The sequence below is a fragment of the Micromonospora sp. NPDC051196 genome (assembly GCF_040682415.1).
In the GTDB taxonomy this organism is placed as follows: Bacteria; Actinomycetota; Actinomycetes; order Mycobacteriales; family Micromonosporaceae; genus Micromonospora.
Map to the genome: position 1 here is coordinate 57672 of NZ_JBFBAY010000007.1, position 115343 is coordinate 173014.

At 70.2% G+C, this 115343-nt stretch carries 99 protein-coding genes, 1 tRNA gene and 1 pseudogene (2 of these 101 cut by a window edge); 64 read left to right on the forward strand and 37 right to left on the reverse strand.

Annotated elements, in window-relative coordinates:
• Together priA and hisF are read left to right on the forward strand one after the other, a co-directional pair.
• Positions 1-331, forward strand: partial view of a bifunctional 1-(5-phosphoribosyl)-5-((5-phosphoribosylamino)methylideneamino)imidazole-4-carboxamide isomerase/phosphoribosylanthranilate isomerase PriA gene (priA, locus tag AB0M35_RS15730; RefSeq protein WP_363745808.1) — the 3' end only. 395 nt of this gene lie to the left of the window's left edge; the window shows 331 of its 726 coding nt (coding positions 396-726); its start codon lies off the left edge, out of view; the stop codon is at positions 329-331.
• A 109-nt stretch (positions 332-440) separates the two neighbouring features.
• Positions 441-1208, forward strand: a complete 768-nt coding sequence (gene hisF, locus AB0M35_RS15735) for an imidazole glycerol phosphate synthase subunit HisF (RefSeq protein ID WP_363745810.1) — start codon at positions 441-443, stop codon at positions 1206-1208.
• 24 nt (positions 1209-1232) lie between these two features.
• On the opposite strand, the gene AB0M35_RS15740 is transcribed toward hisF, so the two are convergent.
• On the reverse strand, positions 1233-1694 hold the full coding sequence (locus tag AB0M35_RS15740; RefSeq protein ID WP_363745812.1) for a hypothetical protein: 462 nt from the start codon (positions 1692-1694) through the stop codon (positions 1233-1235).
• Positions 1695-1838: 144 nt separating this feature from the next.
• Positions 1839-2492, reverse strand: coding sequence for a hypothetical protein (locus AB0M35_RS15745; protein WP_363745814.1), 654 nt, complete (start codon positions 2490-2492; stop codon positions 1839-1841).
• Between the two features lie 58 nt (positions 2493-2550).
• Here AB0M35_RS15745 and AB0M35_RS15750 point away from each other — a divergent pair, with 58 nt between their 5' ends.
• Together AB0M35_RS15750 and AB0M35_RS15755 are read left to right on the forward strand one after the other, a co-directional pair.
• Entirely contained in the window at positions 2551-4008 is a 1458-nt protein-coding gene (locus tag AB0M35_RS15750) for a PLP-dependent aminotransferase family protein (protein WP_363745816.1), read from the forward strand.
• A 56-nt stretch (positions 4009-4064) separates the two neighbouring features.
• Positions 4065-5363 (forward strand): low temperature requirement protein A, encoded by a 1299-nt coding sequence (locus AB0M35_RS15755; protein WP_363745818.1) that lies wholly within the window; start codon positions 4065-4067, stop codon positions 5361-5363.
• A 77-nt stretch (positions 5364-5440) separates the two neighbouring features.
• Here the strand turns inward: AB0M35_RS15755 and AB0M35_RS15760 are convergent, their stop codons facing one another.
• The 3 genes from AB0M35_RS15760 to AB0M35_RS15770 all read right to left on the reverse strand — a co-directional run bounded on the left by AB0M35_RS15760 (position 5441) and on the right by AB0M35_RS15770 (position 9085).
• Positions 5441-7264, reverse strand: coding sequence for a long-chain fatty acid--CoA ligase (locus tag AB0M35_RS15760; RefSeq protein WP_363745820.1), 1824 nt, complete (start codon positions 7262-7264; stop codon positions 5441-5443).
• Between the two features lie 137 nt (positions 7265-7401).
• Positions 7402-8334 carry a terpene synthase gene (locus AB0M35_RS15765; protein WP_363745822.1) on the reverse strand — a complete coding sequence of 311 codons (933 nt, stop codon included), beginning with the start codon at positions 8332-8334 and terminating at the stop codon, positions 7402-7404.
• A 121-nt stretch (positions 8335-8455) separates the two neighbouring features.
• Positions 8456-9085: a TIGR03085 family metal-binding protein gene (locus AB0M35_RS15770; protein ID WP_363745823.1), complete on the reverse strand. Its 630-nt coding sequence runs from the start codon at positions 9083-9085 to the stop codon at positions 8456-8458.
• Between the two features lie 160 nt (positions 9086-9245).
• Between AB0M35_RS15770 and AB0M35_RS15775 the strand changes: the two genes are divergently transcribed.
• Together AB0M35_RS15775 and AB0M35_RS15780 are read left to right on the forward strand one after the other, a co-directional pair.
• Positions 9246-11111: an ABC transporter ATP-binding protein gene (locus tag AB0M35_RS15775; protein ID WP_363745825.1), complete on the forward strand. Its 1866-nt coding sequence runs from the start codon at positions 9246-9248 to the stop codon at positions 11109-11111.
• A gap of 183 nt (positions 11112-11294) precedes the next feature.
• Positions 11295-13064: an ABC transporter ATP-binding protein gene (locus AB0M35_RS15780; protein WP_363746193.1), complete on the forward strand. Its 1770-nt coding sequence runs from the start codon at positions 11295-11297 to the stop codon at positions 13062-13064.
• On the opposite strand, the gene AB0M35_RS15785 is transcribed toward AB0M35_RS15780, so the two are convergent.
• The 3 genes from AB0M35_RS15785 to AB0M35_RS15795 all read right to left on the reverse strand — a co-directional run bounded on the left by AB0M35_RS15785 (position 13065) and on the right by AB0M35_RS15795 (position 15219).
• On the reverse strand, positions 13065-13670 hold the full coding sequence (locus tag AB0M35_RS15785; RefSeq protein ID WP_363745827.1) for a TetR family transcriptional regulator: 606 nt from the start codon (positions 13668-13670) through the stop codon (positions 13065-13067).
• A gap of 62 nt (positions 13671-13732) precedes the next feature.
• Positions 13733-14488 (reverse strand): ABC transporter permease, encoded by a 756-nt coding sequence (locus AB0M35_RS15790; protein ID WP_363745829.1) that lies wholly within the window; start codon positions 14486-14488, stop codon positions 13733-13735.
• Positions 14485-15219: an ABC transporter ATP-binding protein gene (locus AB0M35_RS15795; protein WP_363745831.1), complete on the reverse strand. Its 735-nt coding sequence runs from the start codon at positions 15217-15219 to the stop codon at positions 14485-14487. Before AB0M35_RS15795 ends, AB0M35_RS15790 begins: the two co-directional genes overlap by 4 nt.
• 564 nt (positions 15220-15783) lie before the next feature.
• Between AB0M35_RS15795 and AB0M35_RS15800 the strand changes: the two are divergent.
• From AB0M35_RS15800 to AB0M35_RS15815, 4 genes and pseudogenes are all read left to right on the forward strand, one after another.
• Positions 15784-16107: pseudogene (locus AB0M35_RS15800) on the forward strand (phosphoribosyl-AMP cyclohydrolase); the annotation flags it as partial.
• Between the two features lie 231 nt (positions 16108-16338).
• Entirely contained in the window at positions 16339-16767 is a 429-nt protein-coding gene (hisI, locus tag AB0M35_RS15805; protein ID WP_363746195.1) for a phosphoribosyl-AMP cyclohydrolase, read from the forward strand.
• Complete coding sequence (locus AB0M35_RS15810) at positions 16764-18317, forward strand: anthranilate synthase component I (RefSeq protein WP_363745833.1); 1554 nt, start codon at positions 16764-16766, stop codon at positions 18315-18317. Before hisI ends, AB0M35_RS15810 begins: the two co-directional genes overlap by 4 nt.
• A 51-nt stretch (positions 18318-18368) precedes the next feature.
• Complete coding sequence (locus AB0M35_RS15815) at positions 18369-18923, forward strand: Trp biosynthesis-associated membrane protein (protein ID WP_363746197.1); 555 nt, start codon at positions 18369-18371, stop codon at positions 18921-18923.
• A 448-nt stretch (positions 18924-19371) separates the two neighbouring features.
• On the opposite strand, the gene AB0M35_RS15820 is transcribed toward AB0M35_RS15815, so the two are convergent.
• Positions 19372-19623 carry a hypothetical protein gene (locus AB0M35_RS15820; RefSeq protein ID WP_363745835.1) on the reverse strand — a complete coding sequence of 84 codons (252 nt, stop codon included), beginning with the start codon at positions 19621-19623 and terminating at the stop codon, positions 19372-19374.
• A 442-nt stretch (positions 19624-20065) separates the two neighbouring features.
• Between AB0M35_RS15820 and trpC the strand changes: the two genes are divergently transcribed.
• The 5 genes from trpC to AB0M35_RS15845 all read left to right on the forward strand — a co-directional run bounded on the left by trpC (position 20066) and on the right by AB0M35_RS15845 (position 25581).
• Entirely contained in the window at positions 20066-20869 is an 804-nt protein-coding gene (gene trpC / locus AB0M35_RS15825; RefSeq protein ID WP_363746198.1) for an indole-3-glycerol phosphate synthase TrpC, read from the forward strand.
• 58 nt (positions 20870-20927) lie between these two features.
• Complete coding sequence (gene trpB, locus AB0M35_RS15830; protein ID WP_363745837.1) at positions 20928-22169, forward strand: tryptophan synthase subunit beta; 1242 nt, start codon at positions 20928-20930, stop codon at positions 22167-22169.
• Positions 22166-22978 (forward strand): tryptophan synthase subunit alpha, encoded by an 813-nt coding sequence (gene trpA / locus AB0M35_RS15835; protein WP_363745839.1) that lies wholly within the window; start codon positions 22166-22168, stop codon positions 22976-22978. Before trpB ends, trpA begins: the two co-directional genes overlap by 4 nt.
• Positions 22979-23158: 180 nt before the next feature.
• The gene (gene lgt, locus AB0M35_RS15840; RefSeq protein WP_363745841.1) at positions 23159-24379 is read left to right on the forward strand and encodes a prolipoprotein diacylglyceryl transferase; all 1221 of its coding nucleotides are present in this window, start codon (positions 23159-23161) and stop codon (positions 24377-24379) included.
• Between the two features lie 14 nt (positions 24380-24393).
• The gene (locus AB0M35_RS15845) at positions 24394-25581 is read left to right on the forward strand and encodes an NAD(P)/FAD-dependent oxidoreductase (RefSeq protein ID WP_363745843.1); all 1188 of its coding nucleotides are present in this window, start codon (positions 24394-24396) and stop codon (positions 25579-25581) included.
• A gap of 311 nt (positions 25582-25892) precedes the next feature.
• Here AB0M35_RS15845 and AB0M35_RS15850 read toward each other — a convergent pair whose 3' ends face one another.
• Positions 25893-26741, reverse strand: coding sequence for a GNAT family N-acetyltransferase (locus AB0M35_RS15850; protein ID WP_363745845.1), 849 nt, complete (start codon positions 26739-26741; stop codon positions 25893-25895).
• Positions 26742-26940: 199 nt separating this feature from the next.
• Between AB0M35_RS15850 and gltB the strand changes: the two genes are divergently transcribed.
• The 7 genes from gltB to AB0M35_RS15885 all read left to right on the forward strand — a co-directional run bounded on the left by gltB (position 26941) and on the right by AB0M35_RS15885 (position 38846).
• Complete coding sequence (gltB, locus tag AB0M35_RS15855; RefSeq protein ID WP_363746200.1) at positions 26941-31665, forward strand: glutamate synthase large subunit; 4725 nt, start codon at positions 26941-26943, stop codon at positions 31663-31665.
• The gene (locus AB0M35_RS15860) at positions 31658-33163 is read left to right on the forward strand and encodes a glutamate synthase subunit beta (protein ID WP_363745847.1); all 1506 of its coding nucleotides are present in this window, start codon (positions 31658-31660) and stop codon (positions 33161-33163) included. The genes gltB and AB0M35_RS15860 overlap by 8 nt, the downstream gene beginning before the upstream one ends.
• A gap of 215 nt (positions 33164-33378) precedes the next feature.
• Positions 33379-34182 carry an SGNH/GDSL hydrolase family protein gene (locus tag AB0M35_RS15865; RefSeq protein ID WP_363745849.1) on the forward strand — a complete coding sequence of 268 codons (804 nt, stop codon included), beginning with the start codon at positions 33379-33381 and terminating at the stop codon, positions 34180-34182.
• Between the two features lie 236 nt (positions 34183-34418).
• Positions 34419-36965 (forward strand): FtsK/SpoIIIE domain-containing protein, encoded by a 2547-nt coding sequence (locus AB0M35_RS15870; protein ID WP_363745851.1) that lies wholly within the window; start codon positions 34419-34421, stop codon positions 36963-36965.
• A 2-nt stretch (positions 36966-36967) separates the two neighbouring features.
• Positions 36968-37951, forward strand: a complete 984-nt coding sequence (locus AB0M35_RS15875; protein ID WP_363745852.1) for a hypothetical protein — start codon at positions 36968-36970, stop codon at positions 37949-37951.
• Positions 37952-38122: 171 nt separating this feature from the next.
• Positions 38123-38386, forward strand: coding sequence for a DUF6244 family protein (locus tag AB0M35_RS15880; RefSeq protein WP_102660593.1), 264 nt, complete (start codon positions 38123-38125; stop codon positions 38384-38386).
• A gap of 34 nt (positions 38387-38420) precedes the next feature.
• The gene (locus AB0M35_RS15885; RefSeq protein WP_363745854.1) at positions 38421-38846 is read left to right on the forward strand and encodes a hypothetical protein; all 426 of its coding nucleotides are present in this window, start codon (positions 38421-38423) and stop codon (positions 38844-38846) included.
• A gap of 86 nt (positions 38847-38932) precedes the next feature.
• Here AB0M35_RS15885 and AB0M35_RS15890 read toward each other — a convergent pair whose 3' ends face one another.
• On the reverse strand, positions 38933-40189 hold the full coding sequence (locus tag AB0M35_RS15890) for a S8 family peptidase (RefSeq protein ID WP_363745856.1): 1257 nt from the start codon (positions 40187-40189) through the stop codon (positions 38933-38935).
• Positions 40190-40416: 227 nt separating this feature from the next.
• The gene (locus AB0M35_RS15895) at positions 40417-40917 is read right to left on the reverse strand and encodes a hypothetical protein (RefSeq protein ID WP_363745858.1); all 501 of its coding nucleotides are present in this window, start codon (positions 40915-40917) and stop codon (positions 40417-40419) included.
• Positions 40918-41079: 162 nt separating this feature from the next.
• Here AB0M35_RS15895 and AB0M35_RS15900 point away from each other — a divergent pair, with 162 nt between their 5' ends.
• The 4 genes from AB0M35_RS15900 (at position 41080) to AB0M35_RS15915 (ending at position 51452) form a co-directional block, all read left to right on the forward strand.
• Positions 41080-44736, forward strand: a complete 3657-nt coding sequence (locus tag AB0M35_RS15900; RefSeq protein WP_363745860.1) for an NACHT domain-containing protein — start codon at positions 41080-41082, stop codon at positions 44734-44736.
• Between the two features lie 190 nt (positions 44737-44926).
• A complete protein-coding gene (locus AB0M35_RS15905; RefSeq protein WP_363745861.1) occupies positions 44927-48394 on the forward strand; it encodes a DEAD/DEAH box helicase family protein in 3468 nt (1155 codons plus the stop codon).
• Positions 48391-49935 carry a restriction endonuclease subunit S gene (locus tag AB0M35_RS15910; protein WP_363745863.1) on the forward strand — a complete coding sequence of 515 codons (1545 nt, stop codon included), beginning with the start codon at positions 48391-48393 and terminating at the stop codon, positions 49933-49935. Before AB0M35_RS15905 ends, AB0M35_RS15910 begins: the two co-directional genes overlap by 4 nt.
• A complete protein-coding gene (locus tag AB0M35_RS15915; RefSeq protein WP_363745865.1) occupies positions 49932-51452 on the forward strand; it encodes a class I SAM-dependent DNA methyltransferase in 1521 nt (506 codons plus the stop codon). Before AB0M35_RS15910 ends, AB0M35_RS15915 begins: the two co-directional genes overlap by 4 nt.
• Positions 51453-51506: 54 nt before the next feature.
• On the opposite strand, the gene AB0M35_RS15920 is transcribed toward AB0M35_RS15915, so the two are convergent.
• Positions 51507-51764 (reverse strand): flavin reductase, encoded by a 258-nt coding sequence (locus AB0M35_RS15920; RefSeq protein WP_363745867.1) that lies wholly within the window; start codon positions 51762-51764, stop codon positions 51507-51509.
• Positions 51761-52144 carry a hypothetical protein gene (locus AB0M35_RS15925; RefSeq protein ID WP_363745869.1) on the reverse strand — a complete coding sequence of 128 codons (384 nt, stop codon included), beginning with the start codon at positions 52142-52144 and terminating at the stop codon, positions 51761-51763. Before AB0M35_RS15925 ends, AB0M35_RS15920 begins: the two co-directional genes overlap by 4 nt.
• 81 nt (positions 52145-52225) lie before the next feature.
• On the opposite strand from AB0M35_RS15925, the gene AB0M35_RS15930 reads away from it, so the two are divergent.
• A complete protein-coding gene (locus AB0M35_RS15930; RefSeq protein WP_363745870.1) occupies positions 52226-52972 on the forward strand; it encodes a DUF5753 domain-containing protein in 747 nt (248 codons plus the stop codon).
• Positions 52960-53154 carry a DUF397 domain-containing protein gene (locus AB0M35_RS15935; protein ID WP_363745872.1) on the forward strand — a complete coding sequence of 65 codons (195 nt, stop codon included), beginning with the start codon at positions 52960-52962 and terminating at the stop codon, positions 53152-53154. Before AB0M35_RS15930 ends, AB0M35_RS15935 begins: the two co-directional genes overlap by 13 nt.
• Positions 53155-53253: 99 nt before the next feature.
• Here AB0M35_RS15935 and AB0M35_RS15940 read toward each other — a convergent pair whose 3' ends face one another.
• The 4 genes from AB0M35_RS15940 to AB0M35_RS15955 all read right to left on the reverse strand — a co-directional run bounded on the left by AB0M35_RS15940 (position 53254) and on the right by AB0M35_RS15955 (position 55201).
• Entirely contained in the window at positions 53254-53841 is a 588-nt protein-coding gene (locus AB0M35_RS15940) for a Fic family protein (protein WP_363745874.1), read from the reverse strand.
• On the reverse strand, positions 53828-54424 hold the full coding sequence (locus AB0M35_RS15945) for a type II toxin-antitoxin system antitoxin SocA domain-containing protein (RefSeq protein WP_363745876.1): 597 nt from the start codon (positions 54422-54424) through the stop codon (positions 53828-53830). Before AB0M35_RS15945 ends, AB0M35_RS15940 begins: the two co-directional genes overlap by 14 nt.
• A 157-nt stretch (positions 54425-54581) precedes the next feature.
• Positions 54582-54842: a flavin reductase gene (locus tag AB0M35_RS15950; RefSeq protein WP_363745878.1), complete on the reverse strand. Its 261-nt coding sequence runs from the start codon at positions 54840-54842 to the stop codon at positions 54582-54584.
• Positions 54839-55201 carry a hypothetical protein gene (locus AB0M35_RS15955; protein WP_363745880.1) on the reverse strand — a complete coding sequence of 121 codons (363 nt, stop codon included), beginning with the start codon at positions 55199-55201 and terminating at the stop codon, positions 54839-54841. The genes AB0M35_RS15950 and AB0M35_RS15955 overlap by 4 nt, the downstream gene beginning before the upstream one ends.
• Positions 55202-55512: 311 nt before the next feature.
• Between AB0M35_RS15955 and AB0M35_RS15960 the strand changes: the two genes are divergently transcribed.
• Both AB0M35_RS15960 and AB0M35_RS15965 read left to right on the forward strand, forming a co-directional pair.
• Entirely contained in the window at positions 55513-56313 is an 801-nt protein-coding gene (locus AB0M35_RS15960) for a helix-turn-helix transcriptional regulator (RefSeq protein WP_363745882.1), read from the forward strand.
• Positions 56301-56495 (forward strand): DUF397 domain-containing protein, encoded by a 195-nt coding sequence (locus AB0M35_RS15965; protein WP_363745884.1) that lies wholly within the window; start codon positions 56301-56303, stop codon positions 56493-56495. Before AB0M35_RS15960 ends, AB0M35_RS15965 begins: the two co-directional genes overlap by 13 nt.
• Positions 56496-56616: 121 nt before the next feature.
• On the opposite strand, the gene AB0M35_RS15970 is transcribed toward AB0M35_RS15965, so the two are convergent.
• Both AB0M35_RS15970 and AB0M35_RS15975 read right to left on the reverse strand, forming a co-directional pair.
• Positions 56617-57726, reverse strand: coding sequence for a M14 family zinc carboxypeptidase (locus AB0M35_RS15970; RefSeq protein WP_363745886.1), 1110 nt, complete (start codon positions 57724-57726; stop codon positions 56617-56619).
• A gap of 493 nt (positions 57727-58219) precedes the next feature.
• Positions 58220-58924 (reverse strand): DUF2470 domain-containing protein, encoded by a 705-nt coding sequence (locus AB0M35_RS15975; protein ID WP_363745888.1) that lies wholly within the window; start codon positions 58922-58924, stop codon positions 58220-58222.
• A 212-nt stretch (positions 58925-59136) separates the two neighbouring features.
• Between AB0M35_RS15975 and AB0M35_RS15980 the strand changes: the two genes are divergently transcribed.
• On the forward strand, positions 59137-59946 hold the full coding sequence (locus tag AB0M35_RS15980) for a TerC family protein (RefSeq protein WP_363745890.1): 810 nt from the start codon (positions 59137-59139) through the stop codon (positions 59944-59946).
• Positions 59947-60171: 225 nt separating this feature from the next.
• Positions 60172-61128, forward strand: coding sequence for an alpha/beta fold hydrolase (locus tag AB0M35_RS15985; RefSeq protein ID WP_363745892.1), 957 nt, complete (start codon positions 60172-60174; stop codon positions 61126-61128).
• A 279-nt stretch (positions 61129-61407) separates the two neighbouring features.
• On the opposite strand, the gene AB0M35_RS15990 is transcribed toward AB0M35_RS15985, so the two are convergent.
• The gene (locus AB0M35_RS15990) at positions 61408-62280 is read right to left on the reverse strand and encodes an aldo/keto reductase (RefSeq protein WP_363745894.1); all 873 of its coding nucleotides are present in this window, start codon (positions 62278-62280) and stop codon (positions 61408-61410) included.
• 274 nt (positions 62281-62554) lie between these two features.
• On the opposite strand from AB0M35_RS15990, the gene AB0M35_RS15995 reads away from it, so the two are divergent.
• The 6 genes from AB0M35_RS15995 to AB0M35_RS16020 all read left to right on the forward strand — a co-directional run bounded on the left by AB0M35_RS15995 (position 62555) and on the right by AB0M35_RS16020 (position 69838).
• Positions 62555-62923 carry a YciI family protein gene (locus tag AB0M35_RS15995; RefSeq protein WP_363745896.1) on the forward strand — a complete coding sequence of 123 codons (369 nt, stop codon included), beginning with the start codon at positions 62555-62557 and terminating at the stop codon, positions 62921-62923.
• Positions 62924-63165: 242 nt separating this feature from the next.
• Entirely contained in the window at positions 63166-64614 is a 1449-nt protein-coding gene (gene pyk / locus AB0M35_RS16000) for a pyruvate kinase (protein ID WP_363745898.1), read from the forward strand.
• The gene (locus AB0M35_RS16005; protein WP_363745900.1) at positions 64611-65495 is read left to right on the forward strand and encodes an acyl-CoA thioesterase II; all 885 of its coding nucleotides are present in this window, start codon (positions 64611-64613) and stop codon (positions 65493-65495) included. Before pyk ends, AB0M35_RS16005 begins: the two co-directional genes overlap by 4 nt.
• Positions 65496-65636: 141 nt before the next feature.
• Positions 65637-66098 carry an Rrf2 family transcriptional regulator gene (locus AB0M35_RS16010; protein WP_363745902.1) on the forward strand — a complete coding sequence of 154 codons (462 nt, stop codon included), beginning with the start codon at positions 65637-65639 and terminating at the stop codon, positions 66096-66098.
• A 268-nt stretch (positions 66099-66366) separates the two neighbouring features.
• A complete protein-coding gene (locus tag AB0M35_RS16015; RefSeq protein ID WP_363745904.1) occupies positions 66367-67320 on the forward strand; it encodes a sulfite exporter TauE/SafE family protein in 954 nt (317 codons plus the stop codon).
• Between the two features lie 271 nt (positions 67321-67591).
• Positions 67592-69838: a cellulose binding domain-containing protein gene (locus AB0M35_RS16020; RefSeq protein WP_363745906.1), complete on the forward strand. Its 2247-nt coding sequence runs from the start codon at positions 67592-67594 to the stop codon at positions 69836-69838.
• Between the two features lie 261 nt (positions 69839-70099).
• Here AB0M35_RS16020 and AB0M35_RS16025 read toward each other — a convergent pair whose 3' ends face one another.
• Positions 70100-71104 (reverse strand): LLM class flavin-dependent oxidoreductase, encoded by a 1005-nt coding sequence (locus tag AB0M35_RS16025; RefSeq protein WP_363745908.1) that lies wholly within the window; start codon positions 71102-71104, stop codon positions 70100-70102.
• 55 nt (positions 71105-71159) lie between these two features.
• Positions 71160-71639: an Lrp/AsnC family transcriptional regulator gene (locus AB0M35_RS16030; protein WP_363745910.1), complete on the reverse strand. Its 480-nt coding sequence runs from the start codon at positions 71637-71639 to the stop codon at positions 71160-71162.
• Positions 71640-71741: 102 nt separating this feature from the next.
• Here AB0M35_RS16030 and AB0M35_RS16035 point away from each other — a divergent pair, with 102 nt between their 5' ends.
• Complete coding sequence (locus AB0M35_RS16035; RefSeq protein ID WP_363745912.1) at positions 71742-72899, forward strand: PLP-dependent transferase; 1158 nt, start codon at positions 71742-71744, stop codon at positions 72897-72899.
• A 37-nt stretch (positions 72900-72936) separates the two neighbouring features.
• Here the strand turns inward: AB0M35_RS16035 and AB0M35_RS16040 are convergent, their stop codons facing one another.
• Together AB0M35_RS16040 and AB0M35_RS16045 are read right to left on the reverse strand one after the other, a co-directional pair.
• Positions 72937-73671: a transcriptional regulator gene (locus AB0M35_RS16040; RefSeq protein ID WP_363745914.1), complete on the reverse strand. Its 735-nt coding sequence runs from the start codon at positions 73669-73671 to the stop codon at positions 72937-72939.
• Positions 73672-73717: 46 nt separating this feature from the next.
• A tRNA-Leu gene (locus AB0M35_RS16045) sits at positions 73718-73800 on the reverse strand.
• Positions 73801-73882: 82 nt separating this feature from the next.
• Here AB0M35_RS16045 and AB0M35_RS16050 point away from each other — a divergent pair.
• The 12 genes from AB0M35_RS16050 to polA all read left to right on the forward strand — a co-directional run bounded on the left by AB0M35_RS16050 (position 73883) and on the right by polA (position 87379).
• Positions 73883-74503, forward strand: a complete 621-nt coding sequence (locus AB0M35_RS16050; RefSeq protein WP_341716837.1) for a response regulator — start codon at positions 73883-73885, stop codon at positions 74501-74503.
• Positions 74504-74557: 54 nt separating this feature from the next.
• Entirely contained in the window at positions 74558-75709 is a 1152-nt protein-coding gene (locus tag AB0M35_RS16055) for a hypothetical protein (RefSeq protein ID WP_363746202.1), read from the forward strand.
• 273 nt (positions 75710-75982) lie between these two features.
• Positions 75983-77146, forward strand: a complete 1164-nt coding sequence (locus tag AB0M35_RS16060; protein ID WP_363745916.1) for a branched-chain amino acid ABC transporter substrate-binding protein — start codon at positions 75983-75985, stop codon at positions 77144-77146.
• A 102-nt stretch (positions 77147-77248) separates the two neighbouring features.
• A complete protein-coding gene (locus AB0M35_RS16065; protein ID WP_363745918.1) occupies positions 77249-78199 on the forward strand; it encodes a branched-chain amino acid ABC transporter permease in 951 nt (316 codons plus the stop codon).
• Positions 78196-79305 carry a branched-chain amino acid ABC transporter permease gene (locus tag AB0M35_RS16070; RefSeq protein WP_363745920.1) on the forward strand — a complete coding sequence of 370 codons (1110 nt, stop codon included), beginning with the start codon at positions 78196-78198 and terminating at the stop codon, positions 79303-79305. Before AB0M35_RS16065 ends, AB0M35_RS16070 begins: the two co-directional genes overlap by 4 nt.
• Before the next feature lie 46 nt (positions 79306-79351).
• Positions 79352-80149: an ABC transporter ATP-binding protein gene (locus AB0M35_RS16075; protein WP_363746204.1), complete on the forward strand. Its 798-nt coding sequence runs from the start codon at positions 79352-79354 to the stop codon at positions 80147-80149.
• Positions 80139-80849: an ABC transporter ATP-binding protein gene (locus AB0M35_RS16080; protein ID WP_363746206.1), complete on the forward strand. Its 711-nt coding sequence runs from the start codon at positions 80139-80141 to the stop codon at positions 80847-80849. The genes AB0M35_RS16075 and AB0M35_RS16080 overlap by 11 nt, the downstream gene beginning before the upstream one ends.
• Positions 80850-80882: 33 nt before the next feature.
• Positions 80883-81794 (forward strand): ABC transporter substrate-binding protein, encoded by a 912-nt coding sequence (locus AB0M35_RS16085; RefSeq protein ID WP_363745922.1) that lies wholly within the window; start codon positions 80883-80885, stop codon positions 81792-81794.
• Position 81795: 1 nt separating this feature from the next.
• Entirely contained in the window at positions 81796-82776 is a 981-nt protein-coding gene (locus AB0M35_RS16090; protein ID WP_363745924.1) for an amino acid ABC transporter permease, read from the forward strand.
• Positions 82773-83582, forward strand: coding sequence for an amino acid ABC transporter ATP-binding protein (locus AB0M35_RS16095; protein WP_363745926.1), 810 nt, complete (start codon positions 82773-82775; stop codon positions 83580-83582). Before AB0M35_RS16090 ends, AB0M35_RS16095 begins: the two co-directional genes overlap by 4 nt.
• Before the next feature lie 104 nt (positions 83583-83686).
• Positions 83687-84631, forward strand: a complete 945-nt coding sequence (locus AB0M35_RS16100) for an acyltransferase domain-containing protein (RefSeq protein WP_363745928.1) — start codon at positions 83687-83689, stop codon at positions 84629-84631.
• Positions 84632-84679: 48 nt separating this feature from the next.
• Complete coding sequence (gene polA, locus AB0M35_RS16105) at positions 84680-87379, forward strand: DNA polymerase I (RefSeq protein WP_363745930.1); 2700 nt, start codon at positions 84680-84682, stop codon at positions 87377-87379.
• A gap of 504 nt (positions 87380-87883) precedes the next feature.
• On the opposite strand, the gene AB0M35_RS16110 is transcribed toward polA, so the two are convergent.
• From AB0M35_RS16110 to AB0M35_RS16125, 4 genes are all read right to left on the reverse strand, one after another.
• The gene (locus AB0M35_RS16110; RefSeq protein ID WP_363745932.1) at positions 87884-88249 is read right to left on the reverse strand and encodes a MerR family transcriptional regulator; all 366 of its coding nucleotides are present in this window, start codon (positions 88247-88249) and stop codon (positions 87884-87886) included.
• A gap of 18 nt (positions 88250-88267) precedes the next feature.
• Positions 88268-89020: an SDR family oxidoreductase gene (locus AB0M35_RS16115; protein ID WP_363745934.1), complete on the reverse strand. Its 753-nt coding sequence runs from the start codon at positions 89018-89020 to the stop codon at positions 88268-88270.
• 108 nt (positions 89021-89128) lie between these two features.
• A complete protein-coding gene (locus AB0M35_RS16120) occupies positions 89129-89560 on the reverse strand; it encodes a DUF3140 domain-containing protein (RefSeq protein WP_363745936.1) in 432 nt (143 codons plus the stop codon).
• Positions 89547-89765: a DUF2945 domain-containing protein gene (locus AB0M35_RS16125; protein WP_363745938.1), complete on the reverse strand. Its 219-nt coding sequence runs from the start codon at positions 89763-89765 to the stop codon at positions 89547-89549. Before AB0M35_RS16125 ends, AB0M35_RS16120 begins: the two co-directional genes overlap by 14 nt.
• A gap of 201 nt (positions 89766-89966) precedes the next feature.
• Between AB0M35_RS16125 and AB0M35_RS16130 the strand changes: the two genes are divergently transcribed.
• The 3 genes from AB0M35_RS16130 (at position 89967) to coaE (ending at position 93932) form a co-directional block, all read left to right on the forward strand.
• The gene (locus tag AB0M35_RS16130) at positions 89967-90791 is read left to right on the forward strand and encodes a class I SAM-dependent methyltransferase (protein WP_363745940.1); all 825 of its coding nucleotides are present in this window, start codon (positions 89967-89969) and stop codon (positions 90789-90791) included.
• Positions 90792-91139: 348 nt separating this feature from the next.
• Entirely contained in the window at positions 91140-92627 is a 1488-nt protein-coding gene (gene rpsA / locus AB0M35_RS16135; protein WP_363745942.1) for a 30S ribosomal protein S1, read from the forward strand.
• A gap of 123 nt (positions 92628-92750) precedes the next feature.
• Positions 92751-93932 (forward strand): dephospho-CoA kinase, encoded by a 1182-nt coding sequence (gene coaE, locus AB0M35_RS16140; RefSeq protein WP_363745944.1) that lies wholly within the window; start codon positions 92751-92753, stop codon positions 93930-93932.
• 15 nt (positions 93933-93947) lie between these two features.
• On the opposite strand, the gene AB0M35_RS16145 is transcribed toward coaE, so the two are convergent.
• A complete protein-coding gene (locus AB0M35_RS16145) occupies positions 93948-95675 on the reverse strand; it encodes a hypothetical protein (protein ID WP_363745946.1) in 1728 nt (575 codons plus the stop codon).
• A 299-nt stretch (positions 95676-95974) separates the two neighbouring features.
• On the opposite strand from AB0M35_RS16145, the gene uvrB reads away from it, so the two are divergent.
• On the forward strand, positions 95975-98083 hold the full coding sequence (gene uvrB, locus AB0M35_RS16150) for an excinuclease ABC subunit UvrB (protein ID WP_363745948.1): 2109 nt from the start codon (positions 95975-95977) through the stop codon (positions 98081-98083).
• Positions 98084-98192: 109 nt separating this feature from the next.
• Complete coding sequence (locus AB0M35_RS16155) at positions 98193-99047, forward strand: helix-turn-helix transcriptional regulator (RefSeq protein ID WP_363745950.1); 855 nt, start codon at positions 98193-98195, stop codon at positions 99045-99047.
• A gap of 142 nt (positions 99048-99189) precedes the next feature.
• On the opposite strand, the gene AB0M35_RS16160 is transcribed toward AB0M35_RS16155, so the two are convergent.
• Complete coding sequence (locus AB0M35_RS16160; protein ID WP_363745952.1) at positions 99190-99483, reverse strand: antibiotic biosynthesis monooxygenase family protein; 294 nt, start codon at positions 99481-99483, stop codon at positions 99190-99192.
• Positions 99484-99661: 178 nt separating this feature from the next.
• On the opposite strand from AB0M35_RS16160, the gene AB0M35_RS16165 reads away from it, so the two are divergent.
• Positions 99662-100660 (forward strand): TerC family protein, encoded by a 999-nt coding sequence (locus AB0M35_RS16165; RefSeq protein ID WP_363745954.1) that lies wholly within the window; start codon positions 99662-99664, stop codon positions 100658-100660.
• Between the two features lie 58 nt (positions 100661-100718).
• On the opposite strand, the gene AB0M35_RS16170 is transcribed toward AB0M35_RS16165, so the two are convergent.
• A complete protein-coding gene (locus tag AB0M35_RS16170) occupies positions 100719-101621 on the reverse strand; it encodes a serine hydrolase (RefSeq protein WP_363745956.1) in 903 nt (300 codons plus the stop codon).
• A gap of 81 nt (positions 101622-101702) precedes the next feature.
• Complete coding sequence (typA, locus tag AB0M35_RS16175; RefSeq protein ID WP_363745958.1) at positions 101703-103571, reverse strand: translational GTPase TypA; 1869 nt, start codon at positions 103569-103571, stop codon at positions 101703-101705.
• 129 nt (positions 103572-103700) lie between these two features.
• Between typA and AB0M35_RS16180 the strand changes: the two genes are divergently transcribed.
• A complete protein-coding gene (locus AB0M35_RS16180) occupies positions 103701-105092 on the forward strand; it encodes a DedA family protein (protein WP_363745960.1) in 1392 nt (463 codons plus the stop codon).
• 43 nt (positions 105093-105135) lie between these two features.
• On the forward strand, positions 105136-106038 hold the full coding sequence (locus AB0M35_RS16185; protein WP_363745962.1) for a lytic transglycosylase domain-containing protein: 903 nt from the start codon (positions 105136-105138) through the stop codon (positions 106036-106038).
• On the opposite strand, the gene AB0M35_RS16190 is transcribed toward AB0M35_RS16185, so the two are convergent.
• Positions 106032-108119 carry an MMPL family transporter gene (locus AB0M35_RS16190; RefSeq protein WP_363745964.1) on the reverse strand — a complete coding sequence of 696 codons (2088 nt, stop codon included), beginning with the start codon at positions 108117-108119 and terminating at the stop codon, positions 106032-106034. The genes AB0M35_RS16185 and AB0M35_RS16190 overlap by 7 nt on opposite strands.
• Positions 108120-108326: 207 nt before the next feature.
• On the opposite strand from AB0M35_RS16190, the gene AB0M35_RS16195 reads away from it, so the two are divergent.
• From AB0M35_RS16195 to AB0M35_RS16205, 3 genes are all read left to right on the forward strand, one after another.
• Positions 108327-108845, forward strand: a complete 519-nt coding sequence (locus AB0M35_RS16195) for a MarR family transcriptional regulator (protein WP_363746208.1) — start codon at positions 108327-108329, stop codon at positions 108843-108845.
• A 6-nt stretch (positions 108846-108851) separates the two neighbouring features.
• Positions 108852-110624, forward strand: coding sequence for a CocE/NonD family hydrolase (locus AB0M35_RS16200; protein WP_363745966.1), 1773 nt, complete (start codon positions 108852-108854; stop codon positions 110622-110624).
• A gap of 162 nt (positions 110625-110786) precedes the next feature.
• A complete protein-coding gene (locus AB0M35_RS16205; protein ID WP_363745968.1) occupies positions 110787-111683 on the forward strand; it encodes a hypothetical protein in 897 nt (298 codons plus the stop codon).
• Positions 111684-111783: 100 nt separating this feature from the next.
• Here the strand turns inward: AB0M35_RS16205 and AB0M35_RS16210 are convergent, their stop codons facing one another.
• Positions 111784-111987, reverse strand: coding sequence for a cold-shock protein (locus AB0M35_RS16210; protein WP_131303415.1), 204 nt, complete (start codon positions 111985-111987; stop codon positions 111784-111786).
• A 238-nt stretch (positions 111988-112225) separates the two neighbouring features.
• Between AB0M35_RS16210 and AB0M35_RS16215 the strand changes: the two genes are divergently transcribed.
• Positions 112226-112834 carry a VTT domain-containing protein gene (locus AB0M35_RS16215; protein WP_363745970.1) on the forward strand — a complete coding sequence of 203 codons (609 nt, stop codon included), beginning with the start codon at positions 112226-112228 and terminating at the stop codon, positions 112832-112834.
• A gap of 19 nt (positions 112835-112853) precedes the next feature.
• Here the strand turns inward: AB0M35_RS16215 and AB0M35_RS16220 are convergent, their stop codons facing one another.
• Positions 112854-113507, reverse strand: a complete 654-nt coding sequence (locus AB0M35_RS16220) for an MBL fold metallo-hydrolase (RefSeq protein ID WP_363745971.1) — start codon at positions 113505-113507, stop codon at positions 112854-112856.
• Between the two features lie 6 nt (positions 113508-113513).
• On the reverse strand, positions 113514-114230 hold the full coding sequence (locus tag AB0M35_RS16225) for a maleylpyruvate isomerase family mycothiol-dependent enzyme (protein WP_363745973.1): 717 nt from the start codon (positions 114228-114230) through the stop codon (positions 113514-113516).
• Between the two features lie 168 nt (positions 114231-114398).
• Here AB0M35_RS16225 and rsgA point away from each other — a divergent pair, with 168 nt between their 5' ends.
• Positions 114399-115343: the 5' portion of a ribosome small subunit-dependent GTPase A gene (rsgA, locus tag AB0M35_RS16230; protein ID WP_363745975.1), read on the forward strand. It continues 87 nt past the right edge of the window; 945 of the gene's 1032 nt are visible here — the first part of the coding sequence; its start codon is at positions 114399-114401; its stop codon lies beyond the right edge, outside the window.

Consider the following 115343-nt stretch of genomic DNA (forward strand, 5'->3'; position numbering starts at 1 on the left):
GCGCACCCTGGCGGCCCGGGGCTGGACCCGCGACGGCGGCGACCTGTACGAGGTGCTGGAGCGGCTCGACAAGGCCGGTGCGGCCCGGTACGTGGTCACCGACATCACCAAGGACGGCACCATGCGGGGGCCGAACCTGGACCTGCTGCGGGAGGTGTGTGCCCGTACCGACGCCCCGGTGATCGCCTCCGGGGGCGTTTCGACGCTGGACGACCTGCGTGCGCTGGCCACGCTCGAACCGATCGGGGTGGAGGGCGTGATCGCCGGCAAGGCGCTCTACGCCGGCGCCTTCACCGTCGCCCAGGCCCTCCAAACCCTCGCCGAGCGGTAAGGAAGGGCACCTTGTCAACGCCTGCGGTAGAGCAAGGGCCCCCGGTTAACGCCACGGGCGGCGCCGGACGGGTGCCGGCCCGTCCGGCACCCGGCGATAGGCTCATGTCATGACGGTGGCGGTGCGGGTGATCCCCTGTCTCGACGTGGACGCGGGTCGCGTGGTCAAGGGTGTGAACTTCCTCGATCTGCGCGACGCCGGTGATCCGGTCGAGCTGGCGGCGGCCTACGACCGGGCCGGCGCGGACGAGTTGACCTTCCTCGACGTGACCGCCTCGTCCAGCGACCGGGGCACCATGCTGGACGTGGTGCGGCGTACCGCGGAGTCGGTCTTCATCCCGTTGACCGTCGGTGGTGGCGTGCGGGCGGTGGCGGACGTGGACACTCTGCTGCGCGCCGGTGCCGACAAGGTCGGGGTGAACACGGCCGCGATCGCCCGGCCCGAGTTGATCGCCGAGATCGCCGACCGGTTCGGCCGCCAGGTGTTGGTGCTCTCGCTCGACGTGCGGCGGGCCCCGGCCGGCGCCACCCCGAGCGGCTTCGAGGTCACCACTCACGGCGGCCGGCGCGGCACCGGGCTGGACGCCGTGCAGTGGGCGCGGCGCGGCGCGGAGTTGGGCGCCGGTGAGATTCTGCTCAACTCCATGGACGCCGACGGCACCAAGGCCGGCTTCGACCTAGAACTGATCGGCGCGGTGCGCCGGGTGGTCGACGTGCCCGTGGTGGCCAGCGGAGGCGCCGGTGAGGTGGCGCACTTCCCGCCGGCGATCGGTGCGGGCGCCGACGCGGTGCTGGCTGCCAGCGTCTTCCATTTCGGGGAGCTGACCGTCGGCCAGGTCAAGGACGCGCTGCGTACCGCCGGTCACCCGGTCCGCTGACGCCGCACCCCGAAGCCATCCGGTTCAGTTGTGACCGGAGTGCCCCTCCGGAGAGCGTCGGGGCATCGGGATGGTCCGCACCAGATATTCCTGTACGGCGGCCGCGTGCTCGGCTTCGTCCAGGTGCCATTCGGCGGTGCCCGGCGCGTGTCGGCGGCTCAGCACACTCTGCACGGTGTCGACCGTGGTGGCCAGCCCGGCAGTGGGCCGGGACCGCCAGAGCCGCTCGCCGTCCGGGGTGATCCGGAACCAGCCGTCTGCGACGTCGACCAGGCCGGCGCCGAGCAGCCGTCGGATCGCCTCCTCGACGTCGTGCCGTTCCGGGATGCTCTGGTCGAGATGGTCGGCTGTGGAGAGCACATCCGCCAGGCGTACGCCCTCGGGGCGGCGGGTGGTCGGAGACCGCCGGTGCCGCCCCGCGCCGCTGGCGATCACCAACGAGACGAAGATCCATGCATCGGTCCGACGCCAGGCGTTCTCCCCCATGCGAGGATTCTGCCGTCCGACCGGTGCCAAGAAAACACCACCCACCCAAACGCTACGGTACGTGTTGTGCGGGTTTGCAGGGATGGATGCTGACCTCGGTAATCGCCGCGGTTGGCGGGCGATGGTTGTTGCGTTGAGTGACTGTCAGGTGGCCGGGGCCGGCGCGATTCGTGGCGGTACCTCGCGTTCCGGCTCCGGCACGTCGAAGCGCGGCAGGAAGAGTTGCGTCAGCGGCCCGATGGCCAGCGCGTAGGCGACCGTGCCGATGCCGAGTTTGCCGCCGAGCAGCGCGCCCACGGCCAGCACCCCGATCTCCAGGACGGTACGGACCAGGCGCAACGACCGGCCGGGCCGGCGGGCGGCGAAGCCGGTCATCAGCCCGTCGCGTGGACCGGGTCCGAGGCGGGCGCCGAGGTAGAGGGCGGTGGCCACCCCGTTACCCACGATCCCGGCGATCAGCAGGGTGATCTGGGCGGCGAGCGGCTCCACCGGCGGTAGCAGGGCCAGGGTCAGGTCGACCGCCAGGCCGACCACGACGACGTTGGCCACGGTGCCGACACCGGGACGTTGCCGCAGCGGAATCCAGGTCAGTAGGACCAGCGCCCCCACGGCGATGACCACCGTACCCATGCTCAGGCCGGTGAGTCGGGACACGCCCTGATGGAACACGTCCCAGGGGTTCAGGCCGAGTTCCGAGCGGACCATCAGCGCCATGCTGAATCCGTAGAGAAGCAGCCCGACGAACAGTTGCAACAGGCGTCGCACCGGGCGATGCCTTAGGTTGCCAATTAGTGTCACGCATGCCACCCTAGGGGCCAATTGGCCTCCATAAAGAGCCAATATCCAGGGAGTGGCCGTGACAAGTCAGGTGCGCGGAGCCCAATTGGCCCGCCTGCTCGGGCAATGGCACGCGCTCCCGGGCCGTCGCCGCAGCCCGGACTACGCGGCGTTGGCCGGTGCGGTACGCGGCCTGCTCGCCGACGGCCGGCTACCGCTGGGCGTACGCCTGCCGGCCGAGCGGGACCTGGCCGAGGCGTTGCGGATCAGCCGTACCACCGTCACCGCCGCCTACCGCGAGCTGCGCGACAGCGGTCATCTGGCCAGCCGGCGGGGCGCGGGCAGTTGGACGATGCTGCCCGGGACGCACCGGGTGGCCAGCAACGGACTGTGGATCCCGCTGGACGACCGGGACATGCTCGACCTCGGGGTGGCGGCGCTGGCCGCACCGCCCGAGTTGCTGCCGGCCGCCCGCGCGGCGGCCGAGGACCTGCCGCGCTACCTCGGCGGCGCCGGATACCACCCGATCGGCATCATCGAGCTGCGGGAGGCGGTGGCCCAGGCGTACGCCGACCGTGGCCTGCCCACCTCGCCCGATCAGATCATGGTCACCAACGGCACTCAGCACGCGCTGGACCTGGTGCTGCGGCTGGCGCTGGCGCCGGGTGGCAGCGTGCTCGTCGAGTCACCGAGCTACCCCAACGCCCTGGCCGCGCTCGCCGCCCGGCGGGCCCGGATCACCACCCACGGCCTGGCCGCTGACCTCAACGGCTGGGACGCCGATCTGCTGCTCGGCTCGCTGCGGCAGGTGCGCCCCCGCGTCGCGTACCTGATCCCCGACTTTCAGAACCCGACCGGTCATCTGATGCCGGCCGAGTTGCGGGAACGGCTGGTGGCCACCGCACACGCGGTCGGCACCGACCTCGTGATCGACGAGTCCTTCGTCGACCTGTCGCTGGACGACGCCGTGCTGCCGCCGCCGACCGCCAGCTTCGACCGGCACTCCCGGGTGGTCAGCATCGGTGGCATGAGCAAGCCCTTCTGGGGTGGGCTGCGGATCGGCTGGATCCGTGCCTCCGCCCCGCAGGTGCAGCGGCTGGCCGCCGCCCGGGTCGGCGTCGACATGGCGAGCCCGGTGTTGGACCAACTGGTCGCCGTGCACCTGATGGCCGCCGCGCCGGCCATCGTGGCCGCCCGGCGGACGCAGTTGACCGCGCAGCGTGACGCGCTGCTCGGCGCGCTGGCCGCGCGGCTGCCGGAGTGGCGGGTCACCGTGCCGCGTGGTGGCGTCACGCTCTGGGCCGAGTTGGACGGGCCGATCTCCAGCGCCCTGGCGCGGGCGGCCGAGGAGGTTGGCGTACGGCTGGCGCCCGGTCCCCGGTTCGGCCTGGACGGCACCCTTGAGCGCTTCCTGCGGCTGCCGTTCACCCTGCCGTCGGCCGACCTGGTCGAGGCGGTCGGGCGGATCGCTGCCGTCCGCTACGACCTGGACCGGGCCGGGGCGCCCCGATGGCGGGAGCCCAGCGTCATCGCCTGAGCCGGCACCGGTCGATCTGACCACGCCGCCGCCGTGCGGGCGGGCAGACTGCCGAAGTGGGCGATGTCGGTGGGGTGCGCAGGTCGCGAGGTGTGTGGCTGAGCGCGCCCGGTTCCCGCGTCACCCGCCTGGAGCTCTTCTACGACCTGGTCTTCGTCTTCGCCTTCATCCGGGTCACCACGCTCACCGCGGAGACTCCCACCGCCCGTGGGCTGGTGCAGTGCCTGATCGTGCTGGCGTTGCTCTGGTGGGCGTGGACCGGTTTCGCCGTGGTCGGCAACGTGGTCCGCACCGACCAGGGCGCGGTGCCGTTCCTCACGTTCGCCACGACGGCCGCGGCCTTCGTGTTCACCCTCGCCATGGCGCAGGCGTTCCAGGACCGGCCCGGCGACCTGTCCGGACCGCTGGTCTTCGCCGTCTGCTACTTCGCGGTGCGGGCCAGTCAGGTGGCGATCCTCGGCTGGCTCGCCCGCGGCGATCCGGAGTTGCGCCGCCATTTCCTGCTGGTGGCCGGGCGTGGACTGGTCGTCGGGGTGCTGGTGCTGGCCGCCGCGCTGCTGCCGCAGTCGTTGGCCACCGGGACGGGCGAGATCAATGTGCGGCTGACGCTGTGGATCGTCGCGCTGGCGGTGGAATACGGCGCCGGGTTTGCGTTGCGCGGCAGCGGCTGGACGGTGCTGTCGGCCGGTCACTGGGCGGAACGGCACGCGCTGATCGTGCTGGTGGCGCTCGGTGAGACGATCATCGCCCTCGGGTTGGGCGGCGGTGTCGACAACGAGTCGCCGTTGACCTGGCGGGTGATCGTCGCGGCGCTGCTCGCCGTGGCCGTGGTCAGCGCGTGGTGGTGGGCGTACTTCGACACCATGGCGTTCGCCATGGAGCAGGTGCTGCACCGCACCCGGGACCGGTTGGCCCGTGCCGTGCTGGCCCGGGACGCGTACACCTATCTGCATCTGCTGCTGGTAGCCGGTCCGATTCTGTTCGCGCTGGGGCTCAAGGGACTGATCGGCGGGCGGGGCACCCCGGGCGGTGGGTTGCCCGTCTTCGATCTGGCGGTGCTCTACGGCGGAGCGGCGACCTACCTGCTCGGGTTGGTGGCGCTCGGCTGGCGGGTGTTGCGCCTGGTGCGGTGGCCGAGCCTGGCCGCCGTGGCCGGTTTGGCGCTGCTGGCGCCGGTCGCCGCGAGGATGCCCGCGGTGACGGCGCTGGCGCTGCTCACCGGGATCATGCTGGTGGCGACCGTGGTGCAGACGTGGGTGGACGCGCCGCTGCGCCGCGACGTGCGCGAGACGGCGTGGGCCGAGCAGGTCGCCGCTGAGGCCGAGCAGACCGACTGGCGTGGGCGTCACCTGTGAGCACCGGACGTCCCTACCTGCGCGCCGAGCCGGCCCCGCAGGCGGGGCCGGCTCGTGAGGTGCGCGCGGGCGGGCCGTCAGAGTTCGGCGACCGTGCCGGTGTACATCTTGTCGATCTCGGTCGAGAAGTTGCTCTCGACCCCACGCCGCTTGATCTTCATCGACGGGGTGATCTCGCCGTCCTCGATGGTCAGGTCACGCGGCAGGATGGTGACCCGCTTGATGGTCTCCCAGCGGTTGAGCTTGCTGTTGAGTTGGGCGACGTACTCGTCGACCATGGCCTTCGCCTCCGGCGAGGCGACGATCTCGGCGTACGGCCGACCCTCCAACGGCGTGCCTGCGGCCCAGCCGACGATGGCGTCCGGGTCGAGCGTGACCAGCATCGTGCAGTAGTTGCGGGCCTGACCGATGACCACCGCCTGCGAGGTGTACGGGCAGGTCGCCTTGAACATGCCCTCGATGTACGACGGGGCGACGTACTTGCCGCCGGAGGTCTTGACCAGGTCCTTCTTCCGGTCGGTGATGCGCAGGTAGCCATCGGCGTCGAGGTTGCCGATGTCGCCGGTACGGAAGAAGCCGTCCTCGGTGAAGGCGGCGGCGGTCTCCTCGGGCAGGTTGTGGTAGCCGCGCATCACCGGGCGGCCCTTGATCAGGATTTCGCCGTCGGTGTCGATGCGGCACTCCAGGTCACCCATCGCCTTGCCCACCGTGCCGATGCGCAGCCCGTCGGGCGGGTTGACGAAGTTGCCGGCGCTGGACTCGGTCAGCCCGTATCCCTCGGAGATCGGCAGGTTGGCGGCGGCGAAGAAGGTGGCGATCTCCGGGCTGAGCGGGGCGGCACCCGAGACCAGCACCCGGATCTGGCCGCCGAGCCGGGCCTGGAGCTTGCTGAAGACCAGCTTCTCGGCCACCGCGTACTTGACCTTCAGCCCGCCGGGCAGTGGCTTGCCGGCCTGTTCGAGGGCGACCTTCTCCTTGCCGACGCCGACCGCCCAGGCGAAGATCTTCGCCTTGGCGCCGCCGGCGTCCTGCGCGGTGGTCACCGACTTGTTGTAGACCTTCTCGAAGACCCGGGGCGCACCGCACATCAGCGTCGGCCGGACCACCGAGAGCAGCTCGACCAGCTTGTCGACCCGGCCGTCGACGTACGTCGGCAGGCCGACGTGGGTGGCCCCGCAGAGCAACGTCTTACCGAACGAGTGCGACAGCGGAAGCCAGAGGTACTGCAGGTCGTCGTCGCGTAGCAGCCCGACCGCTTCCTGCGCGACACCCTCCCAGCACCAGCCACCGTGCAGCAGCTCGACGCCCTTGGGCCGGCCGGTGGTGCCGGAGGTGTAGATCAGGGTGGCCAGGTGGTCGGGGCCGATCTTGGCGACCAGGCGGTCGATCAGCTCCGGATCGTCGGCGAGCCGCTCGGCGCCCTGCTGTTCGAGTTGGGCGAGAGTGAGCTGGGGGATGGTCGCCGACGGGTCGGGGTCCCCGTCGATGAGGATCACGTGGGTCAGCGCGGGCAGTTGCGCATCGGCGATCTTCGCCGCCTGGCCGGGGTCCTCGGCGAACAACACCTTCGACCCGGAGTCGGAGATGATGTAGGCGGCGTCCTCGGGTTCGGTGGTCGGGTAGACCGTGGTCGTGGCGCCGCCGGCGCACATGATGCCGAAATCGGCGATGACCCAGTCGAGCCGGGTGTTCGCCAGGATCGCCACCGGATCCTCCTGGCCGACGCCCAGGCCGTGCAGGCCTGCGGCGACCGCCTTGGCGCGGTCGGCGACCTGTGCCCAGGTCAGCCAGACCGGGGAATCGTCCGGGCCGGGGCGACCGAAAGCGTGGCGATCCGGGGTGGCGGCCACGCGCTTGAGGAACATGTCAGGAATGGAACGGTACGGTACATCGAGAGCCATCGCTGTAGCCGCCTTCAGGGGTGGAGGCGTGACCGTCGTCACGTCGGTGTTCGTTACCGAAGGGTATTGCCTGTGCCAGGGCGTCGGCTAGCCCTGTCGATCAGCCACCGGCCCGAGCCCGGTCCGAAACGCTCGTCTCAGGCGTACCGTTCCGCTGCCAGGGACCAGTCGTAGGTCGCCCGGATCCAGTTCCGCCGCGTCGCCAACGCCGGCCGTACCGCTTCGCCGTGCTGAGCCAGCAGGTCACTTTCCGTGGTCAGGTAGGTGCCGAGTTCGTGGTTGAAGCGGGCCGCGGCAGCCCGCATCCCCGCCGTCTCGTCCCCGGTCTCCGCGCTCAGCACGGTGACCAGGTTGTGCGCGTCCGGCCCGGTCCGGTGCTCCTTGCGGTAGGAGAAGACGTCGTTGCACCAACAGATCAGGTTGGCGGCGAGCAGGTCCAGGGCGGCCCACTGCGGATCGGCCCGGCGCTCGGCCGGCGGAAAGCCGTCCAGGGCCAGGTCGGTCAGGGTGAGGCTGGGGAACACGCCGCCGGTGTGTCGGCGCATCTGCACGTACTCGTGCACCGGGGGGACCCGGTCGTGCTCCCGGTTGGCCGCCTCCCACAGCAGTGCGAGCAGGTACTCCCGCATGGCGGCGGTGAACCGCAGCAGCACGGCCGGTCGGCGGTAGACGCGTACCCGTCGGCACAGGTCGGCCAGCGCCGGTCCCAGCGGGCCGCAGGCCGGTGCGGCACCCGGCTCGCCGTGTCGGTCCAGCACGTCCAGCAGGGCCGCAACGGTCGGCGCGAGACGGGTCGGATCGCTGCCCAGGCCGTCCTCGTCGCAGGCGTCGTCCATCACGAACAGCCACGAGATCAGATCGGAGAGCAGGCGCAGGCGGTCGCGCGGCGCTTGTGGGCAGGCCCGGCTGGCGAGCCCGGCCGCATCCGCCCGGCGCAGTCGCTGGCCGTTATTGATCAGCCCTAGGCGTTGCGCCCAGTCCTCACTCTCCCGTGCCACCGCTTCGGTGTCGTCGTGCTGGGCTCCGGTGAAGGGGGGCTCCCGCAGTACCGAAAGCGCAAAGCTTCGCATCAGTTCCCGTTCCGTCGCTCCGGGCGGAGCGGCGCGGCCAGAGTACGGGAGCGTCGATTGACGCAAGGTTTTGGATGCATAACGTTTCGGTTGTGTTCCATGGCCGGTTCTGAACAGTGGGCTAAAGGCCCAGCTTGGCGTCGCGTAGCCGATCCGTCAGGCCGGCGGCACCGTCGATCTGCACGTGGGCCACCCGCTGCCGACCGGACAGGAACAGGATCAGCTCGCCCGGTGCGCCCATCAGGCGCAGCGGTTCACCGCCCCGCCCGGTGACAAGTTGGCCGTGCTCCGGCGCCTGGACGAGCACCCGGGCCGGGAAGCGGCGCAGCGCCATGCGGGCCAGGGTCGAGCTGCGCCGCCACAGTGCCCGGTCCAGCCCCGCCGGCAACTCACGCGGTCGCCACTGCGGCTGGGCCCGGCGTACGTCCTCGTGGTGGATGAAGAACTCCAGGGTGTTGACCAACTCGTCGGTCAGCGGGTTGCTCACCGGGCTCCACACCGGAGGATGGCGTACCTGGTCCAGCAGTTCGGCCCAGTCGCCCGCCGCGACCTGCTGGCGGATCCGTTCGCCATGGCCGCGCAGCGGCGCGAGCAGGATGCCGGCGGCGGCATCCGGCCGGCGCTCGCGTACCACGAGGTGCGCCGCGAGGTCGCGGACCGTCCAACCCTCGTTGATGGTCGGGGCGTCCGGTCCCAGCGTCGACATCAGGTCGGTGAGCGCCTCGCGCTCCGATCGGGCGTACCGCGACATGAAAGCGATGGTAGGCGCATCCCGGTCGTTCTGCCGGAGTGCCGTCGCGCCGGGTTCAACCACTCGGGGGTGACGTCGGACATATCAGCGGGGGTCGGCGGGACGAGCGGGCAACGGTAAGGATGAGAGAGGATAGTGGCGGCTTACGGCGGGGGAGACAGTGGCGAGCGGTACTAGTCGGGACGTGCTCGGTCGCGGGCTGGCCGTGCTGGGACGGGCCATCCGCGAACAGCCGAGGATCTTCGCCGTCGCGGTCGGCGGCAGCGTGCTCTTCGGCGCGATGGTCGTGGCCAGCGCGTTCGTGGTCGGCCGGGTGGTCGGCGACGTGGTTGTCCCGGCGATCGAGACCGGTTCGGTCGGGGTGAGCGCACTGACCCTCGCGGCCACGGCGCTGTTCGGGCTCAGCGTGCTGCGGGTGGTCGGCATCTTCGGCCGACGACTCGGCGCGGGCTACATGCAGTACCGCCTGCAGGCCGACTACCGGCGCCGGGTCACCCGCCGCTACCTCGAACTGCCGCTGTCCTGGCACCACCGCAACGCGACCGGCACGCTGCTGTCCAACGCGAATTCCGACGTGGAGGCGGCCTGGCAGCCGATCGCTCCGCTGCCCTTCGCGGTCGGCACCCTGGTGATGCTGGTCGGGGCGGTGTCGTCACTCTTCCTCACCGACTGGGCGCTCGCGCTGGTCGGGCTGGCCGTGTTTCCGGCACTGTTCGCGCTCAACGTCGCCTATTCCCGGCGGATGGCACCACGCCAGGCCCGCGCTCAACGACTGCGGGCGGAGGTCAGCGGGATCGCCCACGAGAGCTTCGACGGCGCGCTGGTGGTCAAGACGATGGGCCGGGAGGGCCAGGAGACCGCCCGGTTCGCCGACCGGGCCGGGCAGCTCCGCGACGCGTTGATCTCCGTCGGTCGGCTGCGCGGCATCTTCGACCCGATGTTGGAGACCCTGCCCGGCCTCGGCACCCTGGCCGTGCTGGTGGTCGGCGCGTACCGCCTGCGCCAGGGCGCCATCGACGTGGCGGAACTGGTCAGCGTGGCCTTCCTGTTCACCGTGCTGGCCTTCCCGGTACGGGCGATCGGTTGGGTGCTGGCCGAGTTGCCGCGCAGCGTCGCCGGGTGGGACCGGGTCAGCCGGGTGCTCGACGCCACCGGCGAGATGCCGTACGGCGACGGGCGGCTCGCCCCCACCACCGCGCCGGCCTCGCTCACCTTCACCGACGTCAACTTCGCCTACGAACCCGCCGAGGCGCATCTGCCCGGCGCGCAGGTGCTCGGCGAGGTGTCCTTCACCGTCGAGGCCGGCAAGACCGTCGCCCTGGTCGGGCCGACCGGGGCCGGCAAGTCCACCATCGCGGCACTGGCCGTACGGCTGGTGGATCCACGATCCGGTACGGTCCGCGTCGACGGCGTGGACGTGCGGGAGTTGACCGCGGATTCGCTCGCCGCCAACGCCGCGCTGGTGGCGCAGGTGCCGTTCGTCTTCGACGACACGATCCGGGCGAACGTCTCGCTGGACCGGCCGGGCGTCGACGACGAGGTGGTCTGGGCCGCATTGCGGTTGGCCGAGGCCGACAGCTTCGTCGCCGCTCTGCCCGACGGGCTGGACACCATGGTCGGGGAGCGGGGCACCTCGCTCTCCGGCGGTCAGCGGCAACGACTCACCCTGGCCCGGGCGCTGGCCGGGCGGCCCCGGCTGCTGGTGCTCGACGACGCGACCAGCGCGGTCGACCCCCGGGTGGAGGCGGCCATCCTGGCCGGGCTGCGCTCGTCGGCGGCCGGTGGTCCCGGCGCGTCGATCCTGGTGGTGGCCTACCGCCGGGCCACCATCGCGCTCGCCGACGAGGTCATCTACCTGGAGCAGGGTCGGGTGCTCGCCCGAGGCACCCACTCGACCTTGCTGGCCACCGTGCCCGGCTACGCCGACCTGGTCACCGCCTACGAACAGGCCGAGGTCGACCACGAGAGCAAAGCGGACTACGACGAGGTCACCCCCCTGGCCTCCGGCCTGGAGGTGGAACGGTGACCGCGAGGAACGCAGCGAAGCGGAGTCCCGCAGTCGGGAACGGAAGGGGGCTGGTGACCGCGAGGAACGCAGCGCAGCGGAGTCCCGCAGTCGGGAACGAAGGGGGGCTCGGGTGACCGCGAGGAACGCAGCGCAGCGGAGTCCCGCAGTCGGGAACGGAGGGGGATACCGGTGAGCGGGAACGTGGTCGCGGAGGCGTCGCCGGCCGAGTCGACCTGGCGGACGCTGCGCCGTGGCCTGGCCCTCTCGCCGGAGTTGCGGGTCGGGCTGGCCGGCACGCTCGGCCTGGCACTGGTCTACATGATCGGGCGGGTGGCCGTACCGGTGGCGGTGCAGCAGGGCATCGACCGGGGCATCGTCGGTGGGCTCGACCTGAACGCGCTGTTCACCGTGGTGGCGGTGACCGCTGCCGTGCTGGTGGTGACCACCGCCTGCGGTTACCTGATGATGCGCCGGCTGTTCACCGTCAGCGAGACGGCGTTGGCCGGCGTACGGGTGCGGGCCTTCCGGCACGTGCACGACCTGTCCATGCTGCACCAGCAGTCCGAGCGGCGTGGTTCGCTGGTCTCCCGGGTCACCAGCGACGTCGACCAGATCACCCAGTTCCTCCAGTGGGGCGGCGTGATCCTGCTGGTCAATCTCGGGCAGTTGGCGGTCACCACCGTGGTGATGCTGGTGTACTCCTGGCAGTTGACCCTGGTGGTCTTCGCCGCCTTCGTGCCGGCGGTCTTGGTGATCCGGCTGCTCCAGCGTCGGCTGGCCGCCGCGTACGGGGTGGTCCGGCAGCGTACCGGCGCGTTGCTCGGCGCGGTCGGCGAGAGCGTGGTGGGCGCGCCGGTGATCCGGGCGTACGGCGTCGCCGGGCGGACCGCCCGGCGGCTGGACGGGGCGATCGACAGCCAACGGCAGGCCCAGCAGAAGGCGATCCGGATCAGCATCCTGGGTAGCTCCGTCGGCGAGTTGGCCGCCGGGGTGGCGCTGGCCGGGGTGGTGGTCGTCGGTGTGTTCCTCGGCGCCGATCAGACGCTGAGCATCGGTGAGGTCACCGCGTTCCTGTTCCTCGTGACGCTGTTCATCCAGCCGGTGCAGATCGCCACGGAGGTGCTCAACGAGGCGCAGAACGCGATCGCCGGTTGGCGCCGGGTGCTGGATGTGCTGGACGTGTCTCCCGACGTGGCCGACCCGGGCGAGCGAGGGCGGCAACTGCCATCCGGTCCGCTGGACATCCGCTTCGCCGAGGTGAGTTTCGCCTACCCGAACGGCCCGACCGTGCTGCACGACGTCAGTCTGGAGATCCCGGCGAAGAGCCGGGTGGCGGTGGTCGGGGAGACCGGCAGCGGCAAGACCACCTTCGCCAAGCTGCTCACCCGGCTGATGGATCCGACGCAGGGTGAGGTGCTGCTCTCCGGGGTGCCGCTGACCGACGTCCGGTTCGAGTCGCTGCGCTCCCGGGTGGTGATGGTGCCGCAGGACGGCTTCCTGTTCGACGCCACCGTCGCCGACAACGTCCGCTTCGGTCGCCCGGAGTTGACCGATGAGCAACTCACCGCCGCCTTCACCGAGCTGGGGTTGAGTGACTGGTTGGAGGGCCTGCCGGCCGGGCTGGCCACCGGCGTCGGTGAGCGCGGTGAGGCGCTGAGCGTGGGGGAGCGGCAACTGGTCGCGTTGGCCCGGGCGTACGTCGCCGACCCGGACCTGCTGGTGTTGGACGAGGCGACCAGCGCCGTCGACCCGGCCACCGAGGTCCGGCTGCAACGGACCCTGGACGCGGTGACCCGGGGTCGGACCACCCTGGCCATCGCGCACCGGCTCTCCACGGCGCAGAGCGCCGACGAGGTGATCGTGGTGGACCGGGGCCGGATCGTGCAGCGCGGCCCGCACGATGAGCTGGTCGCCGATCCGGATTCCGTCTACGCCCTGCTCTACGCCTCCTGGCTGGAACAGACCCGCTGATCAGCCGGGCAGCTCGGACAGCGGGCCGGTGAGGTAGCGCTGGATGGTGGGGGCGATCGGGGTGACCAGCGCGTCGGGGTCGGCGGAGGCGATCGGCTCCAGCCGGACGACGTGCCGCATCACCGCCAGCCCGATCAGCTGGCTGGCCACCAGCGACCCGCGCAGCGGCACCTCCACCGGGTCGACGTCGAGGTGGTCGAAGATCCGGCGCAGCACGTGGACGGTGAGGAACTCGCGCAGCAGTCGGGCGGTCCACTCGTTGCTGACCGCGGAGCGCAGCAGGGCGATCCCGGCGGTGCCGGCGGGCGAGTCCCAGACCGAGAGGAAGGTACGCACCAGCCGCTCGCCGAGGCCAGCGCGGTCACCTGTGAGCACCATGGGCAACAGCTTCCGAGGATCGGCCGGCGCCTGCATGGCGGCCAAGAAGAGCTGCTCCTTGCTGCCGAAGTAGTGGTGCACCAGGGCCGGGTCCACGTCGGCGGCGGAGGCGATGGCCCGGATGGTGCTGCCGTCGTACCCGCGTTGCCCGAAGACGGCCCGGGCCGCTTCGAGGATCGCCTCGCGGGTCGCCGGATTGCCGGGGCGTCGGCCGGTGCGCCGTGCCATCGTCCTCCTTCGCTCGATGCCACGTCACGTCCAGGCTGATACCGAGAGCCTGGACACGGGCGTCAACTGCCGCGTCGTCGCAGGGTGGCCGCGGCGAGCACCAGCGCCAGCACCGTCACGGCGGCGACCACGACCACGTCACGCCACATCGTCGCCGTCGGCTCGGCATGCGCGCCGACCTCTTGCAGGGCCTCGACGGCGTACGTCAGGGGCAGCGCGTCGCTGACCGCCTGCAACCAGCCGGCCATCTGCTCCCTCGGCACGAACAACCCGCAGAGCAGCAGCTGTGGCGCGACCACGACCGGCATGAACTGTACGGCCTGGAACTCGGTGCGGGCGAAGGCGCTGCACAGCAGCCCGAGCGCGACGGCGAGCACCGCGTTCAACGCGGCGATCATGATCACCAGCCCGCTGCTGCCGGCGGTGTGCAGGCCGAAGACCCGGTACGCCACGGCCGCGGCGACGGTGGCCTGCACCGCGCCGGCCAGCCCGAACGCGATGCCGTACCCGAAGAGCAGATCGGCCTTGGCCAGCGGGGTGGTCAGCAGCCGTTCCAGCGTGCCGGTGGTCCGTTCGCGGAGCATGGCGATGCTGGTCACCAGGAACATGATGATGAACGGGAAGAAGCCGAGCATGACCAGCGCGATCCGGTCGAAGGCGGACGGCGTTCCCGGCACGGCGGGCTGGTCGGCGTACATGTAGTAGACCAGTGTGAGGAGCAGGGTGGGCACGACCAGCAGCAGGGCCACGGTCCGCCGGTCGTGCCGCAGTTGGCGCAGGATGCGCCCGACGGTGGCGAACAGGATCCGGACGTTCATCCCGCCTCCCCGGTGCGGTTCGTCTCGCCCGCCCGGATCAGCCGCAGGAAGGCCTCGTCGAGGTCGTCCACTCCGGCGGCAGCCCGGACGGCGTCCGGCGTGTCGTCGGCGATCAGCCGTCCGTCGCGGATCAGCAGCAGCCGGTCGCAGCGGGCCGCCTCGTCCATCACGTGACTCGACACCAGCAGGGTCGTCCCGGTCGCGGCCAGTTCGTGGAAGCGGGCCCAGAGGTCGGCGCGCAACACCGGATCCTGGCCGACCGTCGGTTCGTCGAGCACGACCAGCTCCGGATCGCCGACGAGGGCGCAGGCCAGCGACGCCCGGCTGCGCTGCCCGCCGGAGAGGTTGCCCACCAACTGCCGCGCCGCCGACGCCAGCCCGACGTCGGCCACGGCCCGGTCCGCCTCGGCCGCACCTCGCCCGTGCAGGGCGGCGAAGTAGCGGGCGTTCTCCCGGACCGTCAGGTCGGCGTAGACGCTCGGCGCCTGGGTCAGGTAGCCGACGCGGTGGCGCAGGCGTGCCGAGCCGGCCGGCTGACCCAGCACGGTCACCGTGCCCGCAAGGATCACCTGCACCCCGACGATCGCCCGCATCAGGGTGGTCTTGCCGCTTCCGCTCGGCCCGAGCAGCCCGGTGACCGAGCCGGCAGGGACGGCGGCGTCGATGCCGTCCAGAATCCGCCGCCCGCCCCGGTCCACGACCAGGCCCCGGACGGCGATCGCGTCGACCATCGTCCACCTCCCGACAACTCATCATCTGTTGAAATCAACGCTAGTTGAGTTCATCTCGGCGGAGCAAGATGTGGCGGGTCTTTGACGTTGTGGGCGGGACGGGCCCGGCTGACGCGACAGCGTGGGCGAGTAACTTCGTAACGGACACAAAGTCTGCCATCGGGCATTGCGCCCAGATCGGGCGTACGGCAGGATGGCGCGGTGGATCACGCTCCGTCAGCGGACAGTCGGTTCTACGACGACTGGACCGCACGGCTGCGGGCGAGCGCCGACCGACCCGTGGTGGGCATTCTGCTCCGCGGCAGCCACGCCCGCCGGGCCGCCACCGCCCACAGCGACGTCGACGTCGACGTGCTGGTCGGCGGTGCACCGTACGCGGTCCGCCGGGCCTACTTCGCGGAGCATTCCGGCCGACTGACCCACGTCTCGGTCGCATCTCGGGACGTCCGGTCCTGGGTGACCCGACTCGGCGAGCCGGCCGACTGGGCGTTCGGCCTGCCCGTGACGGCCCCCGCCCGGCTGCTGTGGGCGGATCCGCGCTGGCGGGCCCGGATCGACCTGCCGGTGCTCTGCCAGCCGGCCGACGAGCCACGGTTGGAGGAACTGATCGCCACGCTCGGCAAGGTGGCCTCGGCCCGGGACGCCGACGACCGGCTCGGGGCCCGGCTGGCCGCCGCCGACCTGGCCCGGCTCTGCCCGTCGGTGTTGCGACTGGCGAACCCCTCCGTCCGGGTGGTGTCCCGCCGGTCGGCGTTCGCCGCCGCGCTGGATTTGCCGGTGGCCCCGGCCAACTATCGCGAGGACATGCTGCGCTGCCTCGGGTGGCGGCCCGGCTCGACCGGCCAACTGTGGGCGGCGGCGGGCCGCCTGGTGGCCGGCACCCTCCCACTGATCCGTCCGTACGCTGCCGAGGTGACCGAGGCGGGGGGCGCGGATCTCGCCGACGCCCTGCTCGACGGCCGGTTGGACCGTTACGTGGCCCAGCTGGGCCGGCCCGCCGGTCCGCCCCAGCCCGCCGACGCGCCCGAGCCCGGCGGCCCGGAAGAGGTCGGGGTGCTGCCGTCCGGCGGTCGGGAGCCCGCTGGGGTACCCGCTCCGCGTGCGGGACAATGGCTAACTGTGCCCGTACCTGACGCGCCGGTGACCGGCGCCCACCGCGAAGCGTCGCAACCATCCGGCGGCCCGGACCGGCCGTCCCGGCTCGATCCGGCGATCGCCGCCCGGCTGCGACGGACCCCCGACGGTCTGGTTGCCGCCGTGGTCCGGCAGCACGACAGCGGTGAGGTGCTGATGGTCGCCTGGATGGACGACGAGGCCCTGCACCGCACCCTGACCACCGGCCGGGCCACCTACTGGTCGCGCAGCCGGCGGGAGTACTGGGTCAAGGGCGCCACCTCGGGCCACCACCAGTACGTCCGCTCGGTCGCGCTGGACTGTGACGGCGACGCCGTGCTGGTCAGCGTCGACCAGGTGGGTGCCGCCTGCCACACCGGCCAGCGCACCTGCTTCTCCACCGAGCTTCCGGTCACCGGCGAGGTGACCTCGTGACCGACGGTCGGGTGAGCCCGGACGAGGCCACCTTCACCGAACTGGCCGCCCGCTGGCGGGTGGTGCCGGTGACCCGCCGGCTGCTTGCCGACGCGGAGACACCGGTCGGGGTCTACCGCAAGCTCGCCGGTGGCCCCGGGACCTTCCTGCTGGAGTCCGCCGAGCAGGGCGTCGGTTCGGCGGGGCTGGCCTGGGCCCGATACTCCTTCGTCGGCGTACGCAGCAGCGCCACGCTGGTCGAGCGGGACGGCGCCGCAGCCTGGCTCGGCACGCCGCCGGCCGGCCTGCCGACCACCGGCGACCCGGTCGAGGTGCTGCGGGCCACGGTGGCCGCGCTGGCCGGCCCACCGGGCGATCCGCAGGACGGCACGCCCCCGCTGACCGGCGGCATGGTGGGCTACCTCGGCTACGACCTGATCCGGCGGTTCGAGCGGCTGCCCGCGCTCACCGAGGACGACCTGGCCGTACCCGAGTTGGGCATGATGCTCGCCACCGACCTGGTGGTGCTCGACCACTTCGACGGCTCGGCCATCCTGGTCGCCAACGCGATCCTGCCGCCGCTGGACGAACCGGGTCGCGAGACGTCGGTCGCCGCCGCCTACCATCACGCGGTGGGCCGGCTGGACGCGATGACCACCGCGCTGTCCCGGCCCATCCCGCCGATGGTCTCCACGGTGCACCGCCCACCCGTCGGTGAGGTACGCAGCCGCACCCCCGACGGCGGCTACCCCAAGGCGGTGGAGGCGGCCAAGGAGGCGATCCGGGCGGGCGAGTGCTTCCAGATCGTGCTGGCCCAACGGTTCGAACGCGACACCGCCGCCGACCCGTTGGACGTCTACCGGGTGCTGCGCACCACCAACCCCAGCCCTTACATGTACCTGCTGCGCTTCGACGACTTCGACATCGTCGGATCGTCGCCCGAGGCGCACCTGAAGGTGAGCATCGAGGAGAACGGCGAGCGGCGGGCCCTGCTGCACCCGATCGCCGGCACCCGTCCGCGTGGCGCCACGCCGGAGGCCGACGCCCGCCTGGCCGCCGAGTTGCTCGCCGACCCGAAGGAGCGGGCCGAGCACGTGATGCTGGTCGACCTGGGGCGTAACGATCTGGGTCGGGTCTGCCGGCCCGGCACCGTCGAGGTGCCGGAGTTCGCCACCATCGAGCGGTACAGCCACGTGATGCACATCGTCTCGACGGTGGTCGGCACGCTGCGCGAGGACCGCACGGCCTTCGACGCACTCGCCGCGACCTTCCCGGCAGGCACCCTCTCCGGCGCGCCGAAGGTACGGGCCATGGAGATCATCGAGGAACTCGAACCGGTACGCCGGGGCCTCTACGGCGGCACGGTCGGCTATTTCGGATTCGGTGGCGATCTCGACATGGCCATCGCGATCCGGACCGCCCTGATGCGTGCCGGTCGGGCCTACGTGCAGGCCGGTGCCGGGGTGGTGGCCGACTCCGACCCGGCCGCCGAGGACCAGGAGACCCGGAACAAGGCCGCCGCGGTGCTGGCGGCCATCGCCGCCGCGGAAACCCTCAGGCCGGCCCGATGACCCGCCCGGTGGTCGTCGCGGTCGTGGCGGGAGACTGAGCCGGTGAGTGAGATGACAACCTCCGAGGTGGCGCGGCGGGTGCCCGAGCGGCGTGAGTTGGCGTACGCCGTGCTGCTCTGCCTGGCGGGCGCGGGGCTGGCGCTCTGGGCGGTGACCCGCACCTGGGTGGTGGACTCCACCACGTCGTCTGCCCTCGACGAAGGGGGTACCGGCGCGCGACTGCTGCCCTGGCTGCCGGCGCTAGCCCTGGTGGGGCTGGCCGGCGGCGGTGCGGTGCTGGCCACCGGAGGTTGGCTGCGTCGGGTGCTCGGTGCGCTGCTGGCGCTGTTCGGCCTGGCCCTGGCCGGTGGCGGTGGCTACGGGCTGCTGGCGGACCTCGGCGACCGGGTCAGTTCGCAGTGGCCGGCGCTCACCCTGCTCGGTGGCCTGATGGCGGCGGCCGGCGGGGCGTTGACCGCGCTGCGCGGAAACCGTTGGCCGGCGATGAGCGCCCGCTACGAACGCCGATCGCGGCGAGACGCGGACACGTCCGGCCCCATCCGGGGTGCCGGCACCGTGGACGCCTGGGAGGCATTGGACCGGGGCGAAGACCCCACGGTGCGCTGAGCCCCTGCGATCCCCCCGGACAGGCCCCTGCGGTCCCCTCGGACAGCTTGGTCATCGGTGCCGTGGCGACCGAGCAGACGTGGCAACAGCCGGCCAGTCGCGATGGCGACGGCCGGCCGGCCGTCAGGACCTGCGGGCGTCAGGTCCCCGGGCATTGGGCGTCGGGTGGCCCGGCGTGAGCGTTGCGCTCATTTCTTGAGACCAGCGATCCAGAATTTGGGATCAGCGGCCAAGGTCACGCTCGATCCTGGATCGAGTGGCAAAGAATCGCCGTGAGGCCACTCGATCCCAGATCGAGCGTGATCATGAGAGGCCGCCGCCGCAGGCGGGTGCGCAGTGCGGGCAGGGCGAATCGGCGTGGAACTGCTCAGCGGGGGCGCAGCCAGTTCGGCGACCTGTTGAGTGGTGGGGTCCAGTCGGGCTGGCGAGCTGTTGTGCGGTGGGCTGGTCAGCTGACGGATTGCCGGTCGCGGACCCGGGCCGCGGCGAGTTCCGCCACCAGTTGATCCAGGGCGGCTCGCTGGTCGGCGCGGGCCCGATCGGCGCAGATGGCCTCCCAGGCGTTGCCGCGCGCGGTCCGGATCCGGGTCGGCCCGACCACGGCGCGCTCGACCGTGTGGACGACACCGACGGCGAGCGACGCGACGGTACGCGAGATGGTGGTGAGTCCGATGGTCTGGTGCGGCGCAGAGGAACTCATGAGCACCCCGGGAGAGATCGTCGTGGTGATGGGGCAGGCGCGTCATTGAGTCTGCCCGAGAACGATGCTGCGCGGCTCACGTTTCGTAGTGATGACTGCAACGTCAACTCTGCGGCAGCCGCCCTGACCAGGCGAAGGGTCCTTCGTCCTTGAGCTAGCTCACAGCATCGACGGCGGTCGTAGTATCCCGTCGATCGGGTCGGCCGGGCGTCGATATGGGTGATTGTCGATGGAGTGGTGACGTAGAGTCACGGGGCGTTTGCGCAAGTCGGCCATTATGCCCCAGCCCATTTCGTGAGGAGCGCCATACCCCCGGCGGGCGGTGCCAGGCAGGGCCCCCTAGCATCGGCCCATGACACCCGGAGAGGGGAGTCCGTTGGTGACTGCTGAGCATGCGCACGCCGAGGGGGACGAAGCCGGTTCGTCGGCCGCCCCCGCCAGCGTGCTCGACGAGATCCTGGCCGGCGTCCGTGAGGACGTGGCCCGGCGGCAGGAGCAGGTTCCGCTGGAGCGGATCCGGGAACTCGCCGCCGCCGCTCCACCACCGCTGGACGCGTACGCGGCCCTGCGCCGGCCGGGCGTCGCCGTCATCGCCGAGGTGAAGCGCTCATCGCCGTCCAAGGGCCAGTTGGCCGAGATCGCCGACCCGGCCGATCTGGCCGGCGAGTACGCCGCCGGTGGTGCCCGGGCGATCAGCGTACTCACCGAGGGGCGCTGGTTCGGTGGCTCGCTGGACGACCTCGCCACGGTGCGGGCCGCGGTGAACATCCCGGTGCTGCGTAAGGACTTCGTGGTCTCCAGCTACCAGGTGCACGAGGCCCGGGCGCACGGCGCCGACCTGGTGCTGCTCATCGTCGCCGCACTGGAGCAGAACGTGCTGGTCGGCCTGCTGGAGCGGATCGAGTCGCTGGGCATGACCGCACTGGTCGAGGTGCACGACGAGGAAGAGGCCGACCGGGCCCTGGAGGCCGGCGCGCAGGTGATCGGGGTCAACGCCCGCGACCTGCGTACCCTGGAGGTCGACCGGTCGGTGTTCGAGCGGATCGCACCCGGTCTGCCGAGCAGCGTCGTCAAGATCGCCGAGTCCGGCGTACGCGGGCCGCACGACCTCATCCGGTACGCCTCCGCAGGTGCCGACGCGGTGCTCGTCGGTGAGGGCCTGGTCACCAAGAAGAGCCCCCGCGAGGCGGTGGCCGAACTGGTCAACGCCGGAAACCACCCGGCCACACCCCGCCCGGTGCGCTGACCTCGTACCGGCTGTAGTTCCGAGGGAGAGGATCCCCGATGAGCGCACAGGTCATGGCATGAGCACCGAGGCACCGGCCGGCCCGGCTGCGCAGTTCCCGGACGCCGCCGGTCACTTCGGTCGCTTCGGCGGGCGGTTCGTGCCGGAGGCGCTGGTCGCCGCCCTCGACGAACTGGGCGCCGCACACCGTACGGCGATGGCCGACGAGACGTTCCGCGCCGAGTTCGCCGCCCTGCTGCGTGACTACGCGGGCACCCCGTCACTGCTGTACGAAGCCCACCGCTTCTCCGCCCGGGCCGGCGCCCGGGTGCTGCTCAAGCGGGAGGATCTCAACCACACCGGCGCGCACAAGGTCCGCAACGTGCTCGGCCAGGCGCTGCTGACCCGGCGGATGGGCAAGAAGCGGGTGATCGCCGAGACCGGTGCCGGTCAGCACGGCGTCGCCGCCGCCACCGCCGCCGCCCTGTTCGACCTTGACTGTGTGGTCTACATGGGTCAGGTCGACACCGAGCGGCAGGCGCTCAATGTGGCCCGGATGCGGATGCTCGGTGCCACCGTCGTCCCGGTGACCACCGGCTCCCGTACGCTCAAGGACGCGATGAACGAGGCGATGCGCGACTGGGTCGCCAACGTCGACGACACGCATTACCTGATCGGCACGGCCGCCGGCCCGCACCCGTTCCCGGCTCTGGTCCGCGACTTCGTCCGGGGCATCGGCGACGAAGCCCGGCAGCAGTGCCTCGACCTGACCGGCGAGTTGCCGGACGCGGTCACCGCCTGCGTCGGCGGCGGATCCAACGCGCTGGGCATCTTCCACGCCTTCGTCGACGACCCGCAGGTACGGCTGTACGGCTTCGAGGCCGGCGGCGACGGGGTGGCCAGCGGCCGGCACGCGGCCAGCATCACCGGTGGATCCACCGGCGTGCTGCACGGCACCCGCACCTATGTGCTCCAGGACGACGACGGTCAGACGATCGAGTCGCATTCGATTTCCGCCGGCCTGGACTATCCCGGCGTCGGTCCGGAGCACGCCTGGTTGCACGACACCGGGCGGGCCAGCTACCTGCCGGTCACCGACGACGAGGCGATGGCGGCGTTCGAGCTGCTCTGCCGTACCGAGGGGATCATCCCGGCGATCGAGAGTTCACACGCGCTCGCCGGCACCCTGGCCATCGCCGGGAAGCTCGCCGCCGACCTGGGTCGGCAGCCCACCATCGTGGTCAACCTTTCCGGCCGGGGCGACAAGGACGTGCACACCGCCGGTGAGTACTTCGGCATCCTGGACGGAGAGTCGGCATGAGCCGGATCGGGGTGGCTTTCGACAAGGCCCGGGCGGACGGCCGGGCGGTGCTGATCGGCTGCATGCCGGCCGGGTTCCCCACCGTCGAGGGCAGCATCGCGGCGATGAAGGCGATGGTGGCGGCCGGTGTCGACGTCATCGAGCTGGAGATCCCGTACTCCGATCCGGTGATGGACGGCCCGGTCATCCAGCGGGCCAGCGACATCGCCCTGGCCGGCGGCGTACGCACCCGGGACGCGCTGCGGATCATCGAGGAGGTCACGGCCACCGGTGCGCCGGTGGTCACGATGACCTACTGGAACCCGATCGAGCGGTACGGCGTCGACGCGTTCGCCCGGGACCTCGCCGCAGCCGGTGGCACCGGGCTGATCACGCCCGACCTGATCCCCGAGGAAGCCGACGAGTGGCTCGCCGCCTCGGACGCACACGGGCTGGACCGCACGTTCCTGGTGGCGCCCTCGTCCACCGATGAGCGGCTGGCGATGACGGTCGAACACTGCCGTGGCTTCGTCTACGCCACCGCCCTGATGGGGGTGACCGGTGCCCGTACGCAGACCTCCCAGGCGGCGCCCGTGCTGGTGTCCCGGGTTCGTGCGGTGACCGACCTGCCCGTCGGAGTCGGGCTCGGGGTGGGCACCGGCGCCCAGGCTGCCACCGTGGCCGGGTACGCGGACGGCGTGATCGTCGGCAGCGCCCTGATCCGCTGCCTGCTCGATGCCCCCGACGAGTCCACCGCACTGTCGGCCCTCTCCACCCTGAGCACCGACCTGGCCACCGGCGTCCGCCACCCCACCCCCACCCCCGCCTAGCCCCTCCCTCCCTCCCTCACCCCCGCCCGTTTATCCGCCGATCATGCACTTTTGGTCGGTGGAATGCCCTTGATGTCAGGGTTTGTGGAGGCGGGAAGTGCAAGATCGCGAGGGCCGGGAGTGTTGGGGGTGGGTGGGCCGGGGTGACGGTGAGGTGGGTGGCAGCGGTAGGGTGCGGCCGTGAGTCTCGCCTCGCCGACGTACCTGGCCGCCATCCCCAGCCCGAGTACCGCCGTGTGGCACCTCGGGCCGATTCCCCTTCGGGCGTACGCGCTCTGCATCATCGCCGGCATCGTGGTGGCCTGCTGGGTCACCGACCGGCGGTTGCGGCAGCGCGGAGTCGCTCCCGGCGCGGTGTTGGACATCGCTCTGTGGGCGGTGCCGGCCGGCATCATCGGCGCTCGGATCTACCACGTGATCACCTCACCGGCGGCGTACTTCGGCACCGGCGGTGAACCGATCAAGATCTTCTACATCCACGAGGGTGGGCTCGGGATCTGGGGCGCGGTCGCCGGTGGCGCGGTCGGCGCCTGGCTCGCCGCCCGACAACTCGGCATCCCGTTCGCGGTGGTCGCCGATGCGTTGGCACCCGGCCTGCCCCTGGCTCAGGCGATCGGCCGGCTCGGTAACTGGTTCAACAACGAGCTCTACGGCGGCCGGACCGACCTGCCGTGGGGGCTGGAGATCCACCGGATGGACGGCGGGCAGGCGCTGCGCGACGAGGCGGGCCGGCCGATCCTGGAGGAGGGGCTCTACCACCCGACCTTCGCCTACGAGGCGCTGTGGAACGTCGGCGTCGCCGGGTTGGTCTTCTATCTCGACCGTAAGCTACGGCTCGGCCGGGGCCGGGCGTTCGCGCTGTACGTGATGGGCTACACCGCCGGGCGCTTCTGGATCGAGATGATGCGCACCGACGAGGCCAACACCATTTTCGGCGTACGGCTCAATGTCTGGACCGCCGCGCTGGTCTTCCTCGGCGCGCTAGCCTACTTCCTGCTGGTCCGTGGCCCGCGCGAGTACCTTGTCCCGGTCGGCGCGCCGGCCACCGCGTCCACGACCACCTCCGACGTCTCCCAGGTGGATCTGTCCGCTCGGCAGGCCGGCGAGCAGCCGCCCGCGCCGGAGGGCTACCGGGTGGTCAGCGAGGAGCAGTTCCGGCACTGGCAGGAGACCGGCGAGGCGCCACCCGAGCCGACCGACCCGACCGGCGCCTCCGCGACCGGCGGGGCCCACACCTCCGGAACCGATGCCTCCAAAACCGATGCCTCCAGGGCCGGTGGAGACTCGGTGACCGCCGCAGGGCAGCCCGACGGCGGCTCCACGGCCGGCGAGCGGCCGGACGACGCGCCCGCCGACGGTGAGGCGGCCGCCTCGGCTCGGCCCGCCGAGCGCGACAGCTGAACGAGGGGGCCGGTATGCGGACCGCGGTGGTGGTCGGCGGCGGACTGGGCGGTCTGGCGGTGTCGGGTGCGCTGGCCCGATCCGGCTGGCAGGTCACTCTCCTGGAGCGGGCGGACCGGATCCGCCCGGAGCCGACCGCCGTCGTGCTCTGGCCGAACGGGGTCCGCGCCCTACGTGCCCTGGACCTCGGCGCCGGCCTGGACGCGGTCGCCACTCCGCTGCCCGATGGTGGGGTACGCCGTCCCGACGGCCACTGGCTGGTGCAGCCACGACCGGTCCCGGTCGAGCGTCTCCCCGTCGTGGTACACCGGGAGGACCTGCACGACGCATTGATCGCAGGGCTGGGCGACCGGGTCGAGCTGCGTACCGGGGTGACCGTGCGGACGGTACGCACGGCACCGGGTGAACGCCCGGCGGTCGGCGACGGCCGGCACACGTACGAAGCCGACCTGGTGGTGGCGGCGGACGGGGTCGACAGCGTGATCCGCCGTCAGTTCGCCCCGGAGGCGGGCGTGGTCAGCTCCGGGTGCGCCGCCTGGCGGGCGGTGATTCCCTGGTACCGGGCGCCGATCCTGCCCGAGTCGGTCGGCGGCGAGATCCTCGGTGCCGGCTACCGGTTCGTGGCCGCCTCGCTCGGTGAACGGGGTTCCTCCGGTGCCTCCAGCCGAGGTGGCATCTACTGGATGGCCACCGCTGCGGGCGCCGCCCGACCCGAGCCGCCGCACACACAGTTGGCGCTGCTACGCCGCTGGTACGCCGGCTGGCCCGGACCGGTAGACGAGTTGCTGGCCGCCACCGAGCCGGACGATCTGGTGCAGCAGGAGATCCGTGAGCTGCGCCCGCTGCCGAAGGCGTACGGCTTCCCGCTCGGGCCGGGCGGGGTGGTGCTGCTCGGCGACGCCGCCCACGCCATGCCGCCGCACCTCGGACAGGGGGCGTGTCTGGCCTTCGAGGACGCTGCGACGCTCGCCGCGTTGCTGCGCGAGTCGACGCTGCCCGACGCGGTGCTCGCGTACGACCGGGCGCGTCGTCCCCGCGCGGCTGCCGTGGTCCGTCAGACCCGCCGGATGTCCGCGGTGCTCCAGACCCGGGGTCGCCTGGCACTACGCGCCCGCGACGTGGCCCTCAACACCATCACCCCGCGCATCCTGGGCAGCGCCGCCACCGTAGCCGCCCAATGGCGCCCCCCACCCCCAAAGTAACCCCACCCTCACCCCACCCCCGCCGGTGCCCGCCCTTCCGCGCGGTGCCCCGCCCCGCCCTTCCGCGCGGTGCCCCGCCCCGCGCGGTGCCCCGCCCCGCGCGGTGCCAGCCCCGCGCGGTGCCAGCCCCGCGCGGCGATCATGCAGTTTTGGTCGACGTAAAGCCGGCGTAACGGGACAAAAGTGCGACCGAAACTGCATGATCGCGGTGCGCCAGGTGCGCCAGGTGCGCCAGGTGCGCCAGCCCACCAGCGCGCCAGTGCGTGGGGCGCCTGGGGCCTGTGGGGTGCGTGGGGTACTTGGGGTGGGGGTTAGTGCGGGGTGATGGTGGGGGGTTCGGCTATGCAGGCGGTGCCGATGCGGCGGAAGCCTGCGCGGAGGTAGACGCGGGCGATCTCCTCGCTGCCGGCGGAGAGGAAGACCACCTCGACACCCTCGGCCAGCAGGGCGTGGGCCAGGGTGGCGGTCACGGCGGCGGCCAGGCCACGGCGTCGGGCGCTGGGCAGGGTGGCCACCCCGGCGATCTCGGCTACATCGCCGACCCGCATGGCCATGCCGCTGGCGAGCGTCCCCTCGTCGGGCGTCTCGGCCAGCGCGGCGAGCCGGCTGCCGTTGGCGATGCGGGTCAGTTCCTCGTCCAGTGCCGCGACGTCCAGGCCGCGCAGGGCGGCGTCGCGCTGCGCCGGGCCGGCCTCGCCGCGGCTGGTGCCGGGGGCGGCGAACCCGATCGCCGCGACGGCCCGTCGGGCGGCCACGTTGGCGGCGGTGGTCGGCGTGGCGGCGGTCAGCAGCCGTACCGGTACGTGGGTGAAGGCGGCCGGGTCGGCCAGTGCGGCCGGGTCGAGCACCAGCAGCGGCGCCTCCAGGACGGAGAGTCCGGCCGAGCGGGCCACCGTGAGCAGTTCCGGGTTGATCTCGTGTACCCATTCCAGGGCCTCGGGCAGACCGAGTTCCCGCTGTCGGCTCCGGACGGTGTTCAGGTCGGCCAGCGACGGTGACCGGGTCGCGCCGCGACGAGGCCGGGCATAGAACGGCCATCCGGCACCTTCCCGGACGAACAGGACGCAGCTACCGTGATCCTCCACGCGAGCCGCGTCTCGCGGCACAGCGTCATAAAACTGTTCCAATCGGTCCAGCAGGTCAGCGTGGTCTGCATCCACCCGGCGAGACTACCTGTCCCAAACTCTGGACGGTGTGATCAATCTGCACTGGCCTAGGGTGCCACGCCCTAACGTAGACTCAATAATCCGTGTGTAGGGCCGACGTCGTCCCGATCATGATCTACCCTGAGCGACGACAGGAGGCCCGGTGGCCTTTGCGTACCCACACCGCCCCCAGCCGGCGCCGCGACACGGCCAGGTGACGTCCTCCACCGGCCTTTACGACGCCGCTCACGAGCATGACGCCTGCGGTGTTGCCTTCGTGGCTGACCTGCACGGACGGCGCTCCCATACGGTGGTCGCCAACGGTCTCGGCGCGCTGTGCCGGCTGGACCACCGGGGTGCCCGGGGCGCGGAACCGAACACCGGCGACGGTGCCGGCATCATGATCCAGGTGCCGGACGCGTTCCTGCGCGCGGTGGTGGACTTCCCGCTGCCCCCGGCCGGCGAGTACGCCACCGGCCTGGTCTTCCTGCCCGACGACGACGCCGGTGAGGCTCGCGCCCGGCAGGTGGTCGAGAAGTACGCCCTGGTCGAGGGGGCGGAGCTGCTCGGCTGGCGGGACGTCCCGGTCGACGCCTCGGACCTCGGTGCCACGGCCCTGGCGGCGATGCCCCGGGTGCGGCAGTTGTTCCTCGCCGCCCGCCGGCTCACCGACACCCCGGCCGGTCCGGCCGGTTCCCCGCTGCGCGGCATCGAGCTTGAGCGGGTCGCCTTCTGCGTACGCAAGCAGGCCGAGCGGGAGTCCGCCGAGCGCGGCGTGCCGGCGTACTTCCCGTCACTGTCCGGGCGGACCATGGTCTACAAGGGCATGCTCACCCCGGACCAGTTGCCCGCGTTCTACCCGGATCTGACCGACGAGCGGGTGGACAGCGCCATCGCCCTGGTGCACTCCCGGTTCTCTACCAACACGTTCCCGTCCTGGCCGCTGGCGCACCCGTACCGGTTCATCGCGCACAACGGTGAGATCAACACGATCCGGGGCAACCGGAACTGGATGCAGGCCCGCGAGGCCCTCCTCCGGACCCCGGAGCTGTCCGGCAACATCCGGCGGGTCTTCCCGGTCTGCACCCCCGCCGCCTCCGACTCGGCGAACTTCGACGAGGTCCTTGAACTGCTGCACCTGGCCGGGCGGAGCCTGCCGCACGCGGTGCTGATGATGATCCCCGAGGCGTGGGAGAACGACCCGGACATGGCCGCCGACAAGCGCGCCTTCTACCGGTTCCACGCCAGCCTGATGGAGCCCTGGGACGGGCCGGCCTCGGTCGCCTTCACCGACGGCGAGATCGTCGGCGCGGTGCTCGACCGCAACGGCCTGCGGCCGGGCCGCTGGTGGCAGACCGCCGACGGGCTCGTGGTGCTGGGCAGCGAGGCGGGCGTGCTCGACCTCGACCCGGCCACCGTGGTCGCCAAGGGCCGCCTCCAGCCCGGCAAGATGTTCCTGGTCGACACCACGACCGGCCGGATCGTGCACGACGACGAGATCAAGACCGAGCTGGCCGCCGCCCAGCCGTACGCCGACTGGCTGCACGCCGGGCTGATCGAGCTGGACGACCTGCCGGCCCGCGAACACCAGGTCTACACCCACGACTCGGTACGCCGTCGCCAGCTGACCTTCGGCTACACCGAGGAGGAGCTGAAGATCCTGCTCGCGCCGATGGCCCGCACCGGCGCGGAGCCGATCGGCTCGATGGGTACGGACACCCCGATCGCCCCGCTGTCCACCCGACCCCGGCTGCTCTACGACTACTTCCACCAGCTCTTCGCCCAGGTCACCAACCCGCCGCTGGACGCCATCCGGGAGGAGTTGGTGACCAGCCTGGCCTCGACCATCGGCCCGGAGGGCAATCTGCTCGACCCCGGCCCGGCGAGCTGTCGGCAGATCGTGCTGCCCCACCCGGTGATCGACAACGACGAGCTGGCCAAGATCCTCAGCATCGACGAGGACGGCGACCTGCCCGGCTTCAAGGCGGTGCGGGTCTCCGGGCTCTACCGGATCCGCGACGGCGGCGCCGGGATCAAGGCCCGGCTGACCGAGATCTGCCGGCACGTCTCCGAGGCGATCGAGGACGGCGTACGGATTCTGGTGCTCTCCGACCGCGACTCCAACGCCGACCTGGCCCCGATCCCGTCGCTGCTGCTCACCGCGGCGGTGCACCAGCACCTGGTCCGGGAGCAGACCCGCACTCAGGTCGCGCTGATCGTGGAGTCCGGCGACTGCCGTGAGGTGCACCACGCGGCAGTGCTGATCGGCTACGGCGCGGCGGCGGTCAACCCGTACCTGGCCTTCGAGTCGGTCGAAGACATGATCTCCACGGGCGCGCTGGCCGGCGTCGAGCCGCGCACCGCGATCCGCAACTACGTCAAGGCGCTCGGCAAGGGCGTCCTGAAGATCATGTCGAAGATGGGCATCTCGACGGTGTCGTCGTACTGCGGTGCGCAGGTCTTCGAGGCGGTCGGGCTGCACACCCGCCTCGTCGAGCGGTACTTCCGGGGCACGCCGAGCACGATCAGCGGCGTCGGCCTCGACGGCATCCACGCCGAGGTGGCCGCCCGGCACGCGCTGGCCTGGCCGGCGCCCGGCACCACCGTCACCGACCGGCTGCCGGTGGGTGGGGAGTACCAGTGGCGCCGCGAAGGCGAGCTGCACCTGTTCAACCCGGAGACGGTCTTCCTGCTCCAGCACGCCACCCGCAGCCGCCAGTACGACGTGTTCCGCACCTACACCGCCAAGGTCGACGAGTTGGCCGCGAAGGCCGGCTCCCTGCGCGGGCTGTTCCGGCTGCGTACCGGTGAACTGCCGCCGGTGCCGATCGAGGAGGTGGAGCCGGCCAGCGAGATCGTCAAGCGGTTCGCCACCGGCGCCATGTCGTACGGGTCGATCTCGGCCGAGTCGCACGAGACCCTGGCGATCGCGATGAACCGCCTCGGCGGCAAGTCCAACACCGGTGAGGGCGGCGAGGACGTCGACCGGCTGCACGACCCGGCCCGCCGCTCCGCGGTCAAGCAGATCGCCAGCGGCCGGTTCGGCGTGACCAGCGAATACCTGGTCAACGCCGACGACCTCCAGATCAAGATGGCGCAGGGCGCCAAGCCCGGCGAGGGCGGGCAGTTGCCCGGCAACAAGGTGTGGCCGTGGATCGCCCGCACCCGGCACGCCACCCCCGGCGTCGGCCTGATCTCGCCGCCGCCGCACCACGACATCTACTCCATCGAGGACCTCGCCCAACTGGTGCACGACCTCAAGTGCGTCAACCCGGCCGCCCGGGTGCACGTCAAGCTGGTCAGTGAGGTCGGCGTCGGCACCGTCGCCGCCGGGGTGGCCAAGCTCAAGGCCGACGTCATCCTGATCTCCGGTCACGACGGCGGCACCGGCGCCTCCCCACTGAACTCACTCAAGCACGCCGGCACCCCGTGGGAGCTGGGCCTGGCCGAGGCGCAGCAGACGCTGCTGCTCAACAAGCTGCGTGACCGGGTCACCGTGCAGGTCGACGGCCAGCTCAAGACCGGCCGGGACGTGATCGTCGCGGCGCTGCTCGGCGCCGAGGAGTTCGGCTTCGCCACCGCCCCGCTGATCGTCTCCGGCTGCATCATGATGCGGGTCTGTCACCTGGACACCTGTCCGGTCGGCATCGCCACCCAGAATCCCGTGCTGCGTGAGCGCTACACCGGCAAGCCGGAGTTCGTGGAGAACTTCTTCCTCTTCCTCGCCGAGGAGATCCGCGGCTACCTGGCCGAGCTGGGTCTGCGCAGCATCGACGAGGCGATCGGCCGCACCGAACTGCTCGACGTGGCCCCGGCGATCGAGCACTGGAAGGCCGGTGGGCTCGACCTGCACCGGGTGCTGCACCTGCCGGAGCTGCCCGAGGGGGCGGCCCGCCGGGGCGTACGTGCCCAGGACCACGGCCTGGAGCTGGCGCTGGACAACCAGCTCATCGCGCTGGCCGAGCCGGCCCTGCGCGGCGGCGACGCACCGGTCACCCCGGTCCGGGCCGAGGTGACGATCCGCAACGAGCACCGCAGCGTCGGCGCGATGCTCGGCGGCGAGTTGACCCGCCGCTACGGCGGTGCCGGGCTGCCCGCCGACACCATCGAGTTCACCCTGCGCGGCACCGCCGGGCAGTCCTTCGGGGCGTTCCTGCCGCCCGGGATCACCCTGCGGCTGTACGGCGACGCCAACGACTACGTCGGCAAGGGACTTTCCGGCGGGCGGCTGGTCGTCCGGCCGGCACCGACCTCGCCGTTCGTCGCCGCCGACGCCGCCCCGGGTGGCCGCGCCGAGGACCAGATCATCGCCGGCAACACCATCCTTTACGGCGCCACCGCAGGTGAGGTCTTCCTGCGCGGGCGGGTGGGGGAGCGGTTCGCGGTGCGTAACTCCGGTGCGGTGGCCGTCGTCGAGGGCGTCGGTGACCACGGCTGCGAGTACATGACCGGCGGCACGGTGGTGGTGCTCGGCGGGACCGGTCGCAACTTCGCCGCCGGCATGTCCGGCGGTACCGCGTTCGTCTGGAACCTCGACCGGCGGCGGGTCAACACCGAACTGGTCGACCTGTCCGCGCCGAGCGAGCAGGAGCGCGTCCGGCTGCACGAGCTGGTGCAGCGGCACTTCGCCGAGACCGACTCGGCGGTCGCCGAACAGCTGCTCAAGCGCTGGCCGGAGGCGGTGGAGGAGTTCACCGCCGTGGTACCCCGGGACTACCGCCGGGTCATGGAGATCATGCAGGCCGCCGAAGCCGCCGGCCAGGACGTCGACGACGCGGTGATGAGCGCCCTGGCGCCCGCCGCCGCACAACCGCAGCCGGCGCCCGCCGGGGCGTCGCAGTCGGCGCTCACCGCAGCGTCGCAGTCGGCGCCCGGCGAGGCGTCGCAGCCGGTCCCGCCCGCGAACCGGGTGGTCGCCCAGGAGGTGGCTCGTGCCTGACCCGAACGGTTTTCTGCGCTACCCCCGCCGGATGCCGGCGCGTCGGCCGGTGCCGGTGCGGATCAGCGACTGGCGGGAGGTCTACCCGCCGGCCGGTGAGGAGTTGATCCGCGAGCAGGCGGCCCGGTGCATGGACTGCGGCATCCCGTTCTGCCACAGCGACACCGCCGGTTGCCCGCTGGCGAACCGGATCCCGGACTGGAACGACCTGGTCCGCACCGGCAACTGGGACGCGGCGGTGGAGTCGTTGCACGCCACCAACAATTTTCCCGAGTTCACCGGTCGGCTCTGCCCGGCGCCCTGTGAGGCCGCCTGCGTACTGGGCATCGCCGGGGGTGACCCGGTGACCATCAAGCAGGTCGAGGTGGAGATCGCCGACGCTGCCGTGGCCCGGGGGCTGACCCCGCGTCCGGTGCCGGCACCGAGCGGCCGGTCCGTCGCCGTGGTCGGCTCCGGCCCGGCCGGGCTCGCCGCCGCACAGCAACTGGCCCGCGCCGGTCACGCCGTCACCGTGTACGAGCGTGACGACGCCATCGGTGGCCTGCTGCGGTACGGCATCCCCGACTTCAAGCTGGAGAAGCGGCACATCGACACCCGGCTGGCCCAGCTCGCCGCCGAAGGGGTGGAGTTCCGCACCGGGGTGAACGTCGGCGTCGACGTCACCGCCGAACAGCTGCGCGAGCAGCACGACGCGGTGCTGCTGGCCTGCGGGGCGTTGCAGGGCCGCGAGACCGACACCCCGGGCCGAGCGCTGCGCGGCGTACACCAGGCGATGGCGCATCTGGTGGCGGCCAACCGGGTGGTGGCGGCCGGTGAAGGGCGGCCCGCCCTGGCCACCCTCCCCGACGGTACGCCGATCGACGCGGCCGGCAAGCACGTGGTCATCATCGGCGGCGGGGACACCGCGGCGGACTGCCTCGGGGTGGCGCACCGGCAGGGCGCGGCCGGCGTACACCAGTTGGACCTGTACCCGCGCCCGCCGCAGGCCCGCGACGAGGCCCGCGACCCGTGGCCGACCTGGCCGTGGATCCTGCGCGAGTACGCGGCTCACGAGGAGGGCGGCGAGCGGGTCTTCGCCGTGGCGGTGCAGGAGTTCGTCGACGACGGCACCGGCGCGGTCCGGGCGGTACGCATCGCCGAGGTGACCGTCGAGAAGCGTGCCGGCCGGCGGATCGTCACCACGGTGCCGGGCACCGAGCGGGAACTGCCCGCCGACCTGGTGCTGCTGGCGATCGGTTTCGAGGGCACCGAGGAGCAGCCGCTGCTGGCGCAGTTCGGGGTCAGCCGCAACGCCCGGGGCGCGATCGACTCCCGGGCCGACTGGCAGACCGAGGTCGACGGGGTTTTCGTCGCCGGTGACATGCACCGGGGTGCCTCGTTGATCGTCTGGGCGATCGCCGAGGGGCGGGCCGCCGCTGCGGCGATCCACACCTACCTCGGCGGCATCGGCGCCCTGCCCGCCCCCGTGCACGCCGCCTCCCGCCCACTGGCGGTGTAAGGAAGGGCCCCCTTTTAACGTCTCGTGCATAGCAGGGGTCCCCTGTTAACAGCACGCGGCTCAGAGCACACGGCACCCGCCTGGTCGAACTGATCGGGCGGGTGCCGTCGGCTATTCCCTTCATCCACTTGTTTCGATAGCATTACCGCCCAGTAACAACCCCAGGCCACGCGCGCGGTTCTCGGGCTCCACCATCACCCCCATGTGGAGGTCCCATGCCACACCGTCTGATGGCCCGCGCCCTGGCCGCGCTGGTCGCCCTCGCCACCGCCACCCTCGGTGCACTGGCCGTCCCCGCAGCCGCCCAGGCGGCTGCCGCCCCCATCCATTACGTCGCCCTCGGCGACTCGTACTCCTCCGGTGTCGGCGCCGGCCCGTACGACCTGTCCACCTGCCTGCGCAGCCAGAAGTCGTACGCCCCGCTGTGGGCCGCCGCCAACAACGTGGCCAGCTTCCGCTTCCCCGCCTGCGGCGGCGCGGTCACCGCCGACGTGCTCAACAACCAGCTCAGCTCGCTGAGCAGCACCACCACCATGGTCACCATCACCGTCGGCGGTAACGACGCCGGGTTCGCCGACGTGATGACCAGTTGCCGCTTCGGCAGCACCTCCAGCTGCACCAACGCGGTCAACCAGGCGAAAGCCTTCGCCACCGGTACGCTCCCGGCCCGGCTGGACCGCACCTACGCCGCCATCCGCGACCGGGCGCCCAACGCCCGGCTGATCGTGCTCGGCTACCCGCGCCTGTTCGAGACCGGCTCCTGTGGACTGTTGGCGATGAGCAGCCACAAGCGCACCCTGCTCAACGAGGCCGCCGACGTGCTCGCCCAGGTGACCGCCGACCGGGCCGCTGCGGCCGGCGCCACCTTCGCCGACACCCGACCCACCTTCGCCGGCCACGGCGTCTGCGCCGCCCAGCCGTGGATCCGTGACGTCAGCGGCGTCATCGAGGCCTACCACCCGAACGCCGACGGCTACCGTCACGGCTACCTGCCGGCGCTCAACGCGGTCACCCGCTGACCCCTTCGCGCGGCCGGCGACCCACGGGTCGCCGGCCGCGCTGGGCAGGGCCGTCGACCAAGCTTGGGCAGGGCCGCAGGGTCGTCGGTGGCGCTTGGAGACGCGGTCGTTGCGTCGAACAGAACGTCCACTGTCGCTGGCCGGGTACGACACGTCGACCGTCGCAGGCGTGCCCGGCTCGCCGCGTTCCGTTAGGGTTTCAGCGGACCAGAGGACGCGCGGCGGAGGTGCAGGGGTTGGGCAGGCTCGCGTCGGCGTACGGGCAGGCGATCGCCGCCCACCGGGCCGCCCGGGCCCACCTCGATTCCGCTCGGCAGGCGCTGCGGATGTCCGCACCGTCCGCCCCGGCGGTCGACTCCGACCTGCTGGCCCGGTTGGCCCGGGTCGGTGGCAGCCTGGCCACCCCGACGCCGGGCACCCCGCTGGCCGGGCAGCCGGTGCCGGTACGCCTCGGTGCGGCGGTCACCGCCGGTGGCGGCTTCCCCGTCCTGGTGCCCCTCGGTGCCGGCCACCACCTCGCCGTCGACACCGACGCCCGTGACCCGGCCGTGGCCGGGCTGCTGCGTGCGGTCGTGCTGCGCCTGCTGGCCACCGCCGCGCCCGGCGGCGTCCGGGTCACCGGGCTGGACAGCGCCGCCCTCGGTGCCACCTTCGGCCCACTGCGGCCGCTGCTCGACACCGGCGTCATCGATCCACCGGCGACGACCGAGGCGGAGGTCGCCGCGCTGCTCGACGTCGCCGAGCAGCATGCCCGCACCGCCCGGCAGAACGATCGGCCGGACCAGGAACTCCTGGTGGTGGTCGCCGCGTCCGTGCCGTCGCCCCGCGAGGCCGCCCGGCTCGCCGCACTCACTCACGCCGGACCGGCCGCCGCCGTCTGCGTCCTGCTCGCCGGCTGGTCAGCGGCCGGGCCGGGCGAGCCGGCGCCGCCGCCGCTGGGCGCCACCACCACCCTACGGATGATCGACGGGTACGCCCGCGTCGGCGATCCACCGCACACACCGTTCAGCGCCGACGGCAGCGGGCTGGCCGCCCCGGTACGGCTCGACGGTGACCCGCCGCCGGCCTCGGTCACCGCGCTCGCCACCCACCTCGGCGAGGCCGCCCGTCGAGGCGCGACGGTCCGCTTCGCCGACCTGCTACCGCCGCAGCGGTGGGCCGCCTCGGCCCGCGCCGGCCTGCGTACCGTGGTCGGTCGGGCCGGACGCGAACCGTTCACCGTCGCCTTCGACGACGCCACCCCGCACTGGCTGGTCGGTGGGCGTACCGGCGCCGGCAAGACGGTGTTCCTGCTCGACGTGCTCTACGGGCTGGCCGCCCGCTACGCGCCGACCGAGTTGCAGCTCTACCTGCTCGACTTCAAGGAGGGGGTGAGCTTCACCGAGTTCGTCCCCACCGGCCGTGACCCGTCCTGGCTGCCGCACGCCCGCGCCGTCGGCATCGAGAGCGACCGCGAGTACGGCGTGGCGGTGCTGCGTGAACTGCGCCGCGAACTGCACCGGCGGGCCACCGCGTTGAAACGCCACGGCGTCACCAAGCTGGCCGATCTGCCCGCCGACACCGCCGTGCCGAGGATCGTCGCCGTGATCGACGAGTTCCAGGTGCTGCTCGCCGGCAACGACCCGATCTCCCGGGAGTCGGTGGACCTGCTGGAGGAGTTGGCCCGCAAGGGCCGCTCGTACGGCGTACACCTGGTGTTGGCCAGTCAGAGCACGACGGGCATCGAGGCGCTCTACGGCCGCGCCGAGGCGGTCTTCGGGCAGTTCGCGTTGCGGGTGGCGTTGCCCGGCGGCGGGGGAGTGCTCGACCCGCTCAACGACGCGGCGGCCACCCTGCCGGTCGGCTCGGCCGTGGTCAACACCGCCGCCGGGGTGTCCGGCGCGAACACGGTGATCCGCTTCCCCGACGCCTACGCCGCCGCCGACGAGTTGACCCGCCTGCGGCACGAGCTGTGGCAGGCCCGTCCGGCAGCAGCCCGGCCGCCGTCGGTGTTCCGGGGGTACGAGACCGCGCAGGTCGAGGACGACGCCACCTTCGCCGGTCTACGCCCCGGCGGCCGGCGACCGCTGGCCCTGGTCGGCCGAACGGTCGACGTGGACGGCACCAGCGCCCTGTTCATCATGGACACCGCCCCCGGTCGGCATCTGGCCGTGGTGGGCACCTCGGCCGCCGGTGCCGAGGTGCTGCGCGCCGCGACCCTGAGCCTGGCCCGGCAGCACACCCCCGGCGAGGCGACCTTCCTGCTCGCACCCCTGGTCGCCGCCGCCGACCAGGCCGCCGACGACACCGCCGCCACGCTGACCGCCGCCGGACACCCGGTCGTACGCCTCGACGCCGCGGCCCTGCGTCAGCAGCTCGCCACCCTCGCCGTCGGCTCGACCGAGTCCGCGGACCCGCCGGGGCGCAGCTATCTGGTGGTGTTCGGGATGGACGCCGCCGCCGGTCTGCTCGCCGAGACCGATCCGGCCAGCTTCCGCACCGGGCACGACGACCTGCGTACCCTGCTGCGCCAGGGCCCCGGCCACGGGGTGCATCTGCTCGGCTGGTGGCGCGGGCTGCGCCGGCTCGCCGACGACCTCGGCGGTACGCAGAACCGCGACGACGTCGCCTGCCTGGTGGCGTTGAACGTGCCCGGCGCCGACCTCGGCCTGCACCTCGGCGTGCACGATCTGGCGTACACGCCCCGGGCCGACCGGGCGCTGCTGGTCGACCGGCACGACCAGCGGATCCGGTTGATCGTGCCGTTCGCCCGCGACGGGCACACCGCCGAGGGGCAGGAGTGAGCGTGTCCACCTTCGACGAGTACGCCGCGCTGGCCCGCCACCTGTCCGTTCAGCAGCGCGCCGGCGAGCAGGGCGTCGCCGCCGAAGCCGACCGACAGCGGGATCTCGGCGCCGCCGTGGACTACCTCGACCGCCGACTGCTCGCCCAGGGGCAGCGCCTCGACCAACTCGGCCGGACGATCGGCACCACACCGCTACCCGCCGGCCCGCCAGGCGTCGGGCCCACCCTCGGTGCACCGGGCTCCGCACCTACTTCCGGCCCGCCACATGGCCCCGGGTCCGGTTCGGGCCCGCCAGGTCCACCCGGCGCGCCCACCTCCGGCCCGCCTGCGCCGCCTGTCTCCGGTCACCCCTTCTCCGCGCCTGTCTCCGGGCCACCGGGCCCGTCCGGCTCAGCGGGAGCAGGTGGCCCGGCACCGGGGACGGGGTGGGACGGCGGCGCAGCCGCCGCGCCGGGGCGGCCGGGCGTCGGGGCGTACCCCCAGGGGGATGTGGGGGAGGCGGAGCGGGCGTTGCCGGTGGCGGTGAGCGCGACGGCGGCCGGGGTGCCCGGCCAGCGGGCCGGCGAGGTCGACCCGGCGACGGAGTTGGAGATGGCCCGGCGGTGGGCCGACGAGGCTGACCGGTACGCGCAGCAGGCGGAGGTGCTGGCCCAGCGGCCGGCGCTGCTGCCGACCTGGTCGCCGATGGCCCGGGCGATCGCCGTCTACCTAGGCTTCGCCGCCGTGTCGGTGCTGATCATGCTGGTCATGGTGCTCGCGTCCGGAGTCGGCGTGGTCGGCGGATGGACGCTGTTCTCCTGGATGTGTGCCGGCCTGCCCGCCGCCTCGCTGATCGGTGGCTGGCTGGTGCTCGGCCGCTGGGGCCGACCCGCTGTCGGCGCCGCCACCGGACCCCGCTACCCGGTGATCGGCTTCCTGCTCTGCTTCCTCGCCGTCCCGCTCGCCTACTGCGGCTACCTCATCCTGATCCGCACCCTGCGCTGACTCCGGGGCTCGCAGAGATCTTGGAGCGTTACCGCCCCTCCAAGGGCACTTTCGTACCAAGATCTCCTACGCACCGCGATCGCGGAGGGTGCGGGAGTCTCGTACTCTCCCCTGTGGTCGCTGCTCTGGTGGAGGCGGGGGCGGCAGGGGAGCTAGTCGGAGGGTGGGCGCGTGAGTGCAGCGGAGATGATCGCCAGGCTGGCGGCAGCGGCGCAGAAGCTGGACGAGGCGAAGGCGAAGACGGCTGCTGCCGCGCAGGACGCGGCCGAGGCGCGCCAACTCGTCGCGGGCGCGTTGCAGGGTGTCGCCGCCGGGCCGCTGATCAACATGATCGACTCGTATCGGCAGGCGCTCGCGCAGGCCGCGCAGGGCGGTGAGCCCGCCAAGCAGCACGTCCAGGAGACCATTGCCAAGGTACGCGCGCTGGGTAACTGAGCACGGGCGACTCGACAAGTGTGGAGGCGGCGCAGTGGGTGACGGTGGGGTGCTGGACGGATTCCACATCGGATACGTGCCGGACGGGCTGGGCGAGGAGGTTTCCGACTTCGCCAGCGAGTGGGGCGACGTGCAGATCGCCAGCCGGGTCTGGGAGCGGCAGACGACCGACGGGTACCGGGTGGACCTGCGGGTGCATGTGCTGCGCGGGCCGCGGCTGGGCGACCTCGATGGGCTGCGTGTCTTCCTCGTCGACTATCACGAACGCGAACTCGACGATCGGCAGGTGACCGAGTTCCCGCACCCCGACGGGCCCGGCCTGGCGACTGATGCGCAGGCGTTCTGGCTGACCGAGCCGGGCGTCGCGGTGACCGTGCTGGTCGACCCGGAGCGGATCGGTCGGGACGATCTGCTTACCGTCGCGTGTGGCATCGTCAGGCAACGCGAGCCGGCGGGTTGAGGTGTTGCCTGACGGGCCGTCCAGGAACGGACCGGAACGCAGGCGGGGCCGCAGTTCTGCTGCGACCCCGCTGTGCGAGTCGGGGATCAGGAACCGGTCGGGCTCAGCGGAGCACTGTCCGGAATGGGGATGACCCCGGTCGGGCCGACGTAGAGCAGCCGGTTCGGCGAGCCCTCCGGGTTGGGGATCTTATTCTGGGTGGCGTTGCCCAGGATCACGTTGCCTACCTGCTGGGGGGTCAGGCCGGGGCTGTTGCCGAGGATCAGGGCGGCGGCACCGGCAACGTGCGGGGCGGCCATCGAGGTGCCGCTGGCGATGGAGGAGCTGTTGTCGCTGGTGTGCCAGGCGGAACGGATTTCCTGGCCGGGGGCGAAGATGTCGGTGCAGCGGCCCCAGTTGGAGAACAGTGCCCGGGAGTCGCCGATGGTGCTGGCGTTCACCGTGATCGCTTCGAGGACCCGGGCCGGGGTGTGTTCGCAGGCGTCGGAGTTGTTGTTACCCGAGGAGATCGTGTACAGCACGCCTTTCAGGATGGAAGTCCGGATCGCGTTCTCCAAGGTCATGTGGCTACCTGGACCGCCGAGACTCATGTTCGCCACCGCCGTCCCCTTGGTCACGTGGTGAGCGGTCACCCATTCGACCCCGGCGATGATTCCCGCGATAGTACCCACTCCGCTGCAGCCGAGGACCTTGACGGCGACCAGTGACACGCTCTTGGCAACCCCGAACTGCCTGCCACCGAGGGTGCCCGCGACATGCGTACCGTGGCCGTTGCAGTCGGTGTTGATCCCGTCCCCGGTGGTGTTGACACCCCAGACTGCCCGGCCGCCGAAATCGACATGCGTCGTCCGGATCCCGGTGTCGAGCACATACGCCCGCACCCTGTTCGTCGCATCCGGGTACGTGTATTTGTTGTCGAGCGGCAAATGTCGCTGATCGATCCGGTCGAGCCCCCATGACGGCGGGTACACCTGAGTACCCGTGAGCTGGACCTCGACGTCCTGCTCGACGTACGCCACTCCCGGCTGGGCGGCGAGCCGGCGAGCCGTAGCGTGGCTCATCCTGCCCGCGAATCCGTTCAACGCATGCGAGTAGGTGTGCGCGACCTTGACGTCGTACCTGGTGGTCAGCTCACGGGTCAGCGTTTGGGCGTTGACGGCCGTGTCGTCCTTGAGTACCACGAGGTAGCTGTCCGGAATGGCATTCGGATTGTTGGTGCCGAGAATGCTGCCCTCGGCCGCAGCCGCCGGTGACGCGGCCACCGAGACGAGCAGGGCAGCCGCAATGGCGACCGCCGATGAGTTGGTGAAACGCCGTCGCCAGGTTTTCCGGGCATCGTCCATGGTGATTCCTCCATGCTGACGCTGAGTGTGGGACCCGTCGAACACGCAGAACGTCATCTGCCGCGCAAGAATAACGACATCAATCCGTAACCGTCAATTATTCAAATTGACATGTGACCTCGATGTCCGGAGGAATTGTGTGCTAGCTCGCAAACCCGGTTTAGTCGCGATAATGCATATTTAGCTTGACCTGGAAGCAAGGCTGGGAAACCTCGGGTCTGCGATTTCTACGCAGACGGCGGCTGAGGCGGTTCGTGCTGGTCCTCGGTGGCCTCAAGCAGATGGCATCGGACGATCGCCCGGCAGGAGGTGGCCAGGAGCAGTCCGATGCCAACAGCCATGATCGGCAGGCCGGCACCGAACGGTCGCTCCGCCACCGAATCCAGGCTGCTCTGTTCGCCCAACATGGCGAAGCTTGCCGCCACCACCGCAAGGGCGGTGACCAGGGTGCCTATGGCCGCGACCAGCCCGGTCATCGCCGCCACCACGCTCTGTCGTGCCCACAGTGCGGCCCCGGCCGCCAGCAGCAGCCAGCCGAAGGTGAGCAAGGTCCAGCCACCCCCGTCGCTGAGCGACGCGTACTCCCAGCCGGAGAAGGACCACAGGGCGCTCTTGCTCCTCCTGAACCAGGGCATCAGATAGCCGCCGAAGGCGAGCACGGTGGCCACGAGCATGCCCGCGTCGACGGCGAACAGCCGGAGCGTCGGGGTCTGCGATGTCGTGGACATGATCCTCCTCATCGGTGGGACACGGAGCAGCATCGTACGGGTGCGGTCCACTATCCCGCCGCTGCTGTTTGTGAGCGCTGGACAGCGGCGGGAGCGCACGGACCGCCTGCGGTTGCCGAGCGTGGTGATGGTTGTGGATGCCGGTGGCTAAACTGCCCGGCCGTGGAACCTGCTTCGCTGACCTCCGCCCTGGCCAAAGCGATCTTGTCGCAGGTGGTCAGACAGTTGGCCGACCCCGCACTGAAGGGCGTGAAGGCGCGCGTGCTGGGCGATCCGGAGCGCAAGGCGTTGGAGCAGGCGCTGGCCCGCGCGTTCGGCGCGGCCCGGCAGGCGTACGGGCACCGGCTCGCAGAATTCGACCTCAACCTCGACTTCTGGGCGCATGAAGGCGCCACCGAGCTGGCGAAGGTCCTCGTTCCCGGTGCACAGCCGTCGGCGGCGGCTCTGGCCCGGCGCGCCGTCGAGTCGCTGGGACGATTCCAGTCCGACGACGAGCAACTCGACCGGATCAACCTGCTCCGGCCGGTGTTCAAGGCGATGCTCGACGCACTGGGCACCGAGGTGCGCCGCGAGCCGGCGCTGCAAGCCCTGCTGCACCGCTCCGACGAGGCCCGCAGCGCCCAGGCGACCGGCAGGTTGGCCGAACACCTCGGCGCCGCCGGGGCCGGCGAGGACGACCTGTTCCACTACCTGAGCTGGCTGGTCGACCAGCACCGGTACCTGCCGACCGTCGGCGTGGTCCGCAACACCACCGTCCGGCTGCCCCTGGATGACGTGTTCGTCGGCTTGCAGGCCCAGGTCGACCGGCGGCCCGGTGACCGGGCCCGGGAATGGTTCGAACGGGAACGCGACAAGCTGACCGCGCTGATGGAGACCGGCCAGCTCGACCAGACCGGATTCGAGGCCGCCCTGGACCGGTTGCAGTTGACGTACGGCCGGAAATACCTCGCCGACGGTGAGCGGAACGCGGCACCGGTGCTGCCGGTGCTGGACACGGTCGGCGGGAACGCGCAGCTGCTGGTGCTCGGCGACCCGGGATCGGGCAAGACGACCCTGCTGCGCTACCTCGCCCTGACCCACGCCAAGGCCCTGCTCGCCGACCCTGCGGATGCGCCGAAGCGGTTCCCGATCTATCTCCGGGTCGGTGAGTACGCCCAGCATGGGCATCCCCGGCTGGGCATCGGCGAGTTCCTCGCCGAGCACCTGCGCCGCAACGAATGCCGTACGCCGGGCCTGGCCGACCTGCTCCAGCGGCAACTCGACGCCGGTCGGTGCCTGGTGCTGCTGGACGGGCTCGACGAGATCGCCTCGGCGGATCTGCGACGTAGCGTGGTTGCGGCGGTGGTCACCTTCGTCACCGCGTACGCCCGGCAGGGCAACCGTTTCGTGGTGACCAGCCGGATCTCCGGCTATCAGGCCGCGCCCCTGCCGGAGGGGTTCCACGCGGTGCGGTTGACGGAGATGGACGACGCGACGATCGAGCGGTTCCTGACCGTCTACTGCCAGGAGGTGGAGCGGGCCGAGACGCCGGAGCGGACCGCCTCGGCGACCCGGGAGGCGGCCGCGCGGGAGGCTGCGGCGATCGGCAACGCTCTACGAACCACCCCAGGGGTACGCCGACTGGCCGCCAACCCGCTGCTGCTCACCGCCCTCGTGCTGGTGCACCGGTCCAGTGGCCGGCTGCCACACCGGCGGGTCGAGGCGTACATCGAGGTGTGTCACGCCCTGGGGCGGACCTGGCGCAGCGCGCAGGGGGTCGCGGCGGCGGACCTGCCCGACGAGCGGATCCTGAACCGGTGGTTGGCGCGGCTCGGCGCGTGGCTGCACGAGCACCGCCCCGAAGGCGCGGCCAGCAAACTCGAACTGCTCGAAGTGCTCGGCCCGCTCTGGGCGGCACACCACGGCAGCACCTGGGATCCGCAGGTGTTGCGTGATGCCGACCCGCTGCACACCGAACCGGGCCGAGGAGTGCTCGACTTCGTCACGAAGGCCGACGAGCACACCGGGCTGCTGGTCGAGCGGGCCCCCGGCCGGTACGGCTTCGCCCACCTGACCTTCGAGGAGTACTACACCGGCCGGGCGCTGGCCCTGCTCGGCTCGATCGAGAACCGGGCCGGCGAGATCCGCCGCCGGCTGCACGATCCCCGCTACGACGAGCCGATCCTGCTCGCCCTGGGCCTGATCGGCACCGACTACGCCGAGCAGATCGACGAGGTGATCGCGCAGGCGATCTATCCCGGGGCGAACGGCCCCAGCGAGTACGAGGACCTGCTCGGCCGTGACTTCCTGTTCATGCTCCGCGTCCTGGCCGACGACGTGCCGCTGGCGCGGACCGCGACCATCGACGAGATCCTGCACCAGGCGATAGAGGAGTATCTCAGCCCCGTTATCAGTCGATGCCGCTTCACCGCCTACCGGGCAGCCCTGATCCAGCGGCTGCGCGCCCTCGGTGGCACCAGAGCCGGCGAGCGCTTCCGGGTCGCCCTCGACACGTGGGTGCCGAGGCTCGACGACCTCGTGTCTGTGTCCGATGGCGACGAAGACGAACGCTGGTGCGACCTGGCCGAGATCGCCGCCGCGCACGCTCCACTTTCACCGACCACGCGTGCTCGGCTCGGCTACGTGGCAAATTCTCATTATGCGACTCAGGCGGCCCGGGCGATCGAGGTGTTGGCACGAGAGGGTGCGCTGACTGGTGAGGTGGTCGCCGCGGCGGTGGCGTTGACGAGCAGCGACTGGGGTCCGATCGTTCAGCGGCGCGCGCTCGTGGCCTTGCACCGTGGTGCTGCCTTCACCCCTGATGTTGTCGATGCCGTGGTGAGGTTGGCGACGGGTGCTGATGAACCGTTGGTTCGGTCATGGGCGGTGCAGGTGTTAGCGGATCGTGGTGCGTTGACCGATGAGGTGGTCACGGCTGTCGTGGGAGCGGCGACGGAGCAACCGGCGGATGGGACGCTGGCGATGCTGGCGCTGGCGCGGGCAGGTTTGTTGACCGACGAAATGATCGCTGTGCTGGTGGGGTTGGCGGCGGGCGATGGTCGCCTGATTTCGGCGGTAACGGCGGTAGATGCGTTGACGGCCGGTGGAAAGCCGACTGAGAAGGCGGCTGCTGCGTTGGTGGGCCTTGCCACGAGTGCCGGTGATCCCACGGTTCGGGTGCGGGCGGTGGAGGTGCTGGCGCAGCACGGCCTGTTGACCGGTGAGGTGGTTGCGTCGGCGGTGAAGTTGGCGACCGGACCGGGTGACCCGGCCGTCAGGGTCCGGGCATTGAGGGCCTTGGCCGGTGACGAGACGCTGACCGGTGAGGTGATCGCTGCGCTGATGACGGTTGCGACCACCGATGACGGGCATCCCCTCGATCGCGTGCAGGCGATGGAGGTGCTGGTCGGGGTTCGGGCGCTGGGCAGCGAGATGGTCGCTGCTGCGGTCAGATTCGCGACCGGCGAGCATCCACCAAGCGTGCGGGCGCGGGCTTTGGGGGTACTGGCTGACAGCGGGATGCTGACCGGGCCTGTTGCGGCCACCGCCCAGGAGATCGTTGCCAAGTCGGAAGATTGGTGGATCCGACGCGACCTCGTGCGGCATCTGCGGCATGCCCCACCGACCGAGGGCCTCATCGAGACCCTGATGGCCCGGTTCCAGGACCGCAGCAGCGAGGTTTGGACCGAGGTCGGAAACACCCTCGTCGAGATCTCCCGTCGACACCCGGAGGCCGCCGCCGATATCCGTTCGAGACTGGCCGCTGCCTGCACCGAACCGTTGATGCCGCGCGACTTCGTGCACCGGGCACTGCACCGTCAGGTCGAGGCCATCGGTTAGCGGCACCGACCGGTGGCTTCCTCGGGCAGCGCCACCAGACAGACCAGCAGCCCTGGCAGCGCCACGTCGGGCCAGCTCGGTTGTCGGGTCGGCGACAGGATGGGTCAAATGCCACTCCTCGTACGTATCCTGGCGTGTTCATTGGCAATCGTGGACGTGGGGGAACGTGGATCCGCGACAATTACGGCGTTTGGCGGAACGGTCGGCCAACTTCGGGTTTTTGCTGAAGGTCCATCCGCTGCTGGTCTGGTACGGCGCGGGCGCTGAGCTGTTGGTCTATGTCGACGCGCAGGCGGCGATGTTCAAGATCCGCGCCTTCGGCGACGAGTTGGCCAAGGAACTGCTGCGGCGCACCGGGCAGCCACCCCGCAGCGACTTCTACCACCGGGTGGAGGCGCTGCACGCGGATGGAACCCTGACCCGGGATATCCACCGGGCCTTCCACAGCCTGCGGGATCAGGGCAACAAGGCGGTGCACGATCACCTGGCCGAGGTGCGTGCCGCACTGGAGATGCTGCGTACCTGCTTCGAGCTGGGACTGTGGTTTCACCGGGCGGTGTCCGGTGACCGCTCGCCCATCGGGTTCGTGCCGCCCACGCCACCACAGCAGCAGGTTCCGCGGAGCCTCGCCGACGCACTCCAGACCGAGCTGGACCGCTACCGGCGGGAGTTGGCCGAGGCGAAGCTGCTGCTCACCGGGGCGCAATCCGTCGAGCGGGCGCGGGCCGATGCCGAGCGGGCCGCCGACCAGGCGGTCCGGACCGCCGCCGCTGCCCGCGACGAGGCCGCCAAGCTTGTCACCAGCCTGGAGCCGGCGGCCCGTGCCGAACAGCAGCGCCGTGATGCCAGCCGGACCGGCAAGGTATCGGCGGCCAGGCGCGAGGAGTTCATCGCCCGCGCCCGGCGTGCCTCCCGTGAGCCGCTCAACGAAGCGCAGACCCGGGTGGAGATCGACCAGCAGCTCCGCAAGGCCGGCTGGCAGGTCCAGGACGAGGAACACGCCAACCTGTACGCGGGGCGCGGCGTGGCCGTCCGGGAGGTGACCCTGGCCAGTGGTCGGGCCGACTACCTGCTCTATGTCGATCAGCAACTGGTCGGTGTCATCGAGGCCAAGCGCGAAGGCACCGCCCCGCGTGGCGTGGAGGCGCAACTCGACCGATACCGGCGCGGGCTGACCCCCGCGCAGAAACTGAGCGCTTGGCGGCGGGACGTGCCCCTGCCGTTCGGCTATGTCGCCACCGGCACTCAGACCGCCTTCGTCAACGGGCTCGACCCGCACCCGCGTACCCGGGAGATCTTTGCCTTTCACCGGCCGGAGACGCTGGCCCGGTGGATGCGGGAGGCCGACGACGATCCGGCCGCGCCGACGCTGCGTGCTCGGCTGCGGCAGATGCCGGAGCTGGACCTCTCCGGTCTGCGGCCGGCGCAGGTCGAGGCGATCGTGGGCCTGGAACGGTCACTGGCCGACGACCATCCCCGGTCACTGATCCAGATGGCCACCGGCGCGGGCAAGACCTTCACCGCGGTCACCGCCAGCCACCGGCTGCTCAAGCACGCTCGCGCGAACCGGATCCTCTTCCTCGTCGACCGCAACAACCTGGGCCGGCAGACCCTCCAGGAGTACGCGGGCTACCAGACCCCGGGCGACGGGCGGAAGTTCACCGAGCTGTACAACGTGGACCGGCTCTCCGGTGCGGGTCTGCTCGACTCCTCGACCGTGGTCATCTCCACGATCCAGCGGCTCTACGCTGCCCTGCGCGGCGAGGACCTGCCCGACCCGGACGCCGACGACCGCGCGTACGACGAGTACGAGCTGGACGCTCCGGCGGAGGTCGGCTACCAGCCGCACATCCCGCCGGAGACCTTCGATCTGATCGTGGTGGACGAGTGTCACCGCTCGATCTACGGCCGGTGGCGGGCGGTGATCGAGTACTTTGACGCCTTCGTGGTCGGCCTGACCGCCACCCCGGTCGCCCAGACCCTGGGCTTCTTCCAGCAGCACCTGGTCTCGCAGTACACCTACGAGCAGGCGGTGGCCGACGGCGTCAACGTCGGCTTCGACGTGTACCGGATCAAAACCCAGATCACCGAGGCGGGGCACATCATCGACGCCGGGACGGTCGTGCCGCTGCGCGACCGGCGCACCCGGGCTGAGCGCTACCAGGAACTGGAGGACGATTTCCAGTACGACGGCAGCCAGGTCGGCCGGTCGGTGATCTCCAAGGGGCAACTGAGGCTGGTGCTGGAGACCTTCCGGAAGCGGCTGTTCACCGAGATCTTCCCGGGCCGCAACACCGTGCCCAAGACGCTGATCTTTGCGCGGGACGACAACCACGCCGAGGAGATCGTCACGATGGTCCGGCAGGTCTTCGGGCGTGGCAACGACTTCGCCGCGAAGATCACCTACGCCTCCCGCCGTGACGGTGCCAACCCCGACACCCTGCTGCAAGCCTTCCGCAACAGCCCTGAGCTGCGCATCGCGGTGACCGTCGACATGATCGCCACCGGCACGGACGTCCGCCCTCTGGAGTGCGTCTTCTTCCTCCGACCGGTCCGCAGCGCCACCTACTTCGAGCAGATGAAGGGACGCGGGGCACGCACCATCGACCCCGCCGAGTTCCAGGCCGTCACCCCCGACGCACAGGTCAAGGACCGGTTCGTCATCGTCGACGCGGTCGGCGTCACCGAAGCCGAGTTGGACGAGGCGGTGCCCCTGCACCGTCACTCCGAGAAGCAGATCTCCCTGCGTGACCTGCTCCGCAAGGCCGGCACCCTGACCGCCAACCCGGACGAGGTGGCCACTCTGTCGGCCCGGCTGTCCCGACTCAACCAGCAGATCACCGACGCGGAGCGGGAGGAACTCGCCGAGCTGGCCGGGCAGCCCCTCACCGCCATCGCCCGGGGACTGGTCGAGGCCATAGCACCGGAACAGCTCAACCCTGCGAAGGCCGCCGGTCCCCGCGCGGTACGCGAGCTGCTGGCCGATGCCCTGCGCCCGCTGGCCGCCAACCCGGAACTGCGGGAACGCATCCTGGCCATCCGGCGCGCCCACGACATCACCATCGACGAGGTGAATGTCGACACCCTGCTGTCGGCGCGCGGGGTGCCGGCCGAGGATCTGGCCCAGAACATGGTCAAGGACTGGCACGCCTACCTGGAGGAACACCGAGCCGCGATCACCGCCCTTCAGGTCTTCTACGAGGGACGAGGCCGGATCGGGTACGCCGACCTGACCGACCTGGCCCGGCGGATCGCCCGACCGCCGCAAGCCTGGACCCCGGACGCCCTGTGGAAGGCGTACGTGCTGCTGGGCCACGCCGCCGAGGCCCCCGGCACCCGCAGCATCACCGACCTGGTCAGCCTGATCCGGTACGAACTGGGTCTGGACACCGAGCTGCGGCCTTACCGCAGCGTGATCGAGGAACGCTTCCGTGGGTGGCTGCTGCGGCAGGAACAGGCGGGAGCTACCTTCACTGCCGACCAGGTGTGGTGGCTGGAGAGGATCAAGGACGTGATAGCGACAAGCGTGGAGATCACCCCGGACGACCTGGATGGCGCACCCTTCACCGAACGCGGCGGCATCGACGGCTACGCCCACACCTTCGGCGACCGCGCCGAACCCCTTCTCACCGAACTGAACCAGGAACTCACCGCATGACGTTCACGGAAGATATTGTTGAAGTCATTGAGCGATCCGAATCAGAGCTTCTTGCTAAGCATGCCTCTTGGCAGCGGGTCCCCTTGGGTTGGGTGGCCTCGGTTCAGAATGGGGCTGCTTTTTCATCTAAATGCTTCAACAAGGAGCGCAAAGGTCTCCCCCTGATTAGGATCCGTGATGTTGGTAGATCGACAACTGAAACATATTATTCGGGGGATTTCGATGATCGCTATATTGTCCGTTCGGGGGACATTCTAGTTGGCATGGACGGGGATTTCCGTGTCGCTTTCTGGCGTGGTCCGACGGGTTTGCTTAATCAACGTGTATGCAGAATCTCCGTGAGGAGTGATTGGTATGACCCCCGATTTCTGGTAATGGTTCTTCAGCCATACCTGGATGCAATAAACTCTCGCACGTCCTCCGTTACTGTAAAGCATCTATCGTCGCGAACCATCGAAGACATTCCCCTCCCTTTGCCTCCTAGGGGCGAGCAGGCCCGAATCTCATCTGAGCTGGAGAAGCTTTTTTCGGGATTGGCGTCAGGTGTACGCTCTCTTGCGGGTTGCCGCACGAAAAGTTCCACCCTGGCTGCAGTAGTGCGGAATTTGGCTGTCCAGGGCCAACTAATACAATTTCCTAGGACGGGTGCGGGGAAGGATCTGCTCGAAGAAATTATTGCTAGACGTAGCGGACTTGTTCGCGCGAGGCGTGAAATACCAACTCCTCCTGCGGGTGTAGCTCCTGAAATTCCCGGTCACTGGGCGTTGGCATCGGTCGACCAACTCTGCTGGAAGATTGAATACGGCACCTCCGTGAAAGCTGGGGCGAAGATGCTGGATTCAGACGTTCCTGTACTCCGAATGGGGAACATTCAGAATGGCAGGCTCGAAGTGAATCCCAATTCGCTGAAGTATTTGCCCGGCGATTCTGATGATATTGAAGAATTGCTCCTCGACGTGGGTGATGTTCTTTTCAATCGAACTAACAGCGCCGATTTGGTCGGAAAGGCGGTCGCCTATCACGGCCTTCCGAAAAGGGCAACCTTTGCTTCTTATTTGATTAGGTGTCGAACTGTGGATGGCATCGATCCTGAATGGCTTGCTCTGGTGATTAACAGTTCGCATGGAAGGCGCTACGTCAAATCTGTTATGACCCAGCAGGTCGGGCAGGCTAACGTAAATGGAACAAAGTTGGCCGCGTTGCCTGTTCCGCTGCCGCCGCTATCGGAACAGAAGCAGCTCATCCGATATATCTCGGAATGCGATGAGGAAATCTCGCGGGTAGCCTCGACCTGTGCTGGACTGAATAAGCGTAGCGATAACCTGCGGTTGAGCTTGCTCGCCGAGGCGTTTGCGGGGCGGTTGGTGGAGCAGGATTCGGATGATGAGCCGGCGTCGGAGTTGCTTGCCCGGATTAGGACTGAGCGGGAGGCCGGGTTGCCGAAGCAGAAGACGCGCTCTCGGCGTAGCAAGAAAGAACTGCCAGCACCGCCGACCAGGGTGACCGGCGACGACTACCAGCAGGAGGAGCTTCCCCTATGAGCACTGTGGATTCGCGTCGGTTGGTGCAGAAGCTGTGGAACTACTGTGACGTGCTGCGTGACGACGGCGTGTCGACCATCGATTACGTGGAGCAATTGACCTTCCTGCTGTTCCTCAAGATGGCCGACGAGCGGGCCAAGCGGCCGATGCGGCCGGAGCAGATCGTTCCTCCCGAGTTGAGCTGGCAGACCCTGCTCGACGCCGAGGGTGACGCGCTTGAGGTGCAGTACCGGCACATTCTGACCGGGCTGGCCAAGGAAGGCGGCACCCTCGGTGTAATTTTCCGGAAGGCCCAGAACAAGATCCAGGATCCGGCGAAACTCAAGCGGCTGATCGTCGACCTGATCGACAAGGAGAACTGGTCCGGGACCGGTGTCGACGTCAAGGGCGATGCGTACGAGGAGTTGCTTGCCCGGGGCGCGGAGGACACCAAGTCGGGGGCGGGACAGTACTTCACCCCTCGGGCGCTGACAGCCGCGATGGTCGACTGCATGATGCCGACCCCGGACGACACGATCACCGATCCGGCCTGCGGCACCGGTGGTTTCCTGCTCGCCGCCTTCGAGTACATCCAGCGGCACCACGGCGCGAGCCTCACCCCGGACCAGCGGCGCCGACTCGCCTCCGGTGCCATCACTGGTACGGAACTGGTCGAGGGCACCGCGCGGCTGGCCGCCATGAACATGCTGCTGCACGGCATCGGCACCCCGGGCGGAGACTCGCTGATCACCATCGGTGACGCGCTGGGTAAGCCGCCAGCCCGCCGACACACCCTGGTACTGGCGAACCCGCCGTTCGGGCGAAGCTCCACGATCCGGTCGGTGACCGAAACCGGGAAGGCGTCCCGCGAGGAGCGGGAGATCGAACGCACCGACTTCTGGGCGGCGACGGCCAACAAGCAGCTCAACTTCGTACAGCACATCGCATCCTTGCTGGAGATCGACGGCCGGGCCGCCGTCGTCTTGCCGGACAACGTCCTCTTCGAGGGCGGCGCGGGGGAGATCATCCGCCGCCGACTGCTCAAGCAGTACGACCTGCATACCCTGCTGCGCCTGCCCACCGGCATCTTCTATGCCGGTGGGGTCAAGGCCAACGTGTTGTTCTTCGAGCGCAAGCGGGCTCGCGAACAACCCTGGACCCAGAAGCTCTGGGTGTACGACTTCCGCACCAACCAGCACTTCACCCTCAAGCAGAACCCGCTGCGCCGCGAACACCTCCAGGATTTCGTGGACTGCTACCTGCCCGGCAAGGACCGCTCGGAGCGGGTGGAGTCCGAACGGTTCAAGGCGTTCACTTACGACGAGTTGATCGACCGGGACAAGGTGAACCTGGACATCACCTGGCTGCGCGACGCTTCGCTGGAGGACGCCGACGCCCTGCTGCCGCCCGAGGTGATCGCTCAGGAGATCGTCGAAGACCTCCAGGCCGCCCTGCGCGAATTCGCCGCCATCGCCGAGGCCCTGTCCTCCCGCGCGGAACCCGCGCAGACCTCGACAGAGCCGCCAGCAGCGGGGTGAGTGACCCGCCCCGGGTGCGGCAGGGGGAATTGCCGCTACCCGGGACGGGGGTCCTCAGGAGGGGTGGATCGGGACCCAGTCGGTGAAACGTTGGTGCAGGTTCGTCGGGTAGGCGTCCGGGTGCAGGTCGGCAAGCTGTTCGGTGGCCTGTTCGCGCAGGGTCACCAGGTGGACCAGCAGTCCCGGCATGTTGTTGCGGTACTCGGCGAGCAGGCGCAGCTTCGCCGGTGAGCAGGGCCAGGAGCTGCCGCAGGCCTGGCAGCGCCAGGTCGGGCGGGACGGGACGTGGTCGCGCAGGTGCGCCCGCCTCACCGGTTGCCCCCTGTAGTGCCGCGCCGCCGGCTCGCAGCCCGGGTTCTGCTCGGCGGGAGCACGGGTCGAAGCCCGACTGGCCGCACGAACAGTTCGCGGCGCTCGGTGGCGTCGCCGTTGCGGTCGAGTACGTAGACCTGGATCCAGGCCCAGTCGTAGTAGGTGCACCGGTCGGTCAGTTCGCGGATCACCCGGACCGTGATCGGCTTGGCGAACTGCGGTGACGCCTCGTGGGTCAGCAGGTAGACGCCGGGTGCGACGCGGGGCGTGCCGTCCTCACGCCGAGCCCGAACCGGAGTGGCCGGGCGGCTCGTCCAGCGCGACGCGGGAACGGCATTCGCGGGCTCTAATGCAGACGCAGGCGACCTCCTTGCAACCACGATCACTGGTTGCATGTGGACAGATACACCGCGTGCATATAGGTTCATCAGACGTCATAGACGTCCCTCTCGGAGGTGGTCATGAACCAGGCGCTGAGGGCAGCCATGGCCGATGCCGGTGAAACCATCGACAGCCTTGCTGGGCAGGTCGGGGTGGATCCGAAGACGGTTGGGCGCTGGATTACACCGGGCCGTGTGCCTCATCCGCGTCACCGTGCGGCGGCGGCTGCGGCGCTCCGGCGTGAGGTGGAGGACCTTTGGCCGGACGTTTTGAAGCGCCGTGAACCGCCGTGGCTGCGGCCATGGGTGGAGACGGAGCTTCAGGCGACGACGCTGCGGTCCTTTCAGGTTGCTGTCATCCCGGGCTTGTTGCAGACACCGGCGTACGCCTCGGCAGTTCTCAGCTGCGGGTTGCTCGGGCCAGACGAGGTGACCGACTACGTCGAGACCCGTATGCGCCGCCAGAAGGCAGTACTGGAACGGCGTAAGCCGCCGCTCTTCGTCGCAGTCGTTGACGAATTCGCGCTACGCCGTGGAACCCCGGAGATCATGCATCCGCAGCTTGACCACCTGGTCAACATGGCCCAGCGGCCCAACATCCTCCTGCACGTACTCCCCTTGGACGCTGGCCTGCACGCCGGGCAGGCGGGTCCATTCGTCATAGCGACCACCGAGGACGGCGATGTCGCGTACCTCGATGACCAGGCGGCCGGACGGCTGACAAACGAGACCACCGGGCTTTGGTCGATCTGGGATACGCTGCGCTCGGTGGCACTTCCGCGCCGGCAGACTCTCGACTTCCTAGAGGCACGATCATGGCTGACCTGACTGGCGCCATCTGGCGCAAGAGCACCCGGAGCAGCTCCAACGGCGGCGACTGCGTCGAGGTTGCCGACAACCTGCCCGGTGTGGTCGGCGTACGCGATTCCAAAGATCCGACCGGCCCGGCGCTGACCTTCACCCCGGCCGCTTGGCGGGCCTTCCTCGCCCACCGCACCGCACGCCCCTGACCTGAGGCATCGGCAGGCGTTGTGGGAGACGAGGAGTTGATCCTGGTTGTTCCTTGGCCTGCTGGAAGGACCGTCGTAGGGCGGCTGCCGAGCGGTGTCTCAGGTCAGCCGTCGCACGACAGGGCGCAGCACCGTGATCAGCGGGCCGAGGTCGGCCGTGGTGAGGTGCTGCTGGCAGGCGGTGATGTTCGCTTCCGCATTCATTTCGGACCAGTCGAGCAGGTAGCCGGCTGCCGCCGCTAGTTGCCGCAAGAACGAGCGGATAGTTCGTCCGTTGCCTTCACGGAAGGGGTGACACACGTTCAGCTCACCGTAGTAGTGCGCGAGGGCTTCGACGAACGCGTCCGGACGCAGACCGAGCAGGAAGCTGTCCTCGGGGAGTCGACTGAGGATGGCGCTTACTTGATCGTCGATGAAGCGCCAGTGACAGAACCTTGCACCGGGCTTGCTGATGTCTACTGTCCTGGTTTCTCCGGCCCACGGGTAGACGGCCGCGAAGAGGTGTCGGTGAAAGTCTTGGAGGTGCTCCAAGCCGTAGTTGCCCGGAAGGATCATCCGGGAGGCTTGGACCTCACGGATCGAGGCCAGCCTGGATTCGACCTCGTTCAGTTGCTTGATATCGGAGATGCCCAGCTTGTTCTTCAGGCAGTCTGAGCCTGGCCAGCAGTACGGGTCAGTCTCGGTCACCGCAGATCCGGGCGATTTCTTGAGCGATCAGCTCGTCGGCGTCGATGACGCCGGAGGCGACATCGCGAAGCTTGTCCTGCCAGTCCTCGTCGAACTCGACGCCTTCAAGTGCGGCGTTCGCGGATGCGAGGGTGACGGCGGTCTCGACGCTTGCCACCTGCCGGGCGAAGTATGTCCGCATCAGGTCGATGTTGAGTTGTTCGGTCGAACTGGCGGACTCGGGAAGGGCGCCGCGGGCGACGCGCCAAGGAAGCTCGTTGTGGGTCATGGTCGACAGTTCGGTGGCTGAGAATTTGCCATAGCTCTCGGTCACCCAACGGACCGTGGCCGCCTGGGCCGGTGTCAATCGAGACGGCTCGCCGTGCGGCCATTCGGACACGATGAGCTGCTGTCGGTGGTGGCGGTAGAGGAGCGGCACCACCGGGCCCTCTCGCCATGCCTCGATCGGCTCCTGAAACAGGGGATGGCCCTCGCGCGCCAGGTGCCAGCCCTGGCAGTAGTAGACGAGCTTCTCCAGCTTCATGGCGGTCATGGGGCCGAGTTCGCTCAACACCGCCGCCGCAACGTCGTGTGCGTTGGCCACCGGCGGCACCTCCTTCCCAGCTCCAAGATTTCCGCCCTGAGTCTGCCTGCCACAAGCCTAGCCACCAGGGGAGACAATTCCGCCCTACCCTGGCCGACCATCTCCTCCGACCTACTGCGCCACGGCGGCAACCAGCTTTGTTCACCTGGGCTGGGCGTCAAGGCTCGGTGCGGATTGGGACCCAGTCGGTGAAACGCTGGTGCAGGTTCGTCGGGTAGGCGTCCGGGTGCAGGTCGGCGAGCTGTTCGGTGGCCTGTTCGCGCAGGGTCACCAGGTGGACCAGCAGGCCCGGCATGTTGTTGCGGTACTCGGCGAGCAGGCGCAGCTTCGCCGGTGAGCAGGGCCAGGAGCTGCCGCACGCCTGACAGCGCCAGGTCGGGCGGGACGGGACGTGATCGCGCAGGTGCGGTCGTCTCACCGGTCGCCCCCTGCCGTGCCGCGCCGCCGGCTCCGCGCCCGGCTTCTGCTTGGCGGGGGTACGGGTCGAAGCCCGACCGGGCGTACGAACAGCTCGCGGCGCTCGGTGGCATCGCCGTTGCGATCGAGTACGTAGGCCTGGATCCAGGCCCAGCCGTGGTAGGTGCACCGGTCGGTCAGCTCGCGGATCACCCGGACCGCTATCGGCTTGGCGAACTGCGGTGACGCCTCCTGGGTCAGCAGGTAGACGCCGGGTGTGACCCGAGGTGTGCCGTCCTCCCGTGGACCGGGGATCGGGGTGGCCGGGCGGCTGGCCCAGCGCGAGGCGGGGACAGCGTTCGCGGGCTTGGGCAATGTCACGGGCGCCTCCTCGTCTGGTCGGTGTGGCGGGCCGATGGCCACTGCTACTTCCGCCACGGGCGGCGAAGGTCGCCGCGATGGTGCGGTGCTCTGGAGGGGGGTCGCTGCGGTGGGGACATCCGGCAGCGACCCCCGGGACGTACGCGCCCGCCGGGTCGGGGGGATTGACCTCCACCGGGCGCGCCGTGCTGCTTCCACCCTGGACGCAGGCCCCATACGGTGTGAATAGTCAGCACCCGATCGCGGAAAGTAGCGACGAGGTTCGAGTCTGCGCGGAACGGTGCACAGCGCCGGGGAAGGGTGTGGAAGCCGTGGGAATCTCGCCGTCGGAGTACCTGCTTCGTGAGTTGCGGCGTCGGCGTGGCGCCGCCGGGCTGACCCAGGCGCAACTCGGCGAGCGGGTCTTCTGCTCGGATTCCCAGGTGAGCGCGATCGAGACCGGCACGAAGCCGCCGACCCTGCCCTACCTGACCGCCGTGGACGGTGCGTTGGACACCGGCGGATACTTCGCGACCCTCTGGGACGAGTTGGTCAAGGGAGACGCCTCCCCGGTCTGGTTGCGCGAGTGGATCCAGATCGAGCGGGAGGCCACGGCGCTGCGCTGGTATGAGCATTCCTTCGTGCCGGGGCTGCTCCAGACCGAGGCGTACGCTCGCGCGACCTTCCGGGCCGCGCGTACCCCTGTTGCGGAGTTGAATCAACGGGTCGCCGCGCGGATGCAGCGGCAGGCGGTGCTCGCCCGCGATCCGAGCCCGCAGTTGTTCGTGGTGCTGGACGAGATGGTGCTGCGGCGGGCCTGCGGTGGTCCGGAGGTGATGGCCGAGCAGCTTGAGCACCTGCTCACCTGTGCCGAGCGGCCGAGTATTCGATTGCAGATCGTGCCGTTGTCGGCTGGTATCTACTCCGGACTGGCCGGGGCGTTCATCCTGGCCGATCTTCCTGATGGGACTCGCGCGGCCTGCGTTGATCATCAACTGGAATCGCAGACCACCGGGCAGCCGGGGCCGATTGCTCAGGTGGGCCTGGAATGGGATGCGGTCCGGAGCGAAGCCCTCCCGTTGGGGCAGACACTCGACGTGCTCAAGGAGGCGGCGAAGACATGGACAACCTGACCGGCGCACGGTGGCGTACCTCCTCACGCTCGTCCACCAACGGCGGAGTCTGCGTTGAGGTCGCGGACAACCTGCCCGGTGTGGTCGGCGTACGCGATTCGAAGGATCCGACCGGCCCGGCGCTGACCTTCGCTTCGGCCGCCTGGCGGGCCTTCGTCGCCCAGTTCCCCGCGCGACCCTGACCCGCGCGGCCCTGACCTGAGCGGCCCTGATCTGCGGGCCCCATCGGCGGCGCTGACAGCGGCGGCCGAAAAGGGTGTCGCCCCGGCCTTGACGGCCGGGGCGACGGTGTTGCTACTCGGTTCAGTCGCGCGGCGCGTTGATCCGCTCGGGGATGAGCTCGTACCGCTCGGGGTCGATGGTGTTCAGCGTCCCGTCGGTGATCGAGTTGAAGATTCCGAAGAGCCCGTCCTCGATCTGCTTGGTCAGCATTCCGTGCTGCTTCTGGCCCCAGGACTGGGTCTGCCCACGGGTCTCGAACAGGATGGTCGCGCTACCCCGCAGGGCGTACGAACCCAGCGCGGTGCCGGGCAGGTTCGTGTTCTGCGGGTAGAGCGTCACCTTGCTCTGCGGCGAGTTTCCGGACTGCAGGGCGTCGTAGACCGCGACGTTCACCCGGCGCGACGCGTCGTAGTCGAACTTCGGCCAGTTACCGTGCTGGGCGGGGTTCGAGATGAAGCGCCCGGAAATGGAGAGGGTGGTGTAGTCGTCCATTCCCACGCCGGTGTAGCAGGCGGCCTGGTTGTGCAGGTCGACGAAGACGTCGACGGTGCCGAACTCCTGCTCCAGCGCGCGGTAGACGTCACGGGACGCCTGCGCTTCCGGCGTGATGTACCAGCCGGTGGAGGCGCTGTTGCCCGGGAAGTCACCCGGCTGCGGGACGTAGTCGAGGTTGGGGTTGAAGTCCCGGTTCACGTCGAACCCGCCGAGCCGGCTGTTGTAGTTCCACGCCGTCCGCGCATTGGCGAGCTGCGGGAAGTCGGCGACGACATCGCTCCACGGCCGCGCGTTCTGCCGGGTGACCAACTCGCCGCCGTCGGCGTTGAGCTTCGGCACGGCGACGATGGTGACCGCCTTGCGGATCTCCTCGGACCGCTTCGAGTTGTTGCCGAGGGTACGCAGGGCGTCGAGCAGGGCGGGGGTGCCGTGCATCTCGTTGCCGTGGATCTGGCTCTGCACCATGACCACGGTGTCGCCCTCACCGACCCGGGCGGACCAGATCTCGCGACCCTGGTTCGAGTAGCCGGCGACGTCGACCTGGACCTTGCCGTTGCTGGTGTGTTCGATCTGCTGGAGACTGCGGCGCAGTTCCTCGTGGCTGATGAAGCCCTGGACCGACTTGTTTCCGGTTTCGTTTCCGCAGTGCGATTCGAGCGGTTGGGCGGCTGCCGGCGCGGTAATTGAAACCGCCATTCCGGGGACGCCGATGAGCAACGCGGCGGCGACTGCGATGTGACGCTTGACCCGACTTGGTGATGCTGACGGCAAAGCTTGACGCATGGAAAGCCCTCCACAGTGATCGGGTGGATCTAGCTCGCCACCTAAGCACAGGTACGTGCAGCTAGCAATGGGTCAATTTGGGTGGGCGCCGTTTGTGGGGCGAATGCCGGGACAGTGACGACGCTGCATCAAGAGGCGTTTTGCCGTATCCGTCGTCATGATGGAAGCGCCAAGTCTCAAGATTTCCTCAACTGTCGACGGGAAAGCCTGCCAGGAACCGTCGGCATGGCTACTGTGCCGCATCCGGCTGCCCGTCAAAGCTATGAAACTAATCAGTGTCCACGCGATCGGTCCTACGATTGTAGGAGATCTGTTGCGCAGATCTGAACATCTGTTCAAGGTTCGAATTGGCGGGTTGTCTCGCGCGTATTCGTCGGCCGGGCGACTCTCGTTCCAGTCGGGGCCGTTACCGGAGGCGATGCGGGCAGCCGGCGCTGTTGGCCAGTAGTGCGGCCATGCTTCTGCCGAGTTCGTCCTGGTGCCGCAGCGTGGTGGCGAACCCGAGCCGGACGTCCCGGTGGCCGCGTACGCGTTCCAGCCGGAGCACCAGTCCGTGCCGGTCCAGGCGTACCGGGACGACGCGCTGCACGCCGTACCGGTGGTGGGGGTCGATCAGGCGGAAGAGCCGCTCGATGGTCCTCGGGTGATGGCGGTCGAGGTGGCAGAGCAGGTCCGCCTCGTCGGCGGCGAGCGGGTCCGGCTCGGCGGCGGCGAACGCGGCGGGATCGATCGTCGCGCTGACACCGTCGGCGCTGAACTCGGCGTTGGCCAGGTCGAGCACCACTCTCAGGTCACCGACCGGGCCGGCTTCGCCGAGGGCGGCCGGGGTGAGCCAGCCGCTGAGTGTGCCGCGGCCCCGCACCCGGTCCCGGACCGGTGTCGGTACCAGGTCGGTGAGCTCGATGATCGCCGTGACCTCACCCTGACGGGTGATGTCGGCGGCGAGTCGGCTGTCGGCAGGTAGGTCGATCCGGACCTGGCCGTGGCCGTCGAGGCGGTGCCGGCCCACTAGCTCCGCCCGCTGGTCGGTCGTCCGGAGCGTCATCGACGTGGCCCCGGCGAGGATCGAGCGCAGCCGCTGGGCGGGAGCGTCGGAGTGGATGCTGCTCACCTGACACCTCCTGTTAGGTAAGCCTAACCTTAGTAGAGATGTGGGGTGTGGGCCAGTCCTTCCCCAAGATCACGCGATCTCGCCCCCGGCATCCCCTCTGACCCCCCGACGTGGGGTTGCGAACGGGCCGGCGGCGCGGTACGCCATGCTTGCGCAGATCGCCGATAATTCCGGGGGCCCCACCCGGCGGCAATGTGAGAGTCGAGGATGGAATGGAATTCTTGACCAGTCCTGAGCTGTGGATCGCATTCGCGACCCTGCTCCTGCTGGAGATCGTGCTTGGCATCGACAACGTCGTGTTCATCTCGATCCTGTCCGGTCGACTGCCTGAGCACCAGCAGGCCCGGGCCCGGACGATCGGCATCTCGCTCGCCCTGATCACCCGACTGCTGCTGCTGGGCTCGCTGTCCTGGATCATCGGATTGACCGCGCCGCTGTTCACCGTGCTCGGCCAGGAGATATCCGGGCGGGATCTGATCCTGCTGCTCGGCGGCTTGTTCCTGGTCGGCAAGGCGACGTACGAGATCCATGAGCATCTGGAAGGCTCCGATCACGGCCGGTCGAAGAAGAAGGTCGTGTCGTTCGGCTCGGTGATCGCGCAGATCCTGGTGCTGGACGTGGTCTTCTCGCTGGACTCGGTGATCACCGCAGTCGGCATGGTCGACGAGCTGGCCATCATGGTGGCCGCCGTGGTGATCGCGATGATCATCATGCTGGTCTCCGCCGCGGCGGTCAGCAACTTCGTCAACCAGCACCCGACGGTGAAGATGCTGGCCCTGTCGTTCCTGCTGATCATCGGCGCGAGCCTGATCGCGGAGAGCTTCGACCAGCACATCCCCAAGGGCTACGTGTACGGGCCGATCGCCTTCTCCATCTTCGTGGAGTTCCTCAACCTGCGGGTTCGGGCGCGCCAGCGTCGCGAGCAGGAGGCGAAGCCGGTGCAACTGCACCCGACGTACGTCAAGAACGGCCCGGCGCGGCCCGACCCCGAGCCGGAGCCGGAGGTGACCTCCGCCAGCTGAGCCGGCCCGCATTCGAGACGCCGCACGTACCCCGGTGGGTACGTGCGGCGTCCGTCGTCATTGGACGGTCCACGCGCTGGATGCCTGGTCGGGCTTCCGCTACTCGTGCGTAACTTTTCATTGACGTTTCCAGATTGTGACGGGCATCATCATTGCACGGTCGATCGGACACACCCCACCTCCGCCCCGGCAGCAGCCGGGGTTCTCCCCTTGGGAGGTGCAGCGATGCTGCTCCGAAAGGCTGTCCCCGTCCTCGCGTTGACCCTCGCCGCCGTCCTGCCGAGCCCGGCCGCCGCCTCGGCCGTCCCTGCCGCCGCCGCCCGATCGAGCCTGGCCGTCGTGCCAGCCGCCGCCCCAACCGCCGTGGCCGCCACCTCGGATACTTCGGCCGTCACCACCTCGGGCGCCGTGCTTGCCGACGCCTCGGCCGCCGTGGCCGCCGCCACCTCGGGTGCGTCGGCGGCAGCGGCCACCATCGCGCCATCCGCCAGCACCACCGACGACGGGTTGCGCGCCCTCGCCAGCGCCAACCCGGTGATCGTCGTCGGCGGGCTCAGCGGGTTCGCCGCGGTGTACGAGCCGCTCGCCGCCCGGCTGCGTGCCGACGGCTACCGGGTCTGGATCTACGAGCTGCCCAAGCTCGGACTCGGCGACATCACCGTCTCCGCCGGCAGCCTGCGCAACTTCGTCGGGCAGGTCCGTTCCAGCACCGGCGCAGCCAAGGTCGACCTGGTCGCCCACTCCGAGGGCGGCCTGGTCAGCCGGTACTACATCAAGAATCTGGGCGGTGGCGGCATCATCGGCCGCTACGTCAGCCTGGGCACTCCCCAGTACGGCACCTACGTCGCCAACCTGCTGGCGTTCCTCGGCCTGGGCAGCTGCGCCGGCATCGTCGCCTGCCAGCAGATGACCATCGGCTCGTCGTTCCTCGCCGCGCTCAACGCAGGTGACGACACTCCGGGCTCGGTTCGCTGGACCACCGTACGCACCTGGCAGGACGAACTCGTCCGCCCGGTCGACAACGCCATGCTGGCCGACGGCGCGACCAACGTGCTCATCCAGTCCAAATGCCCGCTACGCGTAGTAGGCCACCTCGCCCTGGTCGTCGACGGCACCACCTACTCGGTCATCCGCCAAGCCCTCCGCGACCACCCCATAAACCCCTCCTGCCTAGCCCTCTAAACCACCCACCCACCCCGAGCCTCCCCCACCCCGAGCCTCCCCCACCCCGAGCCTCCCCGTCCTCCCGCCCCGTGCCTCCCCGCCCTCCCGCCCTTCGCGTCCCGCCCCACCCTCCTAGCCCCGTCGATCTTGCACTTTCGGTCGGGGCGAAAGGGGTGAAGGGGGGCATTCAGGCGACGAAAAGTGCAAGATCGACGGGGCAAGGGCTGGGGCGCGGGCGGGGCAAGGGGCGCGGGCGCGGGCGGGGAGGGGGAGGAGGGGAGGGGGGAGGCGGGTGGGTTAGGGGGTGGTGGAGAGGGTTTCGTATTCGGTGTCGGTCAGGTGGACCTGGGCGGCGGCAACGTTCTCCTCCAGGTGGGCTACCGAGGAGGTGCCGGGGATGGGGAGCATGACGGGGGAGCGGCGCAACAGCCAGGCCAGAGCGAGCTGGGCGGGCGTGGCGCCGTGCTCGGTGGAGATCGCGTCCAGTGGGCCGCCGGGGCGGGCCAGCTCGCCGGTGGCGATCGGGTACCACGGGATGAACGCGATGTCGTTGCGTTCGCAGTAGGTCACGACGTCCTCGGCCTTGCGGTTGGCCACGTTGTACAGGTTCTGCACCGAGGCGATCGGTGCGATCTGACGGGCCGCCTCGATCTGCTCGACGGTCACCTCGGACAGGCCGATGTGCCGGATCTTCCCTTCCTCCTTCAACAGCGCCAGCTCGCCGATCTGGTCGGCCAGCGGCACCGTCGCATCGATGCGGTGCAGCTGGTAGAGCCCGATGCTGTCCAGGCCGAGATGACGCAGGCTCAGGACGCACTGCTGGCGCAGGTACTCCGGCCGGGCGAGCGGGCGCCAGTCGCCCGGTCCGGCGCGGGTGAAGCCGGCCTTCGTCGCGATGACCAGATCATCGGCGTACGGGTGCAACGCCTCCTTGATCAGCAGCTCGGAGGTGAACGGCCCGTACGCGTCGGCGGTGTCGATGAACGTCACCCCCAGCTCGTACGCCCGGCGCAGCACTCGTACCGCCTCGGCCGGGTCCTTCGGGTACCCCCAGACCCCCGGCCCGGTGATCTGCATCGCCCCGTAGCCGAGTCGGTCGACGGTCAGGTCACCGCCGATGCGGTAGGTGCCGGAGGCCTTGGCGGGTCGAGTCTCAGCGTTGCTCGCCATACATCAATCCCATCGCGTCGATCGTCGTCGTCGGCCAATCTAGCCGTCCACGGCATTCCTTACCCCATGATCGCCGCCCACACCACCAGCTCTGGCGCCCGCCGTGACGCCCGCGCCGTGACGTCCGGCGGGCGAACGCCGGGGCCCTGTCCGGCTCAGCCTGCCCGGCCGGGATCGGCTGAGCGCCCGGTGCGGCCTGCTGGTTCGTGGAAGGCTGGACGGTGTCGCCGCGTGTGCCGGCGCCGGGCGCAGGCGGGCCGCGAGAGGGAGTGTCATGACCGCAGAGCCGCATCTCGACTTCGCGCTCGACACGTACGAGTGCATCGTGTTGTATCCCGGCGCGGCCGGACGGGCGTTGCCCGCCGAGACCATCCAGCGGTTGCAGGCCGAGCACGCCCAGCACATGCGGGCGCTCCAGCAACGGGGAATCATCCTGGTGTCCGGCGCGGTGGACGGCAACGACGCGCGGGAACCGGATCCGCCGCTGGGCTTCGGTCTGGCGCGCACCGGCTCGGTCGACGACGTGCGCAGCGTGATGGAGGCCGACCCGGCGGTGCAGGCCGGGCTCTACCGGGTGGACGTGATGACCTTCCTCTGCCCGGCCGGCTCGCTGGAGTTTCCGCTGGTCAAGGCGGAAAGCTGAGGCGTCGCAGGGGGTCACCCTAGGCAATTGTGCGGTAGCGAATGGTTGTCGGGATGGAGCGCCTCGGCGCACGCTGGCATGGGAGGCGTACCATTCCGGCGCGCGGTCGCTGTTGCCCGCCATCGACGTTCCGGTGTGGCTCCGCCCGCCGGCTGCGCGCGTACGCCGTGCGCCGTTGGACAATTGTTCCGCTTTGCGCAAGGGGTCGGCCCGTGGTCCGACCCGGAGGAGAGACTAGCCTGATGGGCGTGACACGCCGCGCGAAGATTGTTTGCACTCTTGGCCCCGCCACCTCGTCGCCCGAGCGCATCCGCGGGCTCGTCGAGGCCGGCATGAACGTGGCGAGACTCAACTTCAGCCACGGCAGCCACGCCGACCACGAGGCGGTCTACCGCCTGGTCCGTGAGGCATCCGAGGCCACCGGCAAACCGGTGGCGATCCTGGCCGACCTGCAAGGGCCGAAGATCCGGCTGGGCCGGTTCGCCGACGGCCCGCACGAGTGGCGCACCGGCGACTCCGTGGTGATCACCGGAGACGACGTCGTGGGCAGCAAGGAGCGGGTCTCCTGCACCTACCGCAGGCTGCCGCAGGAGGTGAAGCCCGGTGACCGGCTGCTGATCGACGACGGTCGGGTGGCCGTCGAGGTCACCGACGTCACCGGTAACGACATCCGGGTCCTGGTCACCGAGGGCGGGCCGGTCAGCAACAACAAGGGTGTCTCGCTGCCCAATGTGGCGGTCAGCGTGCCCGCCCTGTCCGACAAGGACGCCGAGGATCTGCGCTTCGCGCTCGGCCTCGGCGTCGACCTGGTCGCGCTCTCCTTCGTCCGCTCCGCCGACGACATCAAGCTGTGTCACGGGATCATGAGCGAGGTTGGCGTACACCGGCCGGTGCTGGCCAAGGTCGAGAAGCCGGAGGCGGTCGACCACCTTGAGGCGATCGTGCTGGCCTTCGACGGGGTGATGGTCGCCCGCGGTGACCTCGGCGTGGAGTTGCCGCTGGACGAGGTGCCGCTGGTGCAGAAGCGCGCCGTGCAGCTGTGTCGGGAGAACGCCAAGCCGGTCATCGTGGCCACCCAGATGCTCGACTCCATGATCGAGAATTCGCGGCCCACCCGGGCCGAGGCGTCCGACGTCGCCAACGCGGTACTCGACGGCGCCGACGCGGTGATGCTCTCCGGCGAGACCAGCGTGGGCAAATACCCGGTGCTCACCGTCAGCACCATGGCCAAGATCGTCAGCACCACCGAGTCCGGCTCGATCGTCGTCCCCCGGCTCCAGCACGACCCGCGTACGCACGGTGGTGCCCTCACCGTCGCCGCCTCCTCGATCGCCCGGGCCATCGGCGCCAAGGCGCTGGTCGCCTTCTCGCAGACCGGCGACACCGTGCGCCGGCTCAGCCGGCTGCACTGCGACCTGCCGCTGCTGGCCTTCACCCCGGTGCCCGAGGTGCGTCAGCAACTCGCCCTCTGCTGGGGGGTGGAGACCTTCCTGATGCCGTTCGTGCAGCACACCGACGACATGTTCCGCCAGGTCGACCAGGCGCTGCTCGGGCTCAACCGGGGCAACCCCGGCGACTACGTGGTGATCGTGGCGGGCAGCCCGCCCGGCACCCCCGGCTCGACCAACACCCTGCGCGTACACCAACTCGGTTCGTTGGTCGACGCCGCGTCGGCGCGGGCCTTGCAGTGAGCGACGACCAGGTGCTCGTCGGCCAGGCCGCCGTCGACCAACTGCTGGAGGTACTCGACCTGGTGCCGACCGGCACCAGGTCGTTTCGGGGGATGAGCCCTCCGGTCGGACCCCAGCGGGTGTACGGCGGCCAGGTTGCCGGCCAGGCCCTGGTCGCCGCCGGCCGCACCGTCGATCCGGAGCGGGTGGTCCACTCGCTGCACGGCTACTTCGTGCGACCCGGTGACCCGGTCGAGCCGATCGATTACGAGGTGGAGAGCATCCGGGACGGCCGGTCCTTCTCGGTACGCCGCTCGGTGGCACTGCAACACGGCGAGCCGATCTTCTTCATGTCGGCGTCGTTCCAACGTCCCGAGGAAGGGCTGGACCACCACGCCCCCGTCCCGCCGGACGTACCCGGGCCCGAGCAGGTGCCCACCATGTCCGACCGGCTGGCCCGCTACCCGGAACGGCTGGGCATCTGGGGGCAGATTCCCCGGCCCATCGACGTACGCTACGTCGGCGAGCCCGGCTGGGTACGCCCCGGCGACCGGCCCGCCGACCCGCATCAGCGGGTGTGGATGCGCATCGACGGCAAGCTTCCCGACGACCCGCTGCTGCACGCCTGCGCACTCACCTACGCCTCCGACCTCACCCTGCTCGACTCGGTGCTCTCGGTGCACGGCGAGGTGTGGGGCCCCGGTGGTGTCGTCGGCGCCAGCCTCGACCACGCGGTGTGGTTCCACCGGCCGTTCCGCGCCGACGAGTGGTTCCTCTACGACTGCTGGAGCCCGTCGGCCTCCGGTGCCCGGGGCCTGGCCACCGGCAGGTTGTTCACCGTCGACGGGCGGCACATCGCCAGCGTCGTTCAGGAGGGTCTGCTGCGTCGCGTCGGTGCCTGAACCGGCCCTGCACCCACGGGCGACAGCGGCCCCGACATGGCCGTGACCCACGCTCCGACCGGCGGCCGTACCACTTGCCTCAGCCGATCGGTGCAGGGGTGATCGTCCGGCTGGTGCAACGGAACGACTAACCTGTCCGACATGCGACTCTCCGCCCGGGTGGACTACGCCCTTCGAGCGGTCACCGAGCTGGCCTCGGTGACCGGGGCCGGTCGTGGTCGTCCGGTGACCGCCGACCAGATCGCCCGAGCCCAGGACATTCCACCGAAGTTCCTGGAGAGCATCCTGCTGCAACTGCGCCGGGGCGGCATCATGCAGGCTCAGCGGGGCCCGGAGGGTGGCTACTGGCTGGCCCGACCCGCCGAGGAGATCTCCCTGGCCGACGTGATCCGGGTGATCGACGGGCCCCTGGCGCACATCCGGGGACAGCGGCCCGAGCAACTCGGCTACCAGGGCGCCGCCCGCGCGTTGCAGGACGTCTGGATCGCACTGCGAGCCAGCGAACGGCAGATCCTCGAACTGGTCACCGTGGCCGACGTGGCACAGGGCACGCTGCCCGAGCAGGTCACCAGCCTGGTCTCCGACCCGCGCGCCTGGACCTGACCCCACGGCGCCCCGCCCGCCGGGAACCGGCGATGCGCACCCACTCGGCCGCGCCGGCACAGGTACCCTCGACCCCTTTGCTCTGCTTCACTCCACGCACCGATCCGTGCGGAAATCGGTGCGCCGGTTGAAGCAGAGCAAAGGGCCCCAGGTGGGGGAGCGACCGAGGGTGTCGTCTCATTGACCGATCAGGGGCTTGACCGCAGGCCCTCCAATGCCGCATTGTCGACCAAGTTGATAGGAGTTGCCGAAAAGTCTGGAGGCGGCCGTGCGCAAGCTGCTGGTCATCGCGCTCGTCGGGCTCGCCGCCCAACTTGTCGACGGGGCACTCGGCATGGCGTACGGGCTGACCTCCTCGACGCTGCTGCTCCTGGTCGGGGTCGCGCCAGCCGCCGCGTCCGCCTCGGTGCACCTGGCCGAGATCGGCACCACCCTCGCCGCCGGCGCCGCGCACTGGCGGTTCGGCAACGTCGACTGGCGGGTGGTGATCCGCATCGCCATCCCCGGGGCGGTCGGTGCGTTCGCCGGTGCCACCTTCCTCAGTTCGCTCTCCACCGAGGCAGCCGCCCCGTGGATGGCCGCGATCCTGTTCACGCTCGGCGCGTACCTGTTGGTGCGTTTCTCCCGGCCGCTGCGCCGTAACCCGGCCGCCGGCCAGTTGCGCGGGCGGTTCCTCGGCCCGCTCGGCCTGGTCGCCGGCTTCGTCGACGCCACCGGCGGTGGGGGATGGGGCCCGGTCGCCACACCGGCACTGCTGGTCAGCGGGCGGATGGAGCCCCGCAAGGTGATCGGCTCGGTGGACACCTCCGAGTTCCTCGTCGCCGTCTCGGCCAGCCTCGGCTTCCTCATCGGCCTGGGCACCGAGGGTTTCCTGCTGCCCATCGTGCTCGCCCTGCTCATCGGCGGCCTGATCGCCGCACCGATCGCCGCGTGGCTGGTACGCATCGTCCCCGCCCAACTGCTCGGCGCGGCCGTCGGCGGCGTGATCGTGCTGACCAACGCCCGCATCCTGATGCGCACCGCCGACCTGGGCGGCTCCCTGCCGGTGCTGGTCTACCTGCTGCTGGCGGCCGGCTGGGTCGCCGCCCTGGTGCTGGCGGTACGGCTGGTGCTGCGCACCCGTCGCCAGCGTGCGCGCGCCGAGGCGTCCGGCGGGGAGCAGGTCGCCTCCGAGGGCCACCCGGCCGAAGAGGTGTCCGCCCTCACCGGCGCCGACCGCTGACGCCCCAGCGTCGCCTGCGCGCCCTTCACGCATTGCTGGCCCGGTGCCCGCGCGGCACGGCGTCGCCCGCACCCGCGTCGCAGCCGCCGCTGGCAACTGTGCCGGGCCGATTGTGTGCAGAAAGCGCTTGCCCTAGCATCGCAGCTGCGCGGGAATCTGCTTACCGACGTCGATGCGTCGGACTTTCTGCCGCCAGCGCGGCACCCGCCGGCAACGGGCACGCCGGCGAAGCCACAGCTGCCGCGCGCCCGACCTCCACCGGAGGACATCAATGCCCCGCACCGCCCGTCGGGTCATCGTGCTCGTCACGGCCACGGCCACCACCCTCGCCGTCGGCGCCCTGACCAATCTGACCGCCTCGGCGGCCGCCACCGGCTGCCGCGTCGACTACCGCGTCACCAACCAGTGGGGCGGCGGTTTCGGCGCCGACGTCACCATCACCAACCTCGGTGACCCGCTCAACGGCTGGACGCTCACCTGGGCCTGGCCCGCCGGCCAGCAGGTCACCCAGGCGTGGAACGCCACCGTCAGCCAGTCCGGCGCCCAGGTCAGCGCCCGCAACGTCGACTACAACGGCACGATCGGCACCAACGCCAGCACCGCCTTCGGGTTCAACGGCTCGTGGACCGGCAGCAACCCGGCCCCCACCAGCTTCGCCCTCAACGGCACGACCTGCACCGGCGCCACCACCCCGACCACCCCGCCGCCGACGACCCCACCCCCCACCACCCCGCCGCCCACGACCCCACCACCGACCACTCCGCCGGCCGGGTCGATGCAGGCGGAGAATCTGGACCGTGGCCTGGTCAGCGTCCGGTCCGGCTCGGCCAACCTGGTCTCCTGGCGGCTGCTGGGCACCGAGACCTCCGGTGTGGCGTTCAACCTCTACCGGGGCGGCACCCGGGTGAACACCAGCCCGATCACCGGGGCCACCAACTACCTGGACAGCGGTGCCGCAGCCGGTGCGTCGTACACCGTGCGGGCCGTGGTGGGCGGCGTCGAACAGGCGGCCTCCGCTGCCGCGTTGCAGTTCCCGGCCGGCTACCTCGACGTGCCGTTGCAGGTCCCGCCGGGCGGCACCACACCCAGCGGCGAGGCGTACAGCTACTCGGCCAACGACGCCAGCGTCGGCGACCTCGACGGCGACGGCCGGTACGAGTTCGTGCTCAAGTGGGAGCCGTCCAACGCCAAGGACAACTCCCAGTCCGGCTACACCGGCAACGTCTACGTCGACGCGTACACCCTCACCGGCGCCCGGCTGTGGCGCATCGACCTGGGCCGCAACATCCGCGCCGGCGCCCACTACACCCAGTTCCAGGTGTACGACTACGACGGTGACGGCCGCGCCGAAGTGGCCATGAAGACCGCCGACGGCACCCGTTCCGGCACCGGACAGGTGATCGGCAACGCGAGCGCCGACCACCGCAACTCCAGCGGCTACGTCCTCGCTGGCCCGGAGTACCTGACCATGTTCGACGGCCGCACCGGCGCCGCCCTGTCCACCGTCAACTACGACCCGCCGCGGGGCACCGTCTCCTCCTGGGGCGACTCCTACGGCAACCGGGTCGACCGGTTCCTCGCCGCCACCGCCTACCTCGACGGTCAACGCCCCTCACTGATCATGGCCCGGGGCTACTACACCCGCGCGGTCATCGCCGCCTGGGACTTCCGCAACGGCAGCCTCACCAAGCGGTGGACCTTCGACTCCAACGCCAGCGGCAACGGCGCCGCCGCCGGGCAGGGCAACCACAACCTGTCAGTGGCCGACGTCGACGGTGACGGCCGGCAGGAGATCGTCTACGGTGCCGCCACCATCGACGACAACGGTCGACTACTGCACTCCACCGCCACCGGCCACGGCGACGCCATGCACGTCGGCGACCTCGACCCGACCCGCGCCGGCCTGGAAGTCTTCAAGGTCAACGAGGACGGCAGCAAGCCCAGCTCCTACCTCGCCGACGCCCGCACCGGGCAGCTCATCTGGTCCACCCCGGCCAGCGGGGACAACGGCCGCGGTGTCTCCGGCGACATCTGGGCCGGCAGCCCCGGCGCCGAATCCTGGTCGTCGGCGGTCAGCGGCCTGGCCAACACCCGGGGCCAGAACGTGGGCCGCAAACCCTCCTCGACCAACTTCCTGATCTGGTGGGACGGCGACCCGGTGCGTGAACTGCTCGACGCCACCCGCATCGACAAGTACGGCCCGAACGGCGACACCCGCCTGCTCACCGGCACCGACGTGGCCGCGAACAACGGCACCAAGGCCACCCCCGCACTGTCGGCCGACATCCTCGGCGACTGGCGCGAAGAAGTGGTCTGGCGGACCAGCGACAGCCGAGCCCTGCGCATCTACAGCACCCCGAACCCGACCAACACCCGCATCCACACGCTGATGCACGACCTGCAGTACCGGGTCGCCGTGGCCTGGCAGAACACCGCCTACAACCAGCCGCCGCACCCGAGCTTCTTCCTCGGCGACGGGATGGCCGTCCCGCCCGCCCCGCGCATCTACCTGCGTTGACGTTTGAAAAAGGGACAGGCACCGGGCCGCAATCGCGGAATCCGCTCAACTGCGGCCCGGTGCCCCACACCGCGGCACCCCCGACCCGTCCCGACCGGAGAGTGCCGTACCACCACCGGATACAAAGTTAAGCGCACTCCGCGTCGCGGGGGTGACGCTCCCATGAAGATCGTGTTTCACGGCACAGAACCGCTGTGACCTGGGCCACCACCGCTGGCGCGCCAGACCTGCCCGGCCCGCGCCCCACACCTGTGCCTTCACTCAGCGTCGCAGGCCCCCGGCGACCCGCTCGGCGATCAACTCGAACGACCGCACCCGGTCGTCGATGTCGTACACCATCGTGGTGAGCATCAACTCGTCCGCCCCGGTCCGCGCCAGCAGATCGCCCAACTGCCGGGCCACCGTCTCCGGCGACCCCGTCGCCTGGCCCTCGCGCCGCTGCACCACGAACTCCCGCTCAAGATCGGTGTACGGGTACGCCGCCGCCTCCTCCGGCGAGGCCAGCGGCTCCGGCCGCCCCGAACGCAACCGCAGGAACGACAACCCGGCCGGCCCGGCCAACCACTCGGCCCGCTCGTCGGTCTCCGCGCAGACCGCGTTCACCGCCACCATCGCGTACGGCCGCTCCAGCCACCGCGACGGGCGGAAACTCTGCCGGTACAACGCCAACGCCGGCACCGTGTGCTGCCCGCTGAAGTGATGCGCGAACGAGAACGGCAGCCCCAACGCGCCGGCCAGCTGGGCGCTGAACCCGCTGGAGCCCAACAGCCACACCGCCGGCCGCTGACCCCGCCCCGGCGAGGCCATGATCCGCCCCGAACGGTCCTCGTCGAAGAAGTCCATCAGCGCGGCCAACTCCTGGGGGAACTTGTCCGCCGACAGCCCCTCCATGGTCCGGCGCAACGCCAACGCGGTCACCTGATCCGTACCCGGTGCCCGCCCGATGCCCAGGTCGATGCGGCCCGGATGCAACGCCTCCAGGGTGCCGAACTGCTCGGCCACCACCAACGGCGCGTGGTTGGGCAGCATCACCCCACCCGAACCCAGCCGGATCCGGCTGGTGTGTGCGGCCAGATGCGCGATCAGCACCGCCGGCGCCGACGAGGCGATCGCCGGCATGTTGTGGTGCTCGGCCACCCAGAACCGGTGATAGCCCAACTCGTCGGTGCGCCGCGCCAACTCGGTGGTGTGCCGCAACGCCTCGCCGACGGAGGCGTCGGCCGCGACGGGGGCGAGGTCCAGAACAGAAAGCGGTACGTCGATCACAGCGGCTGCCAACCCGGAAGATGCCGGTTTTGTTCCCACGCCGGTGCCGACGTGATCAGCCCAACCCGCGCGCCTGCTCGAAGATCAGACTGGTCTGGGTGTGCTGCACCGCCGGATCCACCGCCAGATGGTCCAACACGAAGTCCCGCAGCGCCTCGGCCGAGGCGGCCCGCACATGCAGCACGTAATCCTCCGCCCCCGCCACATGGAACACCGACACCACCCCCGGCAGCCGCACCGAACGGGCCCGGAACGCGTCCACCGCCGCCCGCGCGTGTTCGGTCAGCCGTACCGACACCAGCGCCTGCAACGGCAGACCCACCGCCGCCGGATCCACCTCCGCGTAGAACCCGCGGATCGCCCCGCTCTCCCGCAACGCCCGGGTACGCGCCAGACAGGTCGACGGCGCCACCCCGACCCGCTCGGCCAGCGCGTTGTTCGGCAACCGCCCGTCGGCGGACAACTCCGCCAGGATCGCGCGGTCGGTGTCGTCGAGGGCTGCGGAACGCCGTAGATCATTCGATACGAGGGGCATGGCGTCATCTTTCACCGAACAAGTGCACATCGGGAAGGGGAGCGCTGCGAATTGTATTCGAAACTGTTGCCTTAGATGCTCTGTTCATTCGATCCTTTCGGCATGACGAGCGTGGACACCCGAGCCGTGCACGCCGGCCGTGAAGACCTCACCGGCCTCGGCGTCCACGTGCCGCCCATCGACCTGTCGACCACCAACCCCCTGCCCTCGGTCGACGACGGCGGCGACGCGTACCAGGCACTCGCCACCGGCGACCCGCTGCCCACCGGTGCCAGCGCCGTCTACCAGCGGCTCTGGAACCCCACCGTGGCCCGCTTCGAAACCGCCCTCGCCGAACTGGAAGGCACCGCCGAAGCCGTCGCCTACGCCAGCGGCATGGCCGCCCTCACCGCCGCCCTGCTCGCCGCCACCCGCGACGGCAAACGCCACCTGGTCGCCGTCCGCCCCCTCTACGGCGGCACCGACCACATCCTGGCCACCGGCCTGCTCGGCACCGAAGTCACCTGGGCCCGGCCCGACCAGGTCGCCGCCGCCATCCGCCCGGACACCGCCCTGGTCATCGCCGAAACCCCGGCCAACCCCACCCTCGACCTGCTCGACATCGCCGCCCTGGCCGACGCCGCCGGGGACGTGCCGCTGCTGATCGACAACACCGTCGCCACCCCGGTCCTCCAACAACCCGCCCGCCACGGCGCCCGGCTCGTGCTGCACAGCGCCACCAAGAGCATCGGCGGCCACGGCGACGTCCTCGCCGGGGTGGTGGCCTGCGACACCGAATGGGCTGCCCGACTACGCCAGGTCCGCGCCGTCACCGGCGCGATCCTGCACCCGCTCGGCGGATACCTGCTGCACCGCGGCCTGCAAACCCTGCCGCTGCGAGTACGCGCCCAGCAGGCCGGCGCGGAGAAACTCGCCGCCTGGCTCAGCGAGCACCCGGCAGTCACCCGGGTACACCACCCCGGCATCGACGACCCGGCCGGGCTCGTCGGCCGGCAGATGTCCGGCCCCGGCAGCCTGCTCGCCTTCGAGGTACGCGGCGGCGCGCCCGCCGCAGCGGCGGTCGCCGGCGCCTGTCGGCTGATCACACACGCCGTCTCGCTCGGTGGCGTCGACACCCTCATCCAGCACCCGGCGTCGCTGACCCACCGCCCGGTCGAGGGAGACGCGAAACCCGACGCCGCGCTGCTGCGCCTCTCCGTCGGCCTGGAGGACCCGGAGGACCTGCGCGACGACCTGTCCCGGGCGCTCGCGGCGATCTGACGACCCGGCAACGGCCGTCCAGGCGGCCCGCGCCCGGTCACGACTTGGGGCCGACGTGGCGATCCAGTACGGCGACCGCCTCGCGGCGGGCGACGGAGAGGCTGTTGCGCCGGTTCATCCGCCACGCGATGCCGAGCAGATCCAGCGCCCACTGGCACAGGCCCATGATGTCGACGGACTCGTTGACGAACATGTACCGGGGATAGACGTACTCCTTACCCCTGACAGTGACCCGGTTGGTGAACCGGGCACCGTCGGAATGGAAGAGCCCGCGTAGAAAGTGGCCTACGTGCGCGGTCAAGATCTCCCACTGCCAGCTGGCCAGGAGGATCGGGCGCTGGTGTTTCTTGCCCGGACCGTGTTGCGGGATGAGGCAGGGCCAGTGCTTGCCGGTGCTCTGCACCGCTACGCAACCCTGCTTCTGGACCCGCTGGACGCGGTTCGCGAGTACCGCTCTCATCGCGGCATCGCATGCCTCGATCAGGTTCGGCCAGGTGTCGGTGCAGTAGATGCGAAGCACCGGCACCCGGTTACTCGTGACGAGATGCCCGTCGCCGAGATACAGGCCGAGCAGGTAGGCATAGGCTGCGGGGTGGGCGGGACCCGTCAGCTCCGGCCGACAGCGGAAGCAGCGGGCGGCGCTGTTGCTCTGGACCGGATCGGGTCGATCAACGCACCAGTGCCACACCGTGGTGTAGGGCAGGGCCAGGGTGCGGGCCACCGAGCGGATGTTGTGGCCCCGGGCGCGAAGTGCACGGACCCGCGCTCGCATTTCGGGAGGATGCACGTCGGCATCATCGAACGCCTGTATGACAAAGTGCCGGGAGCGGGATTCGAACCCGCAAGCCCTTTCGGGCAGAAGTGTTTGAGACTTCCGTGTATGCCGTTCCACCATCCCGGCGAGTGAGGCTTACTGTACCCGACTACTCTCGTGCGAGAGCATGGGTGGGTAGCCGTGCCGGAAACGATGGTGGGAGTGGCTCGTGGCCGAGACGCAGACGGATGCCGCGCGCAGGCGGGTACTGATCGCCGAGGACGAGGCGCTGATCCGACTGGACCTCGCCGAGATGCTGGCCGAGGAGGGCTACGAGGTGGTCGGCGAGGCCGGTGACGGCGAGACCGCCGTCCGGCTCGCCGAGGAGCTCAAGCCTGATCTGGTGATCCTCGACATCAAGATGCCGATCATGGACGGGTTGGCCGCCGCCGAGCGGATCGCCGGTGCCCGGATCGCTCCGGTCATCATTCTGACCGCCTTCAGCCAGCGTGACCTGGTGGAGCGGGCTCGGGCGGCCGGTGCGATGGCATACCTGGTCAAGCCGTTCCAGAAGAGTGATCTGGTGCCGGCGGTGGAGATCGCCCTGTCCCGCTACTCGGAGATCGCCGCGCTGGAGGCCGAGGTCGCCGGGCTGACCGACCGGTTGGAGGTCCGCAAGACCGTCGAGCGGGCCAAGGGTGCCTTGATGACCACGTACAACATGACTGAGCCCCAGGCGTTCAAGTGGATCCAGCGTACGGCGATGGATCACCGGATGACCATGAAGGAGGTCTCCGAGCGGATTCTCGCCGAGACCGCCGGCGGTGAGGTGACGCAGCCGGCTTCCTGAGTCGGCTCTGCGCCGGGTGTGGCGAGAGGTCGGCGTCGATAGCATCGGGTCGTGATGATCCGGCGGTGGAGCGCGGTCGTTGCCGCTGTGGCGGTGACCTTGGCCAGCTGCTCCCGACCGGGTGCGGAGCCCGCGGAGCCGGGGCCGTTGCGCCCGGTCTGGCAGGCGGTGGCCCTGCCGGGCGGTGGCGAGGTGTCCGGCAGGGTGCTGGTGCGTGACGCGACTGTCTGCGGCGGACGCTGGTACGCCGTCGGTGCGGTCGCCGATTCGGCGGGGGAGACCGTTCCGGCTGCTTGGACCAGTTTGGATGGTGCCCTCTGGTCGCCGATGCGGTTGGTGTCGTCGAGTATGTACGGTGCCCGGCACGTGCTCTATGCGGTGGCCTGTCGGGATGCCCGGTTGGTGGCGTTGGGCGCGGCGAGCGGGGGCGCGCACGGCAATCCGCGTACCGCCAACTGGTCGTTGCATCCGGACGGCGCGTTGCGGGAGGCGGCGGCCGGGTTCGAGTTGTACGGCGGGCCGCGAGCGGTGAGTGTCTCCCGGGTGGCGGCCGGATCGCTCGGTTGGTTGCTGGTGGGAACTCGGGTGACCGGGGCGGCGGTGTGGAGTTCACCTGACGGCGAGCGCTTCGCGGTGCACGAGGCGTTGCCGGAGTTGGCCAGTGATGATCGGGGCCGGACGGTGGCGTACGACGCGGTTGCCGTGCCGTCGGGTTGGTTGGTGGTGGGTGCGGTGTTGGTGCCCGGTGCCACGCCGGTGGCGTGGAGTTCGTCGGACGCGCGGGTGTGGCGGCGGGTGGTGTTGCCGAGTGTGGATGGTCCTGCCCAGGCGCAGCGGGTGGTGGTTGCGGGAGGTGCGGTGCTGGCGGTCGGTCCGGTGCGTGATGGCTTTGGGGTGTGGCGTTCGGCGCAGGCGGGTTGGCGGTGGGTCGGCGCCTTCGGCGGGGGTGGCCGGGGTGCGCTGTCGGTGCGTGGCCTGGTGGCGTCCGCGGATCGGGTGGTGATGGCGAGCATCGACGCTGATGGTTACCGTCTGTGGTGTTCGACTGATGGTGGGGTGTCGTGGCGTGCGGTGGCCCTGCCGATGGAGGTGCCGTCGGGGGAGACGGCGCTGGTGGTGGCGCTGCAGGGGGATCGGCTTATGGTGTTCGTGGACGCTGGAGTTGGGTCTCGCGCCTGGTGGGCACACCTTCCGGCTGGTGGCTGAAGGAAGATCACCCAGCAGCGTGGGTCGCCGACTGAACGAAGGTGAAGAACCTTCATATCCGATCAATCGACGGTGGCTTCTTACAGCGATCGCACCCTATCCGCCACGGCGTGTAACGGTTCGGTCAACGGCCCCTTCCGGGGCTTACGTCGCGCCTACACCGTGGGATAACGTCCGGCCCCAGACCGGCGACGACGGTCTGGTTCGTCCGCCCCCGCAATGGCCAATTGGCAGCGGGTGGTTCGGACCATGGGACGGAGGAGGGTTCGGGCCGTGAGGCAGAAGCTCGCACGTTTGGTCGGCGGGGTGGCGATCGCCGCTCTCGCCATGGGCGGAGTGACCGCCTGCAAGTCTGACAGTGGATCCGACGATGCTGCCGGTGACTCCTGCGGTGCCAAGATTGCCTTCTTCGGCGCGCTCACGGGTCCTGCTGCGGCGCTCGGCGTGAACATGAACGGCGGCGTCAAGCTCGCCGTTGACAAGCACAACAAGGAGAACGCCGACTGCCAGGTGACCCTGGTGCCGCTGGACTCCCAGGGCAACCCCGAGCAGGCGCCGGGCCTTGCCCAGCAGGCGCTTGACGACGAGAAGATCGTTGGCATCGTCGGTCCCGCCTTCTCCGGTGAGTCGGAGGCGGCCAACCCGTTCTTCTCCGAGGCCGGCCTGGTGCACATCAGCCCGTCCGCGACCCGGCCGAGCCTGGCCGAGCAGGGTTGGAAGACCTTCTTCCGGGCGGTCGGCAACGACTTCAGCCAGGGCCCGGCGGCCGGTCGGTACATCAAGGACGTCCTGAAGGCCGAGAAGGTCTTCGTCGTCGACGACCAGTCCGCGTACGGCGCCGGCCTGGCCGACGAGGTCAAGAAGGTCCTCGGTGCGGCGGTCGTCGGCACCGACAAGGTCCAGGGTGAGGGCAAGCAGAGCGACTTCTCGGCGACCGTCACCAAGATCAAGTCCTCGGGCGCGACCGCGCTCTTCTACGGTGGCTACTACCAGGAGGCCGGTCTGATCCGCAAGCAGCTCACCGCTGCTGGCGTCACCGCCACCCTGGTCGCCGGTGACGGCGTCAACGACGCGTCCTACATCACCGGTGCCGGCGCGGCGGCGGCTGAGGGCACCATCCTCACCTGCCCCTGCCAGCCGGCCACCGAGGCGCGCGGCAGCTTCGTCGAGGACTACAAGGCGCTCAACGGCGCGGAGCCCGGCACCTACAGCGACACCGCCTTCGACGCGGCGACCATCCTGCTCGCTGGTGTCAAGGCCGGTCACACCACCCGTTCGGCCATGCTGGAGTTCGTGAAGGGCTACAGCGGCGACGGCGTTGCGGCCAGCTACAAGTTCACCGAGACCGGCGAGCTGGACCCGAGCCAGGTGAAGGTCTGGGCGTACAAGGTCGTCGGCGGCAAGGTCGTGCCGGACCAGGAGATCCCTAAGTCCTGACCGTTCCGGTAACGGTTCCGCTGTGATTGTGGGGTGCGGCCGGGGAGCACCTTCCCGGGCCGCACCCCCACTGTCTTCTCTTCCTGTACGGAGTGCCCTTCCTTGGACTTCAACGCCCTATTCTCCGATTTCGGGGGATATACGATAACCGGGCTGACGGTGGGCGCTATCTACGCCCTCGTCGCGCTGGGTTACACGCTGGTCTACGGCGTGCTGAGACTCATCAACTTCGCCCACTCCGAGGTCTTCATCGCGGGTGCTTTCGCCGCGATCTGGGGTTGGGCCGCATTCGGTCTGGACCGCGACTCGGTGGTCAGCGGCTTCGGCTCGATCATGCTCTACCTGCTGGTCGGTGCCCTGTTCGCGGCGGTGGCCTCAGCCGGCACCGCAACGGTGATCGAGCGGGTGGCGTACCGGCCGCTGCGTAAGCGCAACGCCCCGCCCCTGGCCTTCCTGATCACCGCGATCGGCGCCTCGATCGCGATCGCCGAGGCGTTCGGTATCTACACCCGACGACTCCCGGTCGGCGCGCCCACCGTGGTGAAGAACGACGTGCTCTTCACCGTCTTCGGTGCGGAAGTCACCGTGGTGCAGTTGCTGGTCATCGGTTCGGCACTGGCGATGATGATCGCTCTGGACCTGTTCATCAACCGCAGCCGCATCGGTCGGGGTATCCGGGCGGTGGCCCAGGACCAGAACACGGCCGCGCTGATGGGTATCAACAAGGACCGGATCATCCTGGTCGTGTTCATCATCGGTGGCGTGATGGCTGGTGTCGCCGGGATGCTCTACGACATCCGGATCGGCACGCTGACCTACAGCGTCGGCTTCCTGCTCGGACTGAAGGCGTTCACCGCGGCGGTCCTCGGCGGCATCGGCAACCTGCGCGGCGCGCTGCTCGGCGGCCTGCTGCTCGGCCTGGTCGAGAACTACGCCTCGGCGCTGTTCGGGGCGAACTGGAAGGACCTGGTCGCCTTCGTCGTCCTGGTCGTGCTGCTGATGTTCCGGCCGACCGGTCTGCTGGGCGAGTCGTTGGGGAGGGCCCGCGCATGACAAGCGTGAGGGAATGGATCGATTCGGGTCGCCACGCAGTGGGCGAACGTTGGCACAACGCACCCCGCTGGATGCGGTGGGCCGTCATCGCGGCGGTGATCGTCTTCTTCTACGCTCTGCCGAACCGGGAGTTCTACCAGTGGCTCGGGCCGATCCCGACCACCGGGTCGAACTTCGGGCAGGTGCTGTTCACCATCTCCATCTACGTGCTGCTTGCGGTCGGGTTGAACATCGTGGTCGGCTTCGCCGGCCTGCTCGACCTCGGCTACTTCGGCTTCTTCGCGGTCGGCGCGTACACGGTGGCGGTGTTCACCTCGCCGAGCAGTGACCTCAAGACGCTCTGGCCGTGGCTGCTGGCCCTGCCGTTGGCGATCGTGTTGACCATGATCTCCGGGGTGTTCCTCGGTACGCCGACGCTGCGGTTGCGCGGTGACTACCTGGCCATCGTGACGCTCGGCTTCGCCGAGATGATCCGGGTGGCGGCGACCAGCTCCGAGTTCCTCAAGGGACAGCGCGGCTTCAACCAGATCCCGCACCCGCCGGGCAGCTACTCCGACGGCAAGCCGATCTTCGGCGTGCTGGACCCGCGACCGTACTACTGGCTGGTCCTCACGCTGATCATCCTGGTGGTCCTCGGGGTGCGGAACCTGAACCGCAGCCGGGTCGGTCGGGCCTGGATCTCGATCCGGGAGGACGAGGACGCGGCGCAGCTGATGGGTGTGCCGACGTTCAAGTTCAAGCTCTGGGCGTTCGCCTCGGGTGCGGCGATCGGTGGTCTGGCCGGGGCGTTGTTCGCCGGTAAGCAGAACTTCGTCAGCTCGCAGAACCTGGAACTGCTCAACTCGATCATCATCCTGGCCGCGGTCATCCTCGGTGGCTCGGGCAACATCGTCGGCGCGATCGTCGGTGGTGGCCTGGTGGCGTACATGATCGAGCGGTTCCGCGGCATCGAGTTCTTCGGCGTCGAGCTGTACGAGTACCGTTTCATGTTCTTCGGCCTGGTGCTGGTGATCATGATGATCTTCCGGCCGCAAGGTTTGATTCCGAACCGACGAAGGGCGGCGGAGTTCAAGGACCGTCGCAAGGAGGTGATCGTCGGTGGGTGAGACCGTGCAGAAGCCGACCGTTCCGGAGCAGGCCGGCGCCCCGGCGGTGGAGTCCACCGCCGCCGCCCGGGAACCACTGCTGGAGGTCGACCACGTGACGCTGCGCTTCGGCGGCGTGGTGGCCCTCAATGATGTGAACTTCACCCTCTACAAGGGTGAGATTCTCGGGCTGATCGGCCCCAACGGTGCCGGCAAGACCACCTGCTTCAACGCGATGACCGGCATCTACCAGCCCTCCGAGGGGGAGATCCGGTTCCGCGGTGAGCGGATCACCGGCAAGAAGAAGCACCACATCACCAAGATGGGCATGGCGCGGACGTTCCAGAACATCCGCCTGTTCCCGGAGATGACCGCGCTGGAGAACATCCAGGTGGGCGCGGACGCGCACCACAAGACCAGCGTTATCTCCGCGCTGTTCCGGCTGCCCCGGCACCGCCGTGAGGAACGCGACGGGCTGGAGAAGGCCGAGCGGCTGCTGGACTTCGTCGGCATCCCTCACCGGATGCACGACGCCGCCCGCAACCTCTCCTACGGTGAACAGCGCCGGCTGGAGATCGCGCGGGCGCTGGCCACCGATCCGGTACTGCTCTGCCTGGACGAGCCGGCTGCCGGCTTCAACCCGGCCGAGAAGGAGGAGCTGCTCCAGCTCATCCGCAAGATCCGGGACCAGGGCGTCACCGTGCTGCTCATCGAGCACGACATGCGTCTGGTCATGGGAGTGACCGACCGGATCGTGGTGCTGGAGTTCGGAAAGAAGATCGCTGATGGGCTCCCCGCCGAGGTGCGTGAGGATCACCGGGTGATCGCGGCCTACCTGGGGGTGCCGGATGACGATGCTGCTTGAGATCGAGGACGTCAGTCTGCTCTACGGGCGGATCAAGGCGCTGCACGGGATCAGCCTGACCGTCAACGAGGGTGAGATCGTGGCCCTGATCGGCGCCAACGGCGCCGGTAAGTCCACCACCATGCGGGCCATCTCGGGCATCCGTCCGATCGCCTCCGGGCAGATCCGGTTCAACGGTGAGGACATCAGCAAGCTCCGGGCCGACCTGCGGGTGCGGCGCGGGCTGTGCCAGGCACCCGAGGGCCGGGGGATCTTCCCCGGCATGACGGTGATGGAGAACCTGGACATGGGCGCCTACACCCGGCGGGACCGCGGCGAGGTGGCCAAGGATCTGGCAAAGGTGCTGGAGCTGTTCCCTCGGCTTGCCGAGCGGCGTAAGCAGGTCGGTGGCACGCTCTCCGGTGGTGAGCAGCAGATGCTGGCCGTGGGTCGGGCGTTGATGAGCCGGCCCAAGCTGCTGCTGCTCGACGAGCCGTCGATGGGGCTGGCGCCGATGCTGATCCAGCAGATCTTCAGCATCATCACGGAGATCAACCAGCAGGGCACCACGATCCTGCTGGTGGAGCAGAACGCACAGCAGGCCCTTGCCCGGGCGCACCGCGCGTACGTGCTGGAGACCGGCCGGATCGTCAAGGAAGGCACCGGCGCCGAGCTGCTGCACGACCCGTCTGTCAAAGAGGCCTACCTCGGCGTGGCCTGAACGGCCGTCACCCCTCTTCGCAAGGAGTACGACATGTTCAACCTCAACGGTCGTCGGCGGGCCGTCATCGGTGTGGCCGGTGCGGCGCTGCTCACTCTCTCGATGGCGGCGTGCGGCGAGCAGGACAGCGCCGACGAGCCCGGTGCGGGTCCGTCCGTGACCGCTTCGGCGGACACGGATCTCGCCGCCAAGGTGCCCGACACGATCAAGGCCGACGGTGTGATCAAGGTCGGTACCGACGCGACGTACGCCCCGGCGGAGTTCCTGGACACCGACGGCAAGACCGTGATCGGCTTCGACGTGGAGCTGTTCAACGCGGTGGCGCAGAAGCTCGGCCTGAAGGCCGAGTACGAGTCGGCGCCGTTCGACGCGATCCTGCCGGGCGTGAGCTCCGGCAAGTACGAGGTCGGTGTCTCCTCGTTCACCATCAACGCCGAGCGGTTGCAGACGGTCAACATGGTGAGCTACTTCTCCGCCGGCACCCAGTGGGCCACCAAGGCCGGTAACCCGAACCAGGTGGACCCGGACAACGCCTGCGGCAAGAAGATCGCCGTGCAGGTCGGCACCGTGCAGCTCGACGACATCACCGCCCGGTCGAAGGCGTGCACCGACGCCGGGAAGCCGGAGATCAACATCGACCAGTACCAGGCGCAGAGCGACGCGACGGCCGCCGTCGTCAGCGGCAAGAACGACGCCATGCTGGCCGACTCGCCGGTCGGCGCGTACGCGGTGAAGCAGAGCAACGGCCAGCTGGAGGTGCTCGGCGACATCTACGAGTCGGCGCCGTACGGCTACGCGGTGCCCAAGGACCAGGCCGCGTTCGCCGAGGTGCTGAAGGAGGCCGTGCAGGCGGTCATCGCCGACGGCAGCTACAAGGCGGCGCTGGGTAAGTGGGGCGTCGAGGGTGGGGCCATCACCACGTCGGAACTGAACCCCGCCAGCTGACATGTCGATCGACACCGATTCACCCGAACGGGCACGGCCGGAACCCATCCAGGCCGTGCCCGTGCGGCATCCCGGGCGGTGGGTCGCCGTCGCCGTGATCGGGGTGCTGGTCGCCATGTTCGTGCACCTGCTGGTGACGAACGAGGCGTTCAACTGGTCGTTCATGGTCGACAACATGTTCCGGCCGCCGATCATGGCTGGTGTCCGCGGCAGCCTCGCGCTGCTGGTGACCGCCATGCTGATCGGCATCGTGCTGGGCGTCGTCATCGCGATCATGCGACTGTCGGGCAACCCGATCCTGCGTGGCGTCGCCTGGGCGTACACCTGGTTCTTCCGGGCGGTGCCGCGGTTGGTGCTGGCGATCCTCTTCGGTAATCTGGGCATCCTCTGGGCCCGGATCGAGTTCGGGTTGCCCTTCGACCGGCAGATCGGCGCGTTGTTCGGGGTGCAGGACTTCGAGGCGCGACTGTTCGGTTTCTCGGCGACGGACATCCTCACCGGTTTCGTGGCCGGCATGCTGGCGCTCGGCCTGTCCGAGGCCGCGTACATGGCGGAGATCGTCCGGGCTGGTATCCAGTCGGTCGACGAGGGGCAAACCGAGGCGGCCCAGGCGTTGGGCATGAGCCAGGGGCAGATCCTGCGCCGGATCGTCCTGCCGCAGGCGATGCGGGTGATCGTTCCGCCGACCGGCAACGAGACCATCGCCATGCTCAAGGACACCTCGCTGGTGGCCTTCGTGCCGGTCTCCACCGAGCTGTTCTTCCAGATCAGGGCTGTCGGTAGCCGGACCTTCCAGGTCTTCCCGATGCTGGTCGCGGCGACCATCTGGTATCTGCTGTTGAGCAGTGTGCTGCTGGTCGGGCAGTACTACCTGGAGCGGCACTTCGCCAAGGGCAGCGGTCGCGCCGGACAGGCGAAGGCCCGGCTGCGGGGCATGGCGGTCGGTGGCGGCGGCGCCACCGGAGGGGCAGGGGGCGTATGACGCAGGTGAGCGTGCCGGCCCAGGCCGGCGCCCCGGGCACCGAGTCCGGGCCGATGGTACGGGCCGAGCAGGTGCACAAGTCGTTCGGCTCCATCGAGGTGCTCAAGGGCATCGATCTTCAGGTGCGCGCCGGGGAGGTGTGCTGCCTGCTCGGGCCCTCCGGCTCGGGCAAGTCGACCTTCCTGCGGTGCATCAACCACCTGGAGAAGATCAACGCCGGGCGGATCTGGGTGGACGGCGAGCTGATCGGCTACCGGGAGCGTGGCGGCAAGCTGCACGAGATGCGGGAGAAGGAGGTCGCCGCCCAGCGCCGCGCCATCGGCATGGTGTTCCAGCGGTTCAACCTGTTCCCGCACAAGACCGCCCTGGAGAACGTCACCGAGGCGCCGCTGCTGGTCCACAGGGAGAAGCGGGCCGAGGCCCGGGACCGGGCGGTGGCGCTGTTGGAACGGGTGGGGCTGGGTGACCGGCTGGGTAGTTACCCGAATCAGCTCTCCGGCGGGCAGCAGCAGCGGGTGGCCATCGCCCGGGCGCTGGCCATGCAGCCGAAGCTGATGCTCTTCGACGAGCCGACCAGCGCGCTGGATCCGGAGTTGGTCGGCGAGGTCCTCGACGTGATGAAGGACCTGGCCCGCGACGGCATGACGATGATCGTGGTGACCCACGAGATCGGCTTCGCCCGCGAGGTCGGCGATTCACTGGTCTTCATGGACGGCGGGGTCGTGGTCGAGTCCGGCAACCCCCGCGAGGTGATCGCCAACCCGCAGCACGAGCGGACCAAGACGTTCCTGGCCAAGGTGCTCTGACGAGTGTGGTTCCGGTGCGGCTCTAGATCGCCGGGCCGGAACCACACCGCTCGCGCCGGCTCGGGCCTGTCGCAGCCACCCCGCCGATCGGTAGTGTCCTCGGCGTGGACCTGACCGACACCGCCGCCCAGCTCGGGGTGCCCGTCGAGGAGGTCGAGCGGGTGCACCGGCTCGCCGGTGACCGGCCGTCGGCTCCGCTGCCCGCCAGGTCCGACGTACCCGCCCTGCTCGACCGGCTGGCGGTGCCGCCGGACGATGTCGCCGAGATCATGGCGGGCTGGCCCGACCCCGACTCTCCGGAGTGGACTGCGGAACTGCGGTGGCTGCTCGACCGCTCGATCGCGCTGGTCCGCGCCGATCTCGGCGGCAACGGCTGGCTGCCGCCGGGCCCGGAGCTGCCCCGTGACCGCGGCCCCGCCTGGCGGCACCTCTACGTGTACGCGTACCTGGCTCTCGTCGACGTCGTCCTGGGGTACCACCGTGACCACGGCATCCCGGACGCCGTGTCGTGGGCGACCCTCGCGGATCTGGGCCGGAATCTGGCGATCGACCGGCGGATGCGCGGCGAGGGCTGGCCGGTCATGCAGAGCTGGTTGACGCTGCATGTGCGTGGCAGCCTGTACGAGCTGGGTCGGTTGCAGCACTACCGCGGCGACACCACCATCGACCTGCACATCCCTGACTCGGGGCCGTTGACCCCGGAGTCGGTCGAGGCGTCGCTGGACGAGGCTCGGGCGTTCTTCCCACGCCACTTTCCCGACGAGCGTTACCCGGCGTTCGCGTGCGGCTCGTGGTTGCTCGATCCGCAGCTGCGGGAATACCTGCCCGAGGAGACCAACATCGTCCGGTTCCAGCGCAGGTTCGAGTTGGAGCCCTACGAGCAGCCCGAAGGGCTGGACGCCGACGTCGAGATGCTGCGGTTCGTGTTCCGTACCCTGACCACGCCATTGGACGAGTTGCCGCGGCGTACCGTGCTGCAACGCGCGGTCATCGACCACCTGGCCGCCGGCCGCCACTGGCAGTGGCGGCGCGGCCGATTCCCGGTCTAGCCCCGGCGTAGCGCAGAGTTGTCGGCGGCACGGACTAGAGTCGCCACCGTGACAGCTACGACGCCGCGCCTGCTCCTCGTCGACGGACACTCCCTGGCATATCGGGCCTTCTTCGCCCTGCCGGTGGAAAACTTCTCCACCACGACCGGGCAGCCGACCAACGCGGTCTACGGCTTCACCTCGATGCTGATCAACGTGCTGCGCGACGAGCGGCCGACCCACATCGTCGTCGCCTTCGACGTGTCCCGCCGCTCCTTCCGCACCGACAAGTACGCGGAGTACAAGGCCGGCCGCAGCGAGACGCCGACCGACTTCAAGGGCCAGGTCAGCCTGGTCAAGGAGGTCCTCGCGGCGCTGCGGGTGCCGGTGGTGGAGAAGGAGGGCTACGAGGCTGACGACATCATCGCCACCCTGGCCTGCCAGGCCCGCGATCAGGGCATGCCGGTGCTGATCTCCACCGGTGACCGGGACGCCTTCCAACTCGTCGACGAGCAGATCACCGTGCTCTACCCGCGTAAGGGCGTCTCCGACCTGGCCCGGATGGATCCGGCCGCGGTCGAGGCGAAGTACGGTGTCGCTCCCGGTCGCTACCGGGATCTGGCCGCGCTGGTCGGTGAGACCAGCGACAACCTGCCGGGCGTCCCCGGCGTCGGCCCGAAGACCGCGGCCAAATGGATCAACACGTACGGCGGGGTGGAGGGCATCATCGCCCGCGCCGACGAGATCAAGGGCAAGGCCGGCGACAGCCTGCGCGAGCGGCTCGCCGACGTGATCCGCAACTACGAGATCAACCAACTGGTGGCTGACCTGGAGCTGCCGATCCGGCCGGACGACGCCCGTTGGCAGGGGTGGGACCGCGAGGCCGTGCACCAGGTCTTCGACACGCTCCAGTTCCGCATCCTGCGCGACCGTCTCTACCAGTACCTCGACGCGGTCGAGCCGGAGGCCGAGGCCGGCTTCGAGTTGGCCGGCGAGGTGCTGACCGGCCCGGGTGCGTTGACCGGCTGGCTGGCCACGCACGCCCCGGCGGGCGACCCGGTCGGGCTGGCGGTCAAGCTGGACACCGGCCCCAACCGGCGGCACACCGCCACCGTCACCGGCCTGGCCCTGGCCACCGCAACCGGTGCGGCGGCCTGGTTCGACCCGAGCCGGCTCGACGCCAGCGACGAGACGGCACTGGCCGGGTGGCTGGCCGACGAGACCCGGCCCAAGGTGCTGCACGACAGCAAGCCCGCCGTGTTGGCCTTCGCCGCGCACGGCTGGACTCTGGCCGGCATCGCCCGGGACACCCAGATCGCGGCCTACCTGGCCCGCCCCGACCAGCGTTCCTACGATCTGACCGACCTGGCGCTGCGCTACCTGCACCGGGAGTTGCGGGTCGACGTTCCCGACGACGGCCAGCTCACCCTGGACGGGCTCGGCGGCGACGGCGAGGCCGAGCAGAATCTCATGCTGCACGCCCGGGCCACCCTCGACCTGGCCGAGGCGATCGACGCCGAGCTGTCCCGCGACGGGGAACAGTCCGCCCGCCTGATGGCCGGGGTGGAGCTGCCACTCATGCGGGTGCTGGCCGGCATGGAGCGCACCGGCATCGCCGCCGACACCGACTACCTCTCGGAGTTGGAGGCGCACTTCGCCGCCGAGGTGAAGGCCGCCGCGCAGGGCGCGTACGCGGTGGTCGGCCGGGAGTTCAACCTCGGCTCGCCGAAGCAGCTCCAGGAGATTCTCTTCGGCGAACTCGCCCTGCCCAAGACCAAGAAGATCAAGACCGGGTACACCACCGACGCCGACGCCCTCCAGTGGCTCTACGCGCAGACCGAGCACCCGCTGCTGCACCATCTGCTGCGCCACCGGGACGTGGCCAAGCTCAAGTCGACGGTGGACGGGCTGCTCAAGTCGGTCTCCGACGACGGTCGCATCCACACCACGTTCAACCAGACAGTCGCCGCCACCGGCCGGCTCTCCTCCACCGAGCCCAACCTGCAGAACATTCCCATCCGCACCGAGGAGGGGCGGCGCATCCGCCGGGCGTTCGTGGTGGGGGAGGGCTACGAATGCCTGCTCACCGCCGACTACAGCCAGATCGAAATGCGGATCATGGCGCATCTGTCCAGCGACGACGCGTTGATCGAGGCGTTCAACTCCGGCGCCGACTTCCACGCCGCGACCGCCTCCTCGGTCTTCGCCGTACCGGTGGCCGAGGTCACTCCGGACCAGCGACGCAAGATCAAGGCGATGAACTACGGCCTGGCGTACGGGCTGAGCGCCTTCGGCCTGTCCCAGCAACTCGGCATCACCGCCGAGGAGGCGCGTGGCCTGATGGAGAACTACTTCGCCGGCTTCGGCGGGGTCCGGGACTACCTGCACGAGGTGGTCGCCCGGGCCCGCCAGGACGGCTACACCTCCACCATCCTCGGCCGCCGGCGCTACCTGCCCGACCTGGTCAGCGACAACCGGCAGCGTCGGGAAATGGCCGAGCGGATGGCGCTCAACGCGCCGATCCAGGGTTCCGCCGCCGACATCATCAAGGTCGCCATGCTGCACGTCGACACCGCGCTGCGCGACGCCGGGCTGCGCTCCCGGATGCTGCTACAGGTGCACGACGAACTGGTCTTCGAGGTGGCCCCGGGGGAGCGGACGGTCCTGGAGGAGCTGGTCCGGCGCGAGATGGGTGGGGCGTACCCGTTGTCGGTGCCGCTGGAGGTGTCGGTCGGCGAGGGCCGCGACTGGAACAGCGCGGATCACTGATCCCTCGGGATGACCGGCCGGCCGTGAGGTACGGGCGGGGCGAGGTTTCGGGCACTCCGGGCTTCGGAGCGCCTGCCTGCTTTGGGTCGGCATGGTTCGGAGGGTCTGCCTGCTTTGGGGTGGGCATGGTTCGGAGGGGCTGCCTGCCTTGGGGTGGGCGGGGTTTCGGGGGGAGCCCGGCCCGCTCCGGGCGGTCAGGCTTGATCCCTGCACGGGCCGGGCTCCCCCCGAAACCCTGACGTGGGCCGGGCCCTGGCGTAGTGCGGCGGCACACGAGCGGCGCGTGCTCCAGCCGTAGGCGAGAGTGCTCCGGTCCTGACGACGCTGTGGCCGGGGCTGGGTGTCGAGGCTGACCGCACCCGCCTCTATCTGCGTCGATCTTGCACTTACTGTCGGTGCATAGTGCGCTTTTGGTGCATGTTGGCGACCGTAAGTGCAAGATCGCGGGCCGGGGCCGGGGCCGGGGCCGGGGTTGGGGTTGGGTGGGGTGGGGTGGTTTGTGGGTCAGGGGTTGGGGTGGGGGTTTGTGGCGTCGGTCAGGGCGGCGGCCAGGCGTTCTCGGAGGGCTACCTGGGCGGCGATCCGGGCGTCCAGGACGGCCAGACGTTGCTGACCGATCCGGAGGCCGGCGGGGGAGGGCGGTGCGGTGGTCACGTCCCCGTCGAGACAGGGCAGGAAGGCCTGAACGTCCTCCAGGGTCAGGCCGGCGGCGAGCAGGTGCCGGATGTTGCGTACCCGCAGCGCGGCCCGCTCGTCGTACTGCCGGTAGCCGTTCGCGGCCCGGTGGGCGGCGATCAGACCCTGCTCCTCGTAGTGGCGCAGGGCCCGGGGCGTGCTGCCGGTGCGTCTGGCCAGTTCACCGATCCGCATCCCGCCGACACCGTCCCCTCACGCGACAACCGCTGCGCCGTCGACGGGCAGCACCACGCCGGTGACGAAGGCCGCATTCGCGTCGCAGAGGTGCAGGATCGCCCAGGCTACCTCCTCGGGACGCCCGAGCCGGCCCAGCGGCGTGTGCCCCACCTGCCAGGCGCGTACCGCCGCGCGTTGTTGTGGATCGAGGCCCTGGTGTTCGCCGATCGGAGTGTCGATCGCACCCGGGGCCACCGCCACCACGCGGACGCCGCATGGCGCCAACTCCACCGCCCAGCTGCGGGTCAGCGAATCGAGCGCGACCTTTCCCGCGGCATAGAGCGAGGAACCGGGCCAGCCCCGCTGACCGATCGAGGTGGTGATGTTGACGATCACCCCCTGGGTGGCGGCCAACGCCGGGAGCGCGGCGTGGGCCAGCCGGACCGGGGCGAGCAGGTTGATGTCCAACTGCCTGCGTACCGCAGTCTCGTCCAGGTCGGCGAGGCCGCCGCCACCGGCGATCCCGGCGTTGTTGACCAGTACGTCGAGGCGTCCGTGCCGGGTGAGGGCGGCATCGACCACCCGTTGCGGCGCGTCGGCGGCGGTGACGTCCATGGTGAACGGAACGATCCGGGAATGGTCGGCTGCCGTCTCCGCCAGCGGTGCGCGGCGGCGGCCCACCGCGAGAACGTGGTCGCCTGCGGTGCTGAACGCCCGGGCCGTGGCGCGGCCGATTCCGGTGCCGGCGCCCGTCACCACGACGACCCGGCGTGGCGTGCTGTCGCTCATACCGCGATCGTGTGACCCTGCCGTCAACGGCAGGGTCAAGCCGATCGGCTACCCGAGCCGGGGGGCACGACATCGAGCGCGCCCGAGGTTTCGGATCGCGGCGTCGAGTCAGCGGCCGGGGCCCCGGCGGGACTTCGGCGGAGTGCCGTGCCGTTCGAGGGCCTTTCGGGACGGGCCGCCGGGCGGCGGCAGCGCCGCCTTGACCGGGTCGTGGCCCCAGTTCATCAGCGAGTACCGCCACCGGGTTTCGCGTACGTCGCCGCTGGGTCGCTGCGCCATGTGCCGCCGGACGTACCCGACGACCTTGCGCATGTGCTTGTAGTCGGCCTCGGTGAGATCGCCGCGCTTGCGTCGGAGCAGGTCGACGATCTTGCGGCCGGACTCGTGGCCCACCGACTCGCCGCCCTCGGTGCCCTTCTTCTGCCAGCCGACGTGTTTGGACGCGTCGGTCTCCAACCAACGGGACAGTTCGGTCGGCTTCATGTTCACCGCGTCGGTGAACTCCCGGTACGTCTGCTGGGGATCGTCACTTCGGCTCACGACGTAACACCTCCGGGCGGTGGGCGACGTCCCGTCCCGAGTCGTCGTTGGTGATCCGGTACTGCGGATCCTCCGGCGTGGCGTTCACCGTGTGCCCGCGTACGTGGGTCCGGTCGATCAGCTTCTCCTTGACCACGCCGTACGCCCGGCCGCTGTGGCTGGCCCAGGAGACGTGGTCGCCCTCGTGGAACTCCTTCTCGGCCATGCCCGCGGGTACCCGGCGCCGCCGAGCGGAAACAGCGCCCCGGGGTGACCGAGCGGAAACAGCGTCCGGGGGTGACCGGGCGGAAAGGGCACCCAGGGTGATGTTGCCTCTTGGTCGAGTTGACCTCGGTCGCCGGTGTCGTCGGTGCCCCACCGGCGCCCTTGCGCCGGTGCTCCGGTCGGGCTCCGTACCGTTACCGGGATGAACGACGATCCGCCGCTGCCCGAACCCGCCGTCACTCGCCGCGCTGTCTCCGAGGCCGAGGGCAGGGCGGCGAGCCGCCGCTGGTGGGACCAGGACGCGGACAGCTATCAGGAGGAGCACGGCGCCTTTCTCGGCGACGTCGATCTGGTGTGGTGCCCGGAGGGGCTGCGCGAGGCCGACGTGCGGCTGCTCGGCGATGTCAAGGGGACCCGGGTACTGGAACTGGGCTGCGGCGCGGCGGCGGGCTCGCGCTGGCTGGACGGGCAGGGCGCCGAGGTGACGGCCCTGGATCTCTCCGCCGGCATGCTGCGGCACGCCCGGATGGCCGCCGAACGCTGCGGCGTACGGGTGCCGCTCGTGCAGGCGGACGCCCTGGCCCTGCCGTTTCGGGCGGGCACGTTCGACACGGTGCACACCGCGTTCGGCGCCGTCCCGTTCGTCGCCGACTCCGAGGCGCTGATGCGCGAGGTGTACCGGGTGCTGCGTCCCGGTGGAGCGTGGGTCTTCGCCGTCACCCACCCGATGCGCTGGGTGTTCCTCGACGATCCCGGCGAGGGTGGTCTGCTGGCGGTGCACTCGTACTTCGACCGTCGCCCGTACATCGAACAGGACGCGGCGGGAGTGCCCAGCTACATCGAGGCGCACCGCACCTTCGGCGACCGGGTCCGGGAGTTGACGGCCGCCGGCTTCGTCCTGCACGACGTGGTGGAGCCGGAGTGGCCACCCGGGCACGAGCAGATCTGGGGCCAGTGGAGCCCGCTGCGTGGGCGACTGTTTCCGGGGACCGCCATCTTCGTGGCCCGGCGGCCGCCCGCCGGGTGATTCCGCCCACGCCCGCCGGGTCGGGGCCCGGGCCGAGCGCGTCGGCCCTGGCTGGTGGGAGCGCGCAGCGGGGGGAGAAGGCGCCTCTGGCCGAAATCTCCGCTTTCGCGGGTGGTGCGGCGATGAGGAGACGGGAGGGCTTGCACGCTGTGGTAATGCAGCGGGTAGGGTAGAGGATGCGCTCGCGGATCGTGTGCCTCGGCAGGGAGCAGGTGCGCGGTCGACGGAGTCACATCAAGATCTCGTTCAGCGATTTTTGGGTGGGCCCGCCGACGGATCCGTTGGCGCGCACAGGTCACCGCGACACCAGCCTGCTGTGACACACATCCGACCGGAGCAACCGCCCACATGACGAGCAGCATCGAGGCCCCCTCGAGCGCCACCAAGGTCACCGTCGACGACCTCGGCTCCGAGGAAGCTTTCCTCGCCGCGATCGACGAGACCATCAAGTACTTCAACGACGGCGACATTGTCGAAGGCACCGTCGTCAAGGTCGACCGGGACGAGGTCCTGCTCGACATCGGCTACAAGACCGAGGGCGTCATCCCCTCTCGTGAGTTGTCGATCAAGCACGATGTGGACCCGGCAGAGGTCGTCTCGGTCGGTGACCACATCGAGGCCCTCGTCCTCCAGAAGGAGGACAAGGAGGGGCGGCTGATCCTCTCCAAGAAGCGGGCGCAGTACGAGCGGGCCTGGGGCACGATCGAGAAGATCAAGGACGAGGACGGTGTCGTCCGCGGCTCGGTCATCGAGGTGGTCAAGGGTGGCCTCATCCTCGACATCGGGCTGCGCGGCTTCCTGCCGGCCTCCCTGGTCGAGATGCGGCGGGTGCGTGACCTGCAGCCGTACGTCGGCCGCGAGCTCGAAGCCAAGATCATTGAGCTGGACAAGAACCGCAACAACGTGGTCCTGTCCCGCCGGGCCTGGCTGGAGCAGACGCAGTCCGAGGTGCGCACCGAGTTCCTCAACAAGCTCCAGAAGGGGCAGGTCCGCAAGGGCGTCGTCTCCTCGATCGTCAACTTCGGCGCGTTCGTCGACCTGGGCGGCGTGGACGGCCTGGTGCACGTCTCCGAGCTGTCCTGGAAGCACATCGACCACCCGTCCGAGGTCGTCGAGGTGGGCCAGGAGGTCGAGGTCGAGGTCCTGGACGTCGACCTGGACCGCGAGCGGGTCTCGCTGTCGCTGAAGGCGACCCAGGAGGACCCGTGGCGGCAGTTCGCCCGTACCCACGCGATCCAGCAGATCGTGCCGGGTAAGGTCACCAAGCTGGTGCCGTTCGGTGCGTTCGTCCGGGTGGACGACGGCATCGAGGGCCTGGTCCACATCTCCGAGCTGGCCGAGCGCCACGTGGAGATCCCCGAGCAGGTCGTCCAGGTCGGCTCCGAGGTCATGGTCAAGGTCATCGACATCGACCTGGAGCGCCGCCGGATCTCGCTGTCGCTCAAGCAGGCCAACGAGGGCTTCGTCGAGGGCGAGGAGCACTTCGACCCGACCCTCTACGGCATGGCCGCGACCTACGACGCCGAGGGCAACTACATCTACCCGGAGGGCTTCGACCCGGAGACGGGCGAGTGGCTCGAGGGGTACGACAAGCAGCGCGAGACCTGGGAGAACCAGTACGCCGAGGCGCGGCAGCGCTGGGAGGCGCACCAGAAGCAGGTGCAGACCTCTCGGGCCGCCGAGGCCGAGGCCGCTGCCAACCCGCAGCCTGCGCCCACCGGCACCACCACCACGACCAGCGCGGCCCCCAGCCGCCAGGCCGAGGAGCCCGCTGGCACGCTGGCCACCGACGAGGCGCTCGCCGCTCTGCGCGAGAAGCTCGCCGGCGGTAAGTGACCCGCTAGCCAACACGGCAGGGCCCCGCTTCGACCCGGATCTCCGGGTTCGCGGCGGGGCCCTCGCCGTTGTGGGTTCGGCTCTTGTTTGGCGGTGCGGCGATGATCGGGTTGACTGAGTGCCGTGCTGAAGGTGGGGTTGACCGGCGGGATCGGTTCGGGCAAGAGCGCGGTGGCGCGGCGGCTGGTCGAGCGCGGCGCGGTGCTCGTCGACGCCGACCAACTCTCCCGGGAGGTGGTGGCCCCGGGCACCGACGGGCTGGCCGAGGTGGTGGCCGCCTTCACCGAGCGGGTGCTCGACGCCGATGGCGCCCTCGACCGGGCCGCTCTCGCCGACCTGGTCTTCACCGACGAGGCAGCCCGTCGCCGGTTGGAGACGATCGTCCACAGCCGGGTGCGGGCCCGTACCGCCGAGCTGGTCGCCGCCGCGGCACCTGACGCGGTGGTGGTCAACGACGTACCGCTGCTGGTGGAGGTGGGGCTGGCGCCCACGTACCACCTGGTGGTGGTGGTGCAGACGGCGCTGGCGACCCGGTTGGAGCGGTTGACCCGGGACCGGGGGATGAGCCGGGCGGACGCCGAGCGGCGGATCGCCGGCCAGGCCGACGACGCCCGCCGGGCGGCGGTGGCGGACGTGCTGCTGTGTAACGACGGCAGCCTGGCCCAGCTGCATGCCGCCGTCGACGCCCTCTGGCACGACCGGTTGGTGCCCTTCGAGGACAACGTGCGACATCGGCGGGCGGTCCGGGCGCACCGGGTGACGCTGAGCGAACCGGATCCGACCTGGCCGCAGCAGTACGCCCGGCTGGCGGCCCGGATCCGTCACGCGATCGCTCCGGCGGACCTGCGGATCGACCACATCGGCTCGACCGCGATGCCGGGTCTGGCCGCCAAGGACGTCATCGACATCCAACTCAGTGTGCCGTCCCTGGCCGACGCGGACGGGCCGCTGGCGCAGCGACTCGCCGACGCCGGTTTCCCTCGGCTGCCCGGCGACTGGTGGGACACCCCCCGACCGGCGGGCGCCGGACGGTGGGAGAAGCGACTGCACGGCAGCGCCGATCCCGCCCGTCCGGTCCATCTGCACCTGCGGGTGACCGGGTCACCCGGCTGGCGGTACGCCCTGCTGATGCGTGACCACCTGCGGGCCGACCCCGACCGGCGGGCCGCGTACCTGATGCTCAAGCGGGAACTGGCGGCCTCGGCGCCGGACAGCGGGGCGTACGCCACGGCGAAGGATCCGTGGTTCGACGAGGAGCACCTGCGGGCGGAGCAGTGGGCGGCTCGGACCGGATGGCGTCCGTAGTCCCGCCAGGAGCGGTCAGCGGGCCTTGGCCGGCGTGGTCAGTTGGGGTACCCGGCCCGGTGTCAGGTCGAGTTGCGCCCAGGCGCCGCCCCGGGTCGACACCTCCAGCCGGCGGAGCAGACCGGACCGGTCGACCCAGTAGCGTGCCCGGGTGCCTTCGGATCCGACCTCGACGACGTCGACCGTGTTGCCGGCGATGTTGTCACCGCGTACCCGGCGGGGACTGCCGGAGGGGCCGGCGCCTCGGGCGGCCCGCAGCGCCCGGTCCACGAGCGGGTCCAGCGCGTCGCTGCGGTGCGCGCCGGTGCGCCATCCCGTGACCGGTGGTGGCAGCGGCGGATCCGCCAGGTCTCCCGGCGACGGCGCCTCGATCCGGGCGACCCCGCCGCGGTCCTGTCGGACCAGCGTCCGGGTGCCTGCGGTGTCCAGGTCGGTGACGCCGAGATAGGCCGTACCCGAGATCCAGTCCAGCCAGCCGGTGCCGCGCAGGTTGATGGCGGCCGACGCGGGCACGGTCGCCGTGACGGTGGCGCCGCCGGCGGCTCGCAACCGGGCCGGTAGGCGCCGCCAGCGGTCCCGTTCGGCGGCCTGGAGGGCGCGGGGCAGGCCGGGGCGACCGCCCAGCGCGTCGACCGGCCGTAGGGTCGGCCGGTCGGTACGGTTCAGTTGCACGGTGACCGGCCCGATCGCCGCGACTGTGGTCTCCAGCCGGTGCAGTCGGCCGGCGGCGTCCAACCAGTAACGGGCGGCGGTTCCTGCGCCGGGATCAGTTGGCCCGGCGCCGGGTGGCGACGCCTCCAGGATGTCGAGGCTCTCCCCGTTGCGCTGCTCCCGGCCGACCCAACGGCCGGACAACTCCTCGGCCGGGTCCGGGCGCTCGGCGCTCAGCGCGAAGATCATGGCCAGCAGGGGTGCGAGCCGCTGGTCCGGGGGAACCCGCCAGCCGTCGGTCGGTGGGATCAGCGGCGGCATCGCGGGTGCCGGTACCGCGGCCGGATCGGGCCGGACCACCAGGACGGTGGGGCTGGCCTGCGCCAGACCGCGCAGCGCGCCGGCACCGGGCCCGCCCACGTCGACGTAGACCAGTCGCCGGGCCCAGTCGACCCAGCCGAGCAGGTCGGCGCGGTTGGTGCCGTCGCCGATCGTGACGTGCAGCCCGGCGCGCAGGTCGCGCTGGTTGGTCACCCGCATCACCGCCAACCGATCCCGTTCGGTCGAGGTCAACTGGCGGGCCGCAGGCCCGTCCGGGGCCCAGTTGACCAGGGTGACCACCAGCGTGACGGCGGTGAGCACGGCGGTGAGGGTGAGCCCGGTCAGGGTGAGTCGGCGTCGGCGGGCGGACCGTTGCCGGGCCTCGTCGGCGGTTTCGTCGGCTTCGGCGAGGTCGTCCTCGGTGGGGTCGGCGGCGGCCGGGTCGAGTAGGGGGTGGGGCAGCTTGGCCCGGCGTGTCCCGGGCCGTCCCGGCTGGTCGACGGTCTGTCCGGGCCCGTCGAGGCCGAGGCCGGCAGGTGGCCCGATGCCGGCGCGATGTCGCCGGGGCGCGGCGCGGTGCCGGCGGTCGGTTCGGCCGTCGGGAGCACCCGCCGACCGGCCGCGAGCACCTGCCGGGCGGCCGGCTGCACCTGCGGGGTCGTCGGGAGCCTGCGCCGAGCCGCTGGACCGGACGGTGCCGGTGGTCGGTTCGTCCGGATCGGAACGGTCGGTGCTGCGGGTGTCGGGTACCGGTCGTGAGCTGTTCTCCACGGAGGATGAACGCCTCGGACCGGGATCGGGTGACGACATAGGGGCGCTCGCGGCGGCCGGTCTGCGCGTTGCCGCGCGACCACGTCGGGTGCGCACGCCGCATAGCCGGGTGCTGCGACCCACTGTGCCGGGGGCAGCATGGCTTGTGCGGCCCGCCACCGGCCCGGTCGGCCGCCGCGAGCGGCCTACGGGAAAAGGGTAGCCGGGTGAGAAGAACCACACAATGCGAATATTGAGGCCGGTCACGTGCTCGGCGTAGTCGCCGCGGACTGTCAGGCCCCCGGCGTACGGTGGTTGTCATGGCGCTCGACATACCCCGGCTGGACGGCCGCTTTCAGGTCATCAGCGAGTTCCAGCCGGCCGGCGACCAGCCGGCCGCGATCGACGATCTGGAACGGCGGGTGCGCCGCGGTGACCGGCACACCGTCCTGCTCGGCGCGACCGGCACCGGCAAGAGCGCCACCACCGCCTGGTTGATCGAGCGGTTGCAGCGTCCCACGCTGGTGCTGGCGCCCAACAAGACGCTCTGTGCGCAGCTCGCCAAGGAGTTCAGCGAGCTGCTGCCGGACAATGCGGTCGAATATTTCGTCTCCTACTACGACTACTACCAGCCCGAGGCGTACATTCCGCAGACCGACACGTACATCGAGAAGGATTCCTCGATCAACGAGGAGGTCGAGCGGCTGCGGCACTCGGCGACCATGTCGCTGCTCACCCGCCGTGACGTGGTGGTGGTGGCCACCGTGTCGGCGATCTACGGGCTCGGCACCCCGGAGGAGTATCTCGATCGGGCGGTGCGGGTCGCGGTCGGCCAGGAACTGGATCGCGACCAGTTGCTGCGCCGGCTGGTCGACATCCAGTACACCCGCAACGACATGGCCTTCCAGCGCGGCACGTTCCGGGTGCGCGGCGACACGCTGGAGATCATTCCGGCGTACGAGGAACTGGCCGTACGAATCGAGCTGTTCGGCGACGAGGTGGAGAAGCTCTACTACCTCAACCCGCTCACCGGTGACGTGGTGCGCGAGGTGGACCATCTGCTGATCTTCCCGGCGACGCACTACGCGGCCGGGCCGGAGCGGATGGAGCGGGCCATCCGCGACATCGAAATTGAGCTGGCCGAGCGGCTGGCCGAGCTGGAGCGCCAGGGCAAGCTGCTGGAGGCGCAGCGGCTGCGGATGCGCACCACGTACGACATCGAGATGATGCGGCAGGTCGGTTTCTGCTCCGGCATCGAGAACTACTCGATGCACATCGACGGCCGGTTGCCAGGCAGCCCGCCGCACTGCCTGCTCGACTACTTCCCCGACGACTTCCTCACCGTCATCGACGAGTCGCACGTGACCATCCCGCAGATCGGCGGCATGTACGAGGGCGACGCCTCCCGCAAGCGGATGCTGATCGACCACGGGTTCCGGCTGCCCAGCGCCGCCGACAACCGGCCGTTGCGGTTCGACGAGTTCCTGGAGCGGGTCGGTCAGATGGTGTTCCTGTCGGCCACTCCGGGGCCGTGGGAGTTGGAGCACGCCCAGGGGGAGTTCGTCGAGCAGGTGATCCGTCCGACCGGTCTGGTGGACCCGGAGGTCGTGGTCAAGCCCACCAAGGGCCAGATCGACGACCTGATGCACGAGATCAAGCTGCGTACCGAGCGCGACGAGCGGGTGCTGGTCACCACGCTGACCAAGAAGATGGCCGAGGACCTTTCCGACTATCTCCTGGAGAACGGCATCCGGGTGCGTTATCTGCACTCCGAGGTCGACACGCTGCGCCGGGTGGAGTTGCTGCGTGAGCTGCGCCGGGGCGATTACGACGTGCTGGTCGGCATCAACCTGCTGCGGGAGGGTCTCGACCTGCCGGAGGTGTCGCTGGTGGCGATCCTCGACGCGGACAAGGAGGGCTTCCTGCGCAGCGGTCGTTCACTGATCCAGACCATCGGCCGGGCGGCCCGTAACGTTTCCGGCCAGGTGCACATGTACGCCGACAAGATCACGCCGTCGATGGCGGACGCGATCGAGGAGACGAACCGGCGCCGGGCCAAGCAGACCGCGCACAACGAGGCGCACGGCATCAGTCCCGAGCCGCTGCGCAAGAAGATCCACGACATCCTCGACGACATCTACCGGGAGGCGGAGGACACCGAGGCGACCCGGGTCGGCGGTGCGGTGCGGCAGTTGTCCCGGGGCAAGGCTCCGGTCAAGGAGACTCGCAGCCGGGTCCGGCCCGGTGCCGGCACGCCGGCCCGCGAGGGCATGGCGCGGGCCGAGTTGGCGCAGCTCATCCAGGAGCTGAACGACCAGATGTTGGCCGCCGCGCGGGATCTTCAGTTCGAGTTGGCCGCCCGGATCCGCGACGAGATCGCCGAACTGAAGAAGGAGTTGCGCGGAATGGACGCTGCCGGGGTGCGGTGATTTCGACCTTCTCGGCGATAGCTGTTCCAGCCGGGAGAATAGCGGAATGCGAGCGCACTATTGCGCTGGGTGATCGTCGTGCGTACTCTCCCTCCGTGGGGAGGCGGGGATGCCGTTACCAACGAGTCCGGTCATTCGACGAGCGCGGCTCGGAGCCGAGCTGCGACAGCTGCGGCGACGGGAGACACTGACACTGGAGCAGGTGTGTGACCGGCTCGGTTGGGCCTCCACCTCGAAGCTGTCCCGCATCGAGTTGGGGCAGAGCCGCCCTGACCTGGCCGACGTGTTGGATCTGCTCGACGTCTACCAGGTGCCGCCGACGCAGCGCGACGCGTTGATCGTCATCGCTCGTGACGCCGCGACCAGTCGGGGCTGGTGGAAGGCGTTGGGCGAGATGGGCGAGCGGCAACGCACGTACGCCGAGCTCGAAGCCGGCGCGGCGGGCATCGTGGAATACCAGCCGTCCGTCGTGCCGGGTCTGCTGCAGACCCCGGCGTACGCACGCCTGCGCATCGCCGCCGGTCAGCTCATCGATCCCGAGGTGGATGTGGAGGCCGATCTGCGGGCCCGCTCCGCCCGGCACGCGGTGCTGCGTCGGGTCGAGCCGCCGCGCTACACGGCACTGATCACGGAGGTGGCCTGCGGGTCGGCCGGCGACCCCGTCGACGTCTGGCGTGAACAGCTGCGATATCTGCTCGACCTGACCGTGTTGCCGCACGTGACGATCCGGCTGTTGCCGGCCGAGGCCGGGCTGGGGCCGCTGCCGCTGACTCCGTTCTCCTGCTATTCCTTTCCGGATCCAGCGGATCCGCGAACGGTGATGCTGGAGGCGTTGACCATGGACGTGCGGTTGACCACCACGACCGACGTCGACCGGTACGAGCGGATGACGGAACGCCTGCTGGAAGCCGCGCTGCCAGAGCAGGAGACCGCGCGAATGCTGGCCGGCTGGCTCGACGGGTGAGCTGTGGGCGCGTCGGCACCGGCCCGGCGCCCCCGTAGCCGTCGGGAGTCGGTGCCGACGCGAGGCGCAGGTTAGATCAGAGGTACGACAGAGTCCGACGCCTCGGTCGGGTCTGGCGTGCTGGCGTGGCGAGCCGGCACTGCTAGGCCGGGACGTCCACGAAGTGCTCGACCCGGGGCGGGGCGGCGAAGTGTGGGCCGATCAGCTCCCGCCACCGGACGAACCGTTCGCTGGCCCGGAAGTTCTGTTCGTGCGCCTCGACCGAGTCCCACTCGACCAGCAGCACGAACCGGGCGGGGGACTCGACGCCCCGGGTCATCCGCACCGAGCGGCAGCCAGGGGTGCCGGCCAGCACCTGGTGTCCCTCGGCGTATGCGGCGGCGAAGGCGTCTTCCTGGCCGGGTACCACGTCGATCAGCGCGACCTCAAGAACCATGCCGGCAGCCTGCCATGGCGGAAAGCCGTTCGGCGGTCGGCCGGCAAGATTCTCACACCCCGGGCGGGCAGTACCACACCTAGCCTCCTAGGAAGCCTAGCGGTGGTGAGGGCGCCCACGATGGCGGCACGAGGCGTACGGTGTGCCGGTTGCTGCATGCCTGCCGGAGGTTGAGACTGTGAATGTGTCCGGACTCGTGTGGGCGGCTACGCTCATCGCGCTGACCGCGGTGCTTCTGGTGGACCTGTTCATCATCGGGCGGCGTCCGCACGAGCCGAGCGTGCGCGAGTCGAGCCTCTGGGTCGCCTTCTACGTGGGGCTGGCCCTGCTTTTCGGCGTCGGGCTCTGGCTCACCGCCGGGGGGAGCGTGGCCGGGCAGTTCTACACCGGCTGGCTGACCGAGTACAGCCTCTCGGTGGACAATCTCTTCGTCTTCATGATCATCATGGCGCGCTTCGCGGTGCCCCGGCAGTATCAGCAGAAGGTGCTGCTCGTCGGCATCGTGCTGGCGCTGGTCATGCGGGGTGGCTTCATCGCCGCGGGCGCGGCGCTGATCTCACAGTTCAGCTGGGTCTTCTACATCTTCGGTGCGTTCCTGGTCTACACCGCGGTCAACCTGGCCCGGCAGGGCGACTCGGCGGAGGATGAGTTCCAGGAGAACGTGCTGATCCGGTGGAGCCGACGGGCGCTGCCGATCTCCCAGGGCTACGACGGGGCACGGCTGACCGCGCGCAAGGACGACCGGCGGATGTTCACCCCGATGCTCATCGTCATGATCGCGATCGGGACGACCGATCTGATCTTCGCTCTGGACTCGATTCCGGCGATCTTCGGTATCACCCACGAGCCGTACCTCGTCTTCACCGCCAACGTCTTCGCGCTGATGGGCCTACGGCAGCTGTACTTCCTGCTCGGTGGACTGCTGAACCGGCTGATCTACCTGAGCTACGGCCTGGCCGTGGTGCTCGGCTTCATCGGGGTCAAGCTGATCCTGGAAGCGCTGGCGGACAACAACCTGTTCTTCCTCAACGGCGGCGAGCCGGTGGGCTGGGCGCCGCACATCCCGATCTGGCTGTCCCTGCTGGTGATCGTGGCCACCCTGGCGGTGGCAACGGTGGTCAGCCTGGTCAAGTCGGCACGGGACCGACGCCGGGACCTCGCCCGGGTGGGCGGCTGAGGCGACGCCGTCGGTCACCTCGGGCGGCGGCGTGTTCGGTGGCAGCCTTCGGCTTGGACTAACACTCCGGCGACCGAGGTGCGGGCGGGGGCGTACGGGCGGCGGTGAGGTCGTGGCGGGCCTGCCAGACCTGGGCCGAGATGTCGGCGACCAGTTGGCGGGAGTCGACGTCGACGTCCTCGCTGCGCCGGTCGTCGCCGAGCGGCGTGGTGGTGCAGACGACGAGCAGGTACGGGGCGTTGTCGTCGGGGAAGACCACGGCCGCGCCGTGCCGGACACCGCGTACCCAGCCGTTCTTGTGGGCGAGGCGGGTACCGGCGGGTAGTCCCTCGGCGATGTCCTGCCGGATCTGTTGGGCGCAGAGCACGTCGAGCATCGCTGCGCAGCCGGCGGGCGAGGCGATCGGTCCGGCCCGGGTGGCGCCGGTGGCGACGGCGCCGAGCAGGGCGGCCAGGTCGGCGGCGGTGACCAGGTTGCTGATGCCTGCCTCGCGGGCGGCGAAGTCCTCGATGCCGCGCCCGGTGACACTGTGCCGGGCGCCGGCCCGAGCCCAGATCTCCGCCACGGCGGGCAGCCCGACGTGCTCGATGAGCAGGTTCGTGGCGAGATTGCTGGATCGTACGATCATCCGTTCGGCGAGCCACCACAGTGGGGCCTGCTGCCCGAGTCGCTCCCAGACGACGCCGTCGTTGTCGTACTGCCGGGCGCAGGAGAAGGGGGCAGCGTCCGGTCGGGCCGAGGTGAAGCAGTTGGTCACCTCGATCGGGGTGTCCAGACTGGATCCGCCGGTCTCCGACGCGCGGTGCAACGCGGCGAGCACGGCCAGTTTCATCGTGCTCGCCGCGTAGTGGGTGGCCTCGGCGTGCCGGGTCCAGGTGGGCGGGGCGCCGAGCGGGCCTGCGTACACCGAGATCGTCCCGGGCACCTCATCGAGTCGCGCGTCCAACCCGCCGAAGATCACCCGCCGAGGGTAACGGAAAGGAAGGGCCCCTTCTTAGCGTCTGGTGAGGTGAAGGGGCCCCCTTTTAACACGCGGGCGGGGTCAGCCGGCGTGCTTGCGACGGGCGGTGGCGCGGGCCCGCTGAGTCTGGTCGAGGGTCACCTTGCGGATGCGTACGGCGGCCGGGGTGACCTCGACGCACTCGTCCTCGCGGCAGAACTCCAGGGCCTGCTCCAGCGACAGCTTGCGCGGCGGGATCAGCTTCTCGGTCTCGTCGGCGGTCGACGAGCGCATGTTGGTGAGCTTCTTCTCCTTGGTGATGTTGACGTCCATGTCGTCGGAGCGGGAGTTCTCCCCGACGATCATGCCCTCGTACACCTCGGTGCCGGGCTCGACGAAGAGCTGGCCGCGTTCCTGCAGGTTGGTCATCGCGAACGCGGTGACGCTGCCGGCCCGGTCGGCGACCAGCGAGCCGTTGTTGCGGGTACGCAGTTCGCCGAACCAGGGCTCGTAGGACTCGAAGACGTGGTGCAGGATGCCGGTGCCCCGGGTCTCGGTGAGGAACTCGGTGCGGAAGCCGATCAGGCCGCGCGCCGGGACCAGCCACTCCATCCGGATCCAGCCGGTGCCGTGGTTGACCAACTGCTCCATCCGGCCCTTGCGGGTGGCCAGCAGCTGGGTGATCGCGCCGAGGTATTCGTCGGGGGCGTCGATGGTCAGCCGTTCCACCGGCTCGCAGGTCTTGCCGTCGATCTCCCGGGTCACCACCTGGGGCTTGCCGACGGTGAGCTCGTACGACTCGCGGCGCATCTGCTCGACCAGGATGGCCAGCGCCAACTCGCCACGGCCCTGCACCTCCCAGGCGTCGGGGCGTTCGGTGGGCAGCACCCGCAGCGAGACGTTGCCGACGAGTTCCTTGTCCAGGCGGTCCTTGACCATCCGGGCGGTGACCTTGGCGCCTTTGACCCGACCGACCAGCGGCGAGTTGTTGGTGCCGATGGTCATCGAGATGGCCGGCTCGTCGACGGTGATCAGCGGCAGCGGCTGCGGGTTCTCCGCGTCGGCCAGGGTCTCGCCGATCATGATCTCGGGAATGCCGGCGACCGCGATGATGTCGCCCGGCCCGGCCGAGTCGGCGGCCTTGCGCTCCAGACCCTCGGTCATCAACAGTTCGGAGATGCGGACCCGCTGGGTGCTGCCGTCGGTACGGCACCAGGCCACGGTCTGGCCCTTGGCGATGGTGCCCTGCCGAACCCGGCACAGCGCGAGCCGGCCGAGGAACGGGGAGGCGTCGAGGTTGGTGACGTGGGCCTGGAGCGGCGCCTGCTCGTCGTAGGCGGGCGGCGGGATGGTGTCCAGCAGGGTGCGGAACAGCGGCTCCAGGCTGGAGCTGTCCTGCGGCACCGAGCCGTCGGCGGGCTGGGTCAGCGAGGCGATGCCGTCGCGGGCGCAGGCGTAGACGATCGGGAAGTCGATCTGCGCCTCGTCGGCGTCCAGGTCGAGGAAGAGTTCGTACGCCTCGTCGACGACCTCTTTGATCCGGGCGTCGGGACGGTCCACCTTGTTGATCACCAAGATGATCGGCAGCCGGGCCTTGAGGGCCTTACGGAGCACGAACCGGGTCTGCGGTAGCGGGCCCTCGCTGGCGTCGACCAGCAGCACCACCCCGTCGACCATGGTCAGCCCACGCTCCACCTCGCCGCCGAAGTCGGCGTGGCCGGGGGTGTCGATGATGTTGATGGTGACCGGGTCGGAGCCGTCCGCCGGCAGGTAGCGCACGCCGGTGTTCTTGGCCAGGATGGTGATGCCTTTTTCCCGTTCGAGGTCCATCGAGTCCATCACGCGTTCGGTCACCTCGCCCCGGGCGCCGTAGGCGCCGGCCTGCCGCAACATGGCGTCGACCAGGGTGGTCTTGCCGTGGTCGACGTGAGCGATGATGGCGACGTTGCGGAGGTCGGTGCGAAGCTGCATGAGTTCCATCCTCTCGCCTGTGCCGACGCGATGCGGCGTCGGGGTCGCCGATGGGTCAGTGCGTTCTGCCACATGTCGGCGCTGTCACACTTGCGGTGCAGCTTGCTGAGGTGACCCCGGGGGGCCGGCGTGCATGATCTGCTGAGCTCGGTGCAACACCTGCCGCCCTGGTTGATCTATGTGGTGGCGGCGCTGGTGGTCGCGGCGGAGACCGCGGTGATCGTCGGGTTGGTCGCACCCGGCGAGGCCACCCTGCTGTTGGTCGGCTTCCTCACGTACACCGGCACCCTCCGGCTCGGTCCGGCGTTGTTGGTGATGATTCTGGCGGCCGTGGCGGGAGACGCGGTGGCGTTTCGCGCCGGTCGGCGTTACGGCCCCCGGCTGCGCGCCGGCCGGTGGGGTGCCCGGGTGGGGGCGCATCGGTGGGCGCGGGCCGATGCGATGGTCGCGCGGATGGGTGGGCGGGGAGTGTTCACCGCCCGCTGGGTGGCCTTCGCCCGTACGCTGGTGCCCCGGCTCGCCGGGGCGGCGGGTATGCCGTACCGGCGGTTCGCGCCGTGGAACCTGGCCGGGGTGGTCACCTGGGTCGGTGGCTCGGTGCTGGTCGGGCATCTGGCGGGTGAGTCGTACGACACGGTGTCCCGGCGGCTGGGCCAGGCGACCGGGGCGGTGCTGGTCCTGGTGGCGGCGCTGGTGGCGGTGGTGCTGGGCGGTCGGTGGCTGGGTCGCAACCCCGACCCGGTACGGGCGCTGCTGGGACGTGCCGCCCGACTGCCGCCGCTGCGCTGGCTGTCGGCCCGGTACGGGTTGCTGTTCTTCCTGCTCAGTCTGCGGTTCGGGCCGGCCTGGGCGTTGCTGGCGAACCTGACGGCCGGGGTGGGGCTGCTGTTCCTGGTCGCGTTGGCGGTCGCCGGGACGATGCGGGCGGCGGTGGGGCACAGCGGGCTGGCCCTGGTCGACGGCGCGATCGGGAGTTGGTTCGCCGCACGGCGTACGCCCGACGCGGTGGAGGCGACGCAGCTTGTCGTGGCCGTGCTGCGTGGCTCGGCGTTGATCGTGCTGGTGGCTGTGGTGGCCGCGGTGCAGGCCTGGCGGCACCGGCCCTGGCGGGCCGACCTGCTCAGCGTGGTGGGGACGATCGGCGCGTTCGTGCCGCTGGTGGTCCTGGCGGTGGTGACCGAGTTGGCCGCCGACGGGCGGGTGGTGCAGTTCTCCACCCAGAACGCGGTGGTGACGGCCAGTCTGTGCATGCTGGCCTGGCTGCTGTCCCGGGAGGCGCGGTGGCCGGTCGCGGTGGCGCTGTGGACAACCGCCGTGGCCGGGGTGGTCGGCATCGGGGGTGCGCGCCTCTACCTGGGGTTGAGTACCGCCAGCGGCACCGTCGCCGCGGTGTTGCTGGGAGCGGCGTGGACGGCCGTGTTCATGGTCGCCTGGGCCACCCGGGACCGTGCCGTGGCCGCCGACAGGCCGCCGAGGTGGCGCCGACGTGGTCCGCGAGGGGGCCACTTCGCCGATCGCTAGCTGTTAGGGTGCGGCCGTTCGTCAGTGCCGAAGGGGGATCGACATGGGACGTAACGTCAGCCGTTTCACCGTGGCGCTGTTCGTCGGTGCGCTGTTGGCCACCGGGGGTGGATGCGCCAAGGTGGACACTCCGGCGGGCGAGTTGCCCGCGCCGGTCGCACTGCCCCAGGAGGATCCTGAGTCGTCCGCGGATCCGAGCGAGTCGGCCGAGCCGGCCGAGACGAGCCCGACGCCCAGGGCGGTGGAGTCGATGGGTGCCGCGCCGAAGGCCAGCCCCAGCGCGAGTGCCAAGGCTTCGGCGTCACCGAAGCCCTCGCCGAAGCCCAAGCGCACCAGCACCGCGCCACGCGCCGTGCCGAAGCCGCCGACGGAGACGAAGGTGCCTCCGGCTCCGCCCAAGCCCGCACCGAGCAGCTGCAAACCCAGCTACAAGGGCGACCAGGCGAGTCGGGCGCAGGCCAAGGCCGCGTTGACCGACGCCGCGGGTCGTACCTACTGGCCGACCTCGGCGCCGGACATCCGCATCCCGTTGCCCCTGGTGAAGGCGACGGCGTGGCAGGAGAGCGGCTGGCAGTCCAACATCGTCGCGTGTGACGGCGGCATCGGCCTGATGCAGGTGATGCCGGACACCGCGACCTGGATGAACCAGCGGTTCGGCCAGAACTACGACGTGTGGGACTACCGGGACAACGCCTACCTCGGTGGCACCTACCTGGCCTGGCTCACCAAGTACATCGGCGACATGTACTTCGACGCCGACTACCGGCTCGATGCCGACCTGTGCACCAGCGAACTCAACTCCTGCCTGCTCAACGCGGTCATCGCCGCCTACAACTACGGGCACGGCGCGGTAGCTCGGGAGGGGCAGCCGTTGGCCGTCCCCAACCCGAGCTACGTACGCAACGTGCGTGCCCTGATGACGGAGTGCGTCTGTCTGGGCTACTGAGCCTGTTCGGGGGCGATCCGACCGGGCCACCAGAACCGTTCGCCGAGCATGAACGCCAGGGCCGGGACGACGACCGTACGCACCAGCAGGGTGTCCAGCAGGACGCCGAGGCAGACGATGATCCCGATCTGGGTCAGGGTGATCAGCGGCAGCACCCCGAGGACGGCGAAGACCGCCGCGAGCAGGATGCCGGCGCTGGTGATCACCCCGCCGGTGACCCGGAGCGCGGAGAGCATGCCCTTGCGGGTGCCGGTGCTGCGAGCATCCTCCCGGGCCCGGGTGACCAGGAAGATGTTGTAGTCGACTCCGAGCGCGACGAGGAAGACGAAGGCGAGCAGCGGTACGCCGGTGTCCATCGCCGGGAAGTCGAACACGTGCTCGAAGATCAGCCAGGCTCCGCCGAGGCTGGCGAAGTACGAGGCGACGACGGTGGCGACCAGCAGCACCGGGGCGAGCAGTCCGCGCAACAGCAGGACCAGCACGGCACCGACGAGCAGCAGGATGAGCGGCAGGATGAGCCGCAGGTCCTTGGCGTCGGCGGCGGCCGAGTCGTACCGACCGGCGACGGTGCCACCGACGACCGCTCCGGACGGCTGGTCGACCCCGGCCACGGCGGGTGGCGCCGAGTTGTCGACGGCGCCGACGGTTTCCCGGAGTTGCTCAAGGGTCCGGTTGGCGGCGGCGGTGCCCGGCTCGGCGTCGAGGACCACGTCGACCTGGGCCACGTCGGCACCGGCGGGGCCGGGTCGGGCGGAGGCCACTCCCGGCACCTCGGCGGCGGCCGCGGTGACCGCCGGCACGGCCTGCGGGTTGGTCATCACCGCGAGCGGCTGGGTGGTGCCGGCGGGGAAGGCGCGGGCGAGGGTCTGTGCCCCGGCCACGGCCTCCGGCTTCACCCGGAACTGCTCGGTCTCCGACAGCCCGGTGCGGATGCCGAGGCCACCGAGGGCGAGCCCGGCGAGCAGCAGGGTGGCCAGCACCGCGACGGGCACCGGGCGGCGGATCACGGCGGCGCCGAGCCGGCCCCAGATCCGGCCTTCCCGGCCGACGCTGCCGACGGTCGGCACGAACGGCCAGAACAGGCGGCGGCCGAGCAGCACCAGCGCGGCGGGCAGCACGAGCAGGGCCGAGGCCATGGCGAGCAGGATGCCGGTGGCGCAGGCCACGGCGAGCGCACGGTTGGTCTCCTGCTGGCTCAACAACAGCGTGAGTACGCCGAGCATGACGGTGCCGCCGCTGGCCAGGATCGGTTCGGCGGTACGGCGCAGGGCGGCGCGCATCGCCGCGAAACGGTCCTCCTCGCGACGCAGTTCCTCCCGGTAGCGGGCGATCAGCAGCAGCGCATAGTTGGTGGCGGCACCGAAGACGAGGACGCTGGCGATGCCGGTGACCGCGCCACCGGCGAAGTTGATGCCGACCGCCGGGATGATCGTTTCGAGCGCACGCAGGGTGATCTGTTCGGTGGCGGCCACGATGATCAACGGCACCAACCACAGCACCGGGCTGCGGTAGGTGATCAGCAACAGCACTGCGACGACGGCGGCGGTGAAGGCCAGCAGGGTCACGTCGGCGCCCTCGAAGACCTTGGTCAGGTCGGCGGTGAAGGCGGGCGGGCCGGTCACCTGGACCGTCAGGTCCCCGGGAAAGTCGGCGAGTTCGGCGCGTAGCTCGGCCACCCGTTCGGCGACCGCCTCCTGGCCTCCGGTGCTGTCCAGCGGTACGGCGACCAGGGCCACGGTGTTGTCGGGGGACAGCTGCGGCGGGGCGACCTGACCGCCGGCGGCGAGCCGACTGAGGCTGCTGGTGTCGGCGGTGATCGCCGCACGGTCGGCCTCGCTCAGCGGTGCGCCGTCGTCGCGGCTGACCACCACGACGGCCGGCTGGACGCCGCTGGCGGGCAACTCCCGTTGCAAGCGCTCGACCTGGGTGGACTGCCACTGCTCGGACAGACCGGTGGCGGAGACCGGTGCCGGGTTGCTGGGAATGGGTAGCCCGAAGACGGCCACGCCGACGAGGACGGCCACGGCCACGGTGAGCCACGCGGCCCGACGGCTGCGGGCGACGCGGGTGAACAGGGACATTCTGCGCGCTCCGGTCGTTTCGATTTCGGCCCGGCTCCCACCTGGGGGAGCCGATACTTAGATTATCGAGATTTTCGCTTATCAAGAAAGATGGCGCAACAGCTCTCGGTCTCCGAGTATCTTGGCTATCGAGAGATGTTGCAGGCTGGGCTATGCTGCGCATCCGGAGACCTCGGGAGGAAGCAGCGGGACGTGGCAGGGCACGGGATGTACCGGCGGCGTGACACCCGACGGGAGATGTTGGTCGCGGAGATCACCGCCGAGCTGCGGCGCTACTGCGTGGACGCCCAGCACGTCGGGCATGCCTTCGCCGGCCAACACGGTCTCAACGGCACCGACCTACAGGCGTTGATCGCCGTGATGGACGCCGAACTGTCGGGCGAGCCGATCACCCCCGGCAAGCTCGCTGAACATCTGGACCTCTCCTCCGGCTCCGTCACCGCGCTGATCGACCGGTTGGAACGGGCCGGGCACCTCCGGCGCGACCGGGACACCACCGACCGGCGCAAGGTGCTGCTGCACTACGCGGAGCAGGGCGCCTCCGTCGCTCGGGATTTCTTCCGCCCGCTCGGTGAGCGTACCGACGGCGTGATGGCGGAGTTCCGGGACGAGGAACTTGAGGTGGTGTACCGGTTCCTCACGGCGATGGGCCTCTCCCTGCGGGAACACCGCGACGCGATCCGCGACGCCCGGGTCACGCCGCCGCCGCGGCATCGGGCGGGTTGAGCGCCGGTGCTCGATCGGCTGGCGTCCCGACTCGCCGTGGTCGCGTTGCGGCTGCCTCGGGCGCGTACCCGAAGGATCACCGTCACCCGGGACGTCGCGGTCCGGGCCAGGGACGGGGTGATCCTGCGTACCGACCACTACGCCCCCGATCCGGCGGACGCGCCCACCGTGCTGATCCGCACCCCGTACGGCCGGGGCGGGCCGATGCGGCTGCTCTGCCGGATCGCCGCCGAGCAGGGATTCCACGTGGTCATCCAGTCGTGCCGGGGCACCGGCGGTTCCGGCGGGGTGTTCGATCCGTTCGTGCACGAACGCGACGACGGGCTGGACACTCTCGACTGGCTGCGCCGGCAGCGGTGGTGGTGCGGCGCGTTCGGCATGTTCGGCGCCAGCTACCAGGGCTTCGTACAGTGGGCCCTGGCCGCCGACGCGGGCGAGGAACTGCGGGCCATGGTGGCGGTGGCCACCGCCTCCGCCACCCGTGACTCCACGTACGCCGGGGAGTCGTTCGCCCTGGACACGGTTTTGACCTGGGTGGAGCTGCTCCAGGCGCAGACCGTGCCCTGGCTGGCCCGGCAGTGGGAACTCAAACGGGGACAGCCCCGGCTGCTCGCCGCGCTGTCCCACCTGCCCCTGGTCGAGGCCGACCGGGTCGCCACCGGCGTCACCGTTCCCTTCTTCCAGGAGTGGCTGCGGCACCACACGCCGCAGGCGGACTACTGGCGCACCCGGGTCTTCGACGACCGGCTCCACCTGGTCCGGGCGCCGGTGGCGATGATCAGCGGCTGGCACGACATCTTCCTGCCGGCCCAGCTGCGCGACTACGCCGCGCTGCGCGCCCTGGGGGCCCGCCCACGGCTGATCATCGGTCCCTGGACCCACGGCAGCCCCGGCCTGTTCGTCGCGGCACTGCGCGAAGGGCTCGGCTGGCTCGGCACCCACCTGCCCACCACCGCCACTGCCCAGCACACCACCGCCACCGTCGACCTCGTCGAGCCCGCCGCCCCGGCTGCCGGCACTGACCAGCCCAGCACCCCGGCCGCTGGTGCCGATCGCTCGGCGGCTGCGGAGCCGGCGGACGGGCCGGTGCGGATACATGTGGGTGGCGTCGGGGGCGGTTGGCGCGACCTGCCGGACTGGCCGCCGCCGGCCGAGGCCACCCGGTGGTACCTGCACCCACAATCGGCGCTGCGCACCGCTGCGCCGGTGCCGTCACCGCCGGACGGATTCTGGTACGACCCGGCCGACCCGACGCCCTCGCTCGGTGGTCCGCTGCTGGTGGCCCAACGGTCCGGGCCGGTGGACAACCGGCCCGTCGAGGCTCGACCCGACGTGCTGACCTGGACCAGCGAGCCGTTGACCAGCCCGGTGGAGGTGATCGGGCCGGTGCAGGCGGAAATTCACGTACGCAGCGAACTCGATCACCTCGACGTCTTCGTGCGACTGTGCGACGTGGACCGCCGGGGCCGGTCCTGGAACATCTGCGATGGACTGGTCCGGATCGACCCACAGCGTCTGCCTGCCGACGACTCCGGTGCCGTGGCGGTCGCGGTGCAGCTGTGGCCGGCCGCCCACCGCTTCGCCCCCGGGCACCGGCTGCGTCTGCAGGTCTCCGGCGGTGCCCACCCCCGGTACGCGCGCAACCCCGGCACCGGCGAACCACTCGGCGCGGCGATCACGCTGCGTGGTGGATATCGGGAGATCCTGCACGACCCCGAGCATCCGTCCGCAGTGGTCATGCCGGTCGTCCACTCCGACTCTCAGCTTTTCCCTAGGTGAACATAACCCCTCTGAGCTGGGCATTCATCGAATAGGCGGCTATGGTGGTGGCACGCCCGGCGCCGTGCAGCTGAAAGTCGGGCCGCCTGTGAGGTATCCCCGCCGCGTGACGCGGTGTCACGGTCGTGCCCGATTCGCGACGAGACCGCAAAGGGGGAACCCATGACGCGGGCACCAGAAAACCTGTTGGCCGTCCGCCGGTTACTGCTCGAACATCTCAACCGCGACCCCAACCGGGTACGCGACGAGGATCTCGAACCCAACGAGGTCGGCATCGTCGGCGATCCCAACCACCGCGGCGGCTACCACTGTGGTTCCGACCGGGTGGTGGCCAACGACTACTCGGTGGTCGAGTCGTCGCGGGACCGCAACGGCCTGACCCTCGACGCCGCCGCGCTCGACGTGGGCACCTTCCAGGTCACCGTCGGCGGCCGTACGCACAACCTGACCACCTTCTCCACCTGGTGTGTGGCGCAGTGCACCGCCAACGCCGCGGACACCAGGGACATCCGGGAGATCATCTACTCGCCGGACGGCAAGGTGGTCCGCCGCTGGGACCGGCTCGGTCGGCGCACCACCGGCGACCGATCCCACCTGTGGCACACCCACTTCAGTTTCTTCCGCGACTCGATCAAGGCGAACCGCGACCAGACGCCACTGTTCCGTCGCTACCTGACCAGCATCGGTCTCATCCCGCAGAAGCCGGAGGCGAACGACATGACACCCGAGGAGCACAACTGGCTCAAGACCGTCCACCGCAACCTGACCGTCCTGGACGGGCGCAACCCGATCGGCCAGACGTACACCCGGATGGCGATGGGGGAAGACCACACCGACCCGAAGTTCCAGGTGTCGCATCCGACGTTGCGGAGCATCGGGGCGCAGCTGACCGCGCTTGAGACGGCGATCGACTCGCTGATGAACCGTGACTTCACCGACGAGCAGGCGATCGTCACCGGAGTGCTCGCCGGGCTCACCCCACAGGAGATCGCCGCGGCGATCCCGCCCACGGTCGCCCAGCAGGTGGTGCAGGAGTTGGGTCGGCGGCTGGCCGCCTGACCGCAGGGGTCGAGTCGGCTGCTGACCGCCTGACCGTGGCCGGGCGCATCGGGGTTACGGGTGGCGGCGGCCGATTCTCGACCGCCGCCACCGGCACCGGTTACAGCGGACGGACGTTGTCCGCCTGCGGACCCTTCTGCCCCTGGGTCACGTCGAACTCGACCTTCTGACCCTCGGTCAGCTCCCGGTAGCCACTGCTCGCGATCGCCGAGTAATGGACGAACACGTCAGGTCCGCCGCCGTCCTGCTCGATGAAACCGAAGCCCTTTTCCGAGTTGAACCACTTCACGGTGCCGGTTGCCATGCGTTCTCTCTCCCTGTTCCAGCGGGCGACCCACGGCTGCGCGCCAGTGATCGCCCAATACCTTCCCGACATTAACCGGTGGAAAGCATATTTGCCGGGCGAAGCGCCTTAGGTTTTGCGGGAGCGGCGCACATCGCCCTGCCTGAGGGAGTTTCAGGGATCACCCGGAGATGATTGCGGGCAACGTCGGGTGGAAACCCGATGTTGGTGGCGGTGCCCAGGCCATAGCGTACGGGGTATGGCAGACGCGCTGGCCCAGGTCGGAGAGTTACCCGTGGCCCTGCTGATGGCGGTGCTCGGGGTGGTCATGCTCTTCGACGCGGTGCCGCTGTTCGGCGTCCTGGTTCCCGGTGACGTGGCCGTGCTCGCCGCAGTGGCCGTCGGTACGCCCGGCACCGGCCTGGCGACCTTCGTCGCGGTGGTCACCGGGTGCCTGGCGGGCTGGTCGCTGACGTTCCTCGTCGGCCGGCGGTGGGGTGAGCGGCTGCGCCACAGCCGCTTCGGTGCCTGGGTCGGCGAGCACCGCTGGGCGGCGGCCGAGCGCATCCTGCGCCGCGACGGCGGCCGGCTGGTGCTCATCGCGCCCTTCCTGCCGGTGTTCAACGCGCTGCTGCCGTTGGCGGCGGGCGGCCTGCGCATGTCGTACCCGCGGTTTCTCGGTTTTGCGGCGCTCGGCGCGGGCGCCTGGGCCGGGCTCTACCTGGCGGTGGGCACCGCGTCGCGGTCGCTGGCCGGCCTGCTACCGGGCGGCACGAATCCGTTGCTGTTCACCATGGTCGGGGGTCTGTTGCTGGCCGCGTTGGTGCTGCTCGGCACGCGGCGCAGGCTGCGTACGGTCACCGACTGACCCCCGACCACGGCGGCGTTCACCAGCCGCGCGCCCGCCATTCACCCAACTGGGGACGCTCCGCACCGAGCGTCGAGTCCCGCCCGTGCCCCGGGTAGAACCACGTCTCGTCCGGCAGCCGGTCGAACAGCTTGTGCTCCACGTCGTCGATCAGGGACGCGAAGCGTTCCGGATCCTGGTCGGTGTTGCCGATGCCACCGGGGAAGAGACTGTCCCCGGTGAACAGGTGCGGGACGCCGTCCGGGTCGCGGTAGAGCAGCGCCACCGAGCCCGGCGTGTGCCCCTTGATGTGGATGACCTCCAAGGCGCAGTCGCCGACCGGTACGGTGTCGCCGTCGGCCAGGGTCTGCGCCTCGATCGGCAGCCCGGCCGCGTCGTCGGCGTGCACCAGGGCGCGGGCGCCGGTCTTGGCGACGACCTCCTCCAGCCCGACCCAGTGGTCCATGTGCTGATGGGTGGTGATCACCGCGGTCAGCCCGGCGTCGCCGATCAGTTCCAGCAGTCGAGGCGCCTCGTTGGCCGCGTCGATCAGCACCTGCTCGCCGGTGTTGCGGCAGCGCAGCAGGTACGCGTTGTTGTCCATCGGTCCGACCGACACCTTGCTGATGGTCAGCCGGTCGAGTTCGCGCACCGCCGGGGGGCCGCCGGGGCTGACTTCTCCGTCGTAGGTCATGTCTGGCTAGATCCATTCCGGTGGGTCGGGTAGCTGACCGTCGGGGGTGACGGTCAGGGTGGTACCTGGGCTGCGGCCGGTCAACCAGGCCGCGACCTCGACCGCCGGACCGGAGACGACGGGCGCCTGCGCGCGGTCACCGATCACGAGTTCGTGACTGCTGCCGTCGAAGCGCAGCACCAGCGAGGGCCCGTCATCGCGGGCGGCGAGGTCGGTGGCCACCTCGTGCAGCAACCGGTGACCGAAGCTCGGCGACCAGTCCTCCGGCCGGTAACCGGCGGCCAGGTCGACATGATGGATCTCCAGCTCCCGTAGTCGACGCCAGACGAGCAGGGAGGCCGGCAAGGGGCCGCGCCGGGTCTGCACGGTGGCGGCCCAGGCCGGCACCGGCATCGCCGCCACCGCCTCGGCGTACCGGTCGGCGCTGCGGCGCAGGTCGTCTAGGTGTTCGCCGGGCGGCCGGGGCGCGCCGGCCGCGATGTCGGCGCTACGGGCCTCGTCGCTGGCGTACATCGGAATCAGTTCGCCGGTGCGGGCCGAGGTGAGCGCGTTGACGAGGGCGTCGGCGTTGCGGGACAGATGGGCCAGAACGTGACCGCGGGTCCACCCCGGCAGCAGCGACGGCTGCGCCAGGTCGGCGGCGTCGAAACGTGCCGCCGTGCGAAGCAGGCGAGCCGTGGCGTCGTCCACGTCACCGGTCAACAGCAGGGGGTCCATGGTCACGTTTCGACCCTAGCCCGCCGTGCCGGTCGCGTCGCCGGGGAATTCACTTCCGGCGCGGCAGCACGGCTCCTACCGTTGGGGATGTTCGCGGCGCCGGAGCGGAGGAGGTGGTGGTCATGCCGGTCACCGCACGTCTGTATCACCCGCAGCGACCCTGAACGAGGAGCCTTGAACATCACACTGACCGCCCTGGGTTGGGACGACGACCGGGCGGCACACCTGAGTCGTATCCACACCGATCACCGTCCGGGCCGGGTCGCCCGGGTCGACCGTGGCGTCTGCACCGTACTCACCGAGCAAGGGCCGGTCCGGGCCTCCTGCGGCGGTGCCGTGCTGGCCGCCGCCGTGGGTGACGCCACCCGGCTGCCCGGCGCGGGCGACTGGGTCCTGCTCGGCACCTGGCCCGACGCCCGGGTGACGGTGGAGGCGGTGCTGCCCCGGCGTACCGCGCTGATCCGGCGTACCGCCGGCAAGGACGCCAGTGGTCAACTGCTGGCCGCCAACCTGGACACCGCCGCCGTGGTGGAGCCGGTGCACCCCGCGCCGAACGCCGCCCGCATCGAGCGGCTGCTCTCCCTGGTGCACGAGTCGGGCGCCCGGCCGCTGGTCGTGCTCACCAAGTCCGACCTGGCGTCCGACCCGGCGGCGGTGGCACGTCAACTGGAGGCCCTCGCACCCGGGGTGCCGGTGCTGGCGGTCAGCGCCGAGGCGGGCACCGGCCTGGATCCGCTGCGCGCCGAGGTGGCCCCGGGCCGGACGCTCGGCCTGCTGGGGCCCTCCGGCGCCGGCAAGTCGAGCCTGGTCAACGCGCTGGTCGGAGCAGTGGTCATGCCGACCCAGTCGATCCGGCGGGTCGACGGCAAGGGGCGACACACCACCACCTGGCGGGCGTTGGTGCCGCTGCCCGGCGGCGGCGCGGTGCTGGACACCCCCGGGGTACGGGCGGTCGGCCTGCTCGACGGCGCGTCCGGCCTCGACCGGGCCTTCGGCGACATCGCCGACCTCGCCGCCGGCTGCCGGTACGGCGACTGCGGGCACGACGCCGAGCCGGGCTGCGCCGTGCAGGCCGCCCTGGCCTCCGGCGACCTGTCCACCCGCCGCTGGCAGAGCTGG

What these genes read in the sequence shown, in the direction of transcription:
- AB0M35_RS16215 (WP_363745970.1), top strand. Translation starts at nt 112,226, where the DNA reads ATGGCAGACGCGCTGGCCCAGGTCGGAGAGTTACCCGTGGCCCTGCTG.
- AB0M35_RS16195 (WP_363746208.1), top strand. Translation starts at nt 108,327, where the DNA reads ATGTACCGGCGGCGTGACACCCGACGGGAGATGTTGGTCGCGGAGATC.
- AB0M35_RS16220 (WP_363745971.1), bottom strand. Translation starts at nt 113,507, where the DNA reads ATGACCTACGACGGAGAAGTCAGCCCCGGCGGCCCCCCGGCGGTGCGC.
- AB0M35_RS16210 (WP_131303415.1), bottom strand. Translation starts at nt 111,987, where the DNA reads ATGGCAACCGGCACCGTGAAGTGGTTCAACTCGGAAAAGGGCTTCGGT.
- uvrB (WP_363745948.1), top strand. Translation starts at nt 95,975, where the DNA reads ATGGCGCTCGACATACCCCGGCTGGACGGCCGCTTTCAGGTCATCAGC.
- AB0M35_RS15930 (WP_363745870.1), top strand. Translation starts at nt 52,226, where the DNA reads ATGAACCAGGCGCTGAGGGCAGCCATGGCCGATGCCGGTGAAACCATC.
- AB0M35_RS16090 (WP_363745924.1), top strand. Translation starts at nt 81,796, where the DNA reads ATGTCGATCGACACCGATTCACCCGAACGGGCACGGCCGGAACCCATC.
- trpB (WP_363745837.1), top strand. Translation starts at nt 20,928, where the DNA reads ATGAGCACCGAGGCACCGGCCGGCCCGGCTGCGCAGTTCCCGGACGCC.
- AB0M35_RS15995 (WP_363745896.1), top strand. Translation starts at nt 62,555, where the DNA reads ATGACCGCAGAGCCGCATCTCGACTTCGCGCTCGACACGTACGAGTGC.
- AB0M35_RS15795 (WP_363745831.1), bottom strand. Translation starts at nt 15,219, where the DNA reads ATGGTCGACGCGATCGCCGTCCGGGGCCTGGTCGTGGACCGGGGCGGG.
- AB0M35_RS15890 (WP_363745856.1), bottom strand. Translation starts at nt 40,189, where the DNA reads ATGGACGATGCCCGGAAAACCTGGCGACGGCGTTTCACCAACTCATCG.
- AB0M35_RS16130 (WP_363745940.1), top strand. Translation starts at nt 89,967, where the DNA reads ATGAACGACGATCCGCCGCTGCCCGAACCCGCCGTCACTCGCCGCGCT.
- AB0M35_RS16055 (WP_363746202.1), top strand. Translation starts at nt 74,558, where the DNA reads ATGATCCGGCGGTGGAGCGCGGTCGTTGCCGCTGTGGCGGTGACCTTG.
- AB0M35_RS16155 (WP_363745950.1), top strand. Translation starts at nt 98,193, where the DNA reads ATGCCGTTACCAACGAGTCCGGTCATTCGACGAGCGCGGCTCGGAGCC.
- AB0M35_RS15865 (WP_363745849.1), top strand. Translation starts at nt 33,379, where the DNA reads ATGCCACACCGTCTGATGGCCCGCGCCCTGGCCGCGCTGGTCGCCCTC.
- AB0M35_RS15770 (WP_363745823.1), bottom strand. Translation starts at nt 9,085, where the DNA reads ATGTCGCGGTACGCCCGATCGGAGCGCGAGGCGCTCACCGACCTGATG.
- AB0M35_RS15790 (WP_363745829.1), bottom strand. Translation starts at nt 14,488, where the DNA reads ATGAACGTCCGGATCCTGTTCGCCACCGTCGGGCGCATCCTGCGCCAA.
- AB0M35_RS15895 (WP_363745858.1), bottom strand. Translation starts at nt 40,917, where the DNA reads ATGTCCACGACATCGCAGACCCCGACGCTCCGGCTGTTCGCCGTCGAC.
- AB0M35_RS16095 (WP_363745926.1), top strand. Translation starts at nt 82,773, where the DNA reads ATGACGCAGGTGAGCGTGCCGGCCCAGGCCGGCGCCCCGGGCACCGAG.
- AB0M35_RS16070 (WP_363745920.1), top strand. Translation starts at nt 78,196, where the DNA reads ATGACAAGCGTGAGGGAATGGATCGATTCGGGTCGCCACGCAGTGGGC.
- AB0M35_RS15845 (WP_363745843.1), top strand. Translation starts at nt 24,394, where the DNA reads ATGCGGACCGCGGTGGTGGTCGGCGGCGGACTGGGCGGTCTGGCGGTG.
- AB0M35_RS16010 (WP_363745902.1), top strand. Translation starts at nt 65,637, where the DNA reads ATGCGACTCTCCGCCCGGGTGGACTACGCCCTTCGAGCGGTCACCGAG.
- AB0M35_RS15785 (WP_363745827.1), bottom strand. Translation starts at nt 13,670, where the DNA reads ATGGCACGGCGCACCGGCCGACGCCCCGGCAATCCGGCGACCCGCGAG.
- AB0M35_RS16190 (WP_363745964.1), bottom strand. Translation starts at nt 108,119, where the DNA reads ATGTCCCTGTTCACCCGCGTCGCCCGCAGCCGTCGGGCCGCGTGGCTC.
- typA (WP_363745958.1), bottom strand. Translation starts at nt 103,571, where the DNA reads ATGCAGCTTCGCACCGACCTCCGCAACGTCGCCATCATCGCTCACGTC.
- AB0M35_RS16040 (WP_363745914.1), bottom strand. Translation starts at nt 73,671, where the DNA reads ATGCGAGCGCGGGTCCGTGCACTTCGCGCCCGGGGCCACAACATCCGC.
- AB0M35_RS16080 (WP_363746206.1), top strand. Translation starts at nt 80,139, where the DNA reads ATGCTGCTTGAGATCGAGGACGTCAGTCTGCTCTACGGGCGGATCAAG.
- AB0M35_RS15915 (WP_363745865.1), top strand. Translation starts at nt 49,932, where the DNA reads ATGAGCACTGTGGATTCGCGTCGGTTGGTGCAGAAGCTGTGGAACTAC.
- AB0M35_RS15740 (WP_363745812.1), bottom strand. Translation starts at nt 1,694, where the DNA reads ATGGGGGAGAACGCCTGGCGTCGGACCGATGCATGGATCTTCGTCTCG.
- AB0M35_RS16115 (WP_363745934.1), bottom strand. Translation starts at nt 89,020, where the DNA reads ATGAGCGACAGCACGCCACGCCGGGTCGTCGTGGTGACGGGCGCCGGC.
- AB0M35_RS16030 (WP_363745910.1), bottom strand. Translation starts at nt 71,639, where the DNA reads ATGCCCCTCGTATCGAATGATCTACGGCGTTCCGCAGCCCTCGACGAC.
- AB0M35_RS15935 (WP_363745872.1), top strand. Translation starts at nt 52,960, where the DNA reads ATGGCTGACCTGACTGGCGCCATCTGGCGCAAGAGCACCCGGAGCAGC.
- AB0M35_RS16020 (WP_363745906.1), top strand. Translation starts at nt 67,592, where the DNA reads ATGCCCCGCACCGCCCGTCGGGTCATCGTGCTCGTCACGGCCACGGCC.
- AB0M35_RS15820 (WP_363745835.1), bottom strand. Translation starts at nt 19,623, where the DNA reads ATGAGTTCCTCTGCGCCGCACCAGACCATCGGACTCACCACCATCTCG.
- AB0M35_RS16185 (WP_363745962.1), top strand. Translation starts at nt 105,136, where the DNA reads ATGGGACGTAACGTCAGCCGTTTCACCGTGGCGCTGTTCGTCGGTGCG.
- AB0M35_RS16160 (WP_363745952.1), bottom strand. Translation starts at nt 99,483, where the DNA reads ATGGTTCTTGAGGTCGCGCTGATCGACGTGGTACCCGGCCAGGAAGAC.
- AB0M35_RS15760 (WP_363745820.1), bottom strand. Translation starts at nt 7,264, where the DNA reads ATGGCTCTCGATGTACCGTACCGTTCCATTCCTGACATGTTCCTCAAG.
- trpA (WP_363745839.1), top strand. Translation starts at nt 22,166, where the DNA reads ATGAGCCGGATCGGGGTGGCTTTCGACAAGGCCCGGGCGGACGGCCGG.
- AB0M35_RS15980 (WP_363745890.1), top strand. Translation starts at nt 59,137, where the DNA reads ATGGAATTCTTGACCAGTCCTGAGCTGTGGATCGCATTCGCGACCCTG.
- AB0M35_RS16035 (WP_363745912.1), top strand. Translation starts at nt 71,742, where the DNA reads ATGACGAGCGTGGACACCCGAGCCGTGCACGCCGGCCGTGAAGACCTC.
- pyk (WP_363745898.1), top strand. Translation starts at nt 63,166, where the DNA reads ATGGGCGTGACACGCCGCGCGAAGATTGTTTGCACTCTTGGCCCCGCC.
- AB0M35_RS15970 (WP_363745886.1), bottom strand. Translation starts at nt 57,726, where the DNA reads ATGGCGGTTTCAATTACCGCGCCGGCAGCCGCCCAACCGCTCGAATCG.
- AB0M35_RS16125 (WP_363745938.1), bottom strand. Translation starts at nt 89,765, where the DNA reads ATGGCCGAGAAGGAGTTCCACGAGGGCGACCACGTCTCCTGGGCCAGC.
- AB0M35_RS16205 (WP_363745968.1), top strand. Translation starts at nt 110,787, where the DNA reads ATGACGCGGGCACCAGAAAACCTGTTGGCCGTCCGCCGGTTACTGCTC.
- AB0M35_RS15965 (WP_363745884.1), top strand. Translation starts at nt 56,301, where the DNA reads ATGGACAACCTGACCGGCGCACGGTGGCGTACCTCCTCACGCTCGTCC.
- AB0M35_RS15910 (WP_363745863.1), top strand. Translation starts at nt 48,391, where the DNA reads ATGACGTTCACGGAAGATATTGTTGAAGTCATTGAGCGATCCGAATCA.
- AB0M35_RS15815 (WP_363746197.1), top strand. Translation starts at nt 18,369, where the DNA reads ATGACAACCTCCGAGGTGGCGCGGCGGGTGCCCGAGCGGCGTGAGTTG.
- AB0M35_RS15990 (WP_363745894.1), bottom strand. Translation starts at nt 62,280, where the DNA reads ATGGCGAGCAACGCTGAGACTCGACCCGCCAAGGCCTCCGGCACCTAC.
- hisF (WP_363745810.1), top strand. Translation starts at nt 441, where the DNA reads ATGACGGTGGCGGTGCGGGTGATCCCCTGTCTCGACGTGGACGCGGGT.
- AB0M35_RS16110 (WP_363745932.1), bottom strand. Translation starts at nt 88,249, where the DNA reads ATGCGGATCGGTGAACTGGCCAGACGCACCGGCAGCACGCCCCGGGCC.
- AB0M35_RS15985 (WP_363745892.1), top strand. Translation starts at nt 60,172, where the DNA reads ATGCTGCTCCGAAAGGCTGTCCCCGTCCTCGCGTTGACCCTCGCCGCC.
- rpsA (WP_363745942.1), top strand. Translation starts at nt 91,140, where the DNA reads ATGACGAGCAGCATCGAGGCCCCCTCGAGCGCCACCAAGGTCACCGTC.
- AB0M35_RS15765 (WP_363745822.1), bottom strand. Translation starts at nt 8,334, where the DNA reads ATGCGAAGCTTTGCGCTTTCGGTACTGCGGGAGCCCCCCTTCACCGGA.
- AB0M35_RS16085 (WP_363745922.1), top strand. Translation starts at nt 80,883, where the DNA reads ATGTTCAACCTCAACGGTCGTCGGCGGGCCGTCATCGGTGTGGCCGGT.